General features: G+C 76.1%; 75 protein-coding genes (1 of these 75 running past the window's edge). 24 read left to right on the forward strand and 51 right to left on the reverse strand.

Features of this window, described 5'->3' with window-relative positions; all coding sequences use genetic code 11:
* The 4 genes from J0910_RS20730 to metH all read right to left on the reverse strand — a co-directional run.
* A protein-coding gene (locus J0910_RS20730; RefSeq protein ID WP_420160207.1) for an ABC transporter substrate-binding protein crosses the window boundary here: on the reverse strand, window positions 1-922 show its 5' portion. Its footprint begins 845 nt before the window's first position; 922 of the gene's 1,767 nt are visible here — the first part of the coding sequence; it begins with the start codon at window positions 920-922; the stop codon falls past the left edge of the window.
* A gap of 244 nt (window positions 923-1,166) precedes the next feature.
* Window positions 1,167-2,933 carry an ABC transporter substrate-binding protein gene (locus J0910_RS20735; protein WP_420160208.1) on the reverse strand — a complete coding sequence of 589 codons (1,767 nt, stop codon included), beginning with the start codon at window positions 2,931-2,933 and terminating at the stop codon, window positions 1,167-1,169.
* A gap of 251 nt (window positions 2,934-3,184) precedes the next feature.
* The gene (locus tag J0910_RS20740; protein ID WP_420160209.1) at window positions 3,185-3,871 is read right to left on the reverse strand and encodes an HAD family hydrolase; all 687 of its coding nucleotides are present in this window, start codon (window positions 3,869-3,871) and stop codon (window positions 3,185-3,187) included.
* A gap of 93 nt (window positions 3,872-3,964) precedes the next feature.
* The gene (gene metH / locus J0910_RS20745; RefSeq protein WP_420160210.1) at window positions 3,965-7,429 is read right to left on the reverse strand and encodes a methionine synthase; all 3,465 of its coding nucleotides are present in this window, start codon (window positions 7,427-7,429) and stop codon (window positions 3,965-3,967) included.
* Window positions 7,430-7,840: 411 nt separating this feature from the next.
* Between metH and J0910_RS20750 the strand changes: the two genes are divergently transcribed.
* Entirely contained in the window at window positions 7,841-8,683 is an 843-nt protein-coding gene (locus tag J0910_RS20750) for a PAC2 family protein (protein ID WP_420160211.1), read from the forward strand.
* Window positions 8,684-8,875: 192 nt separating this feature from the next.
* Here the strand turns inward: J0910_RS20750 and J0910_RS20755 are convergent, their stop codons facing one another.
* From J0910_RS20755 to J0910_RS20765, 3 genes are all read right to left on the reverse strand, one after another.
* Complete coding sequence (locus tag J0910_RS20755) at window positions 8,876-9,292, reverse strand: ABATE domain-containing protein (protein ID WP_420160212.1); 417 nt, start codon at window positions 9,290-9,292, stop codon at window positions 8,876-8,878.
* A gap of 495 nt (window positions 9,293-9,787) precedes the next feature.
* Entirely contained in the window at window positions 9,788-11,014 is a 1,227-nt protein-coding gene (gene mshC, locus J0910_RS20760; RefSeq protein WP_420160213.1) for a cysteine--1-D-myo-inosityl 2-amino-2-deoxy-alpha-D-glucopyranoside ligase, read from the reverse strand.
* A 145-nt stretch (window positions 11,015-11,159) separates the two neighbouring features.
* Window positions 11,160-11,402 (reverse strand): hypothetical protein, encoded by a 243-nt coding sequence (locus tag J0910_RS20765; protein WP_420160214.1) that lies wholly within the window; start codon window positions 11,400-11,402, stop codon window positions 11,160-11,162.
* A gap of 393 nt (window positions 11,403-11,795) precedes the next feature.
* Here J0910_RS20765 and J0910_RS20770 point away from each other — a divergent pair, with 393 nt between their 5' ends.
* Window positions 11,796-14,279, forward strand: a complete 2,484-nt coding sequence (locus tag J0910_RS20770; RefSeq protein WP_420160215.1) for an HAD-IC family P-type ATPase — start codon at window positions 11,796-11,798, stop codon at window positions 14,277-14,279.
* Between the two features lie 87 nt (window positions 14,280-14,366).
* Here the strand turns inward: J0910_RS20770 and J0910_RS20775 are convergent, their stop codons facing one another.
* The 4 genes from J0910_RS20775 to J0910_RS20790 are packed head-to-tail and all read right to left on the reverse strand — an operon-like array spanning window position 14,367 to window position 17,706.
* Window positions 14,367-15,104 (reverse strand): SCO1664 family protein, encoded by a 738-nt coding sequence (locus J0910_RS20775; RefSeq protein ID WP_420160216.1) that lies wholly within the window; start codon window positions 15,102-15,104, stop codon window positions 14,367-14,369.
* Between the two features lie 19 nt (window positions 15,105-15,123).
* Window positions 15,124-15,702, reverse strand: a complete 579-nt coding sequence (locus tag J0910_RS20780; protein WP_420160217.1) for a DUF3090 domain-containing protein — start codon at window positions 15,700-15,702, stop codon at window positions 15,124-15,126.
* A 43-nt stretch (window positions 15,703-15,745) separates the two neighbouring features.
* The gene (locus J0910_RS20785) at window positions 15,746-16,459 is read right to left on the reverse strand and encodes an MSMEG_4193 family putative phosphomutase (protein ID WP_420160218.1); all 714 of its coding nucleotides are present in this window, start codon (window positions 16,457-16,459) and stop codon (window positions 15,746-15,748) included.
* 44 nt (window positions 16,460-16,503) lie between these two features.
* A complete protein-coding gene (locus tag J0910_RS20790; protein WP_420160219.1) occupies window positions 16,504-17,706 on the reverse strand; it encodes an undecaprenyl-diphosphate phosphatase in 1,203 nt (400 codons plus the stop codon).
* 290 nt (window positions 17,707-17,996) lie between these two features.
* Here J0910_RS20790 and J0910_RS20795 point away from each other — a divergent pair, with 290 nt between their 5' ends.
* Together J0910_RS20795 and J0910_RS20800 are read left to right on the forward strand one after the other, a co-directional pair.
* Entirely contained in the window at window positions 17,997-18,956 is a 960-nt protein-coding gene (locus J0910_RS20795; RefSeq protein ID WP_420160220.1) for an aldo/keto reductase, read from the forward strand.
* A 144-nt stretch (window positions 18,957-19,100) separates the two neighbouring features.
* Window positions 19,101-21,200, forward strand: a complete 2,100-nt coding sequence (locus tag J0910_RS20800; RefSeq protein WP_420160221.1) for a helix-hairpin-helix domain-containing protein — start codon at window positions 19,101-19,103, stop codon at window positions 21,198-21,200.
* A 76-nt stretch (window positions 21,201-21,276) separates the two neighbouring features.
* Here the strand turns inward: J0910_RS20800 and J0910_RS20805 are convergent, their stop codons facing one another.
* Entirely contained in the window at window positions 21,277-21,585 is a 309-nt protein-coding gene (locus tag J0910_RS20805) for a hypothetical protein (protein ID WP_420160222.1), read from the reverse strand.
* Window positions 21,586-21,991: 406 nt separating this feature from the next.
* Between J0910_RS20805 and J0910_RS20810 the strand changes: the two genes are divergently transcribed.
* The gene (locus J0910_RS20810) at window positions 21,992-25,489 is read left to right on the forward strand and encodes a hypothetical protein (protein WP_420160223.1); all 3,498 of its coding nucleotides are present in this window, start codon (window positions 21,992-21,994) and stop codon (window positions 25,487-25,489) included.
* A 25-nt stretch (window positions 25,490-25,514) separates the two neighbouring features.
* Here the strand turns inward: J0910_RS20810 and J0910_RS20815 are convergent, their stop codons facing one another.
* Window positions 25,515-26,072: a Uma2 family endonuclease gene (locus J0910_RS20815; protein ID WP_420160224.1), complete on the reverse strand. Its 558-nt coding sequence runs from the start codon at window positions 26,070-26,072 to the stop codon at window positions 25,515-25,517.
* 61 nt (window positions 26,073-26,133) lie between these two features.
* A complete protein-coding gene (locus J0910_RS20820; RefSeq protein ID WP_420160225.1) occupies window positions 26,134-26,991 on the reverse strand; it encodes a response regulator transcription factor in 858 nt (285 codons plus the stop codon).
* A 163-nt stretch (window positions 26,992-27,154) separates the two neighbouring features.
* On the opposite strand from J0910_RS20820, the gene J0910_RS20825 reads away from it, so the two are divergent.
* The gene (locus tag J0910_RS20825; RefSeq protein ID WP_420160226.1) at window positions 27,155-28,783 is read left to right on the forward strand and encodes an AMP-binding protein; all 1,629 of its coding nucleotides are present in this window, start codon (window positions 27,155-27,157) and stop codon (window positions 28,781-28,783) included.
* A gap of 54 nt (window positions 28,784-28,837) precedes the next feature.
* On the opposite strand, the gene J0910_RS20830 is transcribed toward J0910_RS20825, so the two are convergent.
* The 3 genes from J0910_RS20830 to fabG form a co-directional block, all read right to left on the reverse strand.
* On the reverse strand, window positions 28,838-29,590 hold the full coding sequence (locus tag J0910_RS20830) for an SDR family NAD(P)-dependent oxidoreductase (protein ID WP_420160227.1): 753 nt from the start codon (window positions 29,588-29,590) through the stop codon (window positions 28,838-28,840).
* A gap of 139 nt (window positions 29,591-29,729) precedes the next feature.
* Window positions 29,730-30,494: an enoyl-ACP reductase FabI gene (gene fabI, locus J0910_RS20835; RefSeq protein ID WP_420160228.1), complete on the reverse strand. Its 765-nt coding sequence runs from the start codon at window positions 30,492-30,494 to the stop codon at window positions 29,730-29,732.
* Between the two features lie 45 nt (window positions 30,495-30,539).
* Window positions 30,540-31,244, reverse strand: a complete 705-nt coding sequence (fabG, locus tag J0910_RS20840) for a 3-oxoacyl-[acyl-carrier-protein] reductase (protein WP_420160229.1) — start codon at window positions 31,242-31,244, stop codon at window positions 30,540-30,542.
* Window positions 31,245-31,444: 200 nt separating this feature from the next.
* Between fabG and J0910_RS20845 the strand changes: the two genes are divergently transcribed.
* On the forward strand, window positions 31,445-32,455 hold the full coding sequence (locus tag J0910_RS20845; protein WP_420160230.1) for a glutathione S-transferase family protein: 1,011 nt from the start codon (window positions 31,445-31,447) through the stop codon (window positions 32,453-32,455).
* Between the two features lie 342 nt (window positions 32,456-32,797).
* Here J0910_RS20845 and J0910_RS20850 read toward each other — a convergent pair whose 3' ends face one another.
* Window positions 32,798-33,835 (reverse strand): phosphotransferase family protein, encoded by a 1,038-nt coding sequence (locus J0910_RS20850; protein WP_420160231.1) that lies wholly within the window; start codon window positions 33,833-33,835, stop codon window positions 32,798-32,800.
* 217 nt (window positions 33,836-34,052) lie between these two features.
* Between J0910_RS20850 and J0910_RS20855 the strand changes: the two genes are divergently transcribed.
* Together J0910_RS20855 and J0910_RS20860 are read left to right on the forward strand one after the other, a co-directional pair.
* A complete protein-coding gene (locus tag J0910_RS20855) occupies window positions 34,053-35,705 on the forward strand; it encodes a glycoside hydrolase family 10-like protein (RefSeq protein ID WP_420160232.1) in 1,653 nt (550 codons plus the stop codon).
* A gap of 210 nt (window positions 35,706-35,915) precedes the next feature.
* Window positions 35,916-37,256, forward strand: a complete 1,341-nt coding sequence (locus J0910_RS20860) for an MFS transporter (protein WP_420160233.1) — start codon at window positions 35,916-35,918, stop codon at window positions 37,254-37,256.
* A gap of 7 nt (window positions 37,257-37,263) precedes the next feature.
* On the opposite strand, the gene J0910_RS20865 is transcribed toward J0910_RS20860, so the two are convergent.
* Both J0910_RS20865 and J0910_RS20870 read right to left on the reverse strand, forming a co-directional pair.
* A complete protein-coding gene (locus J0910_RS20865) occupies window positions 37,264-37,539 on the reverse strand; it encodes a Clp protease N-terminal domain-containing protein (protein WP_420160234.1) in 276 nt (91 codons plus the stop codon).
* Window positions 37,536-38,210 carry a TetR/AcrR family transcriptional regulator gene (locus tag J0910_RS20870; RefSeq protein WP_420160235.1) on the reverse strand — a complete coding sequence of 225 codons (675 nt, stop codon included), beginning with the start codon at window positions 38,208-38,210 and terminating at the stop codon, window positions 37,536-37,538. Before J0910_RS20870 ends, J0910_RS20865 begins: the two co-directional genes overlap by 4 nt.
* 236 nt (window positions 38,211-38,446) lie before the next feature.
* Between J0910_RS20870 and J0910_RS20875 the strand changes: the two genes are divergently transcribed.
* Window positions 38,447-39,769: a heparan-alpha-glucosaminide N-acetyltransferase domain-containing protein gene (locus J0910_RS20875; RefSeq protein ID WP_420160236.1), complete on the forward strand. Its 1,323-nt coding sequence runs from the start codon at window positions 38,447-38,449 to the stop codon at window positions 39,767-39,769.
* A 33-nt stretch (window positions 39,770-39,802) separates the two neighbouring features.
* Here J0910_RS20875 and J0910_RS20880 read toward each other — a convergent pair whose 3' ends face one another.
* Together J0910_RS20880 and J0910_RS20885 are read right to left on the reverse strand one after the other, a co-directional pair.
* On the reverse strand, window positions 39,803-40,450 hold the full coding sequence (locus J0910_RS20880) for a response regulator (protein WP_420160237.1): 648 nt from the start codon (window positions 40,448-40,450) through the stop codon (window positions 39,803-39,805).
* A gap of 98 nt (window positions 40,451-40,548) precedes the next feature.
* On the reverse strand, window positions 40,549-41,856 hold the full coding sequence (locus J0910_RS20885) for a sensor histidine kinase (RefSeq protein ID WP_420160238.1): 1,308 nt from the start codon (window positions 41,854-41,856) through the stop codon (window positions 40,549-40,551).
* 355 nt (window positions 41,857-42,211) lie between these two features.
* Between J0910_RS20885 and J0910_RS20890 the strand changes: the two genes are divergently transcribed.
* From J0910_RS20890 to J0910_RS20905, 4 genes are all read left to right on the forward strand, one after another.
* On the forward strand, window positions 42,212-42,997 hold the full coding sequence (locus tag J0910_RS20890; RefSeq protein ID WP_420160239.1) for an ABC transporter ATP-binding protein: 786 nt from the start codon (window positions 42,212-42,214) through the stop codon (window positions 42,995-42,997).
* Window positions 42,998-43,003: 6 nt separating this feature from the next.
* Entirely contained in the window at window positions 43,004-45,529 is a 2,526-nt protein-coding gene (locus J0910_RS20895; protein WP_420160240.1) for an ABC transporter permease, read from the forward strand.
* Window positions 45,530-45,627: 98 nt separating this feature from the next.
* Window positions 45,628-47,160, forward strand: a complete 1,533-nt coding sequence (locus tag J0910_RS20900) for an MFS transporter (RefSeq protein ID WP_420160241.1) — start codon at window positions 45,628-45,630, stop codon at window positions 47,158-47,160.
* A gap of 944 nt (window positions 47,161-48,104) precedes the next feature.
* Window positions 48,105-48,806 (forward strand): FAD/NAD(P)-binding protein, encoded by a 702-nt coding sequence (locus J0910_RS20905; RefSeq protein ID WP_420160242.1) that lies wholly within the window; start codon window positions 48,105-48,107, stop codon window positions 48,804-48,806.
* Window positions 48,807-48,826: 20 nt separating this feature from the next.
* Here J0910_RS20905 and J0910_RS20910 read toward each other — a convergent pair whose 3' ends face one another.
* From J0910_RS20910 to J0910_RS20930, 5 genes are all read right to left on the reverse strand, one after another.
* Window positions 48,827-49,603, reverse strand: coding sequence for a polyprenol monophosphomannose synthase (locus tag J0910_RS20910; RefSeq protein ID WP_420160243.1), 777 nt, complete (start codon window positions 49,601-49,603; stop codon window positions 48,827-48,829).
* A 59-nt stretch (window positions 49,604-49,662) separates the two neighbouring features.
* The gene (locus J0910_RS20915; RefSeq protein ID WP_420160244.1) at window positions 49,663-50,466 is read right to left on the reverse strand and encodes a DeoR/GlpR family DNA-binding transcription regulator; all 804 of its coding nucleotides are present in this window, start codon (window positions 50,464-50,466) and stop codon (window positions 49,663-49,665) included.
* 127 nt (window positions 50,467-50,593) lie between these two features.
* Window positions 50,594-50,791, reverse strand: a complete 198-nt coding sequence (locus tag J0910_RS20920; protein ID WP_420160245.1) for a hypothetical protein — start codon at window positions 50,789-50,791, stop codon at window positions 50,594-50,596.
* 102 nt (window positions 50,792-50,893) lie between these two features.
* The gene (locus tag J0910_RS20925) at window positions 50,894-52,108 is read right to left on the reverse strand and encodes an MFS transporter (RefSeq protein WP_420160246.1); all 1,215 of its coding nucleotides are present in this window, start codon (window positions 52,106-52,108) and stop codon (window positions 50,894-50,896) included.
* A gap of 467 nt (window positions 52,109-52,575) precedes the next feature.
* Window positions 52,576-53,334: a DeoR/GlpR family DNA-binding transcription regulator gene (locus tag J0910_RS20930; RefSeq protein ID WP_420160247.1), complete on the reverse strand. Its 759-nt coding sequence runs from the start codon at window positions 53,332-53,334 to the stop codon at window positions 52,576-52,578.
* An 86-nt stretch (window positions 53,335-53,420) separates the two neighbouring features.
* Between J0910_RS20930 and J0910_RS20935 the strand changes: the two genes are divergently transcribed.
* Window positions 53,421-54,188: a 4'-phosphopantetheinyl transferase family protein gene (locus tag J0910_RS20935; protein WP_420160248.1), complete on the forward strand. Its 768-nt coding sequence runs from the start codon at window positions 53,421-53,423 to the stop codon at window positions 54,186-54,188.
* A gap of 42 nt (window positions 54,189-54,230) precedes the next feature.
* Here the strand turns inward: J0910_RS20935 and J0910_RS20940 are convergent, their stop codons facing one another.
* A complete protein-coding gene (locus J0910_RS20940) occupies window positions 54,231-54,887 on the reverse strand; it encodes a LysE family translocator (protein WP_420160249.1) in 657 nt (218 codons plus the stop codon).
* A 161-nt stretch (window positions 54,888-55,048) separates the two neighbouring features.
* Here J0910_RS20940 and J0910_RS20945 point away from each other — a divergent pair, with 161 nt between their 5' ends.
* The 3 genes from J0910_RS20945 to J0910_RS20955 all read left to right on the forward strand — a co-directional run bounded on the left by J0910_RS20945 (window position 55,049) and on the right by J0910_RS20955 (window position 59,466).
* The gene (locus J0910_RS20945) at window positions 55,049-55,531 is read left to right on the forward strand and encodes an Lrp/AsnC family transcriptional regulator (protein ID WP_420160250.1); all 483 of its coding nucleotides are present in this window, start codon (window positions 55,049-55,051) and stop codon (window positions 55,529-55,531) included.
* A gap of 147 nt (window positions 55,532-55,678) precedes the next feature.
* Complete coding sequence (locus J0910_RS20950; protein ID WP_420160251.1) at window positions 55,679-57,769, forward strand: prolyl oligopeptidase family serine peptidase; 2,091 nt, start codon at window positions 55,679-55,681, stop codon at window positions 57,767-57,769.
* A gap of 515 nt (window positions 57,770-58,284) precedes the next feature.
* Window positions 58,285-59,466 carry a JmjC domain-containing protein gene (locus J0910_RS20955; RefSeq protein ID WP_420160252.1) on the forward strand — a complete coding sequence of 394 codons (1,182 nt, stop codon included), beginning with the start codon at window positions 58,285-58,287 and terminating at the stop codon, window positions 59,464-59,466.
* A 90-nt stretch (window positions 59,467-59,556) separates the two neighbouring features.
* On the opposite strand, the gene J0910_RS20960 is transcribed toward J0910_RS20955, so the two are convergent.
* On the reverse strand, window positions 59,557-61,023 hold the full coding sequence (locus tag J0910_RS20960) for a peptide MFS transporter (protein WP_420160253.1): 1,467 nt from the start codon (window positions 61,021-61,023) through the stop codon (window positions 59,557-59,559).
* A 412-nt stretch (window positions 61,024-61,435) separates the two neighbouring features.
* Here J0910_RS20960 and J0910_RS20965 point away from each other — a divergent pair, with 412 nt between their 5' ends.
* Complete coding sequence (locus tag J0910_RS20965; protein ID WP_420162037.1) at window positions 61,436-62,305, forward strand: (2Fe-2S)-binding protein; 870 nt, start codon at window positions 61,436-61,438, stop codon at window positions 62,303-62,305.
* Window positions 62,306-62,378: 73 nt separating this feature from the next.
* Here the strand turns inward: J0910_RS20965 and J0910_RS20970 are convergent, their stop codons facing one another.
* The 17 genes from J0910_RS20970 to J0910_RS21050 all read right to left on the reverse strand — a co-directional run bounded on the left by J0910_RS20970 (window position 62,379) and on the right by J0910_RS21050 (window position 99,638).
* Complete coding sequence (locus J0910_RS20970) at window positions 62,379-63,668, reverse strand: MFS transporter (protein ID WP_420160254.1); 1,290 nt, start codon at window positions 63,666-63,668, stop codon at window positions 62,379-62,381.
* A gap of 231 nt (window positions 63,669-63,899) precedes the next feature.
* Window positions 63,900-64,136, reverse strand: a complete 237-nt coding sequence (locus J0910_RS20975) for a hypothetical protein (protein ID WP_420160255.1) — start codon at window positions 64,134-64,136, stop codon at window positions 63,900-63,902.
* Between the two features lie 125 nt (window positions 64,137-64,261).
* On the reverse strand, window positions 64,262-64,693 hold the full coding sequence (gene panD / locus J0910_RS20980; protein WP_420160256.1) for an aspartate 1-decarboxylase: 432 nt from the start codon (window positions 64,691-64,693) through the stop codon (window positions 64,262-64,264).
* A 139-nt stretch (window positions 64,694-64,832) separates the two neighbouring features.
* Entirely contained in the window at window positions 64,833-65,648 is an 816-nt protein-coding gene (locus J0910_RS20985; protein WP_420160257.1) for a siderophore-interacting protein, read from the reverse strand.
* Window positions 65,648-66,985, reverse strand: a complete 1,338-nt coding sequence (gene entS, locus J0910_RS20990; RefSeq protein ID WP_420160258.1) for an enterobactin transporter EntS — start codon at window positions 66,983-66,985, stop codon at window positions 65,648-65,650. Before entS (J0910_RS20990) ends, J0910_RS20985 begins: the two co-directional genes overlap by 1 nt.
* Complete coding sequence (locus J0910_RS20995; protein ID WP_420160259.1) at window positions 66,982-67,212, reverse strand: MbtH family protein; 231 nt, start codon at window positions 67,210-67,212, stop codon at window positions 66,982-66,984. Before J0910_RS20995 ends, entS (J0910_RS20990) begins: the two co-directional genes overlap by 4 nt.
* Window positions 67,213-67,492: 280 nt before the next feature.
* Window positions 67,493-68,761 carry an enterobactin transporter EntS gene (gene entS / locus J0910_RS21000; protein ID WP_420160260.1) on the reverse strand — a complete coding sequence of 423 codons (1,269 nt, stop codon included), beginning with the start codon at window positions 68,759-68,761 and terminating at the stop codon, window positions 67,493-67,495.
* Window positions 68,758-69,393 (reverse strand): GNAT family N-acetyltransferase, encoded by a 636-nt coding sequence (locus tag J0910_RS21005; RefSeq protein ID WP_420160261.1) that lies wholly within the window; start codon window positions 69,391-69,393, stop codon window positions 68,758-68,760. Before J0910_RS21005 ends, entS (J0910_RS21000) begins: the two co-directional genes overlap by 4 nt.
* 487 nt (window positions 69,394-69,880) lie before the next feature.
* Window positions 69,881-70,855 (reverse strand): ABC transporter substrate-binding protein, encoded by a 975-nt coding sequence (locus J0910_RS21010; RefSeq protein ID WP_420160262.1) that lies wholly within the window; start codon window positions 70,853-70,855, stop codon window positions 69,881-69,883.
* A 120-nt stretch (window positions 70,856-70,975) separates the two neighbouring features.
* Entirely contained in the window at window positions 70,976-78,055 is a 7,080-nt protein-coding gene (locus J0910_RS21015) for an amino acid adenylation domain-containing protein (RefSeq protein ID WP_420160263.1), read from the reverse strand.
* Window positions 78,056-78,126: 71 nt separating this feature from the next.
* A complete protein-coding gene (locus J0910_RS21020) occupies window positions 78,127-93,345 on the reverse strand; it encodes an amino acid adenylation domain-containing protein (RefSeq protein ID WP_420160264.1) in 15,219 nt (5,072 codons plus the stop codon).
* Window positions 93,346-93,493: 148 nt separating this feature from the next.
* A complete protein-coding gene (locus J0910_RS21025; RefSeq protein ID WP_420160265.1) occupies window positions 93,494-93,727 on the reverse strand; it encodes a phosphopantetheine-binding protein in 234 nt (77 codons plus the stop codon).
* Between the two features lie 50 nt (window positions 93,728-93,777).
* On the reverse strand, window positions 93,778-95,118 hold the full coding sequence (locus J0910_RS21030) for a lysine N(6)-hydroxylase/L-ornithine N(5)-oxygenase family protein (RefSeq protein WP_420160266.1): 1,341 nt from the start codon (window positions 95,116-95,118) through the stop codon (window positions 93,778-93,780).
* 45 nt (window positions 95,119-95,163) lie between these two features.
* A complete protein-coding gene (locus J0910_RS21035) occupies window positions 95,164-95,829 on the reverse strand; it encodes an isochorismatase family protein (protein ID WP_420160267.1) in 666 nt (221 codons plus the stop codon).
* Window positions 95,830-95,865: 36 nt separating this feature from the next.
* Window positions 95,866-97,539, reverse strand: coding sequence for a (2,3-dihydroxybenzoyl)adenylate synthase (locus J0910_RS21040; protein WP_420160268.1), 1,674 nt, complete (start codon window positions 97,537-97,539; stop codon window positions 95,866-95,868).
* Between the two features lie 118 nt (window positions 97,540-97,657).
* Window positions 97,658-98,821, reverse strand: a complete 1,164-nt coding sequence (locus tag J0910_RS21045; protein WP_474646602.1) for an isochorismate synthase — start codon at window positions 98,819-98,821, stop codon at window positions 97,658-97,660.
* 34 nt (window positions 98,822-98,855) lie between these two features.
* Window positions 98,856-99,638 carry a 2,3-dihydro-2,3-dihydroxybenzoate dehydrogenase gene (locus J0910_RS21050; RefSeq protein WP_420160269.1) on the reverse strand — a complete coding sequence of 261 codons (783 nt, stop codon included), beginning with the start codon at window positions 99,636-99,638 and terminating at the stop codon, window positions 98,856-98,858.
* Window positions 99,639-100,114: 476 nt separating this feature from the next.
* Between J0910_RS21050 and J0910_RS21055 the strand changes: the two genes are divergently transcribed.
* Window positions 100,115-101,575 (forward strand): FG-GAP repeat domain-containing protein, encoded by a 1,461-nt coding sequence (locus tag J0910_RS21055; protein ID WP_420160270.1) that lies wholly within the window; start codon window positions 100,115-100,117, stop codon window positions 101,573-101,575.
* A gap of 296 nt (window positions 101,576-101,871) precedes the next feature.
* Window positions 101,872-103,344: an FG-GAP repeat domain-containing protein gene (locus J0910_RS21060; protein ID WP_420160271.1), complete on the forward strand. Its 1,473-nt coding sequence runs from the start codon at window positions 101,872-101,874 to the stop codon at window positions 103,342-103,344.
* 68 nt (window positions 103,345-103,412) lie between these two features.
* Here the strand turns inward: J0910_RS21060 and J0910_RS21065 are convergent, their stop codons facing one another.
* A complete protein-coding gene (locus tag J0910_RS21065) occupies window positions 103,413-104,513 on the reverse strand; it encodes a serine hydrolase domain-containing protein (RefSeq protein ID WP_420160272.1) in 1,101 nt (366 codons plus the stop codon).
* Between the two features lie 119 nt (window positions 104,514-104,632).
* Complete coding sequence (locus J0910_RS21070) at window positions 104,633-105,262, reverse strand: ATP-binding protein (protein ID WP_420160273.1); 630 nt, start codon at window positions 105,260-105,262, stop codon at window positions 104,633-104,635.
* A gap of 566 nt (window positions 105,263-105,828) precedes the next feature.
* On the opposite strand from J0910_RS21070, the gene J0910_RS21075 reads away from it, so the two are divergent.
* Window positions 105,829-106,659: a class I SAM-dependent methyltransferase family protein gene (locus J0910_RS21075; RefSeq protein ID WP_420160274.1), complete on the forward strand. Its 831-nt coding sequence runs from the start codon at window positions 105,829-105,831 to the stop codon at window positions 106,657-106,659.
* Window positions 106,660-106,785: 126 nt separating this feature from the next.
* Here the strand turns inward: J0910_RS21075 and J0910_RS21080 are convergent, their stop codons facing one another.
* A complete protein-coding gene (locus J0910_RS21080) occupies window positions 106,786-108,456 on the reverse strand; it encodes an FAD-binding dehydrogenase (RefSeq protein WP_420160275.1) in 1,671 nt (556 codons plus the stop codon).
* A gap of 250 nt (window positions 108,457-108,706) precedes the next feature.
* On the opposite strand from J0910_RS21080, the gene J0910_RS21085 reads away from it, so the two are divergent.
* Window positions 108,707-109,888: a PucR family transcriptional regulator gene (locus J0910_RS21085; protein ID WP_420160276.1), complete on the forward strand. Its 1,182-nt coding sequence runs from the start codon at window positions 108,707-108,709 to the stop codon at window positions 109,886-109,888.
* 20 nt (window positions 109,889-109,908) lie between these two features.
* Here J0910_RS21085 and J0910_RS21090 read toward each other — a convergent pair whose 3' ends face one another.
* Complete coding sequence (locus tag J0910_RS21090) at window positions 109,909-111,162, reverse strand: AI-2E family transporter (protein ID WP_420160277.1); 1,254 nt, start codon at window positions 111,160-111,162, stop codon at window positions 109,909-109,911.
* A 441-nt stretch (window positions 111,163-111,603) separates the two neighbouring features.
* On the reverse strand, window positions 111,604-113,103 hold the full coding sequence (locus J0910_RS21095; protein ID WP_420160278.1) for an alpha-amylase: 1,500 nt from the start codon (window positions 113,101-113,103) through the stop codon (window positions 111,604-111,606).
* Between the two features lie 215 nt (window positions 113,104-113,318).
* Here J0910_RS21095 and J0910_RS21100 point away from each other — a divergent pair, with 215 nt between their 5' ends.
* Window positions 113,319-114,341, forward strand: coding sequence for a metallophosphoesterase family protein (locus tag J0910_RS21100; protein ID WP_420160279.1), 1,023 nt, complete (start codon window positions 113,319-113,321; stop codon window positions 114,339-114,341).
* Window positions 114,342-115,343 lie beyond the last annotated feature (1,002 nt).

Genomic DNA, 115,343 nt, shown 5'->3' on the forward strand with positions numbered 1-115,343 from the left:
CGCCCTTCTTCGCCGGGCCCAGGCCGACGCCGCCGAGGTCGACGTCGAGCTCGCCGTTGATCAGCCGCTGGTCGATCTCGTTCTGGTCCACGCCCTCCTCGACCGTGATCCTGTCCGGCAGCGCCTTGCGGATCGGGTCGCTCTCCGGGTCCCACTCCTCGTTGCGGACCAGGGTCAGCCCGTTGCCCGGGGTCCACTCCCCCTCGAACCTGTACGGGCCGGAGGAGACCACCCTGGCCTGGTACCGCTCGCCCTTGTCCGCCTCGGCCGGGACCGGCGCGCTCTGCGGCTGGACCAGCACGTACGGGAAGTCGTAGAACGGCCTCTTCAGGTGGAAGACCAGGGTGCGGTCGTCCGGGGTCTCGACGCCGCCGAAGCCCTCCAGCGGATCCTCGGCCCCGGTGTAGGGGCCCTCGTAGCCGTCGCTGTCGGCCAGGTGGTCCTTGTAGTACTTCGGGCCGTTGGGCAGGGCATCCGGGCCGAAGTTGCTCCGCGCGATCGCGTACTCGATGTCCTCGGCGACGATCGGCGAGCCGTCCTCGTACTTCAGCCCCTCCTTGAGCCTGACCGTGTAGGTCTCGCCGTCCTCGCTCACCTCGGGCTCGCCCTCGGCCAGGTCGGGGACGACCTCGCGGCCCTCCTCGCCGGGCGCCGTCCGGTAGGTGTAGAGGGTCCGGGCGTAGTACCGGCTGAAGTTCCAAATGTTGCCGTAGTAGGCGTTGCCCGGGTCGGTGCTCTCCATGTTGGCCGTGATGGCGTAGCGGAGCGTGCCGCCCTTCTCCTCGGAGGGGTTGACCACTTCGGTGGTCCCCTGGTCGAACTCGGTGTCGGCGCCCCCGCCGCCGCCACCGCCCCCGCAGGCGGACAGCAGGAGGGCGGCCGCCGTCGCGACCGCCGTGGCGCGCAGAGCTGAGCCTCTCAATGTCGAGCCTCTCATCAGCACTTCTCGGAAGCATCACCCGCGTCGCCCCGTCACCCCCCGGGTTACGACGATCAGGGCCGATGTCTCGCCGCTGATGCACGTGGCGGCCAATCTAAGAGCGGTTCCGTAACGATTCGTCCAAGCTCCGGTAACCAATGCGCGCCGAAAAGGCCCCGGGAGCGCGGAGGCCCGGGGGCGGTGCACCGCCCCCGGGCTCATTCAGCCGCTGCGACCTGGGAGTCCGCTACTCCCCGGAGGTCCCCAGCGCCATGTAGTCGTACATCTTCCAGCTCGGGTTGAAGTAGGCGTTGGTCAGCGTCTCCGGCCGGTAGAGCACGGCCTTGTGGTAGACCATCGGGACGATCACGGCCTGCTCCATGGCCAGCCGGTCGATCTCGGTGTAGGTCTTGTTCCGCTCTTCCTCGTCCTCGATCCCGACGACCTCGTCGAAGAGCTTGTTGATCTCCTTGTCGTCCAGCTCGGAGATGTTGGAGTTGCCGGCCTCCTTGATGGCGTCGCCGTCCAGGATCTGGCTCATGTAGCCGTAGCCGGTGTTCCAGTCGGGCATCCAGCCGTAGATGTTCAGCGCCATCTCGTTGTCGTGCACGAAGTCGGGCGAACCGGCCTGGGTGTTGGTGAAGGTGTCGGACGGGAACTGCTCGATCTGCACCTCGATGCCGGCCCGGCCCAGGCCCTGCTGGATCGCCTCGGCCGCGGAGACCTCCGCCGGGCGGTCGGCGCGGACGCCCAGCTTGGCCTTGACGCCGCCCTCCTCGCCGCAGTCGGCGAGCAGCTCCTCGGCCTTGGCCGGGTCGCCCTCGTTCTTCTCCGGGTCGGCGGCGGGGTAGATGTCGCTCTCCGCGTCGTGGCCCGGGACGACCGGGGGCAGGATGGTGTTGGCCGGGTCGCCGCCGGCCGCGCCGCCCCAGGCGCGGTGCACCGCGTTGCGGTTGAGCGCGTACTGGACGGCCTGCCGGCACTCCAGCTTGTCGAACGGCTCCACCTTGGTGTTGACCGTCAGGTAGTAGTGCGCGCCGTTCTGCGGGTTGTCCAGCATCCGCTTGGCGTCCTCGTCCTGGAGGACCTCGCCCTTCTTCGCCGGGCCCAGGCCGGTGCCGGCCAGGTCGACGTCGAGCTCGCCGTTCATCAGGCGCTGGTCGATCTCGTTCTGGTCGACGCCCTCTTCAACGGTGATCTTGTCCGGGAGCGCCTTGCGGATCGGGTCGGTCTCCGGGTCCCACTCGTCGTTGCGGACCAGGGTCAGGCCGTTGCCCGGGGTCCACTTGCCGTCGAACTTGTACGGGCCGGAGGAGAGCACCTGCTCCTGGTACTGCTCGCCCTTGTCCTTGTCCGCGGGCACCGGCGCGCTCTGCGGCTGGACCAGCACGTACGGGAAGTCGTAGAAGGCGCCCTTGAGCTTGAAGACCAGGGTGCGGTCGTCCGGGGTCTCGATGCCGCCGAAGCCCTTGAGCGGGTCGTCGGTGTCCTCGTAGGGGCCCTCGTAGTCGTCGCTCTCGGCGAGGTGCTCCTTGTAGTACTTCGGGCCGTTCGGCAGGGCGTCCGGGCCGAAGTTGCTCCGCGCGATGGCGTACTTGATGTCCTCGGCGACGATCGGCGACCCGTCCTCGTACTTCAGCCCCTCCTTGAGCTTGACGGTGTAGGTCTCGCCGTCCTCGCTCACCTCGGGCTCGCCCTCGGCCAGGTCCGGCACGATGGTGCGGCCGTCCTCGCCCGGGGCGGTGTCGTAGGTGTAGAGGGTGCGGGCGTAGTACCGGCTGAAGTTCCAGACGTAGCCGTAGTAGGTGTTGCCCGGGTCGGTGCTCTCGATGTTGGCCGTGATGGCGTAGCGGAGCGTGCCGCCCTGCTCTTCAGACGCGTTGACGACCTCGGCGATCCCCTGGTCGAACTCGGTGTCCGCGGCGTCACCGCCGCCGCCACCGCCCCCGCAGGCGGACAGCAGGAGGACGGCCGCGGTCGCGACCGCCGCACCGCCCAGCGCTGAGCTTCTCAATGTTCTGCCTCTCATCAGCACTTCCGGTGGAAGCATCATCGGCGCCGACCTGCCCTCCCCGGGATCCCGACGGATGGGGTCGATGGCTCGCATCTGATGCACGTGGCGGCCAATTTAGAGCCGGTTAAGTCACGATTCATCTAAGTTGCGGTAACCAATATGATCCGAATCACCGCCGGTGCCCAGGAGTCACGCGGCCGCCACCGGGTGTGCTTCCGGAGGCGCGGGGAGAGGCGTCCCGCGCCCGCTCCTCAGCCCCGGCCGAAGTGCTCCGCGGCGGCGGCGCGCACCCAGGCCAGGTCGACGCCGTCCAGGGTGTCCAGCAGGATCAGCCCGTCGGCGGGCTCCAGCGGGACCATCATCGGGACCGCCACGGTCAGGCAGCCCGCGGCGAGCGCGGAGGCCGCGCCGGTGGGCGAGTCCTCGAAGGCGACGCAGCGGGCCGGGTCCACCCCGAGCAGCCGGGCGGCCTTGAGGTAGGGGCAGGGGTCGGGCTTGTTCCGCTCCACCTCGTCCCCGGCGACCGAGAGGTCGAAGTTCTCCAGGCCGATCGCGCCGATCGCGGTCTCGACCAGCATCCGCTCGGTGGAGGTGACCAGGGCGGACGGCACCCCGGCGGCGGCCACCTCGGTGACCAGCTCCTTGGCGCCGGGGCGGGCGGGCGCGCCCTCGGCCAGCCGGCGGCCGAACGCCTCCTGCATCCGGGAGATGATCTCCCTCGGGCCCAGCGCGCTCCCGGTGAGCTCGGCGATGTACCGGCCCACCTGCTCGGCCGCGCCGCCGACGTTGCGCCGGTGGTCCTCGGCCGTCCACACCCCGCCGAGGGCGGCGACGACCTCCGCCTCGGCCTCGCCCCACATCCCTTCGCTGTCGATGAGGGTGCCGTCCATGTCGAACAGGACCGCCTCGGGCAGGGAAGCACTGCGGGGTGGGGCCATCTCCGGTGGGGCGCCCCCCGGCGGTGCCGGCGGGCGCCCCTTCCTCCTCGTCGCCATCGGTTCGGGGCCGGCGCGCGGCGGCGCCGGCCGGGGTCACACGTTGAAGTACTTCGCCTCGGGGTGGTGCACCACGATGGCGTCGGTCGCCTGCTCCGGGACGAGCTGGAACTCCTCGGAGAGGGTCACACCGACCCGCTCCGGCTCCAGCAGCCGCATGATCTTGGCCCGGTCCTCCAGGTCGGGGCAGGCCCCGTAGCCCAGGGAGAACCGCGCGCCCCGGTAGCCCAGCTTGAAGAACTCCTCGATCTGCGCCGGGTCGTCGCCGGCGAAGCCCAGCTCGGCCCGGACCCGGGTGTGCCAGTACTCCGCGAGCGCCTCGGTGAGCTGCACCGAGAGGCCGTGCAGCTCCAGGTAGTCGCGGTAGGCGTTCTTCTCGAACAGCTCCTTGGTGGCCCGGCTGATCGCCGAGCCGACCGTGACCACCTGGAACGCGACCACGTCGGTCTCGCCGGACTCCTTGGGCCGGAAGTAGTCGGCCAGGCAGAGGTGGCGGTCGCGGCGCTGGCGCGGGAAGGTGAAGCGGGTGCGCTCCCCGCCGTTCTCGTCCAGCACGACCAGGTCGTCGCCGTCGCTGTGGCACGGGTAGTAGCCGTAGACCACCGCGGCCTCCAGCCAGCCCTCGGTCTGGATCCGGTCCAGCCACATCCGCATCCGCGGCCGGCCCTCGGTCTCGACCAGCTCCTCGTAGCTCGGGCCGTCGCCGCGGGAGCCCTTCAGCCCCCACTGCCCCATGAAGGTGGCGCGCTCGTCCAGGTAGGCGGTGTAGTCGGCGAGCGGCACGCCCTTGCTGATCCGGTCGCCCCAGAACGGCGGCTCGGGCACCGGGTTGGCGGTGGAGACGTCGCTGCGGGCCGGCATGTCCTCGGGGGCGGTGACCTTCAGCTTGGCCTTGGTCTTGACCCGCCGGGTGCGCAGCGCGGGCAGCTCCGCGCCCTTCTCGCCGCGCTTGACCGCCATGAAGGCGTCCATCAGCCGCAGGCCCTCGAAGGCGTCCTTGGCGTAGCGCACCTCGCCGCCGAACATCGAGGCGAGGTCCTCCTCCACGTAGGAGCGGGTGAGCGCGGCGCCGCCCAGCAGCACCGGGTAGCGCTCGGAGATCCCCCGGGAGTTCATCTCCTCGAGGTTCTCCTTCATGATGACGGTGGACTTCACCAGCAGGCCGGACATGCCGATGATGTCGGCCCTGTTCTCCTCGGCGGCCTCCAGGATCGCCGACACCGGCTGCTTGATGCCGATGTTGACCACGTCGTAGCCGTTGTTGGAGAGGATGATGTCGACCAGGTTCTTGCCGATGTCGTGCACGTCGCCCTTGACGGTGGCGAGCACGATCCGGCCCTTGCCGTCGTCGTCGCTCTTCTCCATGTGCGGCTCGAGGTAGGCCACCGCGGCCTTCATCACCTCGGCCGACTTGAGCACGAACGGCAGCTGCATCTGGCCGGAGCCGAACAGCTCGCCGACGACCTTCATCCCGGCCAGCAGGGTGTCGTTGACGATGGCCAGCGCGGAGCGCTCGGCCAGCGCCTCCTCCAGGTCGGCCTCCATGCCGACCAGCTCGCCGTCGATGATCCGCCGCTCCAGCCGCTCCCACAGCGGCAGCGCGGCCAGCGCCTCGGCCCTGGAGGCCTTCATCGCCTTGGCGTCGACGCCCTCGAACAGCTCCATGAACGCGGAGAGCGGGTCGAAGTCGCCCTCCCGCCGGTCGTAGATCAGGTCGAGGGCGGCCTTCCGCTGCTCCTCGGGGATCTGGTTCATCGGCAGGATCTTGGAGGCGTGCACGATCGCCGAGTCCAGCCCGGCCTCGACCGCCTCGTTGAGGTAGACCGAGTTGAGCACGATGCGCCCGGCCGGGTTGAGGCCGAAGGAGAGGTTGGACAGGCCCAGCGTGGTCTGCACCTCGGGGTAGCGCCGCTTGAGCTCGCGGATGGCGTCCAGCGTCTCGATGCCGTCCCGGCGGGTCTCCTCCTGCCCGGTGGTGATCGGGAAGGTGAGGCAGTCGATCACGATGTCGCCGGTGCGCATGCCCCAGGAGCCGGTGAGCTCGTCGATGAGCCGGGAGGCGACCCGCACCTTCCAGTCGGCGGTGCGCGCCTGGCCCTCCTCGTCGATGCAGAGCCCGACCACCGCGGCGCCGTGCTCCTCGACCAGCCGCATGATCCGGGTGAACCGGGAGTCGGGGCCGTCGCCGTCCTCGTAGTTGACCGAGTTGATCACCGCGCGGCCGCCGACCAGCTCCAGGCCGGCCTCCAGCACCTCTGGCTCGGTGGAGTCCAGCATCAGCGGCAGCGTGGAGGCGGTGGCCAGCCGGGAGGCGAGTTCGCGCATGTCCCGGGCGCCGTCCCGGCCGACGTAGTCGATGTTCAGGTCGAGCAGGTGGGCGCCGTCGCTGATCTGCTCGCGGGCGATCTCCACGCAGTCGTCGTAGCGCTCCTCGAGCATCGCCTCGCGGAACTTCTTGGAGCCGTTGGCGTTGGTCCGCTCGCCGACCGCGAGGTAGCTGGCGTCCTGGCGGAACGGCACGCTCTGGTAGAGCGAGGCGGCCGAGGGCGGGTTGGCCGGCCTGCGGTCGGCGATGCCGCGGCCCTGCACCCGCTCCACGACCTGGCGCAGGTGCTCGGGGGTGGTGCCGCAGCAGCCCCCGACCATGGAGAGGCCGAACTCGTTGGTGAAGGTGTCGTGCGCGTCGGCGAGCTCTCCCGGGCTCAGCGGGTAGACCGCGCCGTCGGTGCCGAGCTCGGGCAGGCCCGCGTTGGGCATGCAGGAGATCGGCACCCGGGAGTGCTGCGCCAGGTAGCGCAGGTGCTCGCTCATCTCGGCGGGCCCGGTGGCGCAGTTGAGCCCGATCATGTCGATGCCGAGCGGCTCCAGCGCGGTCAGCGCCGCGCCGATCTCCGAGCCCATCAGCATGGTCCCGGTGGTCTCGATGGTGACCTGGGCGATGATGGGGATGTCGGAGCCCAGGGCGGTGCGGGCCCGCTTGGCCGCGATCACCGCGGCCTTGGTCTGCAGCAGGTCCTGGCAGGTCTCGATGAGGATGGCGTCGGCGCCGCCGTCGATCAGGCCGCGGTGGCACTGCTCGTAGTAGTCGCGCAGCAGGGCGTAGGGGGCGTGCCCGAGGGAGGGCAGCTTGGTGCCGGGCCCGACCGAGCCGAGCACGTAGCGGGAGCGGCCGTCGGTGTAGGAGTCGGCGGCCTCGCGGGCCAGCCGGGCCCCGGACTCGGCGAGCTCGTAGGTGCGGTCGACGATGTCGTACTCGCCGAGGTTGCCGTAGTTCGCGCCGAAGGTGTTGGTCTCAACGCAGTCGACGCCCACGTCGAAGAAGGCGGCGTGGGTGGCGCGGACCACGTCGGGGCGGGTGACGTTGAGGATCTCGTTGCAGCCTTCGTGGCCTTGGAAGTCGTCCAGCCCGAGGTCGTGGGCCTGGAGCATGGTTCCCATCGCGCCGTCTGCGACGATGACGCGCTGAGCGAGGGCATCCCGGAAGGAGAGTCGAGAGCTCATGACCCTTCACTGTAGTCTCGGCGGTTCTCGGAATGCGCGCATGGGGGTGGCCCGGCGCAGGCCCTTCCGCGAATGCGCGGGTCGGGCGGCCGGGGACTGCGGTGTCCGATCGGCTGTGTGCGGCCGTGCTGCTGTCGCCGACGTTTCCGAGTGGCGGGGTGCGGACGCGGGCGCGACCGCTGCTGTGCACGATAGCGCACCGCGTCTCGCCACGGGAGACCGCCCCTCCCCGGGGCGCGGGGGACGCGTCCCCCGCCCGCACCCCGGAGAGGGCCCCGGGCGGGGACGCGGTCCGCAACGGCCGGGGAAAGGGAGTCCCCCCGCCGAGCAACGAACGCGTAGGGTGGACGTGTCCGCACGAGAGGAACGACGGTCCTGCCGCGGTGCGGCGGGCGAGTGAGGAGGCGGCCCGTGCCTGAGCTCGACAGGGTTCCCGAGCTCGTCGAGCCCGTCATGGTGGCCTCGTTCGAGGGCTGGAACGACGCCGGCGACGCCGCCAGCGGCGCGGTGGCCCACCTCGCGTCGATGTGGGGGGCCGAGCTGCTCGCCGAGATCGACGCGGACGACTACTACGACTTCCAGGTCTCCCGGCCGCGGATCACCGTCACCGAGGGCCGCCACCGCGGCCTGTCCTGGCCCGCGACCCGGATCTCCATCGCCCGGCCCGGGAGCGGCCCGGACGTGGTCCTGGTCAGCGGCTCGGAGCCGAACATGCGCTGGCGCGGGTTCAGCGCCGACCTGCTCGCCGCCGCCCGGGAGCTGGGCGTGCGCCGGGTGGTGCTGATGGGCGCCCTGCTCGCCGACTCCCCGCACACCCGGCCGGTCCCGGTGACCGGGGTGGCCACCCCCGAGGAGCTGGGCGCCGAGTTCGGCCTGGAGCCGACCGACTACGAGGGCCCCACCGGCATCGTCGGGGTGCTGCACGACGTCTTCGCCGCCGCCGGGATCGAGACCGTGTCGCTCTGGGCGGCGGTGCCGCACTACGTCGCCCAGCCGCCCAACCCGAAGGCCTCGCTGGCCCTGCTGCGGCGGGTGGAGGACGTCCTGGACCGCCCGGTCCCGATGGGGGAGCTGCCGGAGGACGCGCGCGCCTGGGAGCACGGCGTCGACGAGCTGGCCTCCGAGGACTCCGACATCGCCGGCTACGTGCGCAGCCTGGAGGAGGCCAAGGACGCCGCCGACCTCCCCGAGGCCAGCGGCGAGGCGATCGCCCGCGAGTTCGAGCGCTACCTCCGCCGCCGCGGCCGGGGCTAGACCGCCTGCGGGGAGGAGGGCCCTCCCGCACCGGTGGCCGAGGCGCCCGCCCTCGAGCCCGCCCTGAGCGGGCGGGAGGCGGGGCGCTCGCTCCCCGCCCGTCCCCGCGCCGGCGTGCCCCGGGAGGCCGTTCCCGCGGGCGGCGTCCTGCGGCCGGAGCGCGCGCCTCCCGGCGGCGGGCCGGCGCCCGGTTCACACCCGGATGGAGCGCCACTCCCCGGTCGCGGTCAGGACGGCCCAGGCGGCCGCGATGCGGGTCAGGCCGCGGCGGACCTCGTCCACCACGGCGGGGGCCAGCACGTCGCGGCCGGGCTCCTCCGGGTCGAGCCGGACGGTGACCCGGAGCCCGTCCAGCACGCGCTGGCCGCGTGCCAGCACGTCGGGGTCGGCGGCGTGCCCCTCGGCCCGGCGGAGCTGGGCGCGGATCCCGTCGCGCAGCGCGAGCGCCTCGTCGAAGTCGGCCAGGGTGATGGGAATGGCGCCGGCCGAGACCAGGCCGTGCTCGCGCAGGAAGCGGGCGAGGTCGGCCCGGTCGCCCAGGTCGCCGGCGGTGGCGGCGAAGGACCGCACGAGCGTGGCCGCGGCGGTCGGTCGGATCGTGGTCGTCATGCCACCATCCCACCACGGAACGCCACCCCCTGATGGCGTTCCGCAGGTTTCGGACCACAATCGGCCGATCGGGGCCGGAACGGAACCACCCGCCCGCCCGGTTCGTACCGGGCGCCGGCCACCGCCCCGCGGAAGCGGGCCGCAGGGCCCCGGGCGCCCCCAGCGGGTTCTCGGGCCGCGCCGCCGCGGCCGCCGCCACCGCACGCCCGCGGGGCGCCGGCGGTTCTCCGCGGCGCCGCGCCCCTCGCGCCGCAGGGTCCCGATCCGGCCCTGCTCACCGCGGACCGCCCGTTCGCCCTGTGCTACGGCCCCTCTGCCGGTCAGCGCGCCGGAGGCCGCCGGCGGGGGCGCGCCTCCCGCCGGTGAGCGAGAACGGCGCCGCCCGGAGGGGCGTCTCCGCCCCGGGGCGGGGCGAACGGCCCTCCTCCGGCCGGTTCCGGGGCCCGCCGCCCCGGCCGTCCCGGGCGGACCGGGAGCGGCGGGCGGCGGTGCGCCCTACAGGGCGACGCCGAGCAGGGCGTCGGCGGTGTCCCGGAACAGCGCGGGTGCGGCGGGGTCGCCGCCGGGGGCCGAGGCGGCCGCCTCGGCCCAGGAGTCCAGGGCCGCCAGCGCGGCGGCGGTGTCCAGGTCGGCGGCGAGGGCCTCGCGGACCGCGGCCAGCGCCGGCGCGGCGTCCGGGCCGGCGGGCAGCGCGGCGGCGGCGCGCCAGCGCTCCAGGCGGGCCCGGGCCTCGTCCAGGCCCTGCGCGGTCCACTCCCAGGAGTCCCGGTAGTGGTGGGCGAGCATGGCCAGGCGGACCGCCATCGGGTCGGCGCCCTCCTCGCGCAGCCCGGAGACGAACACCAGGTTGCCCAGGGACTTCGACATCTTCTCACCGTCCAGGGCGACCATGCCGACGTGCATGTAGTTCTGCGCCTGCGGGTGCCGCCCGGTGGCCTTGCGCGCCTCGGCCGCACCCATCTCGTGGTGCGGGAAGACCAGGTCGTTGCCGCCGCCGTTGAGGTCGAAGCCCATGCCCAGCTCGCTCAGCGAGATGGCGCTGCACTCCACGTGCCAGCCGGGGCGGCCGCGGCCCAGCGGGGTGTCCCAGGCGGGCTCGCCCGGGCGCTCGGCCCGCCACAGCAGCCAGTCCAGCGGGTCCTTCTTGCCCGGCCGGTCCGGGTCGCCGCCGCGCTCGGCGAACAGCCGCAGCATCTCCTCCCGGTCCAGGCCGCTGACCTCGCCGAAGCCCTCCGCCGCCTGCACCGGGAAGTAGACGTCGCCGTCGACCTCGTAGGCGGCGCCGGCCTCGCGCAGGCCGGCCACGAAGTCCGCGATCAGGCCGACCGACTCCACCACCCCGACGTAGGCGCGCGGCGGGATGATCCGCAGCGCCTCCATGTCCTCGCGGAAGACCTGGATCTCCCGGGCGGCCAGCCCGCGCCAGTCCTCGCCGTTGGCCTGGGCCCGCTCCAGCAGCGGGTCGTCGACGTCGGTGGTGTTCTGCACGTAGTCGACCTCGTGGCCGGCGTCCCGCCACACCCGGTTCACCAGGTCGAAGGTGAGGTAGGTGAAGGCGTGGCCGATGTGGGCCGCGTCGTAGGGGGTGATGCCGCACACGTACATCCGGGCGGTGGGGCCGGGCTCCGTGGCGCGCAGGGTCCCCGTGACGGAGTCGTGGACGCGGAGGGGGCCGCCGCTCCCGGGCAGGCGGACGGTTTCAGGCGCAGACCAAGAACGCATGGCATTGAGACTATCCGTCCAACAGCGGCGAAACCTCCCCGGACCGGCCGTGCGCCGGGGAGAGGTTTTCCCTCGCCGAAGCGGGAATAGCCGGAGGCGGACCGCTCCCGGAGCCGCGGGGACCGCTTCTCCCCTGATCCCGGGCTCAGTCGGCGGTGCGGGAGACCTGCACGATGAAGTGGACCGCAGAGACCGCGGCGGCCAGGCAGATCAGGGCCAGCAGCCGGTTGCCGGTCTGCCAGTGCAGGAAGGCGCCGGAGAGCCCCACCACGTAGAGCAGCCAGTAGCAGGCCGTCTCGCCGGCGGAGGCCGGCCCCCCGGGCGGCGGCCCGGGGCCGAACGCGGGGCGGCCCGCGGTCCCCCCGCGGAAGAATCGCCGGTCGGGCACGGTGCCGTCCCTCCCTTCCCTGCCGTGTCGTCGAGGTGTCGTCGCTGTTCAGACGTTGGGGGAAAGAGACCGGTTTACCCGCTGTGGCACCCGCCTCACCCCGGCCGCCGGGCCCTCCCCCGGGCGTCCGGGGCGGGCCCGGGAGCGCGGAGGGGCCGTCCGCCCAGGCCGCGCCCGCTTCCCGGCGGTCCCGGGGCGGGCCCCGGGGCCGGGCGCCCGGCGGGGTGCCAGCCCTACCCGGTGCGGAGGTGCGGTCCTGACTGCACCCGCCCCTCGGCTTCCCCTAGGCTCGCTCCGACGGGCCCGCCACTCGCGCCGCCCGCGCCGGCCCCGCGCCCTCGCGTGCCCGCGAGGGCGACCGCCGCCCCGATGACACTTCCCCATGGAGCGCACATGCCCGACCACGGCGACCGGCAGGCCCCGGTCTCCACCGTGCTCGACCCCGAACACGGGCTGACCTCGGCCCAGGTCGCCGAGCGGATCGCCGCCGGCCGCACCAACGACGTCCCGGTCCGGGCCAGCCGGAGCCTCGGGACGATCATCCGGGGCAACGTGTTCACCCGGATCAACGCGATGGTCGCGGTGCTGTTCGCGATCATCGCGGTGATCGGACCGGTGCAGGACGGGCTGTTCGCCATGGTGATCGTGGTCAACACGCTCATCGGGATCGGGCAGGAGCTGCGCGCCAAGCGCACCCTGGACAGGCTGGCCATCGTCAGCGCCGCCCGCCCCCGGGTGCTGCGGGACGGCGGGGTCCTCGAGGTCACCTCCCAGGAGATCGTGCTCGACGACGTGATCGAGGCCGCCCAGGGCGACCAGATCGCGGTGGACGGCGAGGTGGTCGCGGCCACCGCGCTGGAGGTCGACGAGTCGCTGCTCACCGGCGAGGCCGACCCCGTGGTCAAGGGCCCCGGCGACCCGGTCATGTCGGGCAGCTTCGTGGTCGCCGGAAGCGGCCGGTACCGGGCCGCCAAGGTGGGCCGGCACGCCTATGCGGCGCGGCTGGCCGAGGAGGCGAGCCGGTTCACCCTGGTCCGCTCCGAGCTGCGGTCCGGCATCGACCGCATCCTGAAGTTCATCACCTGGGCGCTCTTCCCGATCGGCGGCGTACTGGTCTTCAGCCAGCTGGCGCTGCACGGGGAGGCCGGCATCCAGGAGTCCATCGGGGAGGGCGCCGTCTCCGGTCCGGTCGCCGACGCGCTGCGCGGCATGGTGGCCGCCCTGGTGTCGATGATCCCCGAGGGCCTGGTGCTGCTGGTGAGCATCGCCTTCGCGGTGGGGGTGATCCGGCTGGGGCGGCGGCAGTGCCTGGTGCAGGAGCTTCCCGCGATCGAGGGGCTGGCCCGGGTCGACGTGGTGTGCACCGACAAGACCGGCACCCTCACCGAGAACGGGATGCGCCTGGCCGAGGTCCGCGAGTGCGGCGGCGGCGAGGACGTCCGGCCGGTGCTGGCCGCGCTCGCCGCGGCCGACCCGCGCCCCAACCCGAGCATGGCCGCCCTCGCCGAGTCCCTGGGCGCGCCGCCGCCGTGGGAGCCGGTCGCGGTCGCCGCGTTCTCCTCGGCGCGCAAGTGGAGCGGCGCCTCGTTCGCCACCCCCGAGGGCGAGCGGCACTGGGTGATCGGCGCCCCCGACGTGCTCGCCGCGCCGGGCGGCCCGGAGGCCGCGGAGGCCGAGCGGATCGGCGCGCAGGGCATGCGGGTGCTGCTGCTGGCCCGCGCCGCCGGGCGGGTGGACTCCGCCGGCGCGCCGGGCCCGGTGGCGCCGGCCGCGCTGGTCGTACTGGACCAGCGGCTGCGCGGCGACGCCAAGGACACCCTGGACTACTTCGCCGGGCAGGGCGTCGAGGTGAAGGTGGTCTCCGGGGACAACGCCGCCTCGGTGGGCGCGGTCGCCCGGGAGGCCGGCCTGCCCGGCGGGGACCGGCCGGTCGATGCGCGGGCGCTGCCCCCGGGCGCCGGCCCGGAGTTCGCCGCGGAGGTGGAGCGGACCGCCGTGTTCGGCCGGGTGGCCCCGGAGCAGAAGCGGGACATGGTTCGCGGCCTGCAGGGGCGCGGGCGCACCGTCGCGATGACCGGGGACGGGGTCAACGACGTGCTGGCCCTCAAGGAGGCCGACATCGGCGTGGCGATGGGCTCTGGCAGCCCGGCCTCGCGCGCGGTGGCGCAGATCGTGCTGCTGGGGAACAGGTTCTCCGCGCTGCCTGCCGTGGTGGCCGAGGGGCGCCGGGTGATCGGCAACATCGAGCGGGTCGCCAACCTGTTCCTGACCAAGACGGTCTACTCGATGACGATGGCCACCGTGGTCAGCCTGCTCACGGTCGCCTACCCGTTCTTCCCCCGGCACGCCACCCTGATCAACGCGGTGACCTTCGGCATCCCGTCGTTCTTCCTGGCGCTGGCGCCCAACCTGGAGCGGGCCCGGCCCGGGTTCGTCCGCCGCACCCTGCGGCTGGCCGTCCCCTCCGGGCTGATCAGCGGGGCCGCGGCGATCACCACCTACCTGATCGTGCTGGACGGCGCCTCGATGCCGCAGCTCACCGACCGCACCGCGGTGGTGATCACCCTGTGCGCGACCACGCTGTGGGTGCTGCTGCTGGTCGCCAAGCCGTACGTGTGGTGGAAGGTGGCCCTGGTCGGCGGGATGGTCGGGCTGCTGCTCACCGCGATGCTCACCCCGCTGGGGCAGGAGTTCTTCGCGCTGGACGTGAGCGACCCGGGCAAGATCTCGGTCGCGCTGGCGGTGGCCGCGGCGGCCGCGGCGCTGATCACCGCGGTGCGGCTGGTGGACGACCGGCTGATGCGCCGCTCCGAGGAGCGCCGCGCCGCCGCGCCGGGGGCCGAGGAGGAGGCCGGCGAGCCGGCCCGGGTCGGCTGACCCGCCTTCCCCGGTGATCTCGGCGCTGCGGGCCGCCAGAGTGCTCTGACCGGCCCCGCAGCGCCGAGATCACCGGGATCGGCAGGCTCAGACCGGGGGCCAGGGCACCGAGGGCCAGGCCGGCGAGGGGTAGGGGTGCACCCGGTGCTCCAGCAGCAGCTCCACCCGGCGGCGGAGCGCGTACCGCTCGGGTTCGGTGAGGCGGTCGGCCAGCTCCTCGGCGAGCGGGCCGCCGGCCATCCGCTCGGCCAGCCGGGCCAGTCCGTCCAGCGCCTCCCCGGTGAGCGGCTCGCCCTGCCACTGCCACAGCACGGTGCGCAGCTTGTACTCCTCGGCGAAGGAGACTCCGTGGTCGCAGCCGTACAGGTGGCCGCCGGGGGCGGGCAGCAGGTGGCCGATCTTGCGGTCGGAGTTGTTGATGACCGCGTCGAAGACGGCCATCCGGCGCAGCCCGGCGTGGTCGGTCCGCCGCGACAGGGCGACGAGTTCGGCGTCCGGGTCGCCGTCCACCCAGAGCTGCACCATGCCCTCGCCGAACGGGCCGTCCCGGTGCACGGTGGGCGGGACCACCCCCCACCCCAGGGCCTCGGAGACGGCGAAGGCCGCCACCTCCCTGCCGGCCAGGGTGCCGTCCGGGAAGTCCCACAGCGGCCGCTCCCCGGCCACCGGCTTGTACACGCAGGCGGCCTCGGCGCCGCCGTCCGCGACGGTGGCGTAGAAGGTCGCGTTGGAGGCGGCGGTGAGCCTGCCGACGACCTCCAGCCTCCCGCCGCCCAGCAGCTCCAGTGCCTCGGCGCCGGGCGGCACCTCCAGCGGTTCCGTCACCCGCTCGCTCCCGCCGCGCTCAGGACTCGGCGGGCCGGTAGCCGTTCTGCCGGGGGCAGATGTGGCCGGCCGGGTCGAGCGGGAGGCCGCAGAGCGGGCAGTCCGGCCGGCCCGCGGCCACCACGCGCATCGCGCGCCCGGCGAAGGCGCGCGCCGCGCCCGCGGTCAGGTGGACCCGGAGCACGTCCCGGTCGGTCGGGCCGGTCTCGCTGAACACCTCGACCTCCTCGGTCTCGGCCTCGGGGTCGGCCTCGACCGCCTCCTGGGCCTCGACGATGACCCGGGAGGACTCGGCGTCCCAGGCCAGGGCGAGCGTGCCGACCCGGAAGTCCTCCTCGATCGGCTGCTCCAGCGGTCCGTCGTCGACGTCGCCCGGGTCCCCGGCCCCCTCGGCCGCCAGCGGGTCGCCGAACCGCAGCCGCACCTCTTCCAGCAGCTGCTCGATGCGCTCGGCCAGCGCGGAGACCTGCGCCTTCTCCAATGCCACGGAGGTGAGCCGGCCCTCGCCGCTCGCCTGGAGGAAGAAGGTGCGGTCGCCGGGCCGGCCGACGGTCCCGGCCACGAAGCGCGCGGGCGGGTCGTACAGAAACACGGACATGGGTTGAACCCTAGATCATCGCGGTCCCGCGGTGCGACGCCGGTCAGGCGCGGGCGCGGCCCGCGCCGCCGCCGACGACGGCGTCGCTCCGGACGTCCTCGGGCGGGGCCAGCCCCTCGGCGGTCTCCCCCACGTCGTTGAGGCGGAGCAGGAAGGGGCGCATCGGGGTGTAGCGGATCGCGGTGACCGAGCAGGGGTCGGCCTGGATCCGCTGGAAGAGGTCGAGGTGCAGGCCGAGCGCGTCTGCGGCCAGGGCCTTGATGATGTCGCCGTGCGTGCAGACCAGCAGCACCGGGTCGCGCCCCTCCCCGCGTTCGGCGAGCAGGCGGCCGCTCCAGTCGCGCACCGCCTCCACCGCCCGGGCGGACATGCCGGCCAGCGACTCGCCGCCGGGGAACCGGGCGGCTGAGGGGTGCGCCTGCACCACCGGCCAGAGCGGCTCCCCGGCCAGGTCTTCGAGGGTCCGCCCGGTCCACTCGCCGTAGTCGCACTCGGCGAAGCGGGGGTCGGTCCGCACCGGTGCCCCGAGGGCCCGGGCGACCGGTTCGGCGGTCTCCGCGCAGCGCTCCAGCGGGCTGGTGACGACCGCGTCGACCGGCAGCCCGGCCAGCCGGCGCGCGGCCCGCTCGGCCTGCGCGCGGCCGCGTTCGTCCAGGTGCAGCCCTGGTGCGCGGCCGGCGAGCACGGTGCCGGTCGCCGCGGTGAGGCCGTGCCTGAGGAGCAGGAGGGTGACGGAGCGGTGCTGCGGAGTGCCCATGGTGGACCACCCTAGTGCCCCGCCCCGCCGCCGCCCGGCCCGGTTCAGCCCGCGGGGACGCCCTGCTCCTGCTGCCCGGTGCCCTGCTGGCCGGCGCCCTCCTGGCCGGGGGCCGCGCCCTCCTGGCCGGGCTGGGCGCCTTCGCCCTGCGTCTCGCGCGGGTCGTAGGTCTGGCCGGTCAGCGGGTTGACCGGCAGGCCGCTCTGCTGGTCGATGTTGACGTCCATGCCCAGCTCGGGGTCGTGGTGCAGGCCGGTCTCCGGGTTGACCGGCAGGCCGACCTCGGGGTCGATGTCCCAGCCGGTGGCCGGGTCGGTGCTGGGCGAAGGGCTGGGCTCCGGCTCCTCGGACTTCTCCGGGGCGGGCTCGTCCTTCTTCTCCTCGTCGGCGGAGATCTCGCTCTGCGCCGGCTTGTGCTCCGCGCCGCCCGCGGGGTCCAGCAGCCCGAAGCTGACCAGGGTGAGGATCAGGATGCCCAGCGCCACCCGGTAGTAGACGAACGGCATGAAGCTGTGCGTGGAGATGAACTTCATCAGCCAGGCCACGCAGATGTAGCCGACGACGGCGGCCACCACGGTGCCGGTGATGGTGGCGCCCCAGCCGGCGTACTCGTCGCCGCCGATGTCGGTCAGCTTGTACAGGCCGGAGGCGAACACCGCGGGCATCGCCAGCAGGAAGGAGAACTCGGCGGCGTCGGAGCGCTTGAAGCCCATCAGCATCCCGCCGGTGACGGTGCCGCCGGAGCGGGAGACGCCCGGGATCAGCGCGAGGCACTGGAAGAAGCCGAAGACGAGGCCGCGCTGCACGGTGAGGTCGCCGATCACCCGGTGCTTGCGGCTGTACTTGTCGACCACGCCGAGCAGGACGCCGAAGATGATCAGGGTGAGCGCGATGATCCGCAGGTCGCGGAAGACGGTGTCGATCTGCTCCTCGAAGAGCAGGCCGAGCACGCCGATGGGGATGGTGCCCAGGATGACGTACCAGCCCAGCCGGGCGTGGACGTCCCGGCGCAGCTCGGACTTGAACAGCGACCGGGTCCAGGTGGACAGGATCGCCCAGATCCGCTTGCGGAAGTAGACCAGCACCGCGAGCTCGGTGCCGATCTGGCTGACCGCGGTGAACGCCGCCCCCGGGTCGGGCCAGCCGAAGAACGCGGAGAACACCCGGAGGTGTCCGCTGGAGGAGATCGGCAGGAATTCGGTCAGGCCTTGGATCAGTCCAAGGACGATGGCCTCGATGAGGGACACGGCTGGCTCGGCTCCTGGTGGCGCGTACGGGCGGGCGCGGACGGGGCGCGCGATTGCTCGGGATGCCGCCCTGGGGCGGGGTATCGGAAGACCCCATCCGGCACCCGGCGGCGGCTGCCGGAAAGCTTACTGCCTACCCACCGCCCTCGGCATGCCCGCTCCGCCCGGCGGCCCCGCGCGCCCCCGCCGCCCCGGCGGGGCCGCCGCGCCGCCCCGCCGCGCCCGGCCGGACGGCGCCCGACCGGGCTGCCCTCGGCCTGCGCCGGCCGGACCGGGTAACCTCGCTCGCCATGGAACAGCGACAGGCGGGCGGCTCGGGCCTGTGGGTGTCGTGCACCGCCCTGGGGACCATGACCTGGGGCAACGACACCGACGAGGAGTCGGCCTCGGAACTGCTCACCACGTTCGTGGACGCCGGCGGGACCCTGATCGACACCGCCGACATCTACAACGGCGGCGAGGGCGAGCGGATCCTCGGACGGCTGCTCAACGGGGTGGTCCGGCGCAGCGATGTGATCATCGCCACCAAGGCCGGGCACGCCACCGACGGGCACCGGCCGTTCGACGCCTCCCGCCGCCACCTGCTCTCGTCGCTGGAGTCCTCGCTGCGCCGGCTGCAGACCGACCACGTCGACCTGTGGCAGCTGCACGTGAACGACCCCGCCACCCCGGTGGAGGAGACATTGGCCGCACTGGACGCGGCGGTCTCCTCCGGCAAGGCCCGCTACATCGGGGTGGGCGACATGACCGCCTGGCAGTTCGCCACCTACGCCACCTGGCAGCAGGCCGCGCCCGGGGTCGGCCGCAACCCGGTGCTCACCGCCGGCGCGGAGTACTCGCTGGTCAACCGGTCCGCCGAACGCGACCTGCTGCCCGCGCTGCGGGCCCGGCGGGCGGGCCTGATCGCCTGGTCCCCGCTGGGCCGCGGGGTGCTCAGCGCCAAGTACCGCAACGGCGTCCCGCCGGGTTCGCGGGCCTCCCGCCCGCACATGGCCTCCTACGTGGAGCCCTACCTGGGCGACTCCAGCCGCAGGATCGTGGAGTCGGTGTGCACCGCCGCCGACGGCCTCGGCGTCTCGCCGCTCGCCGTCGCGCTGGGCTGGGTCCGGGACACCCCGGGCGTGGCCTCGGTGGCCGTCGGCCCGCGCACCGCCGCCCAGCTGGAGGAGATCCTGGCCGCCGAGGAGGTGCGGCTGCCCCGGGAGATCCGCGAGGCGCTGGACGACGCCTCGACCCCGCCCCGGGGCTGACCCCCGGTCCGGCTCCGGTCCGGCTCCGGCCGGGACCGGGCCTCCCGGTCCTCCCCGTCCGGCCCGTCTCCGCCCCGAGTGGTCCCCGGTCCTCGCTAGGCTCCCGGTGACCGCCGTTGGCACCCATGGAGAGGACCTCCCCGCATGTCAGACGCTCCCGACGAGCGGACCCGCGCCGTGCTGGCCGGCATGGGCGCACCGGAGTCCCTGGCCGGTCCCCTGGTCGGCGCGCTCGGCCCGCAGGCCGCCGAGGAGCTCGCGGAGGACCCCTGGCGGCTGCTGGCGCTGCCGTCCATCACCCCGGACCAGGCCGACTACTGCGCCCGGCGCGCGCTGGGCGGCGCGGCCTCCCCGGACGACCCGCGGCGCGGCCGCGCACTGGTCGGCCGGCTGCTCTCCGCCGCGGTGCGCGAGGGCTCCACCACCGTGGAGGAGCGGGAGCTGGGCCGGGCGCTGCGCTCGATGCGGATCGCCGACCCGGGCCCGTCCATCGAGGCGGCCCTGGACGACGGCGCGGTCATGGCCTTCGAGGTGTTCCCCGAGGACGCCGAGGACGACTTCGCCGGCGGTGAGGCGCCGGAGATGCCCGACCCGGACCGGTTCTTCGCGCCCGCCCGGATCGGCCTGGCCGAACAGGACCTGGGCGAGGGGATCGCCCGGCTGGCCAGCACCTCCGAGCCGATCATGGACCCGGCGACCGCCTCGGAGACGGTCGATGCGGCGGCCGGCCGGCTGGGCGCCGGGATCCCGGCGGAGACCGCCGCGGCCGCGGTCGCCTCGATCATGCGCGGGGTCACCGTGCTGCAGCACGGCGCCGCCTCCGCCGAGGCGCTCCGGCAGGTGCTGGCCTGCCTGGCGGAGGCCGCCGCGGACAGCGGCGTGGGGCTGGCGGTGGCCTCACCCACCGCGCAGACCGCCTCCTACGTCAACGCGGTGCTCGGCGGCGCGCTCCGGGTCGGCGCGGCCGCCGGAGAGGCCCCGGAAGGACCGGCGGAGGCCGAAGAGGCGGCGGGGGCCGCCCCCGCCGAGACCGCCGAGGACCCGGCCCCGCAAAAGCCCGAGGAGGGCGCCGGCGCCTCCGGGGCCCCCGGCGACGAGGACGCCCCCGCCCCGGAGCCCCCCTCCCCCGAGGACGGTCAGGGCGGTCGGGGCCCCGGCGACCCGGTTGCGGAGGCCGCCGCCGGCCTCGCCGCCCTCAGCGGCCGGACCCCGGAGGCCGCCGAGCAGAACGGCACCGCTCAGGACGGCGCAGCTCAGGACGGCGCCGGACAGGACTCGGACGGCCGGGTCGGGGGCCGTGCGGAGGCCGCCCCCTCGGTCGCCTCCGCCTCCGTCCCCCTCGGCCGGCTGCTGGAGGCGGGCGTCCCGATCCCGGCCGGGATCGTCGCGGTCACCGACGCGATGGCGCTGGACGTCGAGCGGGCGGCGGCGCTGGTGGAGGCGTGCGAGGACGGCACCCACCTGGTGCTCTTCGCCGACCCGGCGGAGGCCCCCTCGGCCCGCCCCGGCCAGGTCGTCGCCGACCTGGTCCGCTCGCGCCTGGCCGCCGTCGCCGAGCTGCCCGCCGACCCCTCCCCCGGCCCGCTGGGCGCACTGGCCTCCGCGGTGGCCGGCGGCGACCTGGCCCAGGTGGACGCCCCCGGCCGGGAGGTGGTGCTGGTCCCCGCGGCCTCCGGCGCGGAGGCGGCGCACCGGGCGGTGCAGCTGGTCGGCGACTCGATCCCGCGGGCGCTGGGCATCTCCGCCGAGCACGTGCAGATCGTCGCGGCCACCCGCGGCGGCGAGGCGGGCACCGACGCGCTCAACCGGGCCTGCAAGGAGCGGTTCAACCCGGGCCCCGGCGCGCTGCGCGGCCTCGACCCCGGCGACCGGGTGCTGCTCGGCGGGGACGGGCCGGGCTACTCCGCGGGCGACATCGGCTACCTGCGCTCCTCCGGGGAGGGCGGCGGCCGGCCGCGGGTGGAGCTCCCCGGCGGCGCCGCCGTCCCGGTCGACCCGGCGCACCTCCGCCCGGGCTGGGCGGTGACGGTGGCCGCCGCGCACGGGTCGCGCTGGCCGGCCGCGGTCGCCGTGTTCGGCCCGGAGACCCGGGGCTCCCGCCCCCAGGTCTACACCGCCCTCACCCGGGCCACCCGGCACCTGTCCATCGTGCACGCCGCCGGCCCCGACCTGGCCCGCGCGGTCGCCGAGCGCGCCTCCCTCCCCCGCACCACCCGCCTGGTCGACGTCATCCGGGAGGGCTGACCCGCAGCGGCCGGAGAGAGCGGGCGACGGCGAGGACGCCCGGCCCGGCGGAGCACGGATTCAGGCGGTTCGGGGGTCACCGCGGGCGCCCCTGTTCCCGGGGAGGGCTCGGCGCTCCGGGCCGCTCCTCCGCCGCACCGGTGGGGAGCGGGCAGGCGCTCGCCTCCGCGTGCGGGGCGCGCAGGTCCGGGGCGCCGGGGCGGCCGCGCATGCGGTCCGGGAGCGGCCTGCAGGTCCCGGCCGCGCCCGCCGGCCGGGAGACCGGCCCGCCGGGGCGGAGGACCAGGCGGAGCAGGTCGGGTTCCGGGGCCGGCGGGGCGCCGCCGGGGAACACCGACATGGCGCGGTCGAGCGCGACCGCGTTCCACAGCGGGTCGGCCGCCACCGCCGGGTACGGGCCGGCCCGGTCTCCAGGCGGAGCCGATCGGCTCCATGCCCGGGTCCTCCGGGCCGCTCTCCCGATGGGCCGGAGCACGGCCCGCCGCCGCGAGCAGGGTGTCGCGGTCGCGCTGCGGGACGGCCGGCGCACCGGCCCGGCGCCGGTGGCCCTCCGTTCTCCGTGCCCTTCCCGCCGACCGGCCCGGCACCGCGCTCCCGCCCGCCGGGGACGGGGGCGCGGCCCGCGCCGAGCCGGAGTCCGCCGCCCGCCCCGTGGCCGTTCCCCGGCCTCCCCCGAACGGGATACCTTCGTCGGGCGCCGCCCGGTCCCCCGCTGCAGGGCCTTCCGCTCAGGGCCCGTGCCCGGACCGGTGCGCCGCCGTCGTCGGGGAGCGGTCGAAGGGCGGAGGGACATGGAGCACAGGCCGACCGGAGGGGACGAGCGGCCGTCCGGGGCGCACAGCCCGCGGAACCGGAACGAGAACCGGAACGAGCTGAGCGGAACCGGGAGCGTCGGCGGATCGGTGGTGCAGGTCGGCGGGAACGTGCACGGCTCGATCGTCTTCGGCGGGGCCGACGCGGCCGCCCCGCCGGGTCCGCTCGGGACCCCGGTCGGGCGGCTCGGCGGCCGCGACGCGCTCGGCCTGGAGGTCCACCACGCGCTGATGGGCGAGGACGGCGGGCGGGCGCCCCTCCCCCCGTACCTGGAGCGCGCCGGGATCGACGACCGGCTGCGCGGCGCCGTGGCCCGGGGCGTCCGCGACGGCGGGCTGGTCCTCGTCCGGGGGAACTCGTCGGTGGGCAAGACCCGGGCGCTGTGGGAGGCGGTGCGGGCGGCGGTCCCCGAGGACTGGCGGCTGTGGCACCCGCTGGTCCCGGACCGCTCCGAGGCCGTGGTCCGGGCGGTCGAGGCCGGGGCGGTCGCGCCCCGGACCGTCGTCTGGCTGAATGAGACGCAGCTGTACCTGTCCGCCCCGGGCACCGGCGGCCGGGTCGCCTCGGCCCTGCAGCGCCTGCTGGGCGCCCCCGGGCGCGGGCCGGTGCTGCTGCTCGGATCGCTCTGGCCCCGGTACTGGGAGGAGCTGACCGCAGAGACCGGCGACGGCGACCCCGGCAGGGGCGCCGTCCGCGCCCTGCTGCTCCGCGCGGAGTGCGTCGCGGTTCCCGACTCCTTCACCGAGGAGCAGCTCCGGGCCTGCCGGGACGTCCTCCGCTCGGACCGCCGCCTGTACCGGGCGTCGCACGCGGCCGGAGGGCGCGTGGCGCAGTTCCTGGCGGGAGCCGCCGAGCTGGTCCGCCGCTACGAGACCGCGGAGCCGGGAGCCCGGGCCGTGCTGGATGCGGCGATCGACGCGCACCGCCTCGGCCGCTGGGAGCTCCTCCCCGGGCCGTTCCTCCGCCGGGCCGCCGAGGACTACCTGGACCAGGACTCCTGGGACGCGCTGGAGGAGGACTGGTTCGAGCGCGCCCTCGCCGCCCTGGGCGAGCGCCGGCACGGCATCCCCGGCCCGCTGACCCGGCACCGCCCCCGGGGCGCGGGCGGCCCCGAGGCGGACCCGCGCTACCGGGTCGCCGACTACCTGCGCCAGCACGGCGCAGAGCACCGCCGGTGGGCCTGCCCGCCCCGGTCGTTCTGGGACGCGGCCGCCGGCCACGGCGGCACGGCCGAGCTCCAGCGCATCGCCGGGGCGGCGGAGCGCCGGCTGCGCCGCCGCGACGCCCGGCGGCTGGACCGGCGCGCCTGGGACCTCCTGCGGGAGGACCCCCAGGGGGCCGACCCCGGAGCCCTGGAGACCGCCGCGTACCGGCTGCGGCGGAACGGCGCCCCGGAGGAGGCCGAGCGGGCGGCGGTGCTCGCCGCCGAGCGGGGCCGCCCGCTCGCACTGCGCCGCCTCGCCGAAGAGCTGCTGGAGGACGGGCTCCGCGACGGCGCCGAACGCGCCTACCTGCGCCTCGCCGCCGTCGACGGCGGCCTGCCGGACCCTCTCCATCCGGCGTGGGCGCGGCTGTCCTCCGCCGACCGGGAGTGGCTCGCCGGGCTGCTGCTCGGGGCGGGCCGCCCCGGGGCCGCCCGGGAACTGGGCCTGTTCCTCTTCCAGGGCGGTGACCGGGACGGGGCCGAGCGGTGGTACCGGCGCGCCGCCGAGCACGGGGACGATAGGGCCGCGCAGAAGCTGGCCGCACTCGCGGAGGACTTCGCCGCCGGGCATCCGACCGACGAGCGGGTGCGCGAGGCGCTGGCGGCGGAGGACTTCCGCGTGCTGCGCTCCGCCCTCCGGAGCCGGGCGTGGAGCGGCGACGGCGAGGGGTTCGTCCGGGTCGCCCGCCGGGCGGCCGAGGCGGCCCCGTTCTATGTCATCGAGCCGTGGCTCACCAGCGTGAACCACCAGAGGCGCCTCCCCCGCCCGGTGTTCGACGCCCTGCTGGAGGCCGTCCTCTCGGCGGGCCGCTTCGGCCTCATGGCCGCGGCCGAGGACAGGGCGGCCGCCCGGGACTGGGAGTGGGCCGAGCGGTTCACGCTGCGGGCGCTGGAGCTCGGATCCCAACCTCCCTTGGGCTGCTCGCAGATCGTCGACGGACTGCGGAAGGCCGGAAGGCACGGCGCGGCGGAACGGCTCCTCCGCGCGGCCGCCGAGAAGGGGGACTGCTTCGCCCAGGGAAGGTTGAGCCTCGTCCACCTCGCCCGGGGCGAGCTGGACGAGGCCGAGCGGCTCGCGCTCTCGGCCGCCCGCGACGGCCTCACCACCTGGGCGCTGTACGACCTCATCGGGCACCTTCAGGCCACCGGCGAGGAGGAGGCGGCCGAGCGCCTGCTGCGCGCCCGCGCCGAGGAGGGCGACCCGGCCGCCCTGCACCGGCTGGCCGGGGCCGAGGCGGCGCGGGGCCGCACCGGGCGGGCCGAGGAGTGGCTGCTCCGCGCGGACCGGGCCGGTTCGGAGCGGGCGCTGCTGGATCTGGCGGACCTCAGGGCGGCGGCCGGCGGGGCCGAGGGCGCGCTCGGGCTGCTGCGCGGGATCGCGGAGGGCGGCGGCCCGGCCGCCGGGGGCGCCCTGGCCCGGCTCGGCGCGCACGCCTGGGCGGACGGCGCCCCGGAGACCGCCCGGGGGTACTACCGGGCCGCCTTGGAGGACGGCGGGATCGATGCCTTCGGCGACCTCGCCGGCGCGTACGCGCGGACCGGCGACCGGGAGGGCCTGGCGGAGCTGGCCGCGCACCTGGCCCGGCCGTCCGACCGGGACGGAGGCGCCGGCAGGGCCCCGGCCAGGTCCCGCCGGGCCCTGGCCGCGCTGGCCGCCGAGGGGCGCTGGGACCTCGCGGTGGAGTTCTTCAAGCGGGCCGCGGCGGTCGATGAGCGGTGCGGGTACCAGGCGGACGAGATCATCGAGCACATGCTGGCCGCCGGCGAGCGGGACGCCGCGCTGGCGACCGCGCGGCGGCTGAGGGACGAGGGGCACCACGTCGGCGTCATCGTCCTTGCCGACCGGATCCTGGAGGAGGGCGACGCGGAGCTCGCCGGGCGGCTGTACCGGTTCGAGGCCGGGCAGAACCTGGCGGCGGTGGGCCGGCTGGTCTCACTGGCGCTGCGCGCGGACGACGTCGAGGCCTACTTCGAGACGGTGCGGACGCAGGGCTGGGCCGGCGGCTGGGACGAGTCCCGCGGCGTGCCGCCGCTCGGCGGGGACACCAGCGGCCCCCTCCCGCTCCGCGCGTTCGCGCTCCGCCGCGAGGAGCGGGGCGACCTGTCCGAGGCCGAGCGGCTGGTGCGGCTGGCCGCGGACGCCGGCGACGGCGGGGCCCTGGCCGGGTTCGCCGAGCGGCGGATCGCGGAGGGGCACTGGCAGGCGGACCTCTGGCGGCGGGTGCTGGAGCACGGCCTGGACGCCGGCGGGGATCCGGCCGGCCCGGGGTGAGGCGGGCGAACCGGGGCGGCGCCGGTCAGCCGGGGTCGACGGGGAGCCGAGCGGTGTCGACGGCGAGGCCGCCCATGGAGGACGGAAGAACGACCTCCCCCTCGTAGGGCCGCTCCTCGCGGCGCAGGTAGGCGCCGGATTCGGGCGACCACATCTGGACGCAGACCGCCCGGTAGGGGTCGAAGAGCACGTAGAGCGGTATGCCGGCGACCGCGTAGAAGCCCGCTTTGTCCTCATAGTCCCGCCGGACGCTGCTGGGAGAGACGATCTCGACGGCGATCTCGATGAGGTCAGGGGGGTACTCCGCCAGGTTCTTCGCCTCCTCCTCCCGGGGGATCAGCGCCAGGTCTGGGCAGAGCTCGCTGTCCAGTTCGGGGAAGGGGAACTTGACGTCGCTGACGAACTCCCATTCGGCGCCGACCTGCGGGTCGAGCTGGTTCCAGAGCAGGCGCATCGTCTTGTTGTGCGCCGGCCGGACCGGACTCATCATGATGCGCCCCCGGATGATCTCCACCTTGTACCCGTCGATCTCTTCGCCGAGCCGACGCAGCGTGAAGTGCGCCCGGTCGAGCACAGAGGACATCAGGCCACCTCCTCCCGTCTCGGCTCCATCGTAGGCCGATGTCCGAGGCGCGGACCAGGTTTCAGGGCAGCAGCCCGTGCCTGCGGGCCTCGGCGACCGCTTCGGTGCGGGTGTGGGCGCCCAGGCGGCGCATGGCCGAGCGGAGGTAGGACTTGACGGTCTCCGGGCTCAGGCCGAGCCGGGCCGCGGTGTCGGCGTTGGTGCAGCCCAGGGCGGTGCAGGCGAGCACGTCGAGTTCGCGCGGGGCGAGCCGGGGGGCGCCCTCGGCGGGGGCCGGGGAGGCGGCGGCGTCCATCCGGGCGCACACCTCCAGCAGCCGGTCGCGCAGCGCCGGGTCGCCCACCTCGGCGGCGGCCGCGCGGAGTTCGGCGTTGAGCGCGCGCACCTCGGCCCAGTGCGGGGCGGCCGGGCCGGAGTCCGCGGCGGCGGCGCGGGCCCGCTCCACCTCGGCGGCGCGGCGGCGGGCGTCGTCCCGGACGGCGATGCGCTGCCCGGCGTCGCGGGCGGCCGCGGCGAACGCGGCGACGGTGCGCTCGCCCAGCGGCACCGAGCGGCGCAGGCCGCCCAGCAGCACCCCGCGGGACCGCCCGGCCACCACCACGGGCGCCGCGACCAGTGCCTTCAGCCCTTCGGTGCGGACCGGGCCGTCGTACTCGTGGCTGATCTGGCGGGCCGCCAGGTAGTCCGGCACCCACAGCGGCCGCAGCTCGGTCAGCGCCTTGCCGCCCAGGCCGCGGCCCGGGTCGATGACCAGATCGCGCAGCACGTCGGTGTCGGCGCCGGAGATCTCGGTGTAGTGGGCGCGGCCGGTGGCCTGCACCGCGCCGCCGAACACCACCGGCAGGCCGCTCCCCCTGCGCAGCGCGGGCAGCGCCGCCCTGATCTCCGCGGCGTCCTCGCGTGCGGGCATGGACCTCATCGCGCTCTCCGGGAACGGGGACCGCCCGCCGTGCGCGGGGGCCCGGCACTCCCCCCGTTCGGGGGTACTGAGACGTGGTTCACATCGGTGACGATCGTAGTGCGTCCGCGCGCCCGGAGGCCATGCGCGCGCGGATTCCGACGGCGACCCACGGGAGCAGACCATGCCGAAGTCCTACGCGAGCGGCGTCTCGGACACCCCCCTGCTCGGGGAGACGATCGGGGAGAACCTGGACCGGGCGGTGGCCTCGTTCGGGGATCGCGAGGCCCTGGTCGACGTGGTCTCGGGGCGGCGGTGGACCTACGCCGAGTTCGGCCGGGCGGTGGACGAGGCGGCGCGGGCGCTGCTCGCGGCGGGCGTCGCCAAGGGCGACCGGGTGGGCGTCTGGTCGCCGAACCGGCCGGAGTGGACCCTGGTGCAGTACGCGACCGCGAAGGTCGGCGCGGTCATGGTCAACATCAACCCGGCCTACCGCCGGCACGAGCTGGAGTACGTGCTGAACCAGGCCGGGGTGCGGATGCTGGTGTCGGCGCAGCGGCACAAGAGCAGCGACTACCGGAGGATGGCCGAGGAGACCGCCCCGGCGGTGCCGTCGCTGAAGGAGCTGGTCTTCTTCGACGACCCGTCGTGGAACAGGCTGCTGGCCGGGGCGGCGTCGGTGGACTGCGCCGAGGTCGCCGCGCGTGCCGCGGAGCTCTCCTGCGACGACCCGATCAACATCCAGTACACCTCGGGCACCACCGGGTTCCCCAAGGGCGCGACGCTGTCCCACCACAACATCGTGAACAACGGCTTCTTCGTCGGCGAGCTGCTCCGCTACACCGAGGAGGACCGGATCTGCCTGCCGGTCCCGTTCTACCACTGCTTCGGCATGGTGATGGGCAACCTCGCCGCGACGACCCACGGCGCGTGCATGATCATCCCGTCGCCGTCCTTCGAGCCGGCCGCCGCCCTGGCCGCCGTCTCGGCGGAGCGCGCCACCTCGCTGTACGGGGTCCCGACCATGTTCGTCGCCGAGCTGGGCCTGCCCGGCTTCGCCTCCTACGACCTGTCCACGCTGCGCACCGGCATCATGGCCGGCTCGCCGTGCCCGGTGGAGATCATGAAGCGGGTGGTCTCCGAGATGAACATGTCCGAGGTGGCGATCTGCTACGGGATGACGGAGACCTCGCCGGTGTCCACCCAGACCCGGGTCGACGACGACCTGGAGCGGCGGACCGCGACCGTGGGCCGGGTGATGCCGCACGTGGAGGTGAAGGTGGTGGACCCGGCGACCGGGGTGACGGTGCCCCGCGGCGAGGCCGGCGAGCTGTGCACCCGGGGCTACTCGGTGATGCTGGGCTACTGGGACGACCCGGAGCGCACCGCCGAGGTGATCGACTCCGGCCGGTGGATGCACACCGGCGACCTGGCGGTGATGCGCGAGGACGGCTACCTGTCGATCGTCGGCCGGATCAAGGACATGGTGATCCGCGGCGGGGAGAACGTCTACCCGCGGGAGATCGAGGAGTTCCTGCACACCCACCCGAAGATCGCCGACGTCCAGGTGATCGGGGTGCCGGACGCCAAGTACGGCGAGGAGGTGATGGCCTGCGTCGTCCCGGCGGACCCGGCCGACCCGCCCACCGCCGAGGAGATCGCCGCGTTCTGCGCCGACCGGCTGGCGCACTACAAGGTGCCGCGCTACGTGCGCACCGTGGAGTCCTTCCCGATGACGGTCAGCGGCAAGGTCCGCAAGGTGGAGATGCGCGCCTGGGCCGCCCGGGAGCTGGGCCTGGACGGCGGCGCCTGAGGCCGCCCGGGGCGCGGTCCGGCCCGCCGCGGGGGGCGGCGGGCCGGGCCGGGCTCAGACCCGGTCCAGGAAACCGCCGTCGACCACCAGGTTGGCGCCGCTGGTGAAGGCGGACACCGGGCTCGCCAGGAAGGCGACGGCGCGGGCCACCTCCTCGGGGCGGCCCAGCCGGCCGGCCGGGATCCCCGAGCGGATGGACTCGTAGAAGGCCGGGTCGTTCTCCTTGCGGCGGGCCCACCCGCCGCCGGGGAACTCGATCGGCCCGGGGGAGACCGTGTTCACCCGGACGCCCTCGCGGGGCAGGGCTCGGGCGAGCGAGGCCGCGTAGTGGTTGAGCGCCGCCTTGACCGGCCCGTAGGGCTTGGGGCCGGACGGCGGACCGGTGTGCAGCGCCGAGGTGGTCGAGATGAGCACCACCGAGCCGCCGCGCTCCGAGGCGGCCAGGTGCGGGCGGGCCCGCTCGGTCATCCGCACGAACGGCATCAGGTCGGTGTCGTAGGAGGCCTGCCAGTCGGCCGAGCTGCCCGCCGAGACGTTGGAGACGAGCACGTCGATGCCGCCCAGTTCGGCGGCTGCACCGTCCAGGAAGGAGTGGAGCGCGCCGGTGTCGGCGACGTCCAGCGCCCGGTGGAAGACGCGCGCCCCGGTCCCGCGGAGCTCCTCCGCGGCCTCGGCGAGCGGCTCCGGTGAGCGGGCGCACAGCGCCAGGTCGGCGCCCTCCTCGGCGAGGACCTGCGCGATGGCCCGGCCGATGCCCCGGCTGGCACCGGTGACGACGGCTCTGGCCCCCTTGAGGCCGAGATCCATGGCTCCTGCTCCCTTCAGGTCGGTCGGTTCCCGACGGAGAACGGGCGGGCGCCCCCTCACGGTGGAGGGGGCGCCCGCCCGTGTCGTCCGGTGCGCCCAGGCTACGCGGCCGCGGCGGGGCCGCGCCAAGCGGGCCCGCTCAGGCGCCGGTGGAGTGGAAGCCGCCGTCGACGTGCACGATCTCGCCGGTGGTGGCGGGGAACCAGTCGGACAGCAGCGCCACCACGGCCTTGGCGGCGGGCTCCGGGTCGGTGGTGTCCCAGCCCAGCGGGGCGCGCTCCGGCCAGTGCTTAGCCAGCTCGTCGAAGCCGGGGATGCTGCGCGCCGCCATGGTGCGCAGCGGGCCGGCCGAGACGAGGTTCACCCGGACCCGCTGCTCGCCCAGGTAGCGGGCGAGGTAGCGGGCGGTGGAGGTGAGCGCGGACTTGGCGACGCCCATCCAGTCGTAGATCGGGTAGGTGATGCTGTTGTCGAAGTCCATCGCGACGACCGAGCCGCCGTCCTTGAGCAGCGGCAGCACCGCGGTGGTCAGGGACTTCAAGGAGTAGGCGGAGGTGTGCACCGCGGTGGCGACGTCCTCCCACGGGGTCTCCAGGAAGTTGCCGCCCAGGCCGGTCTGCGGGGTGAAGCCGATCGCGTGCACGATCCCGTCCAGCCCGTCGACGTGCTCGGAGACGCGCTCGGCGAGGCTGGCCAGGTGGCCCTCGTCGGTGACGTCGAGCTCCAGCACCGGCGGGGCGTCGGGCAGCCGCTGGGCGATCCGCTCGACCAGGCTCAGCCGGCCGTAGCCGGTGAGCACCACGGTGGCGCCCTGCTCCTGGCAGAGGCGGGCCACGTGGAAGGCGATCGACGAGTCCGTGATCACCCCGGTGACCAGGATGCGCTTGCCCTCGAGAATTCCCATGAAAATCCTTCTCAGCTGTTCTACGCGTGGGGCCCGGAGGCGGTGCTAGTGGCCCATCCCCAGGCCGCCGTCGACCGGGATCACCGCGCCGGTGATGTAGGCGGCGTCCTCGCTGGCGAGGAAGCGCACCGTCTTGGCGATCTCCTCGGTGGAGCCGTACCGGCCCAGGGGGATGTTCTTCTTGATCTCCGCCTGGCGCTCCTCGGGCAGGGCGGCGGTCATGTCGGTCTCGATGAAGCCCGGCGCCACCACGTTGACCGTGATGTTGCGCGAGCCCAGCTCGCGGGCGAGGGAGCGGGCGAAGCCCACCAGCCCGGCCTTGGAGGCCGCGTAGTTGGCCTGGCCCCCCGAGCCCATCAGGCCGACGACCGATGAGGTCAGGACGATGCGGCCGGTGCGCTTGCGCATCATGCCGCGGACCGCGCGCTTGGCGACGCGGAAGGCGCCGGTGAGGTTGGTGTCCAGGACCGAGGAGAAGTCCTCCTCGCTCATCAGGGCGAGGAGCTGGTCCTTGGTGATGCCGGCGTTGGCCACCAGCACCTCGACCGGGCCCTGCTCCTCCTCGACCCGCTTGAAGGCCGCATCGACCTGCGCGGAGTCGGTGATGTCGCAGTGCACGCCGAAGAGCCCCTCCGGGGGTTCGCCGGAGCGGTGCGTGACGGCGACGGCGTCGCCGCCTGCGGCGAGCTCGCGGGCGATGGCCAGGCCGATCCCCCGGTTGCCACCGGTGACCAGTGCCGAGCGGGTCATGAGTCGGGCACCTCCGTACGCGCCGGCCGGGCGCGATAAGACCTTGTCAGAACGGACAGCAGCGTATCCGAGCTACCGAGCGGTACGAGAACGGCGGAGTCGCGGCCCCCGCTCCCGGGTAGGGGTGGGGTGCCGCGGCCCTCCCCGCTCCCCGCCCGGCGGCGCGGGCGGAGCCGCGCCGCAGCGGAGGGAGCGCAGCCATGGCGGAGGCCAGCACGGCCGGCCCTGTCGATTTCGCCACCTACGGCGACTACGGGGACTCGCTGACCCGGCCGAAGGGGGACTCCTTCCGGCGGCCCCGCTACCGTTTCGGCGGCCGGATCGGCTCGGAGGAGTTCCCCGCCGAGGCCGGCCGGTACCGGCTCTACGTCTCCTACGCCTGCCCGTGGGCGCACCGGTCGCTCATCGTGCGCGCGCTGAAGGGCCTGGAGGAGGCGGTGTCGGTCGCCGTCGTCGACCCGGTCCGGGACGGCCGCGGCTGGGCGTTCCGCGAGGGGCCCGGCCACGGGCCGGACACCGTCGGCGGGTTCGCGTTCCTGCGCGAGCTGTACGAGGAGACCGAGCCCGGCTACGACGGGCACGTCTCGGTCCCGGTGCTGTGGGACACCCGGACCCGGCGCATCGTCAGCAACCGCTTCGACGAGATCACCCTGGACCTCAACGCCCGCTTCGACGACTGGGCGGCGCGTCCGGGGACCGACCTGTACCCGGCCCCGCTGCGCGCCGGGATCGACGAGGTGAACGCGCACGTCTACGCCGCGGTCAACAACGGGGTGTACCGGTGCGGCTTCGCGCCGACCCAGCAGGCCTACGACGAGGCCGCGGCCGAGCTGTTCGGCGCGCTGGACGGACTGGAGCGGCGGCTGGCCGGCCGGCGCTACCTGATGGGCGACGCCCTGACCGAGGCCGACGTGCGGCTGTGGGTGACGCTGGCCCGCTTCGACACCGTCTACCTCACCCATTTCAAGACCAACCTGCGCCGGCTGGCCGACCACCCGAACCTGTGGGGCTACACCCGGGACCTGTACTCCCTGCCGGCGTTCCGCGGCACCACCGACTTCGACCACATCCGGCGGCACTACTACCTGACCCACGCGGCGCTCAACCCCAAGCGGATCGTCCCGGTCGGACCGCGGCCGGACTTCGCTGCCCCGCACGACCGGGCCCGGCTGGGCGCGGCGCCGCGCGACCGGGAGCGCGCCTCCGGCTGAGAGTCCGTCGGGTGTGCGAGCGGTCCCCCGGAGCGCCCGGGTGCGGGCCGGGGAAAGCGGCGGCCCGGGGCCCGGCGCCGCCGCGGCCGCCGCGGGGAGGTCTCGCGGGGGCGGGCCCCGCGGCGGGCCGCGTACCGCGCCGCTCCCTCGCCGGTCTCGGTGTCACGGGGGCACCGGAGCGCTCCGACACCCCCCGCAACGCCAAGGCCAGCGGGGACGGGCGGTGTGCGCCTCCGGCGCGGGCCGGCCGCACCGGGGGCGGGCGGGGAAGGGCGGGGCGGCCCCACCGGGCGGCCGGCCGGACACCCGGCAGCCTCTGAGACGCGGCCCGGAGGCCGCCGCTCAGAGCCGGTGCAGCCGCTCGAGCCCGCTGTCCACCAGGCCGGGGACGGCTTCGCCGATGCGCTCGAAGTCGGCGCCGACCGTCTTGCCCCGGGTGAACCGGTAGTGGATGCCCTCCAGGATCACCGCGAGCTTGAAGAAGGCCAGGGCGGTGTAGAAGTCGAACCGGCCCAGGTCCCGCCCGGAGCGCTCGGCGTACCGCTGGACCAGCTCGTCCACGGCGGGGAAGCCCTCGGCGCGGGAGGCGTCGCCGACGCCGGGGACCGAGGGCTGCTCGGTGCCGCTGTACACCGCGATCAGCGCGAGGTCGGTGAGCGGGTCGCCCAGGGTGGACATCTCCCAGTCGAGCACCGCGGTGATCCGGTGCCGGCCGCCGGCCTCGGCGACCAGGGCGTTGTCCAGCCGGTAGTCGCCGTGCACGATGGTCGGCGCGGGCGAGGCGGGCAGCCGCTCGGCCAGCCCGGCGCGCAGCTCGTCGATGCCGGGCAGCTCCCGGCTGCGCGAGGCGTCCAGCTGCTTGCCCCACCGGCGGACCTGGCGCTCCAGGAAGCCCTCGGGGCGGCCGAAGTCGGCGAGGCCGACCTCGGCGGGGTCCACCGCGTGCAGGTCGACCAGGGTGTCCACCAGGTCGAGCACGACCGCCCGGGTGCGCTCCGGGCCGAGCTCGGCGAGCCGGTCGGCCTCCCGGTAGGGGGTGCCCTCGACGAAGTCCATCACGTAGAACGGCGCGCCGAGCACCTCGGGGTCGGTGCAGAGCAGCCGGGTGGCGGGGACCGGGACCGAGGTGGGCGCCAGCGCGGTGATCACCCGGTACTCGCGGCCCATGTCGTGCGCGGTGGGCAGCACGTGGCCCAGCGGCGGCCGGCGCACCACCCAGCGGGAGGCGCCGTCGGAGACCTCGTAGGTGAGGTTGGACCGCCCGCCGGCGATCAGCCGCGCGCGCAGCTCCCCGGCGACCGCGCCCGGCCGCTCGGCGTCCAGGTGGGCGCGGAGCCGCGCCAGGTCGAGCCCCGGTGGATCGATCCCGCCCTTGTCCACGCGTGCCTCCGTTCGCTCGTCGATGCGGCGACCAACATACCACTTGGTCTGTCGCCGTCCCGGCGCCTCCCCCGCCCCATCCGGCCCCCCGCGCCACGGAATCCGGGTAGGAGGATTGCGTTTCTTCTTCGCGTAATGAAGGTTTCTTTCTAGGCTGGCACTCTCGGCACCCGGCCGCTCACCCGCCGGGGCCCGACCTTCGCCGGAAGGAGCAACGTTGGCGAACCCGCACCGGGCCGCCGGACCGTCCGGACCGGACCGTCCCCCGCACCCGATCCCCCGCGACCGCGCACTTCCCCGCTTCGGCGCCCTCGGCGGCGCCCTGGCCCTGCTGATGACCGGCTCCCTGCTCGGCGCCCCGGGCGCGCACGCCGCGCCGGACGGCGGCGGGGAGGACCGGGCCTGCTCCCCCGCCCCGGACGCGCCGCCCAAGCGGCAGATGCGCGCCGAGTGGATCGCCGGGGTGCAGAACATCGACTGGCCCAGCGAGTCCGGGCTCAGCCCCGAGGCCCAGCAGGCCGAGCTGGCCGACCTGTACGACGAGGCCGCGGAGAACGGCCTCAACGCGGTCTTCGTGCAGATCCGCCCGACCGCGGACGCCTTCTGGCCCTCCCCGCACGAGCCGTGGTCGGAGTGGCTCACCGGGGAGCAGGGCCGCGATCCCGGCTACGACCCGCTCGCCTTCGCGGTCGAGCAGGCGCACGCGCGCGGCCTGGAGTTCCACGGCTGGTTCAACCCGTACCGGGTCGCCATGCACGACGACCCGTCCCGGCTGGTGGCCGACCACCCCGCCCGGCGCAACCCGGACTGGGTCTTCGCCTACGGCGGGAAGCTCTACTACGACCCCGGGCTGCCCGAGGTCCGCGCGTTCGTGACCGAGGCGATGATGGACGCCGTCGAGCGGTACGACATGGACGGCGTCCACTTCGACGACTACTTCTACCCGTATCCGGTGGCGGGCGAGGAGATCCCCGACGGCGACACCTTCGCCGAGCACGGGCGGGGCTTCGACGACATCGGGGACTGGCGGCGGGACAACGTGAACCTGCTGATCCGGGAGATGGACGCCGCGGTGCACGAGGCCAAGCCGCACGTGAAGTTCGGCGTCAGCCCGTTCGGCATCTGGCGCAACTCCTCCAGCGACCCGAACGGCTCCGACACCTCCGGCTTCGAGTCCTACGACGGGATCTACGCCGACAGCCGGACCTGGGTGCGCGAGGGCTGGGTCGACTACATCAACCCGCAGGTCTACTGGGAGATCGGGCTCCGCGTTGCCGACTACGCGGTGCTCGTCCCCTGGTGGGAGGGGGTGACCGAGGGCACCGGGGTGCACCTCTACATCGGCCAGGCCGCCTACAAGGCCGGCAACGCGGGCGCCTGGTCCGACCCCCGGGAGCTCGCCGACCACCTCGCCTTCAACCGGGACCACCCGGGGGTGCAGGGCGACGTGTTCTTCAGCGCGACGTCGCTGCGGACCAACGCCGCGGAGGCGATGGAGATCGTGTCCGCCGAGCACTACGCGCACCCGGCGCTGATCCCGCTCAAGGAGGACCTGGGCGGCGAGGCGCCCTCGGCCCCGTCGGTGACCGGCGCCGAGGCGGGCGGGGGCGGCACCGAGCTGACCGTGGAGGCCGGCCCGGGCGACGCCCCGGCGGCCTACGCCGTCTACGGCTTCGACGGCGTCCCCGATCCCGGCGAGCAGCTCTGCGGCCTGGACGACCCGCGCAACATGGTCGGCACGGTGCCCGCGGAGGAGGGCCGGACCGTCTTCACCGCCCCCGGCGACACCGGGGACCGCACCTACTACGTGACCGCCCTGGACCACCTGCACCACGAGAGCGAGCCGAGCGGCCCGCGGTACGTGGAGTGATCCGCCCCGAGGGGGCCGCCGCGGCGCGGCGGCCCCCTCGGCACGCACGGGCCCCGGCCGCTCCGCTGCGTCCCGGCGGGTCACGGTCGGGGCACGAAGGCGGCTGGGGAGATTGACATACCGGCCAGTCGGTCTCACTCTGTTCCGAAGCCGGAGCACCCCGGTCGCCTCCGGCTCCCCCAGGTCATACCGACCCCAGGAGGCCCGGTCATGTCCGAAGTCCCCACCGGCGAGCCCACCTCCCCCTCCGAAGCGGTCCCGCTGCGGACCCGCAGGATCGTCGCCGGAGCGGCGGCGGCCACCGCGACGGTGGAGTGGTACGAGTTCTTCGTGTTCAGCGTCGCTGCGGCCCTGGTGTTCGGGTCGCTGTTCTTCCCCGAGTTCAGCCCGGTGGCCGGCGTGCTGGCGTCGTTCGCGACGTTCGCGGTCGGCTTCCTGGCCCGCCCGCTGGGCGGCGTGATCGGCGGGCACCTCGGCGACACGTACGGCCGCAAGCCGGTGCTGGTGTGGGCGCTGGTCGCCATGGGCGTCGCCACCACCCTGATCGGCCTGCTCCCCTCCTACCCCGCCGCCGGGATGGCCGCGCCGGCCGCCCTGGTGGCGCTCCGCCTGGTGCAGGGCATCGCGGTCGGCATGCAGTGGGGCGGCGCCGCGCTGCTGGCCACCGAGTACGCCCCACCGGGCCGCCGCGGGCTGTACGGCAGCATGGTGCAGATGGGCGTCCCGATCGGCCTGGTCCTGGCCTACGCCCTGTTCTTCGCGGTCGGCTTCGCCACCGGCGACGCGGCCTTCATGGCCTGGGGGTGGCGGATCCCCTTCCTGCTCGGCTCCCTGGTGCTGGTGCTGGCCTGGGTGATCCACCGCACCGTCGAGGAGACCCCCGACTTCCGCGCCGCCGCCGCGCGGCAGGCCGGGCCGTCCTCGCCCCTCCGCGACGTGCTCCGCCGCCACAAGGCCACCGTGCTGCTGGCCGCGCTCAGCTTCGCGGTCAACACCGCGACCTTCTATGTGCTGGTCACCGGGATCCTCGACTACGCCACCCGCGAGCTCGGGGTGGCCTTCGAGTCGATCCTGGCGGTCGCCCTGGGGCTGAGCCTGCTCCAGCTTCCGCTGATGCCGCTGGCCGCCGCGGTCTCCGACCGGATCGGCCGGATCAGGGTCTACACCTTCGGCATCGTCGGGCTGTGCCTGTGGGCCGTCCCGCTCTTCCTGATGGTGGACACCGGCGAGATCTGGATCATGGCGGCGGGCATGCTCGTCGCCGGGGTCTTCCTGAGCATCATGTACGCGCCGCAGGCCGCGCTCTTCGCCGAGCTGTTCGACGCCGAGGTGCGCTACACCGGGGCCTCGCTGGGCTACCAGATCGCCTCGGTGGCCGGCGGCGGGCTCGCCCCGATCGTGATGGTGGCGCTGCTGGACGCCACCGGCACCTCGATGGCGGTCTCGGCCTACCTGATCGGCCTGGGGCTGCTGGCGCTGCTCTCGGTGCGGCTGCTGGTCACCGGCCGGGGCCGGGCGGACCGCCTCCGGGCCGGGGGCGCGGCGCGCTGACCCGGAGCTAGCGTCCCATCGCCCGCAGCACGAGGGCGACCGCGCGGTGCAGGTCGATCTCGTCCCGCAGCGCCTGGACCGGGAGGCCGTCCTCCTCTTCCAGGACCGCCAGGAAGATGTGCTCCACCCCGACGACCGGGCGGCCGCCCCGCTCCGGCATGCCGTGCAGGGCGGCCAGGCGGGCCGCCTCGTGCAGCACCTTCGCCGCGCGCGGGGTCAGCGGGGCGTCCGGGGGGCTCGGGGCCCGGCCGCTCCCGCCGGGCTCCGCCCCGGGAGCGCTCATCCCCCCATCGCGGCCGCGCCGCCGCCGGGCCGCAGGGCGTCCAGCAGCAGCGTCGCGTAGTGGCCGCCGATCTCCTCGGCGGTCAGCTCGCCGTCCGGCCGGTACCAGGTGCTCAGATGGTGCACGCTGCCGAAGTAGAAGTCGACGACGATGTCGGCCGGCACCCGGTCGGTGAAGACGCCCTGCTCCTGGCCCTCGGTGACGAGCGAGCGGAACAGCTCGTGGTAGCGGCGCCGCTCGGCGCGGACCTCGCGCTGCTTGTCCTCGCTGAGCTGGTGCAGCGAGCGGAAGAAGATGGTGGCGTCGTCCAGGTTGGCGATGGTGGTCACCACCACGTCGGCGGCCGCGCGGCGGACCCGCTCCCGCACCGGGCCGCCCTCGGCGGCCACCGCCTCCAGGCGCTGCATCTGCATCCGCAGCACCCGGGCGTAGATCTCGGCCAGCAGGTCGTCCTTGGAGTCGAAGTAGTGGTACATCGCCCCCTTGGTGACCTCCGCCGCGGCGACGATCTCCTGAACGGAGGTGCGGTCGAACCCCTTGTCCGCGAAGAGTCGGGTGGCGACCGCCAGCAGGCGGCGCGGAACGGGGCTCTCGGGAGGAGCGGCGGCGAGCAGCGCGGTGTCGGACGCGGCCGACTGCTCGCCTCGACCGCCGCGGGTACGCACGGCCACGGCACGGCCTTTCTGTCGGGACGGAACGGACCGCCTTGGCCCGTCGGGCTGGTTCAGCCCCGCCGAAGGGCTTGAGCACACAATAGACCGATCCGCGGGGCGCGATCGGCCGCAGCGGGTGACGCCGGTCACTCTCGGCCGGGGAGGGCGCCCGGCCCTGCGGGTTTCCGCCCGGCGGGCACCGGGTGTTACTACTGGGTTCGGGACGATCACCCGCTCACGTCCCGCTAAGGAAGATGACGCAGACCCGCCCCTCTCCCTCTCCTTCTCCGGCCGCACCGCCCCGGCTCCGCCGCACCCGCGCGCCGGAGCCGGCCGGGCCGGAGCACCCGCCCGCCCCCGGTCCGGCGCGGCCCGCCGCCCCGCGCCGGCTGCACGGCCTCGACCTGGCCCGGTGGATCGCCGTCGCCGGGATGCTGGTGATCCACTTCGGCCCGCCCTTCCTCGAGTCCGGACCGCTCGCCACGATCGTCGCCACCTACGCCTGGGGCAGGTCCACGATCCTCTTCGCGTTCCTGGCCGGCGTCTCCCTCGCCCTGTTCACCGGCGGGGCGGCGGTGCACCGGGGGCGGCGGGCGCGCACCGGAGCGGCCCGGGTCGCGGTGCGCGGCGCCGCGCTGGTGCTGATCGGCTGGGGGCTGCACGCGGTCGTGACCGCGGGCGGCAGCAACCTGACCGTCATCATCACCTTCTACGGGCTGTACTTCCTGCTGGCGATCCCGCTGCTGCGGCTGAGCGCCCCCTGGGCGGCCGCCGCCGCGGCGGCGGCGTTCGCCATCGGCCCGCAGCTGCTGTTCGCGCTGCGCCGGTCGGCCGAGGAGGGCGGCGCGGCGGCCGGCCTGACCCGGGCCGTCGAGGCGCACGACCCGGGGCACCTGCTGGCCGGGCAGGGCCTGATGGAGCTGGCCGTGCACGGCTACTATCCGGCGCTGGCCTACCTGCCGGCGGTGCTGGCCGGGCTGGCGGTCGGCCGGCTCGACCTGCACTCGCCGCTGGTCCGGGCGCGCCTGGCCGCCTTCGGCATGGTGGTGGCCTTCCTCTCCTACCGAACCTCCTGGCACGCCTGGTACAACTACGGCCTCATCGGCGAGCTGGGCGCCCGGGAGGAGGTCGTCGGCTCCGTCCCCACCGGCGACGCGCGCTGGCTGCTCACCGACATGCCGCACAGCGCGACCACGCCCGAGGTGCTGGGCGGGACCGGGGTGGCGATGGCGGTGCTGGCCTGCTGCCTCGGCCTGGCCGACCGCCTCCCCCGGCTGACCGCGCCGCTCAGCGCCGCCGGCTCCATGGCGCTCACCGTCTACGCGGTGCACGCGGTGGTGATGGCCTGGCAGGCGACGCTGCCCGAGGGCGCCGGCGGCCTGGTCGGGCTGGTGAACCGGGAGATGTCCGAGGTGTACCTGGTGGGCTCGGTGGCGGCGGCGGTGCTGTGGCGCCGCACGCTGGGGCGCGGCCCGCTGGAGGCGGGGGTGTCGGAGCTGGCGAAGGCGGTCGCCCCCGGCCCGCGCAGCCCGGCGCACGCCCGCAGGAGGGCGCGGAGGCGCCTGCTCCGCCGCTGACCCGCCTCCCGGCCCCGGCGGCGGCCGGGAGGGTCAGACCCAGCCGGCGTCGTGCGCCAGGATCGCGGCCTGCACCCGGTTGGCCATGCCCAGCTTCGACAGGATCCGGCTGACGTGCGCCTTGACCGTGGCCTCCCGCATGCCCAGCTCGCGGCCGGCCTCGGCGTTGGACATGCCGCGGGCCACCGCGACCAGCACGTCGCGCTCGCGCCCGCTGAGCACCGCCAGCCGGGTCCGGGCCTGCTCGGAGGTGGGGGAGGCGGGGGCGGTGAACCGCTCCAGCATCCGCTTGGTGACGCTCGGCGCGAGCATCGCGTTGCCCTCGTACACGGTCCGCACCGCGCCGATCAGGTCGCGCGGCGGGGTGTCCTTGAGCAGGAAGCCGACCGCGCCGACGCGCAGCGCCTCGTGCACGTACTCGTCGAGGTCGAAGGTGGTCAGCAGGACCACCCTGGGCGGGTCCGGCAGCCCGGTGATCTCCGCCGCCGCGGCCAGGCCGTCCATCCCGGGCATCCGGATGTCCAGCAGCATCACGTCGGGGCCGGCCTCCCGGGCGATCCGCACCGCTTCGGCGCCGTCCGAGGCCTCCCCCACGACCTCGATGTCCCCGGCCGAGTCGAGGATCATCTTCAGCCCCGAGCGCACCAGCTGCTCGTCGTCGACCAGGACCGTGCGGATCACGGCGGCTCCCTCTTCCGTTCTGCGGACGCCCTGCTCTGCGCGACGCTAGCGCACCCCGGGGCCGGGCCGCGCCGCGCGGCGTGCCCCGGTGATCGGCCTCACCGCGGGCCCGGGGCCGCCGGGCGCCCGGCCGGGAGCACCGCGCGGATCTGCCAGCCGCCGTCGGGGTAGGGGCCCGCGGTGAGCCGCCCGTCGGCCAGGGCGACCCGCTCGCGCAGCCCGGCCAGGCCGTATCCGCTGGCCGGGGGCGCTTCGGCGCGCGCGCCGGCCGGCGGCGGGTCGTTGGCGACGGTGATCTCCAGGTCGTGCTCGCCGTAGTCGATCCGGGCCTGGACCCGCGCCCCGCGGGCGTGCTTGCCGGCGTTGGTCAGCCCCTCCTGGACGATCCGGTAGGCGGTCCGCTCCAGCTGCGCGGGGAGCGGCCGGGGCCTGCCGCCGACCGCCCAGCCGACGTCCATGCCGGCCGTCCGCCATTCGGCGATCATCCGCTCCACGTCGGCCAGGACCGGCTGCGGCGCGGTGGGGGCGCGCCCCTCGGCGCCCCCGGGACCGGCCTCGTCCGGGGTCTCCCGCAGCACGCCGAGGATCTCGCGGAGCTCGGAGAGGGCTTCGCGCCCGGTGTTGCGGATCAGCCCCGCCACCTCGGCGGTGCGCTCGTCGGCCGCGGAGACCTCCAGCCCGCCGGCCTGCAGCACCATCATGCTGACCCGGTGCGCGACCACGTCGTGCATCTCCCGGGCGATGCGGGTGCGCTCGGCGGTGATCGCCCGGTCGGCGAGCAGGTGCTGCTCGCGCTCCAGCCGCTCGGCCCGCTCGCGCAGGTTCCCGATGAGCTGGCGGCGGGTGCCGACCCACAGCCCCAGGGTGAGCGGCAGCGCCACGCAGACGAGCAGGAACACGATGACGGCGGAGGTCGGGAGGCCGGCGAAGGTGTAGGCGGCGGTCCCGGCCACCACCATGATCGTGCTCCACACCGCGAGCCGCCGCCGGTCGCCGAACCAGGAGGCGTAGGAGTAGAGGCCGATCACGCACGGAACGGGGTTGCCGAGCGCCAGCAGGGCGGCCGCGGCCCCCCACAGCAGCCAGTTGGGCCGGGAGCGGCGGAACAGGATCGCCACCGACACCGCTCCGGGGATCCCCACCGCGAGCAGCATCAGGGCCGCCATCTGCAGGAGCATCGGGGCGGACGGGCCCAGGAGGGACTGCCCGACCAGGAAGGCGGACAGCGGCACGAGCAGCATGCCCGCCCCGGCGGAGTTGAGCAGCGCCGTCCAGGGGAAGGCGCAGATCGCGATCGCCCAGTCGGCGATCCGGTGCCGCCGGTCCCACCACCAGCGCCACATGTCGACGATCCGGCCGCCGAAGGCTTCGCGCAGCCGCTCCTCTTCGCCGTCCCCGTAGAACATGCCAGGAGTCTATGGGGCCTCCCCGCCCTCCATCGCCGCAGGTGAAGCCGGTTTTTCCCGGGGGCGACGAAGGTCGGTGCGCGCCTCGGCGGGCAGGTCGCGGCGGGTGCGGCGCGGGCGGGCGGCCGGAGGGAGGGGGCGGCGGGACCCCGCCGGTACCGACGAAAGTCGGTGTCCGCACCCCGCCGAACGCCCCGGGCCGCCTACCGCCCCCTCCTTTCGGCCACTTCGGAAATCGGCTGTGCGGCCGAGGTGCCGGGGCGGTCCGCGGCCATAGCGTTTTCATGTCCGATGGGGGATTTCGGCCGAATATGGGCCGAACCTCCCCTTTATTCGGGTTCTGTCCACAGACCACATGTCAGGAGAGTCGATCGTGAGCCACGCCGCGACGGTGTCCGCCCCCGACCGCGCCCAGGCCCCGCCCGTCGTCGTGGCGCGGGGGTTGTCCAAGACCTACGGCGCCGGCGATTCGGCCGTGCACGCCCTGCACCAGGTCGACGCCGCCTTCGCAAGAGGCGCGTTCACCGCGATCATGGGCCCCTCCGGATCGGGCAAGTCCACCCTCATGCACTGCCTGGCCGGACTGGACACCCCCACCGCCGGATCGGTGCACCTGGGCCGCACCGACATCACCCGCCTGAGCGACCGCGAGCTCACCCGGCTGCGCCGCGACCGCATCGGGTTCATCTTCCAGTCGTTCAACCTGCTGCCCATGCTCACCGCCGAGCAGAACATCACCCTGCCCGCGCGCATCGCCAAGCGCCCCGTCGACGCCGCGCGGCTGGCCCGCCTCATCGAGGTCACCGGCCTGGGCGACCGCCTGGGCCACCTGCCCTCCAAGCTGTCGGGCGGCCAGCAGCAGCGCGTCGCGGTCGCCCGCGCCCTGCTGGGGGCCCCCGAGGTGGTCTACGCCGACGAGCCCACCGGCAACCTCGACTCCCGCTCCGGCGCCGAGGTCCTGGCCTTCCTGGCCGAATCCGCCCGCGAGCTGGGCCAGACCATCGTGATGGTCACCCACGACCCGGTGGCCGCCTCCCACGCCGACCGGGTGCTGTTCCTGCGCGACGGCCGCCCCGCCGGCGAGCTGCACGCCCCCACCGCCCAGACCGTCACCGACCGCCTGCTCGCCCTGGAGTCCTGAAACCCCATGCTCCGCACCACCCTGGCCGGCCTGCGCCAGCACAAGACCCGCCTGGCCACCACCGCCCTCGCCATCGCCCTCGGCGTCATGTTCGTCACCGGGACACTGGTCTTCAGCGGCACCTTGAAAGAGGCGTTCAGCTCCCAGGTGATGGGGTCGGCCGACAAGTTCGCCGCCGTCGCCCGCCCCGATTCCGAGCAGGCCGACCCCGAGCGGCCCGCGCCGGTGCTGCCGGAGAAGGCCCTGGAGTCCGTGCGCGGCCTGGACGAGGTCGCGAGCGCCGGCGCCGTGATCCGCGGCCAGGCCCCGCTCCTGGACAAGGACGGCCGCGCGGTCGGCGGCATCGCCACCGCCGGGCTGGGCCTGGACGGCGAGACCCGCTACACCGCGGAGACCGGGGAGCTCCCCTCCGCCGCGGACGAGATCGCGCTGGCGAGTACCACCGCCGACGCCACCGGCTACGCCGTCGGCGACACGGTGCGGGTGCTGGACCCCGAGGGCGCCGAGCGCGAGTTCACCGTCAGCGGCCTGGTCGACTTCGGCACCGACATGGAGATGTCCTACCTCGGCGCCGTGGTGTTCACCCCGGAGACCGCCCGCGAGATGACCGGTGTCGAAGGCTACGCCGAGATCGACGTGACCGGGGCCGCGGGCCTCTCCGAGACCGAGGTCGCCAAGGCCGTGGAGGAGGCCGCCGGCTCCGCCGCCGTGGTCGAGACCGGGACCGCCATGGGCGAGCGGCTCGCCGAGAACGCCGGTACCCAGGTGACCGCCTTCACCACCGCGCTGCTGATGTTCGCGCTGGTCGCCGTCTTCGTCGCGTGCATCGTCATCTACAACACCTTCGCCATCCTCATCGCCCAGCGCCAGCGCGAGATGGCCCTGCTGCGCTGCGTCGGCGCCGGCCGCGGCCAGGTCTTCCGCGGGGTGCTGCTGGAGGCCGTCGTCATCGGCCTGCTCTCCTCCGCGCTGGGCGTCGCCGCCGGCATCGGCCTGGGCTGGGCCGGGTTCCACTTCGGCTCGCAGGCGCTGGGCACCGGCGACTCCGGGCCGCTGGTCGTCGGGGTGCTGCCGGTCGCCGTCGGCCTGGTGGTCGGCATGGCGATGACGCTGATCGCCGCCCTGGTCCCGGCGGTGCGGGCGACCCGGGTGCCGCCGCTGGCCGCCCTGCGCAGCAGCGCCACCGCCCAGGGCATGGAGAAGGGCATCGGCTGGAAGCGGATCGCCGTCGGGACGCTGTTCTTCCTGGTCTCCGCCGGGCTGGTCGCCGCGGCGCTGATCGCCGCGCCGGACCCGGTCTCCCTGGTGCTGTCCGTCGTCTCCGGCCTGGTCGCGTTCGTCGGCGTGGTGGTGCTCTCCCCGCTGCTGGTGCGCGCCATCGTCGCCGCGGTCTCCCCGCTGATGAAGCGGATCGGGGTGCCGAGCATGCTCGCCGCGGACAACTCCCGGCGCAGCCCCAAGCGCGCCGCGACCGCGATGATCGCGCTCACCGTCGGCGCCACCCTGATCACCGGGTACGCGGTGGTCAACGCCTCGCTGAGCACGACCATGAACCACATGCTCGACGAGCAGTTCCCGGTGGACTACGAGATCGCCGCCCCGATGGACGACAGGGAGGCCACCGTCCCGGCGCAGGTCGCCGAGGACCTGCGCGCCTCCTCCGCCATCGGGACCGCCTGGGAGGAGCGGCTCACCTACGTCGGGAGCGGCGACTCCTCCGGCGACATGCCGGTGCGCACCTTCATCGGCGCCACCGTCGGCGAGGACGTCTCCGACACGGTGGAGTCCGGCGACCTGTCCGACCTGGGTCCGGGCAAGGTGGCCGTGTCCCAGGGCTACGCCGGCGGGCGCACCGCGGGCGACGAGCTGACGGTGGCCACCGCGGAGGGCGAGCGGACCTACGAGATCGCCGCCGTCACCGCCGACATGGGCGCGCTGTGGGGCGCGACCCTGGCCCCCGAGGACTTCAAGGAGGGCTTCCCCGAGATCAAGGAGCCCGACACGGTCGGGGTGCTCGGCGCCGACGGCGCCTCCGCCGCCGAGGTCCGCGACGCGGTCTACGACGCGGCCGCCGACGACCCGCTGCTGGTGGTGACCTCCACCGCCGAGATGCGCAGCCAGTTCGACGACATGCTGAAGATGGCGTTCATCGCGATCGCCGCGATGCTCGGCCTGGCGATCCTGATCGCGGTCTTCGGCATCGCCAACACGATGGCGCTGTCGGTGCTGGAGCGCACCCGCGAGTCGGCACTGCTGCGCGCGCTGGGCCTCAGCCGGGGCCAGCTGCGCCGGATGCTGAGCATCGAAGCGGTGCTGCTCTGCCTGATCGGCGCGGGTGTGGGCATCGGCCTGGGCGTGCTGTTCGGCTGGGCCGCGGCCGCCGCCATCATCCCGAAGCTGATCTTCAGCGTGCCGCTGGGGCAGATCGCGCTGTTCGTCGCGGTCGCCGTGGTGGCGGGCCTGCTGGCCTCGGTGCTGCCCGGCCGCAAGGCCGCCGGCACCTCGATCAGCGGGGCGCTGGCAAGCGAGTAGGCACCGGTCCCCTGCCCCGGACCGACACGGGCGGGCGGCTCCCTCTGCGGGGGGCCGCCCGCCTTTAGTGTGGGCGGGGTACCGGGAGGGGGCGCTGCATGGCCGAAGGGGACGCGGGCCCGGAGCGGGCGGGCGGGATCGCCTGGGGGACCCCGGCCGCGCGCTGGACGATGACCGCCACCGTGCTCGGGTCCGGGATGGCCTTCCTGGACTCCACCGTGGTCACCGTGGCGCTGCCGGTGATCCAACGCGACCTGGGCACCGGCGTGACCGGGCTGCAGTGGATCGCCAACGGCTACATGGTGACGCTGTCCGCGCTGATCCTGCTGAGCGGCTCGCTGGCCGACCGGTTCGGCCGGGTGCGGCTGTTCGCCGCCGGGGTGGCCTGGTTCGCCGCGGCGTCCGCGCTGTGCACGGCGGCGCCGACACTGGAGCTGCTGGTCGCGGGCCGGGTGCTGCAGGGCGTGGGCGGGGCGCTGCTCACCCCGGGCAGCCTGGCGATCCTGCAGGCCGGCTTCCGCCGGGAGGACCGGGCGCGCGCCATCGGCGCGTGGTCCGGGCTGACCGGCGTCGCCTCCGCGATCGGCCCGTTCCTCGGCGGCTGGCTGGTGGACATCGGATCGTGGCGGCTGATCTTCCTGATCAACCTGCCGCTGGCCGCGGTGGTGCTGCTGATCGCCTGGCGCCGGCTGCCGGAGTCCCGGGACCCGCAGGCGCCGCCGCGGATGGACTACACCGGCGCGCTGCTGGCGATGCTCGCGCTGGCCGCGGCCACCTACGCGCTGATCGAGGCGGGGGCGCCGATGGTCCCGCCGGCCCTGCCGGCCGCCGCGGGAGTGCTCGGTGCGGTGGCACTGGCCGGCTTCATCGCGGTCGAGCGGCGCAGCGCGCACCCGATGCTGCCGCTGGGCATCTTCCGCTCCGCCCGGTTCACCGCCACCAACCTGGTGACGGTGCTGATGTACGGGGCGCTGGGGCCGCTGCTCTTCCTACTGGTGCTCTACCTGCAAGAGGTGATGGACTACTCGGCGGTGCAGGCCGGCGCGGCGTCGCTGCCGATCACGGTGCTGATGCTGCTGCTCTCCGGGCAGTCGGGCCGGCTGGCCGAGCGGATCGGCCCGCGCGTGCAGATGGCGGTCGGCCCGGCGCTGGTGGCGGTGGGCATGGTGATGCTCTCCCGGCTCTCCGCCGACTCGACCTACCTGGCCGACGTGCTGCCGGGCGTGGTGGTGGTCGGGCTGGGCCTGTCCACCGCGGTGGCGCCGCTGACCGCGACGGCGCTCTCCTCGGCTCCGGAGCGGCACGCCGGGGTGGCCTCGGGGGTGAACAACACGGTGGCGCGCGCGGCCCAGCTCGTCGGGGTGGCGGCGGTCCCCGCCGCGGCGGGGGTGAGCGGCGCGGCCGGAATCGCCGGCGGGTTCGGGCCGTCGATGCTGATCATCGCCGCGGTCAGCTTCGGCGGCGGGCTGCTGGCGCTGCTCCTGCTCCGCCGGGACGGCGGCCCCGCGCCCTCCCCCGAGCGCCCCTTCTGCGGCGTCTCCGGCCCGCCGATGTCCGCCTGCCCCGGCTCCTCGGCCGGCACCGCCGCCCAGACCGGCCCGGGAGACCCCGGCCGCCCCGACCGCCCCTGACCCGGGCGGGCGCCGGGTCCTCCGCGCCGTCCCCACCGGCCGGACCGGGCGGTGCCCGCGCCCGCCGCCCAGGGCCTCCCCGCCCCCGGGGGAGCCGGCCACCGCCCCGCCCGACCATGGCCGGGCTCCTTCCCGCTCCCCGCCTCAGATCGTTGATGGGAAAAGGCGACGGGCCCAGCAGAACACCCCGCTCCCTCCCCCTTCCCCCGATGATCTTGACGTTGCGGGGGTATCAGAGGGCTCTGATGGCCCCGCAACGTCAAGATCATCGCCCCAGGGCGGGCTTCTCCCAGCAACGATCTCAGCGGAGACCCCGTCCCTGAGCCGGACGGCCCCTCCCCTCCCACCGGTCAGACCGCGTGGTTCGCGCCCGGCCCCCTTTCCGTCGGAGTTCCGGGCCGCCCCGCACGGCGGGCCGATCGGGACACGGACCGCTCTCGGGGCCCCCGTCCGCGCAGGCCTGCGGGGGGCGGTGCGGCGGTCCGGCGGATCGGACGGGGACGGGGCGGCGAGCCGGACGCCCCGCCGGGAACCGAGGCGACCGCCCGTTCCCCCGCCCGCGCCGCCCGGAGCGGGCGGACCCCGCTCCCCGGGGCCGCACAGGCCGGCGCCGGGCCCGAGCCGGCCGTGCCCCCCGGCAGCGCTCACGCACCGTCCGGCCCGCCGTCTCCGCATACCGCCCGGCGGAGGGCGGTCCGCGGCCTTCCTTTCCACAGGGCCTCTCCGTCCACAGGGGGGCTTTCCACAGGGCGCGGAATCGCCCTGCCGCCGAGCGGTGCCGGTCCCTACCTTCGGAGGCATGGACGCACTCCCCGCCCTCGCCCTCCTTCTCATCTCCCTGCTCGCCGTCGCGCCGGCCGCGGCCGCGCCCCTCCTCCGGCGCGCCCGGCCCGCTCCGGCCCGAACCTCCCCTGTGCACGGGCCCCGGCGCCTAGACTCGCCGCATGAACGGGTGCGGGCCGCCGCTGATCGTCTTCGCCGGCGGCGGAGCGAGCGCGACGCTGGCGGCCGTCGCACTGCTCCGCTCCACCACCTGGCTGCGCCTGGAGTACCGGGTGGTGATCGCCGACGAGCACGGGCGGCACGGCAGAGGGGCCGCGCTCGCCCGGCGGGGCCGGCTGGACGCGCCCGCACGGGCGATGTCGGCCCTGCCCGACCGCCCCGCGCACCTGCTGGAGTGGGCCCGGCGCACCGGGCTGCCCTGCAGTCCGGGCACCTTCCTGCCGTGCCGGGCCTATGGCGACTACCTGTCGGAGACGCTCTCCGAGACCGCCGCCTGGGCGGAGCCGTACGCGGCGGTGGCGCTGCGCACCGACCGGGTGCTGCGGGCCGCCCCGGAGGGCGGGGCGGTGGCGGTCTCCCTGGCCGGGGGCGGCACACTCCGTGCGGCCGCGGCCGTCCTGGCCACCGGCGACCCGGGGGCGGGGTCCCTGCCCGCCACCCGGCCGCCCTCCTCCCGGGCCCGGCTGGACACCTGCCCGCGCGGTGCCGTGCTCGGCCCGGACGGCCGGGCCGAGCGGCGGCTGTTCGCGGTCGGGCGGGTCCGCCGGGACCACCCGGGGTCCGCGCCGGCCCGGGCCGGCGAGCAGGCCGAGCTGCTGGCCGGGCTGATCACCGACACGGTGCTGCGCGCCGGGCGCCGCTGACCGCCCCGGCGGCGGGCGGTTCAGCGGTGCCGGCGGTCGGAGCGCTCGTCGGCGCGGAGGCGGAAGGGGCGGAGCGCCGATTCGATCTGCACCGCCAGGTCCATCTTGCTGACGCCTTCCTGGCGGTCCTCGAAGTGGATGGGGATCTCGACGATCTTCTGCCCGCGGCGGTAGGCGCGGAAGTGCATCTCCACCTGGAAGCTGTACCCGGTGCTGCGGATGCTCTGCAGGTCGAGGGCGCGCAGCGCGTCGGCCCGCCAGATCTTGAACCCGGCGGTGACGTCGTGCACCGGCATGGTGAGGATCGCCCGGACGTAGGCGTTGGCCCAGCCGCTGAGCATCCTGCGGCGCAGGTTCCACCGCTCGGACAGGCTGCCGCCGGCCACGTAGCGGCTGCCGATGACCAGGCCGGCCCCGGTGGAGAGCTGGGTGCCCAGCAGCTGGGGGAGGTAGAAGGTCGGGTGGCTCAGGTCGGCGTCCATCTGCACGACGTGGTCGGCGCCGTCCTCCAGGGCCCGGGCCATGCCGGCGATGTAGGCCCGCCCCAGCCCGTCCTTGGCGGTGCGGTGCACGACGGTGACCCTGGTGGTCCCGTGGTCGGCGGCGAGCTTGTCGGCCACCTCCCCGGTGCCGTCCGGGGAGGCGTCGTCGACCACCACCACCCGCAGCCGGGGCAGGCCCAGCGCCATCAGCTCGCCGACCAGGACCGGCAGGTTCTCCGCCTCGTTGTAGGTCGGTACGACGACGGCCACGTTGGACCGGGCCCACGGGTCGGGCAGGGTCACCGGAGTCGGCATGGGGAGGCCTCCTGGGATCGGCGGTCGCTGAGCCGGGGGTGCGGTCCCCGGCGCGAGGGTCATTCTCCCCGGTCCGTGTCGAGGATCGCTATGTGGACCAGGGTGCCGGTGTCCTCCAGGGTCATCAGGACCTCCGGGTCGGCGCGGTTGTCGGTGACCAGGTGGGCGATGAGCTCGGGAGGGACGGTCTGCACCATGGTGTCGGTGCCGATCTTACTGCTGTCGGCCAGCACCACGGCCTCCTCCGCGATGGAGACCAGGGTCCGGTCGACGGCGGCGACGGCGGGGTTGGGGTTGCTCAGTCCGCGCTCGGCGGTGACGCCGTTGCCGGACAGGAAGGCGCGGCGCACCCGCAGCCGGGAGAGCGCCTCCTCCGCGCCAGCGCCGACCAGGGCGCGGCTGGGGCCGTTGAGCGTGCCGCCGGCCATCACCACCTCCACCCCGGGGGCGGCGGCCAGGACCTCGGCGGCCGGCAGCGACGTGGTGACCACGGTGAGGTTGACCCGGCCCGTCAGCTCCCGGGCGAGCGCCTCGGCGGTGGTCCCGGGGCCGAGCGCGATGGCGTCGTCGTCCTCGACCAGGCGGGCCGCCGCGACCGCGATGGCCCGCTTCTCCGAGGCGGCCTGCCCGGTCATCCGGGTGTAGTTCTGCTCCGGGCCGAGCCGGCCGGGCAGGGCGGCTCCGCCGCGCCGGCGGTCCAGCAGGCCTTCGGCCTCGAGCGCCCGGACGTCCCGGCGGACGGTGACCTCCGAGGCGCTGACCCTGGTGGCGATGTCGCGGAGGGCCATGGCACCGTTGGCGCGGACCAGTTCCAGGATGCGCTCCCGGCGCTCCGCCGCGAACGACGGCCTCGGCTCTTCCATGGTCCCCACTCCGCTCCTCACCGCTTCTCCGGCGCACGCAGCCTAGCGAGGATACGGAGGGAGCGCCGCTCCGCCCCGGCGGCGGACGGCCCGTGGCGGCCGGTCCGGGGCGGCCGCGGAGCAGGGGTCAGCCGATGTGCACCCCGTGCGCCTGGAACGCGGCGTCGATGGCCTCCTCGTCGGGGGCGTCCACCGGGTCGGCGGGGTCGGAGTCCTCGGCCTCCGCCGTACTGTCCGCCCCCGCGACCACGGCGACGATGAACACGACCGCCAGGACCGCCAGAGCGGCCAGGGATCCGAAACCGAAGAGGGCCATGAGGGACACGGGGGCCTCCAAAACGGGTGGTCACCTTTACGGATTCCCAGCCGAGACCCCGGTCACACCTTCCTCGGGCACCGGGTGTGCGGAAGCGCTCCCGTCCGCGGCTCAGCCGGCCGGCCGGATCCGGAGCGCGCCCGCCACCGCGACCGCGAACAGGATCAGCACCGCCGGGAAGAGCAGCGCCGTGCGCAGGTCGGCCAGGTGGGCCACGGCGCCGATCGCGACCGGCCCGCTGAGCAGCCCGACGTAGCCGGCCGCGGCGACCAGGCCGAGGTCGCGGCCGGCCCGGCGCGGGTCGTACGAGGTGGCCGCGGTGAACACCTGCGGCACCACGCAGGAGAGCCCGGCTCCCATCAGCCCGAACCCGGCCAGCGCGACCGCGGGGTGCGGCACCAGCAGCGCCAGGCCCAGGCCGGACACGGCCAGCAGCCCGCAGCCGCGGACCAGCGCCACCGGACCGAACCGGGCGCTGAGCCGGTCCCCCACCAGCCGCCCGGCGGCCATCAGCGCGGAGAACACCGCGAAGCCCGCGGCCGCGACGGCGCCGGAGGCGCCCGCCGTGTCGTGCAGGTAGACGCTGGTCCAGTCGACCGCGGCCCCCTCGGCGACGAAGGCGCCGAACGCGACCAGCCCGAAGAGCAACACCTTCGGCCGGAGGCCGGGCGCGGGGCCGGCGTCCGCCCCGGCCCCGTCCCGCGCTGCGGCCGGGGCGGTGTCGGGGCCGGGCAGCAGCCCGCGGCGGGCCGCCGCGGAGAACGCCGCCAGAACCAGGGCGACGGCCCAGAAGGTCGCGGCCGGGCCGATGCCGGCGAAGGCGCTGAGCGCGCCGATCCCCGCCCCGGCGAACCCGCCGATGGAGAACGCCGCGTGGAATGAGGCCATGATGGGACGACCGTAGGCGCGCTCGACCCGCGCGGCGTGCACATTCATCGGGACGTCGATCAGCCCGTGGCCGGCGCCGAGCGCGAACAGCGCGGCGAACAGCGCCGGCAGCGAGTGGGCGTGCCCCGGCCCGGCCAGGGTCAGGCTGCCGAGCACCGCCGCCGGGACCACCAGCGCGGCGCTGCCGAACCGGTCGGTCACCCGGCCGGCGACCTGCATCGCCGCCAGTGCCCCGACGGCCAGCCCGAGCAGCCCCAGGCTCAGCTCGCCGTCGCCGATCCCGACCTGCGCCTTGACGTCGGGGATGCGCGAGGCCCATGTCGCCAGCACCACCCCCGCGATGAAGAAGTAGGCCAGCACGGCCAGCCGCGCCCTGCGCAGCTCACCCGCCGGCCGCGCCGCGTCCACCGCCTGCGCCTGGGACGCCTCGGACACCATTCGGCCACCTCCGGACCCTTGAACGACTCTGCCACCCGCACCGGCCGCACCGGGCCGCCGATCCGTCTCTCCGTCCCCTGCAACCCCGGGGCGGGGCCGCCCGTTGCAGCGCCGGGGCGGATCTTCCGTGCGGCCTCCGCCCCGCCCGGCCGGCCCCGGTGGGCGGGGCCCGGCGGCCGGGGGCCGGGACGACGTCCCCGCGTCCCGCCGGCCGGGTCCCGGCTCCGGGAGGCGGCCGCTCTCCGGCACCGCCCGCCCCGGGCGGTGGGCCACCGGGCGCCCCGCGCGGCGCCCGCCGCTCCCGAGCCGCCCCGGGAAGGGCGCTCGCGCGCTCCCCCGGGCCCGGGGCCGGGCCTGCGACCGGTCCGGCCCTTCCGGGGCGGGCCCGGCCGCGCTCGCGGCGCCCCTGCGCCGGGCGGCGCCGTCCCTGCGGGGCGCCGGCGGGCGCAGGACCCGGGGCGCCCCTGTCAGACGGTGACAACCGCGACCCCCGCCGCGCGGATCCCGGCCACCGCCTCCTCGTCCGCACCGGTGTCGGTGACCAGGACGTCGAGGTCGCCGACCGGGCAGACGTGGCCCATCGTGACGTGGCCGATCTTGGTCGAGTCGGTGGCCGCGATGGTGCGCCGGGCCGAGCGCATCGCGGCGCGCTTGACCGCGACGTCGGCGAGGTCGTGCGCGGTGAGGCCGTCCGAGGCGGACAGCCCGCAGCAGCCGAGCACGGCGACGTCGAAGCGGACCGCGGCCAGCGCGGCCTCGGCGAGCGGTCCGTGCAGGTTGAGCTCGCCCGCGCGGACCTCCCCGCCGGGCATCAGGATCCTGGTGTCGGCGGAGGGCTCCAGCGCCTGGGCCGCCTGCAGGGAGAGCGGCATGACGGTGACCGGGCGGCCGGTGAGCAGCCGGGCGATCTCCACCGCGGTGGTACCGGAGTCCAGGACGACCGCGCTGCCCGCGGGGATCATCTCCCCGACCTCGGCGGCGATGCGGCGCTTGGCGTCGGCGGCCTGGCGCTCGCGCAGCCCGAAGGGCGGCTCCTGGCCGCGCGGGACGAGGCTGACGGCCCCGCCGCGCACCCGGCGCAGCACCCCCTGGGCGGCGAGCCGGTCCAGGTCGCGGCGGATCGTCATCTCCGAGTGGCCGGTGGCCTCGGCGAGTTCGACCACGCCCACCTCGCCCCGGTCCTTGAGCCGGGCGACCACCAGATCCGCGCGTTCCGCACTGTCCATGAGTTAATTCAAACACTGAACATGTTCAGATCGCAATCTCGCGAACGCATGATCTGATTCTCCGGCCGGTCCCCCACAATGGGACGGTGATCGAGGAATCGGTGGAATGCGAAGTGTGGTGGGCCTCCCCCACCCAGTCCGACCCGGCCCTGCTGGAACTGCTGGACGGCGCGGAGCGCGCCCGGCACGGGCGCTTCCAGCGCGCCGCCGACCGGGACCGCTACGCCGTCGCGCACGCGCTGGCCCGGCTGGTCCTCGCCGAGGCCGCCGGCTGCGGCCCGACCGAGGTGTCCTTCACCCTGGACTGCCCGCACTGCGACGGCGAGAAGGAGCGCGAGCCGCACGGCAAGCCCCGCCCTGCGGGCCCGGCGGCCGGCCTGGAGCTGTCCATCAGCCACTCCGGCGACCGCGTCGCGGTGGCGCTGACCCGCGGCGCCCCGGTCGGCGTCGACGTCGAGGAGGTCTCGGAGCGGCGGGACGTCGAGGGGCTGGCCGAGATGGTGCTGGCCCCGGCCGAGCGCACGGCGCTGGCCGCGCTGCCCGCCGAGCGGGCCGCGCTCGCCTTCCACGACTACTGGGCCCGCAAGGAGGCCCTGCTCAAGGCGTCGGGCGAGGGGATCTACGGCGGGCTGACCGGTGTCTCCATCTCGCCCCCCGGCGAGCCGCCGCGCGTGCTGTCCTGGTCCACCCCCGGCGCTCCCCCGCTGGACCGGGTCCGCCTGCAGGACCTGGACGCCGGCCCCGGGTACCGGGCCGCGCTCGCGGTCCTCACCTCCGCCCCGGTCGCCGTCACCGTGCACGGGGCCTCCCCGCTGCCGGCCGCGCGCCCCGCGGGCGGGGCCCCGCCGCACTGACCCCGCGCCCCGCCGCGGGGCGGCTCCGCCCCGCGGCCGGCCTCAGGCCGCCAGGGCCAGCGCGACGCCGAAGGCGGTGAGCGCGACGCCGCCGGTGAGCTCGATGCCCTGGCGGACGCGGCGGCGGCGCATGAACTCCGCCAGGGTGCTGATGCCCAGCACGTAGACGAGCCACCAGGCGACCACCACCGCCACCGAGACCGCGCCGAGCAGCGCGGTCTGCGCGGTGGCCGCCTCCGGGGCCGTGACGAACTGCGGGACCACGGTGATGAAGAAGACCGCCGGCTTGGGGTTCAGGGCGTTGTTGAGCAGCCCCTGCAGGAACGGGGAGCCGCCGCGGGAGGCGCCCGGCCCGGCGTCCTGGAACCCGTCGGGGGCCGCCAGGCCGGCCTTCCGGGCCCGGCGCGCGCGCCACAGGCCGAGCACCGCGCCCACCCCCAGGTAGGTCAGGTAGGCGGCGCCGGCCAGCTGGAGCACCCGGAGCACCTCCGGGTGCGAGGTGACCAGGACGGCGAGGCCGGCGGTGGCCAGTACCGCCCAGCCCGCGATGCCGGTCACCGACCCCGCCGCCGTCCCCAGGCCGGCCCGGCGCCCGCCGCGCGCGGTATTGCGGGTCACCAGTACGAAATCGGGCCCCGGAAGGACCGCCATCAGCGTCGCCGTGGCGACGAACCCGCCCAGGTGCTCCGGAAGCGGCATCACTGTGCCGCGCCCCCTCTCCCCCTCGGTTCCGCTCCGGCGCCCCCGCGCCGGTGGATTCACGGAACAGGCCGGACGATTCCGGCCGATGAACGAAACAGCAGCAGCAATTATGTACGACCACCGAGATAAAAACCAAATCACCGTGATATATTCGGTGGATGCCGCAGAATATCGATCTGGATCCGGTGGACCTGCGGATTCTCCGGGTCCTGCAGAACGATGCACGGATCACCAACCGCGACCTGGCCGCCGAGGTCGGCGTCGCCCCCTCCACCTGCCTGGACCGGGTGAACCGGCTGCGCGCCGCCGGCGTCATCGAGGGCTACCGGCTGCGCGTCTCCCCCGAGGCCCTCGGCCTGCCCGTCCAGGCCTTCCTCACCCTGCGCACCCAGCACAGCCGGGAGGTCCTGGAGCCGCTGACCGAGCACATCCTGTCCCAGCCGGAGACCCGGGCGCTGTACAACATCGCCGGAGCGGCCGACTTCCTCGTCCTGGTCGCCTGCGCCGACGTCGGCGCGCTGCAGCGGCTCATCGTCGACGAGCTGACCGCCCGGCCGGAGATCCACCAGATCCAGACGATGCTGGTGTTCCAGGAGTGGGAGGGCGGACCGCTCCTCCCACCCGGCGCCCCCGCGGACTGAACCCTGTCCCCGGGGCAAGGGCGACCTTGCCCCGGGGACAGCGATTCCTCGCTTGACCGGCGTCACGCGCCGCTTGAACCATGTGATGGTGCGTAGCCGAATCGTCAGCAGAGCCCGGTTCGCCCGCAGTCCACGGCCGGCCGCCCGGTGAGCCCCCCGGTCCCCCCGGCGGTGCCCGCCTCGGTGGTGGACACCGTGCACGGCCGCCCCGTTCCCGACCCCTACCGCTGGCTCGAGGAGCCCGAGAGCACCGCCACCCGCCGCTGGCTGGACGAGCGCGAGCGCGAGTTCGCCGCGGCGCTCAGGGGGTGGCCGCTGCGGGACCGGCTCGCCGCCGACATCCGCCGCCTGGTCGACACCGACCTGTGGTCGCCGCCGCGGCGGCGCGGCCGCACCGTGTTCGCCTCGCTGCGCCCGGCCGGCGCGGAGCACCCGCGCATCCTCGCCTTCGACGGCCCCGACCCGGACCGGGCGCGCACCGTGTTCGACCCCGCCGCCGCCGACCCCGGCGGCCGCACCACCCTGGACGCCTGGGAGCCCTCCCCCGACGGCCGCCTGGTGGCCGTGCAGACCTCCGCCGGCGGCACCGAGCGCGGATCGCTGCGGGTGCTGTCCGCGGCCACCGGCCGCCCGGTCGAAGAGCCCCTCACCGGCCTGCGCTACACCCACGTCGCCTGGCTCCCGCCCGAGGCCGGCCTCGGCGACGCCTTCTACTACGTCCGGCGGGACGGCGCGGGCGTGCGCGGGCTGTGGCTGCACCGGGTCGCCGCCGGCGGCCCAGCGCCGCTCCCCGACGCGCTGGTGCGCCGGTGCGCCTCCCCCCGGACCGTGCCCGGCGTGCGGCTGCTCGGCGGCCGGCTGCTGCTGGCCACCGAGAGCCACGGCACCGGCCACCGCAACGACCTGTGGCTCGCCGACCTCTCCGCCGCGGGCTCGGCCGAGCGGCCCGACTGGGCGCCGCTGCAGGTCGGCGCGGAGGCCGAGACCTCGGTCGACCTCGGCCCCGACGGCCTGCTCTACCTGCGCACCACGCTGGGCGCGGCGCACCGCCGGATCTGCGCGGCCGCCCCCGGCTCCCCGGATCCCGGGCACTGGCGCGAGATCGTCCCCGAGGACCCCGGCGCCACCCTGGACGGGTTCGCCGCCGTCGGCACCGCCGACCGGCCCGAGCTGCTGGTGGCCCGCACCCGGCTGGGCATCAGCACGCTGTCCGCGCACGACGCGCGGGACGGCCGGCTCCTGCGCACCGTCGAGACGCCCGGCGAGGGCATGGTCTCCGAGCTGGAGCAGGACGGGGCGGGCGGCGCCCGGTTCTGCTACGCCGACGTCGCCACCCAGCAGACCGTCCGGCTGCTCGCCCCCGGTGCCCGGCGCCCCTCCGCCTGGCCCCCGCCCGGCCCGGGGCGGCGGCCGCCCGAGCCCGCCGCCCGGGTCCGCCGGACCGTGCTGCACGGCCGCTCGGCCGACGGGACCCGGGTGCCGGTCACCCTGTTCTCCGCGGACGGCGGCGACCGGCCCGGCCCCACCCTGCTGCACGCCTACGGCGGCTTCGGCCGCCCCCGCATGTTCGGGTTCAGCGCCACCGTGCTGGCCTGGCTGCGCGCCGGGGGCCGGTACGCCGTCGCGCACGTGCGCGGCGGCGGCGACGGCGGTCGGGAGTGGCACCGGCTCGGCGCCCGCCGGAACAAGATGCGCTCGGTGGAGGACCTCGCGGCCGCCGCCGACGCCCTGGTCGCCCGGGGCCGCTGCACCCGGGACCGGCTCTGCCTCTCCGGCGGCTCGGCCGGCGGGCTGCTGGTGCTGGCCGCCGCCGCGCTCCACCCGGGGATGTGCGCGGCGGTCATCGCCTCGGCGCCGCTGGCCGACATGGCCCGGTTCGAGCGGTTCGGCCTGGGCGCGATGTGGACCCGCGAGTTCGGCACCGCCGCCGACCCGGAGGACTTCGCCGCCCTGATGGCCTACTCGCCCTACCACGCCGTGCTGGAGGGCGCCGGGCCGGACCACCCGGCGGTCCTGCTGACCGGGTTCCACTCCGACACCCGCACCGGCGCGGTGCACCCCCGCAAGATGTGCGCGGCCCTGCAGGGCGCGGGCGCCCCGGCGCTGCTCCGCTACGAGCGCGACGTGGGCCACGGCGCCCGGGCGGTCTCCCGCGCCGTGGGCCTGGCGGCCGACGCGCACGCCTTCGCCGCGGCCCTGACCGGGCTGCCGCCGCGCCCGGGACCGCCGGGCCCCTGAAGCCTCTGCCCGCCCGGGCAGGGAGTCCGAAACCGACGAGGAAAGGACGGGAAGCGATGGAGCCGAACGAGCGGATCGAGGTGGAGGTCGAAGACCTCACCGAGGTGACCTCGCGCGACATCACCGCGGGCGGGGACAGCGACGGCACCGACGGCAGCTCGGACTTCATCTGAGCACCGGCGGCGCCCGCCGCCCTGTTCCGAGAACGAACCGACCCATGATCCGGTGAGAGCCACCGGAGCGCCGCCGGGGCGGCCCCCGCCCCGGCGGCGCCTTCCGCGCGGACCCGCGGGAGGGACCGCAGCACCGGCCCCTCCCGCACCGGGGCCGGGCCGCTCTCCGGCCCGGCCCCGGACCCCAGCCCTGGAAGGAGCCCCTGTGCCCGCCTGCCTCTCGCTCAGCACACCGCGGCACCGCCTGCGGGACCGGGCCCGCCGGCCCCGCCCCCCGCACCGCGCCGCGGAGGGCCGGGTCCCCGCCCGCGCCGGCGGGCCCGCCGCCCCGGGGGAGGTCCGATGACCGACGCCCTGTTCACCGGCGCCGTGCGCGACGCCATCGGCCGCGAGGACCTGGCCGCTCGGATCTCCGAGGACGTGATCTTCGCCGACATCGGCGAGGAGGCGGTGCGCCCGCTGCTCGACTTCGACGCCCTCGACGAGATCCTCACCACCCGGCCGCTGGCCCCGCCGCGGCTGCGGCTGCACCGCGAGGGCTCGCCCGTCCCGGCCGACCGGTACACCGCCACCGGCGAACTGTCCCGCTCCACCACCCGGGTGATCCGGCCCGAGGGGCTCTACCGGGAGCTGCGCGACGGGGCCAGCCTGGTGCTGGACAGCATCGACCGGCTGCACCCGCCGATCCGCGCGGCCGCCGACGACCTGATGCGCCTGGTCCACGAGCGCGCCCAGGCCAACCTGTACCTGATCTGGGGGGACTCGCACGGCTTCGACACCCACTGGGACGACCACGACACGTTCATCGTCCAGGTGGCCGGCGCCAAGGCGTGGAAGGTGCACGGCCAGGGCAGCCGCCCCTACCCGATGAAGGTCGACTCCGACCACGCGCACACCGCCCCGGAGGGCACCGTGTGGGAGGGGGTGCTGCGCCCCGGTCACGTGCTGCACGTCCCGCGCGGCTGGTGGCACACGGTCACCGGCACCGGCGGCGTCAGCGCCCACCTGACCTTCGGCTTCACCCGCGCCACCGGGGTCGACTGGGCGCGCTCCCTGGTGGAGCGGCTGTTCGAGGAGGAGGTGTTCCGGCGCGACCTGCCCCGGTTCTGCGCGGCCGAGGACCGCCGCAAGCACCACGACCGGCTGGTCCGCGTCCTGGCCGAGCTGGCCGAGGAGCACGGCGTGGACGGCTTCCTCGCCGACCGGGACGCCCGCTTCCCGCGCCGGCAGTCGTTCTCGCTGCGCGCGGCGGTCGAGGACGGCGCGCCGGTCGGCCCCGGCGCCCTGGTCGAGTTCGTCCCGCTGCTCGCCCCGCCGGTCGAACGCGACGGCGACCGGATCACGGTGGCCGTCTCCGGCCGCCGGTACCGCCTCCCGGCCTCGGCCGAACCGGTCCTGGCCGTCCTGGCCCGGGACCGCGAGCTGAGCGCGGCGGAACTGGCCGAGCGCTCCGGAACCCCGCCGGAGGCGACCGCGGCGGTCCTGCGCGCCCTGGCCCGACACCACCTGGTCCTGCTCCGCTGACCCTCTCGGGCGGGCCGGACGCGCGAGGGGCGCCCGCCGGGCGGCGGGCGCCCCTCGGGGGACGCCGGGCCCCTGCGCGGGGCGGACGGGTCAGGCCGCGGCCGCGACCTCCGTCCGCCCCTCCCCCATCAGGGCGCGCAGCCGGCGGACGAAGAAGAGCAGGGCCGTGCCGCACAGCATGGCCAGTACGCCCAGCAGCAGGAAGTAGCTCCCGCCCAGCGCCGGCTGGAGCCGGCTGACCTGGGCGCCGACCGCGTCGCCGGCGGTGATGGACAGGAAGAACATGCCCATCATCTGGGCCTTGAAGGCCTGCGGGGCGAGCTTGGAGGTCATCGACAGGCCCACCGGGGACAAGCACAGCTCGGCGATGGTCTGCAGCAGGTAGACCCCGACCAGCCAGAGCAGGCTGACCTTCACCGCGCCGCCGTCGGTGGCCGCGGTGGCCCAGCTCATCACGACGAAGGAGAAGCCGCAGAGCAGCAGGGCGATCGCGAACTTGAGGCCGGTTCCGACCCGGTCGCCCAGCTTCGTCCAGACCAGCGCGAACACGCCGGCCAGCACGATGACCATGACCGGGTTGACCGCCTGGGTCCAGCTCGCCGGGACCTCGAAGCCGGCCACGTGCAGGTCGGTGTGGTTCTGCGCGAACAGGGTGAGCGGGCCGGCCGCCTGGTCGAAGATCATCCAGAAGACGGCCGAGGCGATGAAGAGCCAGGCGAACGCCTTGAGCTTGGGGCGCTCCTCGGCGGTGACGTCGTCGCGGCGGACCACGAACATGTAGAAGAAGTAGGCGACCGGCACGACCAGCGAGAACGCGGTGAGCACGTAGGTGACGTTGTCGATGCTGAGGGTGCCGGTGAACGCGGCGACGACGCCGGCCATCAGGACCGCCGCGACCGCCAGGGCGGCGATGCGCAGCAGGCGGCCGCGCTCCCCCTCCGCCAGCGGGCGGGTCGGCAGGTCGCCGGCGCCCTTGAGGTGCCGCTGTCCGAGGATGTACTGCACCAGGCCCAAGCCCATGCCGATGGCGGCCACCGCGAAGCCGAGGTGCCAGTCGACCCGCTCGCCGAGGTAGCCGACGAGGAACAGGCCGATCGCCGAGCCGAGGTTGATGCCCATGTAGAACAGCGAGTACCCGGCGTCGCGGCGGGCGTCGGTGTCGCCCTGGTAGAGCTCGCCGACCATCGCGGAGATGTTCGGCTTGAGCAGCCCGGTCCCGACGCAGACCAGGGCCAGGCCGAGCCAGACGAAGGCCGGGCCGAGCGGGATCGCCAGCGAGATGTGGCCCAGCATGATGACCACGCCGCCGACCAGCACGGTGCGCCGGAAGCCGAGCAGCCGGTCGGCCACCCAGCCGCCGGGCAGCGCGGTGAAGTAGCTCATCGCCAGGTAGAGGCCGACCACGGCGGTCGCCGTACCCGGATCCAGTCCCATGCCGCCGTCGGTGACGGCCGCCGCCAGGAAGAGCACCAGGATCGCGCGCATTCCGTAGAACGACAGGCGCTCGTTCATCTCGGTCCCGGCAAGGGTGATCAGCCCTTTGGGGTGGTTCCGCATTCGGTTTCGCCTCTCCTCGCCCTGGGTCTCAGGGCACGCGGGCAGCGCGGCGCCAGGCTGCGCTGGGGTCTCGGCCCCTGGGTCGGGGCCGGAGGGCGGAGTCGCGACCGTCCGGGGGGTCCGCACCGGTCGGTGGGCGAGGCAGCGCTCCGCGCGGAGCCCCGCTCGTGGCGGGGCCGCCGATTCCAACGAGGCTACCGCCGCTCCTGATTCCGGGTGACCGGATCAGGGGCATAGTGTTGGGGACATCACACGGACACGCGGAAAAGTGCGCAGGTCATTGCCGCCGGATTCAGCATTAGGGTAGCCTCAGCTAAGAGGCGGCCGTTAAACCGGTGCCCCGATGGGGCCCACCGGCCACCGCTCCGCCCAGCTGCAAACGCACCCCGTCGTCCAGGAAGGGCTCCGCCGAATGGCCATGGCCCCGCACCCGCTCCAGGCGGTGGTCGACGCCTGCACGCCGCTGAAGTTCTCGCCGCTGCCGGACATCCGCACCCCCGAGGTCCGCGCCGGCACGGAGCACCCTGCCGGGGAGCAGTGGTACCGCACCGACTTCATGGTGGCCGACGGCGACGTCCCCGTGCTGTTCGACCGGCTCACCGCGGCGCACGGCCCCGGGCACCGGCTGCCCGCCGCCACCGCGTTCCTCCGCGCCGTGCTGCGCGAACCGATCTTCCTGGTCTCCGCGGGCGTCTACCTGACCGGCCGCGCCCCGCTGCTCGACGCCGAGCACCTCTGGTTCCCCTGGCTCTCCTCGGCCCGGCGGTTCGGCACCCCCACCGTCACCTCCGCGCGGACCGCCGTCCTCGTCGGCGACCCCGCCGCCGCACACGGCGACGCCCTGCCGGTGGCCGGCCGCGACGAGCTGCTCGCCGCGACCGCGCGGCACACGGTCGACACCTTCAGCCCGGTCATCGACGCGGTCCACGCGCACACCCGGGTGGGCCTGCGCACGCTGTGGGGCTGGGTGCTGGACACCGCCCACTTCTACATGCTGAACCCGGCCCGGTTCCTCGGCCACGACGCCGAGGCCGCCTGGACCCTGGCCCGGGAGCTCGGCGACGCGCTCATCGAGGCGGGCGCCGTCACCCGCGCCCGCCCGCGCCTCTTCCCGTTCCGCGACGGGCACCCGCGCGGCACCTGGGCGGTCCGCGGCACCTGCTGCTTCGACTACAAGGGCGACCCGGAGCACGGCTTCTGCACCACCTGCCCGCTCAAGTGCGACATCGACCGCAAGGCCGAGCTGCAGGAGTGGATCCGCAACCCGGCCCTGGCCCCCTGACCCGCGGGGCCCGTCCCGCGACGGAGGGAAGGGGGCGGCCCCGCCGGTGCGCACCGGCGGGGCCGCCCCTTCTTCACGCCCCCTCCCCCGCGCGGCGGGGGCGGCGGGCGCGGAGGGCGAGCAGGACGACGGGGAGGACGAACAGCGCCGCGAAGGCGTTCAGGCCGCCGAAGCCCAGCCCGGCCAGGACCGCGCCGGAGGCGGCGCCCGCGGCCGCCCCGCCGAGGTTCATCAGCAGGTCGGTGACGCCTTGGGCGCCCGGCCGCTCGTGCGGGGCCAGGGAGTCCGCCAGCAGCGCCGAAGACGACACCAGGCCGAAGGACCAGCCCAGGCCGAGGAGGACCAGGCCCGTGGTGACCAGGGCGGTGCTGTGCCCGGCGGTTCCCGCGACCGCGGCCGCGGCGAGCAGCACGCCCTGCCCGATGAACAGCACGGGGACCCGGCCGATGCGGTCGGAGAGCCAGCCCACCACCGGCGAGAAGGCGTACATGCCGGCGATGTGCAGGCTGATCGTCAGCCCGATGACGGTGAGCTCCGCGCCGCCGTGCGCCATGTGCACCGGGGTCATGGTCATCACCGCCACCATCACGGTGTGCGAGGCGACCGTGCCGACCAGGGCCAGCAGGGCGCGCGGGTTGCGCGCGATCACCGCGATCGAGGCGCGCGGCGACGCCTTGGCCGGGACCGCCGGGGCACCGCTGCCGCCCGCCTCCAGCCGGCGGGCGAGCAGCAGCGGGTCCGGGCGGAGCATCAGGAAGGTGACCAGGCCCGCCGCGGCGAAGGCGGCGGTGGAGAAGAGGAGCGGGCCGAGCAGGTCGAGCAGGCCGAGGCGGGAGGCGACCGCCGCGCCGGGGCCGGTCAGGTTGGGGCCGATGACCGAGCCGACCGTCGTCGCCCACACCACCAGGGAGAGGTCCCGGCCCCGGGTGCGCTCCGCGGCCAGGTCGGCCGCGGCGTGCCGGGCCTGGAGGTTGGTGGCGGTGCCCGCCCCGTAGAGGGCCATGCCGATCAGGAAGACCGGGAAGTACCCGGCCTGCGCGCCGGCGATGGCGACCACCCCGCCCAGGGCGGCGACCAGCCAGCCCAGGCCGAGTCCCGGGCGGCGCCCGCGGCGCGCGGCCAGCCCGGCGAGCGGCAGCGAGAACAGCGCCGCGCCGAGCGTGATGGTGGTGGTGGCCATCCCGGCCCAGGTCTGCGAACCGGTCAGGTCCTCGGCGATGAGCCCGCCGACCGACAGCGCCGACCCCACCCCGAGACCACCGATGACCTGCGCGATCACCAGCGCGGTGACGGCCTTGCGCTGGACCCGGGCGGGGTCGGGCGCCGCCCCTCGGGCCGGTGCCGCCTCATCCGCCGCGGTCATCTTCGCCTCACCCGGCCCACAGCCGCCTCCTCGCCCGTCCCACCTGCGAACCCCGCACAGAGGTCCGATGACCCGGCAAGCGTAGTGAACGCTCCGGATCCGTTCCCGCCCGGGTCCTCACCGGGGCGCCCTCCGGGGAACGTCCCGGTTCGCGAAGGTCTTCCCGCCGGCCGCGGCGGCGGGGGCGCCGCGGCCCCGCACCGGTCCCGGCCTCCGCGCGCCCTCTTCCGCTCAGCCGCGGTTCCGGTGGCGCCACTGGAGGTAGCCGTGCTCGCGTTCGGCGTGGCGCATCTCCGCGTACAGCGCGTCCGGGTCGGGGGCGGAGACGACCGCGCCGCCGGGCGGGAGCGGCCAGCGGGCGAACGCCCAGTAGCGGCGGGTGTAGGCGCCCCAGAGGACGGTCCACGCCCCCTGCTTCTGCCATTCGATGTGCGCCGCCACGCGGCGCCGGTCCTCGTCGGCTTCCATCGCAGGGACGGCCATACCCGGCGCGGGCGGTGCGCGGCGGCGCGGTGCGGTCCGGTTGTGGACAGCCGGGCCCCCTGGACAGGTCCGCCTCCGGCGCCCCGCGGCAGGGGCGCCGGAGGCGGGGGTCAGACGCGCTCGCGCGGGCGGGCGCCGCCCGCACCGGAGAGCTGGCCGGAGCCGGGGACCGGCTCGGCCGGGTCATCGCCCAGTTCGACGATCCGGTTGCCGCCGTCGACGTGCACGATGCTGGGCGCGTGCGTGCGGCGCTCGGCCTCGTCCAGCACCGCGTAGGACATGATGATGACCAGGTGGCCCGGCTGGACCAGGTGGGCCGCGGCGCCGTTGATCCCGATCACCCCGCTGCCCCGCTCGCCGGTGATGGCGTAGGTGGTCAGCCGGCTGCCGTTGTCGATGTCGACCACGTGCACCTGCTCGCCGTCGACGATGTCCGCCGCCTCCATCAGGTCGGCGTCGATGGTGATCGACCCGACGTAGTGCAGGTCGGCCTGGGTCACCGTGGCGCGGTGGATCTTTCCGTTGATGAGGGTGCGCTGCACGATAGCTCGGTCCTCGTTTCGCGGTGCTCGATGTCTACAGGCCTCGGGTGAGGTCCCGTGCGTCCACCATGATGGCCTGCGCGCCGCGGTGCGGTGCACGCGGGGGCGGCGCGGTGCGGACCCGCGCCCCCGCGCGCCGTCACTCGTCGCCGTCCTCCTCGTGGTGGTCGTGGTTGACGGTACCCATCCGCCAGTACCCGTCGACGGTGCAGGTCGAGTTGCGCACGAACCCGCGCTCCTTGAGGTGGCGGCGGATCGGCTTGAGCATCACCGCCTCCCCCGCGCACCAGGCGTAGCCGTTCCCTTCCGGGAGCTCGAAGCCGCGCAGGGCGGCCAGCAGCGCCTCGCCGGCGGGGCGGCCGCCGCGGTGCAGCCAGGTGATGGACGCCCCGGCGGGCGCGTCGATGTAGCGCTCCTCCTCGGCGTCGGCCACCTCGCAGAACGCGAAGACACGGGAGTCCCGGGGCAGCTCCTCCAGCCTGCGGGCCACGGCGGGCAGCGCGGTCTCGTCCGCGCCGAGCAGGTGGTAGTCGTAGCCGTGGTCGATGTGCACGGTGCCGCGCGGGCCGAGCACCCCGAGCTCGTCGCCGGGGCGGGCGTCCAGGGCCCAGCGGCCCGCCGGCCCGTGGTCGTGCGCGACGAAGTCGAGGACGAGCTCCTCGGCGTCCGGGTCGTAGCGGCGCACCGTGTAGTCCCGGTAGGTGAGCGCGGGGTCGCGCAGGTTCCACCGGCCTTCCGGGGAGACCCGGGGGAGGGCCGGGATCCGGCTGCCCTCCTCGGGCAGGAAGACCTTGACGTGGTCGTCGAAGTTGTCGGTGCGGAAGTCCTCCAGCTCGGGACCGGTCAGCACCACCCGGATCATCCTCGGGGTGACCCGGCCGACGTCGCGGACCCGCAGGGTGCGCGGCTTGAGCGGGTACCACTCCAGGTGCGGTTCGGTGACGGCGGCGGCCATCAGGCGTTCTCCTTCTTCTGCTCGGGGGATGCGGCGGCCCGTTCTGCGGGGGCGCGGGGCGGCGGCACGGCCGGGTCCCCGGCGCGCCTGAGGCCGGGGAAGGCCGCGGTGATGGCGGCGGTCAGCGCGACCGCCGCGGCGCCCCCGGCCAGCAGCGCGGCCCCGGGCCCGGCGACGGCCGCCAGGCCGCCCAGCACCAGGCCGCCCAGGGAGCCGCCGACGCTGTTCTGCGCGGTCCAGAGGCTGTTCACCCGCCCGCGCATCGTGTCGGGGGTACTGGTCTGCAGCAGCGCGAAGCGCAGGATCTCCTCGATGATCTCGGCGAGGCCGAGGGCTGCGAGCGCGACGGCGGCCGCGGCCAGCGCGGTGCTCGCGCCCAGGCCGGCGGTGGCCGCACCGCAGAGCGCCACCGCGCCGAGCAGCACCGCGCCGCGGCGCCGCAGCCGCCCGGTCCACCCGCTGGTCAGCGAGGCGGTGACGGCGCCCACCGCGGAGGCCGAGTAGAGCAGCCCCGCGGTCTGCTCGCCGCCGCCGAGCACCCGGTCGGATATCTCCGGGATGAGCACGTAGGGCGCGGCGAGCAGCAGCTGGACGAAGCCGAGCAGCAGCACCGGGCCGACGATCCGGTCCCGGACCGCGAAGCGCAGCCCGTCGCCGATCGCGGCCAGCGGCGATCGGGGGGCGTCCGCGCCGCCCGCCTCCGGGCGCATCTCGGGCAGCCGGGCCACCAGGGCCGTGGTCGCCGCGGACGCCACCGCGGTGATCGCGTAGACCGCCGGATAGCCCCAGGCGGCGATCAGCGCGCCGCCCGCGGCGGGCGCGGCGATGCCGCCGAGCTTGCCGGTCAGCGCGAGCAGCGCGCCGGCGGCGGGGAGGCGGTCGCGCGGGATCAGGCCGGGCACCGCGGCCTGCAGGGCGACCTGGCTGAAGGTGCCGAGGAAGCCGTTGAGGGCCGCGCAGCCGGCGATGATCCACAGGGTGGCGGGGGTGTCCGGCCACAGCGCGTTGAGGGCGAGCCCGGTGAACGCGACGGTGGCGGCGAACCTGCCGGTGACGATGAGGGTGCGCCGCGGGTGGCGGTCGGCCAGCACGCCGGCGACCAGGGTGCCGCCCAGCACCGACATCCCGCCCACCGCGCTGACCAGCGCCACCAGCGCGGACGACCCGGTCAGCGAGTAGACCTGCAGGGGGAGCGCCACCAGCGCGAAGCCCAGCCCGAACACCGACAGGGTCCGCGCGGTGAACACGATCCGGAACGGCCTGCTCAGCCGGAGCGGGGAGACGTCGATCGCCGTGCGGCCCAGGGCGCTGCGGAGCCGGGGGCCGCGACCGCTCATGCCCCGCTGGAGGCGCCGGCGCCCTCCATGGCCTCGCGCAGGCTCCGCGGCCGCAGGTCGGTCCAGTTGGCCTCGATGTGCTCCAGCGCCGAGGTCCGGTCGGCGGGCCCGTAGACGGTGGTCCAGCCCTGCGGGACCTCCGCGAACTCCGGCCACAGCGAGTACTGGTCCTCATCGTTGACCAGCACCAGGAAGGTGCCCTCGGGGTCGTCGAAGGGGTTGGTCATCGGTCGAGCTCCTCGCTTCCGTTCCGTCCGTCCGCCCGCCTCGGGGCGGGGCCCTCCCGGCATGGGTCGGCCCGGGGCGCTCATCGCGTCCCCGGGCCACTTTCCCGCATCATTCGGTATTAGGCAAGCCTTCCCTTAGGGGTCCCTGTGTGGCTTTCCCCGCTCCCCGGCACGGTCGGCCGGGGAAACCGGTGGTCCGGCGGGGGCGCGGGGGTTCCGCGGAGATCTCGGCGAGCACGGCCGCCAGGACGAGGAAGCGCCCGCGGACCGGGCCCGGCCGCTACGGGCCGGTGCCGCCCTGCGCACCGGGGGCCGGGCGGCGCAGGCGGCGCAGGGCGGGGTCGGCCGCGGTGACCGCGGCGACCACGGCGGTGCACGCGGATCCGGCGGCGAGCAGGGCCGCCGCCGGGCCGAGCAGGCCGGCCAGGGCGCCCATCACGCTCACCCCCAGCGAGCCGCCGACCGTGGCCTGGGCCAGCCAGACCCCGCTGACCCGGCCGCGCAGCGCGTCCGGGGTGCGCTCCTGCACCAGGGCGTAGCGCAGGATCTCCTCCACCGCCTGGGCGGAGCCCAGTGCCAGCAGGGCGGCCAGCGCGAACGGCAGGGAGGAGCTGGCGCCGAGGGCCGCCACCGCCGCACCGCAGCCCGCGACGGCTCCGCAGACCACCGCGCCGGGCCTGGGCACCCGCCCGGTCCAGCCGCTGGTCAGCGAGGCGAGGATCGCCCCGGCGGCCGGGGCGGAGTAGAGCAGCCCTGCTTCCCGGGCCCCCGCCTCCAATACCCGGTCGGTGAACTCCGGGATCAGCACCAGCGGCAGGGCCAGCGCCGCCTGGGTGAAGCCCAGCGCCATCAGCGGCCGCACCACCGGGTCGCGCACCGCGAACCGCAGCCCCGCCGAGGCCGCCCGCAGGCCGCCGCCGCGCTCCGCGCCGTCCGGGCGGGCGGCGGGCAGGAACAGGACCGACGCCGAGGCCGCCGCCGCGACCAGCGCGGTCCCGGCGAACCCCGCCGCGATGCCGGCGGTGGCGATCACCAGCCCGCCCAGCGCCGGCGCGACCACCGCTCCGGCCTGCGCGGTCAGCGCGAACAGGGCGCCCGCCGCGGGCAGCCGGTCCCGGCCGACCAGCGCCGGGACCATCGCCTGCTGGGCGAGCAGCCCGGTGGTGCCGAAGCAGCCGTTGACCGCCGCGCAGAGGTAGACGACCTCCAGCCGAGGGCCGCCCGGCAGCACCGTGTTGAGCGCGAACCCCGACACCACGGCGGTCTCGGCGAGCAGCGCGGCCAGCATCAGGCGGCGCCGGTCCACCCGGTCGGCGAGCAGCCCGCCGCCGAGCGTCCCGGCGAACGAGCTCAGCCCGTTGACCACGCTGACGCTGGCCACCAGCGCCGAGGAGCCGGTCATCGCGTACACCTGCAGCGGCAGCGCCACCATCCGGTATCCGCCGCCGAGCAGCGAGACCAGCCGGACCGCGAACAGGATGCGGAACGCGCCGCCGGCCCGCAGCGGGCTCAGGTCGATGGCCAGGGAGGCGGCCCGGAGCCGCCTCACCGCGCCGCTTCGCCGCCCTCCGGAGCGGCGGCGCGCTCCGCGAAGTAGAGGGCGGCGCGCTTGTGCGGCAGCTCGACCTCCCCGCCGAAGCGGAGCCCGGCCCGCAGCGCGGCCTTGCGCACCGCGGCGTTCCCGGTGTCCGGCTCGATCAGCACCCGGGCGCAGTGCGGGTCGGCCTCGAACACGGCGCGGGTCAGCGCCTGGAAGATCCGGGGTCCGGTGCCGCGGCCGGTGTCCACCCGGCGGCCGATGGCGATGTGCAGCCCGACGTCGTGCGGCTCGGCCGGGTAGGTGCGGCCGACGACGTCGCGGGCGGCCCGGTACAGCTCGATGTAGGCGATGTCGGCGCCGTCCTCGGAGACGATGAGCGGCCGGGAGAACGTGCCGGAGGCCTGCCCGGCCAGTTCCTCGGCCCACCGCTCCCGGGGCCAGGCCTGGTCGTAGAAGTCCGCGACGTGCGGGCGGTTCATCCAGGCGTGCACGAGCTCCAGGTCCGCGCCTTCGGCGGAGGCGATCCGCACCTCGAACGGCGCCGTCCGGGCCGGCAGCGGAGGCGGCCCCGCGGCGAGCGCCTCGGGGCCCGCGTCGATCTCCCTGGGTGAGCGCCAGGGCGCTCGGGTGCTGTCCGGCACCGTCGGTTCACCTCCGTGGTGGTTGCTGGCTCGGTACTGCGTCCTCGTACTGCGTGTTCAGCGCCTCCGGCGGCGCCCCGGCTCCGCGCCGGAGCGGGGCACGATCATCGCACCGCCGCCCGGACGCCGCCCGCCGGGGCCGCCGGGGCCCTCGGCCGCCCGCCCCGCTCCCCGGGGTCTCCCCCGGTGTCCGCGCCCGGCCGGGCGCTCCGGGAACGGTCCCCGCATCCCCGCCCGGGAGGCGGGGTCCCCGCTTCCCGTCCGCCGCGCCGACCGCCCGGAGGCGCCCCGGCGCCGGCGGGCTCCCGGAAGGCCGGCGGGCACCGGTGTCCGGGGCCGGGCCCGATGCCCTCCGGATCCCGGGCGATCCCGGACCGGCCCCGCCCCCGGGCGAGCAGGCGGAACCCCCGCCCGCCTCCCCTGACGGCCGCGCCGACCGCCCGGGAGGCGGGCCGGCGGCGGCCCTCCGGGGCCCGTTCCGGTGGGGTCAGAGCTTCTGCAGCACGCGCTTCTCCAGCTCGTCGAAGACGAGCATGCCGGTGGTGTAGCTCATCGCGCCCAGCTGCGGCACCGCGAAGACCTTGTCGTCCTTGGCCGGCCCGGTCTCCTTCCAGGGGCCCTGCTCCATGATCTTGCCGATCTCGGCCTCCGGCTCGCCGTCCTCCTCGCGGATCAGGACCGCGTCGTAGTCGTTCAGGACGTCCAGGTCCTCCACGGCGTGGCTCTCGCTGAACGCCCCGTCCTCGGCCTCCTCGCTGAAGCGCAGCCCCGCATCGGAGGGGATGTTGGGGCCGAAGGACTTCTCGTGCTCCAGCGTCCAGTTGCCGTCGCCGTAGGCGGCCACCGCCGCGAAGTCGGTCTCCTCCAGGACGCCGGCGTACTCCTCGGAGATCTCCGCGGCCCGCCGGTCGTACTTCTCGATCAGCTCCGCGTGGGCGTCGGCGACCCCCGCGGCGTCGGCGACCCGCTCGTTCATGTCCTTCCACTCGGCCGGCTCGTTCATCGCGGCGACCGCGACCGGCGCGATCTTCTCCAGCTCGGAGTAGTCGTACTCCATGGCGGAGGCCAGCCCGGAGATGATCAGGTCCGGTTCGAGCTCGGCGATCTGCTCGATGTTGATCTCCAGGTCGGTCCCGACGTCGGGCAGCTCCTCGACCCGCTCCAGCTCCTCGGGGGTGAGGCTCATGTCCTGGGTGCCCCGGGAGACGCCGACCAGCTCGGCCTCCTCGACCGAGATGAGCGGGGTGACCGCCCAGCCGATCGCGACGATGCGCTTCGGCTCGGCGGGGATCCGCACCTCCTCGTCGGTGTGGTCGCTGGCGAAGGAGCGGGTCTCGCCCTCGGCGCCGGCGTCCGCGCCGCCGCTGCCGCACGCTGCGGCGGCGAAGGCGAGGGCGCACGCCGCGGCACCGAGGCTCCAGCGGCGCCGCGCGGGCGGGGTGGGGGGAACGTCGATGGGCAACGTCTGCTCCGTTCAGAAGTCGACTGCGGTCGAGTGAGGCGACCCTATATCCATATAGGGCAGCCTTGCCTTAGTGGGGCCATCGCGGCCTCCGGGGCCGCGCCCCGGAGGCGCTTCCGGTCAGCGGCCCGCCTCCCGCTCCCAGGCGGCGAGCCGGGCGTCCAGCTCCGCGCCGACCGCCTCCAGGCCCGCCCCCTCCAGCATCCGCAGGTGCCCGGCGGCCACCGCGACCTCGGCGACCTCGCTCGGGCCGGCCTCCTTCCAGGCGGCGGCGGTACCGTCCGGGGCGTCCTCGGCGGTGAGCAGCAGCACCGGGCCGCCGTACCGGGGCGCTCCCGGCTCGGCCGGCCTGGCCAGCAGCTCGGCGGCGAACCGGTGGTTGGCGGCCAGCGGCCCCTCCTCCGGCCCGTCCCCGGCGGGGGTGCCCTGCAGCGGCGGGTCCAGCAGCGCGACCAGGCCCACCCGGGCGCCCTCCCGCTCCAGCGCCCCGGCCATCGCGTAGGCGAGCGTCCCGCCGAAGGACCAGCCGGCCAGGTGGTAGGGGCCGTCCGGGCACACCTGCCGGATCCGCCGCACGTAGTGCCGGGCCAGCTCCTCCAGCGAGGCGGGCGGGGCGCCGGCGCCGGTCGCGGCGGCCAGGTCGGGCGACTCCAGGCCGTACAGCGGCCGCTCCTCCCAGACGTGCCGGCGCAGCCCGGCGAAGGCCAGGGCCAGGCCGCCGGAGGGGTGCACGCAGAACAGCGGTGCGGCGGTGCCGCCGGCGCGGAGCGGCACCACGCCGTCGGGGAGCCGCGCCCCCTCCTCCCCCGGCCGCCCGGCGGCGTCCGCCGGTTCGGACGGTTCGGCCAGGCCGGCCGGGGTGGGGTGGGCGAACAGGTCGGCGATGGACGGGGAGGCCCCGGTCTCCGCGGCGATCCGGGCGCGCAGCCGCACCAGCAGCATGGAGTGGCCGCCGGAGGCGAAGAAGTCGTCGTCCGCCCCGACCTCGGGCACCCCGAGGACCTCGGCGAACAGCGAGCAGAGCAGCGCCTCGCGGGTGGTGCGCGGCGGCCGGCCGGGGGCGGCGGCCACCGCCTCGGGAACCGGCAGCGCGTCCCGGTCCAGCTTCCCGTGCGCGGTCAGCGGCAGCGCGCCGAGCACGGTGTAGGCGGCGGGCAGCATGTAGTCCGGCAGCCGCTCGGCCAGGTGCCGGCGGAGCACCGCCGGGTCGGCCGCCTGCCCCCCGGCGCCGGGCGCGGGCACCAGGTAGGCGGCGATCCGCCGGTCGCCGGGGGACGGCTCCCAGGTGTCCACGGCGGCCGCGGCCACCGCCGGGTGCTCCTCCAGGGCGGCGGCGATCTCGCCCGGCTCGATCCGGAAGCCGCGCACCTTCACCTGGTTGTCGGAGCGGCCGATGTAGTCGACCGAGCCGTCCGGAAGCCGCCGCACCAGGTCGCCGGTGCGGTACATGCGCTCCCCGGGGGCGCCGAACGGGTCGGCGGTGAACCGCTCCGCGGTGGTGCCGAACCGGCCCAGGTAGCCGCGGGCCACTCCGGCGCCGGCCAGGTAGAGCTCGCCGACGACGCCGGCCGGCACCGGGCGCAGCCGCTCGTCCAGCACGTAGGCCCGGGTGTTGGCGGTGGGCCGCCCGATCACCGGGCGCCCGCCCTCGTCCAGCCGGGCCGAGAGCGCGTCCACGGTGGTCTCGGTGGGCCCGTAGAGGTTGTGCACCACGGTCCCGGGCAGGTGGCGCAGCCGGTTCCACAGGGTCGGCGGCACCGCCTCCCCGCCGACGCCCATGGTCAGCGGGGCGCCCCGGGAGCCGTCCTCGCCGGGGACGCCCAGGCCCGCGGCGAGCAGCTGGGCGGCGTGCGAGGGCGCCGTCTCGATGAAGTCGATGCGCTCGTCGCGCAGCCGGCGCACCAGCAGCTCGGGGTCGTGCATCTCGTCCTCGGTGACGATGTGCAGGGCGTGCCCGTCGAGCAGCCACAGCTGCGGCTGCCAGGACGCGTCGAAGGCGAACGACCAGGAGTGGCCGACGCGCAGCCGGTCCCGCCCGGCGCGGCGCCGGGTGGGCAGGTAGAGCGTCTCCCGGTGCGAGGCGAACAGGTTGGCCACGCTGCGGTGCTGCACCTGGACGCCCTTGGGCCGGCCGGTGGAGCCGGAGGTGTAGATGGTGTAGGCGACGCAGTCGTCGCGCAGCGGGGCGCGGCGGTCGGCGTCGGTGGGCGCGGTGGCGGGGCGGCCCGCTCCGGTGGAGCCGTCCAGCACCAGGCGGGGCGGCCCGCCCAGGGCGGCGACCCGCTCCTCCAGCCGCGGGTCGGTGACGACCAGCGCGGGCGCGGCGTCCTCCAGCATCCCGGCGATCCGGTCGTCGGGGTAGGCCGGGTCGATCGGCAGGTAGCCCGCGCCGGACTTGAGCACCGCCAGGATCGCCGCGATGGTGTGCGCGGTGCGCGGCAGCACCAGGGCGACCAGGTCCTCGGGGCCGGCGCCGCGCGCGATGAGCTCGTGCGCGAGCCGGTTGGCGCGGGCGTCGAGCTCGCCGAAGCTCCATTCGTCGGCGCCGCACAGGACCGCGGGGGCGGCCGGGTCCTCGGCGACCCGGCGCTCGAACAGCTCCGGCAGGGTGACCCGCTCGGCGGGGACGTCCGGGCCCTGGGCGGCGGCGGCCAGGGCGCGCCGCTCGTCGGCGCCGAGCAGCGGGATGCGGCCCAGCGGCGTCCCGGGGTCGGCCGCCACCGCCTCCAGCAGCCGCTCCAGCCGGACCAGGATGTTCTCCGCGGTGGCGCGGTCGAACAGGTCGGTGGCGTAGACCAGGGCGCACTCCATGCCGCCCGCGCCGGCGGCGTCGGAGAACTCGAAGGCCAGGTCGAACTTTGCCGCGTCGGCGTGCACCGGGTGCGGGCTGACCCGCAGGCCGGCCATCTCCGGGGGCGTGCGCGCGCCCCGCTGGTAGGCCAGCATCACCTGGAACAGCGGGTGCCGGCTCATCGAGCGGACCGGGTTGAGCAGGTCGACCAGGCGCTCGAAGGGGATGTCGGCGTGCTCGTAGGCGGCCAGGCCGGTGGCGCGGGCCCGGGACAGCAGCTCGCTGAAGGACGGGTCGCCGGAGGTGTCGGTGCGCAGCACCAGGGTGTTGACGAAGAACCCGACGAGGTCGTCCAGCTCGGCGTCGTCCCGGCCGGCCACCGGGGTGCCCAGCGGCACGTCGGTGCCGGCGCCCAGCCGGGTGAGCAGGCCGGCGACCGCGGCCTGGAGCACCATGAAGGTGCTGACCCCGGCGGTTCCGGCCAGTTCGCGCAGCCGGGCGTTGAGCTCGGGGCCCAGTTCGGTGCGGACCGCGCCGCCGGCGCCGCGGGCCGCGGCCGGGCGGGGGCGGTCGGTGGGCAGCGGCAGCTCCTCGGGCAGCCCGCGCAGCGCCTCCCGCCAGAAGGCGGCCTGCCGGGACACCTCGCTGTCCGGGTCGTCCTCGGAGCCGAGCAGCGCCCGCTGGTGCGCGCCGTAGTCGGCGTACTGCACCGGCAGCGGCGCCCAGTCCGGCGCGGCCCCGGAGCGGCGCGCGGTGTAGGCGGCGCCGAGGTCGCGCAGGAGCGGCCGGGCCGACCAGCCGTCGGCCGCGATGTGCTGCACCACGATGAGCAGCACGTGGTCGTCGGGGCCGAGCCGGTACAGGAGGGCGCGCAGCGGCGGCTCGGACTCCAGCCGGAACCCGGTGGCGGCGGCCTCGGCCAGCGCCGCATCGACCTCGGCCTCGGCGATATCGATCACCGGCAGCTCGGGGCGGCCCTGCTCGGGGGCGAGGATGCGCTGGTAGGGCACGCCTTCGTCGTCGGGGTAGACGGTGCGCAGCGACTCGTGCCGGTCGGTGAGGTCGCCGAGCGCGGCGCGCAGCGCCTGCACGTCGGTCGCGCCGGTGAGGCGGGCGCAGAACGGGATGTTGTAGGTGGCGCTCGGACCGTCCAGCCGGTGCAGGAACCACATCCGCTGCTGGGCGTAGGAGAGCGGGCGCCGCTCGGCCTCTCCCGCCGGGCGCAGCGCGGGGCGGGCCCGGTCCGCGCCGAGGCTCCGGACCAGCCGGGCCACGGTGGGGGCGTCGAAGACGGTGCGCAGCGCGACCTCGCGGCCCAGCGCGGAGCGGATCCGCGCGACGAGGCGGCCGGCCAGCAGCGAGTGGCCGCCGAGGGCGAAGAAGTCGTCGTCGATGCCGACCTCGGGCACCCCCAGCACGTCGGCGAAGAGGTCGCAGAGCAGCTGCTCGACCGGGTCGCGGGCGGGGCGGCGCACCGCGAGCGCGGCGAAGTCGGGCTCGGGCAGCGCGGAGCGGTCCACCTTGCCGCTGGGCAGCACCGGCAGCGCCTCCATCGGCACCACCGCCGCGGGCACCATGGCGGCGGGCAGCCGCTCGGCGAGCAGGTCGCGCAGGCGCGCCGGGGAGGCGTCGGCGCCTTCGGCGGGCACCGCGTAGCCGACCAGCGCCGCGGAGCCGGAGCCGTCGGCGCGCACCGCCACGGCCGCGGCGGCGACCCCGGGCAGTGCCGCCAGTGCCGCCTCCACCTCCTCCGGTTCGACCCGGAAGCCGCGGATCTTCACCTGGTTGTCGGTGCGGCCGAGGAACTCCAGCTCCCCGTCGCCGTTCCAGCGGACCAGGTCGCCGGTGCGGTACATGCGCGCCCCGGGCGGGCCGTCCGGGTCGGCGGTGAACCGCGCCGCGGTGAGTCCGGGGCGGTTCAGGTAGCCGCGGGCCAGCACCGCGGCCCGCTCCGGGTCGGCCTCGGCCAGGTAGAGCTCGCCGGGGACGCCGGGCGGGACCGGGCGCAGGCCCCGGTCGAGGACGCGGGCGCGCACCCCGGGGTCGGGGCGGCCGATCGGCACCCGCTCGCCGGGGCGGGGGCGGCAGGCGCCGATGGTGGCGTTGACGATGCCCTCGGTGGGGCCGTAGCAGTTGAACATCGGGCCGCGGGCGGCGAACCGGCGGACCAGGGCGGGCGGCACCGCCTCGGTGCCGGCCAGCACCGTCATGCCGGCGGGCAGCTCGACGTCCTCGGGCAGTGCGGAGAGCAGCGCCGGCGGCAGGGCGGCGTGTGTGACGGCCTGCTCGCGCAGGAAGTCGGCGAGCGGCGGGGCGGGCACCCTGAGCTCGTCGGGGACCACCACCAGGCGGCCGCCGCCGAGCAGGCCGATGCACATCTCCCAGAAGGCGACGTCGAACCCGGGCGAGCCGAACTGGGAGATGCGCGCGCCGCCGGCGGCGCCGATCCGGTCCCGGGCGGTGGCGGCCAGCTTGGCTATGCCCGCGTGCGGGACGACGACTCCTTTCGGCGTCCCGGTGGAGCCGGACGTGTAGATGACGTAGGCGGCGGAGTCCGGGGTGAGCGGGGCGGTCCGGTCGGCGTCGGTGGGCGCGTCGGCGCGGGCGGCGGCCGCCTCCGCGGCGTCCCGGCCGTCCGGGACGAGCAGCGGGGCGCCGGTGAGGCCGGCGATCCGCTCGGCCAGCCCGTCGGAGGCGAGGGCGCACACCGGATCGGCGTCGGCGAGCATCACCGCGATCCGCTCGTCGGGGTGGGCCGGGTCCAGGGCCAGGTAGGCGGCGCCGGACTTGAGCACCGCCACCAGGGCGATGATGAGCTCCGGGGAGCGCGGCACCGCGACCGCGACGGTGCGCTCCGGGCCGGCGCCGCGGGCGATGAGGGCGTGCGCCAGCCGGTTGGCGCGCTCCTCCACCTCGGCGGCGGTGTAGGCGGCGCCCTTGCCGGTGAGCGCGGTGGCGCCGGGGTCGGCGGCGACCCGGCGCCGGAACAGCTCGGGGAAGGTCGCCGGGGGCACGTCCACCGCGCCGCCGGACTCGGCGCGGGCCAGCTCCTCCCGCTCACCGGGGCCGCCCAGGGCGAGCCCGGAGACGGGGGCGTCCGGGTCGGCGGTGATCGCGTCGAGCAGCCCGGCCAGCCAGTCGGCGGCGCGGCGGGCGAAGCCGGCGGGAACCCGGTCGGGGCGGTGGCCGAGCTTGAGCCGGAGCCCTCCGTCGGGGGCGCCGCCGGGCACGGCCGCGGCGGACAGCGGGTAGTGGGTGGCGTCGGCGGAGCCGCGCACCCGCGCCGCCAGGCCCGGCACGCCTTCGGCCGGGTCGGCGCCTTCCAGCGGGTAGTTCTCGAACACCAGCAGGGTGTCGAAGAGGTCGGCGGCGCCCGCCGCGCTCTGGATGTCGGCCAGGCCGAGGTGGACGTGGTCCAGGAGGCGGGCCTGCTCGTCGCGGATCCGGGTGAGCAGCGCGGCGGCGCTCTCGCCGCGGCGCAGCGCCACCCGCACCGGGACGGTGTTGATGAACAGCCCGATCATCGACTCGGCGCCGTGCAGCTCGGCGGGGCGGCCGGACACGGTGGTGCCGAACACCACGTCGTCGGTGTCGAGCAGCCGGGCCAGCAGCAGGCCCCAGGCGGCCTGCAGCACCGTGTTGGGGGTGACGCCGCGCTCCCGGGCGACCCGCTCGATCCGGCCGCTCAGCTCGGCGGGGAGGTCCACCACGACGCCCTGCGGGTCGGCCTCGGGCGCGGGGCCGACCGGGCCGTCCTCGGAGACCGGGCGGGCCGGCTCGGCCGGGACCGCCTCGGCCAGCCGGGTGGGGCCGGGCAGGCCGCGCAGCGCGTCGCGCCAGGCCTGCTCGGCCGCGGCCCGGTCCCGGGCGCTCAGCCAGGCCAGGTAGTGGCGGTAGGGGACGGGGCGGGGCAGCCGGTCGGGCCCGGCCGCCGCGTAGATCCGGAACAGGTCGCGCACCAGCAGCGGCAGCGACCAGCCGTCGAGCAGGATGTGGTGGTGGGTGACGGCCAGCACGTGCCGGTCCGGGGCGGTGCGGGCGAGCACGAACCGGATCGCCGGCGGCCGGGCCAGGTCGAAGCGGGCGGCCCGCTCCGCTTCGAGCAGGGCGTCCAGCTCGCCACCGGAGGCCTCGGCCTCCCTCCAGGCGGCGGGGACCGAGCGGCCGATCAGGGCGGCCGGCTGGCCGTTCTTCCGGCGGCGGAAGGCCGCGCGCAGCTGGGGGTGGCGCTGGAGCAGCCCGTCGGCGGCGCGGCGCAGCCGGGCCGCGTCGAGGGGGCCGTCCAGTTCGAGGGCGACCTGGACGTTGTAGGCGTCGGCCGCTCCACCGCCGAGTCCGCTGTGGAAGAGCAGCCCCTCCTGGAGGGGCGTCAGCGGGAGGATGTCCTCCAGCCCGGATGCGCTGCTCACGTGGGTTCGCCTTTCTGGACGTCCTGGGTCGGTCGCGGCGGGGGGGCGGGGCGCCGGGGCGCCCTCTCCGGTCAGAGGTCCCATTCCGCCTCGAATTCGTCGATCTCGGCCTGCGCGAGCCCGCCGAAGGTCAGGTCGGAGGGGGTGTGGCCGCCGGCGTCGGGGTCGTCGGCGTGCGCGACCGCGCCGGCGAGCTGGTCCAGCCAGCCCTGGGCGAGGGCGCCCGCCTCCGCTTCGGTGAAGAGCCGCCCGGGCCAGGCCCAGGTCGCGGTGAGCACCGGCCCGCCGGGGCCGTCGTGGACGGCGGCGACCACCTCGAACGGGTAGGCCACCGGGGCCTGCGGGTCGACGCCGGGCGGCAGCGAGCCGGTCTCCGGGGCGGCCCCCCACTCCTCGCCCTCCGCCGCGGCGGTGATCCGGCCGAGGTTGTTGAAGAGCAGCACCGGGGCGGCGCCGGCGGCGAGCCCGGGGTCGCCCGCCCGGCCGGCCGACGGGTAGCGGAGCAGACCGTGGCCGGTGCCGCCGCCGGGGACCTCGCGCAGCCGCTCCTTGGTCCGCTTGAGGGCGTCGCCGGCGTCTCCCCCGCCGGCGCGGGCCTGGGCCGGGTCGAGCCCGGCGGTGTCCAGCCGCACCGGGTGCACGGCGGTGAACCAGCCGACGGTGCCCGTCGGGTCCGCGCCGGGGGCATCGTCCTGGTCGCGGCCGTGCCGCTCCATGTCGACCAGGAGCGGGGCGCCGGGGTCGGCGCCGCGCCCGGCCCTCCACTCGGCGAAGGCCAGCGCGAGCGCGCTCAGCAGCACGTCGTCCACGGCCGCGTTGAACAGGGCGGGCACCCGGCCGAGCAGTGCGCCGGTGGTCTCCGGGGCGAGCCGGACGGTGGTGCGGCGCAGCGTCGCCGCGGTGTCGCGGGCCGGGTCGGGGGCGGGTTCGCAGGCCGGGACGGGGGCGACGGCCTCCAGCCAGTGCGGCAGCTCGGCGGAGCGGTCCCGGGCGGCCTGGACGCGCGCCCACCGCTCGAAGGTGGCCGGCGCCGCGGGCAGTACGGCCTCCCCGCCGCCTTCGGTCCCCTTCCACGCGGCCGCCAGGTCGGCGCGGAGGATGTGCCAGGACACCCCGTCGACGACCAGGTGGTGCACGGTGAGCAGGAGCCGCCCCGGGTCGGCGCCCCGGTCCAGCCAGACGGCCCGGACCATCGCCCCGCCCTCGGGGTCGAGTTCCCCCTGGGCCGACTCGGCGGCCCCGGCGGCGGCGCGGGCCAGCGCGTCGCCGTCCAGTCCGCGCGCGTCCCGCCTGCTCAGCACGTCCGCGGCGCGGACCGCCCCGGGTTCGGCGGTGACCAGCCTCGGGCCGTCCGCGGCGGGCGCGCCCGCCGCGCCGCCCTCCGGGATGACCAGGCGGGAGCGGAGCATCGGGTGCGCGTCCAGCACCGCCTGCAGGGTGCGCCCCAGGCGCGCGGCGTCCGCACCGGCGGGGGTGTGCAGCACCATGGACTGGCTGAACCGGGCGAACAGGCCGCCGCGCTCCAGCATCCAGTGCATGACCGGGGTGAACGGCACCGTACCGGTGTCCTCCGCGTCCACTTCGGCCGGCGCGCCGGAGACCTCGGAGGCCACCGAGGCCAGGCCGGCCGGGGTCTGCTCGGTGAACACGTCGGCGGGGGTCAGCTCCAGGCCCGCGGCACGCGCCCGGCCGACCAGGCGGATCGCCTGGATGCTGTCGCCGCCCAGGGCGAAGAACCCGTCGTCGGCGGAGACCGGCCCCGCCCCCAGGACCTCGGTGAAGAGGCCGCAGAGCAGCTCCTCCACCGGGCCTTCGGCGGCCCGGCCCGGGTGCTCCCCGGCGGCGGGCCCGGCGGGCGCGGGGAGTCCTCGGCGGTCCAGCTTGCCGTTGGGGGTGAGCGGGAGCTCCGGGAGGACGAGGATCTCGGCGGGGACCATGTAGTCCGGCAGCCGCTCGGCCAGGGCCCGGCGCAGCTCACCGGGGTCGGGGGCGGACCCGGCGCGCGGCACCGCGTAGCCGGTGATCCGCGGGGAGCCGGAGGCTCCGCTGTGCACGGCGGCGACGGCGCCGCCCACCCCGGGCAGCCGGCCCAGGGCGTCCTCGATCTCGCCGAGCTCGATCCGCAGGCCGCGGATCTTGACCTGGAAGTCGGTGCGGCCGAGGAACTCGATCGGTCCGGGCAGGCCGTCCGGTCCGGCCTTGCCCCACCGGACCAGGTCGCCGGTGCGGTACATCCGCTCGCCGGGACCGCCGAACGGACAGGCCACGAACCGGTCCGCGGACAGGTCGGGGCGGCCGGCGTACCCGCGCGCCAGCTGGGAGCCGGCCAGGTAGAGCTCACCGGGGACGCCCGGCGGGACCGGCCGCAGCGCCTCGTCCAGCACGTAGACCCGGGTGTTCCACACCGGCAGCCCGATCGGCACCGAACCGCCGGCACCGGAGGAGGGGGGAGAAGAGGGGGAGAGGGCCTCCCCCACTCCGCCGCCGGAGGCCTCCGGCCGGGCGGAGGCGCCTACACGCGCCGCTTCCGGAGCGGCGTCCTCCACACCGAAGGCGCCCTCGCCCGCCCTGCCGACCGCACCAGCGGCAAGGACCGGCCGGGCGGCGCCTGTCACCCCCGGGACCGCGCTTCGCAGGCCAAGGGTCTTCCCGGACGCACCGGCGGCATCACCGTGCGCCTCCTCCTCGGTCGGCGAGACCGACTCTCCGGCGGCGGTGGGCCGAGGGGCGGCGGCCGCACTCGGACCGGTGCTCTCCGAGTCCTCCGAGTCGCGGACGTCTCCGACCGCGCCGACAGCGGCGCCCTGCGCCACGATGGCGGACGGCCCGTCGGCGGCCGACCGGAAGGCGTCGAACCAGGTCACGTCCACCGCGGCCTCGGTCGGGCCGTACAGATTGTGCAGCCCCACCCCCGGCAGCACCTCGGCGAACCGCTCCGCCGCGTCGGCGCCCAGCGCCTCACCGGAGGCGAACACCCGGCGCAGCGACGGGGGGACCGGGGCGGCCGCGACCGCGGGGTCCTCCAGGAAGGCGCGGAGCATGGACGGCACGAAGTGCACCGTGCTCACGTCCTGCTCGGCGATGAGCCGCGCCAGGCGGGCGGGGTCGCGGTGCGCCCCCGGCTCGGCGACGACCAGGGCCGCACCGACCGCGAACGGCCAGAAGAACTCCCACACCGACACGTCGAACGACGCCGGCGTCTTCTGCAGCACCCGGTCCTCGCAGGTCATCGGGTAAGCGCCCTGCATCCACGCCAACCGGTTCACGATCGCCCCGTGCGGCACCGCCACCCCCTTCGGACGCCCCGTCGACCCCGACGTGAAAATGACATAGGCCGGGTGCTCCGGCAGCAGCCGCCCGCCCCGATCCGCATCGGACAGCGGCTCAGCGGAGCGCCCGGCGGCCTCGCCCGCGTCCGGGGCGATCAGCTCCAGCCCGGGGGCCTCCGGCAGCAGCCGCGCGCTCTCCTCGTCGCAGACCGCGCAGAGCGGGTCGGCGTCGGCGATCATGCCGGCCAGCCGGTCTGCGGGCAGGTCGGTGTCGAGCGGCAGATACGCCGCACCCGCCTGCACCACCGCATGCAGAGCCACCACCAGCTCCACCGAACGCGGCAGCGCCACCGCCACCACCGACTCCGGACCCGCACCCCGCGCCACCAGCTCACGCGCCAACCGCGCCACCCGCCCATCGAAATCCGCGCGGGAGACCGCGGTGCCCTGGAAGACGACCGCGGGCGCGGTGCCGCCGGCGGCACCGCCGCGCAGCAGCTCGGGCAGGGTCTCCGGCCCGACCTCGCGGCCGGTGGCGTTGACCCGGTGCAGCACCGCGTCCCGCTCGGCCGCGGAGAGCGGGTCGAGCTCGCCGACCGGGCGCTCCGGGTGGGCGACGGCCTCGGTGAGCAGCCGGACCAGCCGCTCCGCCAGCTCCCCGGCGGTGCCGGGATCGAACATGTCGGCGGCGTAGCGGACCGAGACCGAGGCCGGGTCCTCCCCCGGCGTCTCGACGAACTCGAACTCCAGGTCGAAGCGGGCGGTGCGCATGGCGCCGTCGTCGATCTCGGTCTCCAGGCCGAGGATGCGGCCGGTCCGCTCCGGCCGGATCTGGTGCGAGACCATCACCTGGAACAGCGGGTTGCGGCCGGGGGCGCGCTCCGGGTCGACCGCGTCGACCACCCGGTCGAACGGCAGGTCGGCGCTGCCGAAGGCGTCCAGGTCGGTGCGGCGCACCCGGCCCAGCAGCTCGGCGAAGCCGGGGCGGCCGGACAGGTCGGTGCGGAGCACCAGGGTGGTGAGGAACATGCCGACCGCGTCGTGCAGCGCCTCGTCGGTGCGGCCGGTCGCCGGGGCGCCGAGCGGCACGTCGTCGCCGGCGCCCATCCGGTGCAGCAGCACCGCCACCGCGGCCTGGAGCACCATGAAGGTGCTGGCACCGCGGCGCCGTCCCAGCTCGGCGGCGGCCCGCATGAGTTCGGCGGGCAGCTCGGCCCGGGCCGTGCCGCCGGCGCCGTCCCGCAGCGCCGGCCGGGGCCGGTCGGCGGGCAGCGGGATCTCGGCGGGCAGGCCGGCCAGCGCCTCGGTCCAGAACGCCCGCTGCCGGGCGGCCGTACTGCGCGGGTCGTCCTCCTCGCCGAGCAGTTCGCGCTGCCAGAGCGCGAAGTCGGCGTACTGGACCCGCGGGGCGCCCCAGCCGGGGGCGTGCCCGTCCAGGCGGGCCCGGTAGGCGGCCTGGAGGTCCCACAGGAACGGCTCCTGGGACCACTCGTCGATGACGATGTGGTGGAAGAGGAAGAGCAGGATGCAGGCGTCCTCGCCGGTGCGCAGCAGGACGGTGCGGAAGCCCGGTTCGGCGGCGAGGTCGAACGGGCGGGCGGCGGCCGCGGCGAGCAGCGCCTCGGCATCGCGTCCCCGGGCGTCGACCTCCTCCAGCGGGTCGGGGGCCTGGTCCGCGGGGAGCACCCGCTGGAAGGGCTCGCCCGGCCCGCCGGCCGCCCGCCGCTCCGATCCCTGCCGCTCGGGGCCCTGCTGCTCGGGGCCCTGCTGCTCGGGGAAGGCGGTGCGCAGTACCTCGTGCAGCCCGACCACGTCGCGCAGCGCCGCGCGCAGCGCACCGGCGTCCACCCGTCCGCGGCAGCGCAGCACCCACGGCACGTTGTAGACGGCCTCGGCGCCGTGCAACCGGGAGGCGGCCCACATGCCGCGCTGGCCGCCGGTGAGCGGGAGCGGCCCGTCCCAGTCCCGGGCGGCGCCGGGGCGCAGCGCGGGGCGGCGGGCGCCGCGGGCCTCGATGCGCGCCGCCAGCGCCTCCGGAGTGGACGCCTCGAACACGTCGGCGACCCCCGCATCGGCGCCGGTCCGGGCGCGCAGCAGGTTGGCGGCGCGTGCGGCGGCCAGGGAGTTGCCGCCGAGGGCGAAGAAGTCGTCGGCGGCGCGGGTGAACGGGATGCCGACGGCGTCGGTGAACGCCTCGGCGACGGCCCGCTCCAGATCGCCCTCGGGCTCCCGGCCGCCCCTCCCTCCTGCGGACGGATCGGCCGTAGGAGCCCCGTTGAGGGCGGTGGTGGGCGCCGGGAGGGAATTGCGGTCGAGCTTGCCGCTCGGGGTGAGCGGCGGTTCGGGCAGCGCGACGAGGACGTCGGGCAGCATCGGCGCGGGCAGGGTGCCGTTCAGGGCCGCGCGCAGCTCCGCCAGTCCGGCCGCGTCCCATTCGGCGGTGCCCGGGGCGGGCACCACGTAGCCGACCAGCCCGGGGTCCCCCGACGGGCCCGGGTGCGTCGCGGCGGCCGCGTCGGCGACGCCGGGCAGGGCGCGCAGCGCCGCCTCGATCTCGCCGAGCTCGATCCGCTGGCCGCGGATCTTGACCTGGAAGTCGGTGCGGCCGAGGAACTCGATCGGCCCGGGCAGCCCGTCCCGGCCGGGCCGGCGGCGCACCAGGTCTCCGGTGCGGTACATCCGCTCGCCCGGCCCGCCGAACGGGCAGGCCACGAACCGGTCCGCGGACAGGTCCGGGCGGCCGACATAGCCTCGCGCCAGCTGCGCCCCGGCCAGGTAGAGCTCACCGGGGACCCCGGTCGGGACCGGCCGCAGCGCCTCGTCCAGCACGTGCACCCGGGTGTTCCACACCGGCAGCCCGATCGGCACCGAGGCCCCGGAGCCGAAGGAGGCCGTCCGGTCCGTCCCGCCCCCGGCTGCCGACCGGGCGGTGTCCGCCACGTCCGGGCCGGCGCCCTCCGGGCCTCGCGCCCCCGGACCGGCGGTGCCGCCCTGCGCCGCACCGGTGGCCGGGGCGGCCTGCACCGCGGCACCGGGAAGCGCGCTCCCCCGTCGGCCCCGCTCCTCCGGAGCGGTGCGCCCGGGGTCGCGGCCGTCCCCGGCCGCACCGGTGGAACCCCCCTGCGCCGCCTCCGCGTGCGGGGCGGTCCGCGCGGCGGCGCCGGACGGCCCGCCGGTGGTCGGCTGAATGGCGTCGAACCAGGTCACGTCCACCGCGGCCTCGGTCGGGCCGTACAGGTTGTGCAGCCCCACCCCCGGCAGCACCTCGGCGAACCGCTCCGCCGCGTCGGCCCCCAGCGCCTCACCGGAGGCGAACACCCGGCACAGCGACCGCAGGCCGGCCGCCTCGGGGGCGTCCAGGAAGGCGCGGAGCATGGACGGCACGAAGTGGCAGGTGGTGACCTGGTGCTCCCGGATCAGGGCGGCCAGGCGGGCGGGGTCGCGGTGCGCCCCCGGCTCGGCGACGACCAGGGCCGCACCGACCGCGAACGGCCAGAAGAACTCCCACACCGACACGTCGAACGACGCCGGCGTCTTCTGCAGGACGCGGTCGGCGGGGGTCAGGCCGTAGGCGTCCTGCATCCACGCCAACCGGTTCACGATCGCCCCGTGCGGCACCGCCACCCCCTTCGGACGCCCCGTCGACCCCGACGTGAAAATGACATACGCCGGGTGCTCCGGCAGCAGCCGCCCGCCCCGATCCGCATCGGACAGCGGCCCTGCGGAGCGGACCTCCAGACGGCCCTGGACGCGGGGGTCGTCCAGCAGCACGGTCTCCGGGACGTCCGCGTCCGGCAGCGACCGCGCCGTCCCGGTGTCGGAGAGCACCAGCAGCGGCGCCGCGGTGCGGAGCATGTAGGCCAGCCGGTCTGCGGGCAGGTCGGTGTCGAGCGGCAGATACGCCGCACCCGCCTGCACCACCGCATGCAGAGCCACCACCAGCTCCACCGAACGCGGCAGCGCCACCGCCACCACCGACTCCGGACCCGCACCCCGCGCCACCAGCTCACGCGCCAACCGCGCCACCCGCCCATCGAAATCCGCGCGGGTGGGCGCCTCGTCCCCGGAGAGCAGGGCGGGCCCCGCCTCCCCGGCGCCGGGGGCCGCGGCCAGCAGCTCGGGCAGCGTCCGCGGCGGGACGGCGTGCGCGACGGACCCCCGCTCGGCGTCCAGGGCGCGGCGCTCGGCCGGCAGCAGCACGTCGGCGGCGCCCACGGGGCGCGCCGGGTCGGCCAAGAGGGCGGTGAGCAGCAGGGTGAACCGCTCGGCCAGCGCCCGCACGGTCTCCGGGTCGAACAGGGCCGCGGCGTAGCGGATCACGCCGTCCAGGCCGTCCTCGCCGGGGCGCTCGATGAAGGCGAACTCCAGGTCGAACTTGGCGCTGTCGATGACCCGGTCGTCCAGGCGGGTACGCAGCCCGAACAGGTCCCCGGTATCGGCGGGGCGGATCTGCTGCGCCACCATCACCTGGAACAGCGGGTTGCGGCCGGCGGCCCGGCCCGGGGCCGCGGCGTCCACCGCGTCCTCGAACGGCAGGTCGGCGTTGTCGTGCGCGGCGAGGTCGGCGGTGCGCACCCGGCCCAGCAGCTCGGCGAAGCCGGGGCCACCGGATAGGTCGGTGCGGAGCACCAGCGTGTTGAGGAACATGCCGACCAGGTCGTGCAGGGCCTCGTCGGTCCGGTTGGCGGCGGGCGCGCCCAGGGCGACGTCGTCGCCGGCGCCCATCCGGTGCAGCAGCACCGCGACGGCGGTGCGCAGCACCATGAAGCGGGTGGTGCCGGTGGACTCGGCCAGCTCCTCGGCGGCCCGGCGGAGCGCGGGCGGCACCCGGAACCCGACCACGCCGCCGTCGGCCGGCATCCCGCCGGCCGGCCGGGGCCGGTCGGCGGGGAGCGCCGTCTCCTCGGGGAGGCCGGCCAGCGCCTCGGCCCAGAACGCCCGCTGCCGGGCGGCCGTGCTGCGCGGGTCGTCCCCGTCGCCGAGCAGTTCGGCCTGCCAGGCGGCGTAGTCGGCGTACTGGACCGGGACCGGGGCCCACTCCGGGGCCCGCCCGTCCAGGCGGGCGCGGTAGGCGGCGTCCAGGTCGCGCAGGAAGGGCGCCTGGGACCATTCGTCCACCGCGATGTGGTGGAAGACGACCAGCAGCAGGTGCTCGTCCTCGCCCTCCGGGAAGAGGGTGAACCGGACCGGCAGGTCGGAGCCGAGGTCGAACGGGGCCCGCGCGGCCGCCTCGACCCGGCCGTCCGCCGTGTCCTGCGGGGCTCCGGTGCGCGGCTCCTCGACGCGGAGCAGGCCGGTGGGGAGGGCGTCCGCCGGGACCACCTGCTGGACCGGTTCGCCGGCGCCCTCGGGCAGCGGGAACCGGGTGCGCAGCACCTCGTGCCGGAGCAGCACGTCGCGGGCGGCGGCGGCCAGGGCCGCGCGGTCCAGGGGGCCGGAGATCCGCAGCGACCACGGGACGTTGTAGGCGTCGGATCCCGGGTTCATCCCGTCCAGCAGCCACAGCCGGCGCTGCTCGGCGGAGAGCGGGGCCGGGGCGTCCGGGTCGGTGCGGCGGGCCAGGGCGGGGCGGGCGGCGGCGGGCCGGTCCCCGCCGTGGGCGGCGGAGCGCGCGGAGGTGCGGGCCGCGAGCCCGGCGACGGTGGGCGCCTCGAACAGGTCGCGGACGCCGACGTCCAGGCCGAGGCGGGCGCGCATCCGGTTGACCGCGCGCGCGGCGGCCAGCGAGTGCCCGCCGCTGCTGAAGAAGTCGTCGTGCACGCCGAGCGAGGGCAGGCCGAGGACCTCGGCGGCGATCGCGCACATCTCCCGCTCGGTGTCGTCCCGGGGCTCACCCCCCGCGGCGCCCGCGGCCGCGCCGGTCCCGGTGCCGCTCGCGGCGGGGGCGAGCAGCAGCCGGGCGCCCTCCTGGCCGTTGAGGGTGGTGGTGGGCGACGGGAGGGAGTTCCGGTCGATCTTGCGGTTCTCGGTCAGCGGGAACGCGTCCAAAGCGACGAAGACCGAGGGGACCATGTAGTCCGGCAGCGACTCGGCCAGCTCCGCGCGGAGCCGGGCCGGGTCGGGGTCCGCGCCGTCCCGTTCGGGGACCAGGTAGCCGACCAGGTAGGCCTGGCCGGGCACGTCCTCGCGGGCGGTGACCACGGCCTGGCCGACCCCCTCGGCCCGGGACAGCGCCTCCTCGACCTCGCCGAGCTCGATCCGGAAGCCGCGCACCTTGACCTGGTGGTCGCCGCGGCCCAGGTACTCCAGCGCCCCGTCGGCGCGCCACCGCACCACGTCGCCGGTGCGGTACATCCGCTCCCCCGGCGTACCGAACGGGCAGGCCACGAAGCGCTCCGCGGAGAGGTCCGGGCGGCCGGCGTAGCCGCGCGCCAGCCCCTCGCCCGAGATGTACAGGTCGCCGGGGACCCCGGTGGGCACCGGGCGCAGCGTTGCGTCCAGCACGTACACCCCGGTGTTGGCGATCGGGGCGCCGATGTCCACCGGCTCGCCGGCGCGCACCCGGGACACCGTGGACCAGATGGTGGTCTCGGTCGGCCCGTACAAGTTGGCGGTGTGCGCGGTGCGCGCCGCCATCCGCTCGGCCAGGTCGCGCGGGAGCGCCTCGCCTCCGACCAGGGCACGCAGGCCGTCCAGGGCCTCCGGCCGGTCCTCGGCCAGGGCCCGCCAGAGCGTTGGGGTGGCCTGCATGACCGTGGCCCCGCTCTCCTCGGCCAGGTCGGCGAGGGCGGCCGGGTCGCGCACGGTGTCCCGGTCGGCCAGCACCAGCTCCGCCCCCTGCATCAGCGGCAGGTACAGCTCCAGCGCGGAGATGTCGAAGCCGACGGTGGTCACCGCGAGCCAGCGGTCCTCCGCGCCGAGCGGGAACCGCTCCGCCATGTCCAGCAGGAAGTTGAGCAGTGCGCGGTGCGGCACCACCACGCCCTTGGGGCGCCCGGTGGAGCCGGAGGTGTAGAGCACGTAGGCGGCCGAGTCGGGGTGCGGGTCCAGGAAGGAGAGGGTGGCGCCGGGCGCCCGGTCGGCCGCGCCGCCGGGGGCGTCCGGGCCGAGCAGCAGCCGGGCCGGGCCGGGCGGCAGTTCCTTGTCCAGTCCGGGGGTGGTGACCAGGAACCGGGCGCCGGAGTCGGCCAGCATGTAGGCGATCCGGTCCGCCGGGAAGTCCGGGTCGATCGGCAGGTAGGCGGCGCCGGTGCGGCCCACCGCGAGCAGCGCGGCGACCAGGTCGGCGCCGCGCGGCAGAGCGACCGCGACGACCGTCTCGCGGCCCGCGCCGGCGGCGGCCAGCCGGGCGGCGACCGCGTCGGCGCGGCGGGCCAGCTCGGCGTAGCCGACCCGCTCGGTCCCGGTCCGCACGGCGGTGCGGTCCGGGTGCTCGGCGGCGGTGCGGGCGATGCGGCGGGCCAGTCCCGGGGCGGGGACCGGGCGGGCGGTGGCCTCGGCTCCGCGCAGCAGGGCGCTGCGCTCGGCGTCGGTGAGCACCTCGTGTTCGCCGACCGGGACGTCCGGCGCGACCAGCAGGGCGATCAGCACCTGGCGGAACCGCTCCACCAGGCTCTCCGCGGTGGACCGGTCGAAGCGGGCGGTGGCGTAGCGCAGATTCGCGGCCAGCCCTCCGCTGCCGGGGAACTCGGCGAAGGTGAACTCCAGGTCGAGCTTGGAGGTGGCGATGTCGATCGGGTGCACCGAGGAGTCGGCGCCGAGCAGCCCGGGGTGGTCGGGTTCGCGCTGGTAGGTCAGCATGACCTGGAAGAGCGGGTGGCGTGCGGCGGAGCGGGACGGGTCGGTCTCCCGCACCACCGCCTCGAACGGGACGCCGGCGTGCGCGAACGCCTCGATGTCGGCCTCGCGGATCCGCGCCAGCAGCTCCCGGCCGGTGGGCGCCCCGGACAGGTCGGTGCGCAGGGTGAGCATGTTCAGGAACATGCCGACCGCGTCGTGCACCGCGCTGTCGTCCCGGTTGGTGACCGGGGTGCCGACGGGGATGTCGTCGCCGGCGCCCATCCGGTGCAGCAGCACCGCCACTGCGGCCTGGAGCACCATGAAGACGGTGGTGCCGTGCGCGGCGGCGGCGCGGCGCAGTGCGGCGGCGGTGTCGGCGTCCAGGTCGAAGCGGACGGTCGCGCCGGCGCCGTCGGCGACGGCGGGCCGCGGCCGGTCGGCGGGCAGGGCGGTCTCGGCGGGCAGCCCGTCCAGCGCGCGCCGCCAGTAGGCGAGCCCGCGCCCCATCGGCGACTCCGGGTCGCCGGCCTCGCCGAGCCAGGCCCGCTGCCAGCGGGCGAAGTCGGTGTAGCGGACGGCGGGCCGCTCCCAGCGGGGCTCCTCGCCGGCGGTGCGGGCGGTGTAGGCGGCGTCCAGGTCGCGGACGAACGGCGTCTCCGACCACTCGTCGGTGGCGATGTGGTGGAAGCAGAGCGCCAGCACCGCGTCGTCGGGTGCGGTGCGGATCAGCGCGGCCCGCACCGGGACGTCGGTGCGCACGTCGAAGGGGGTGTGCAGCACCTCGGCGACGGCCCGGTCGAGCCGGGCCGGGTCGGTGCCGGCGTCCTCGGTGCGGAGCGGTCCGGGGACCCGCTCCATGGGCAGCACGCGCGGCCGGGGCCCGTCGCCGTCGTCGGCGTGGACGGTCCGCAGCACGTCGTGCCGGGCGACCACATCGCGCAGCGCCAGGGCGAGGGCGGCGTCGTCGACGGGGCCGCGCAGCCGGAAGGCGAGCGGGACGTTGTAGGCCGGGCCGGGGCCGTGCAGCTCCTCGTGGAACCAGATGCGCTCCTGGGCGTAGGAGAGCGGGGCGTCGTCGTCGGGGCCGGGGTGGGCGGTGAGCGGTGGGCGGTCGTCGCCGCCGGAGCGCTCCTGGAGCAGGGCGGCGAGGCGGGCCGGCTCGGGGGCGTCGAACAGGTCGCGGACCCGGGCGTGCAGGCCGAGCTCGGCGCGGATCCGGTTGGCGGCGCGGGTGGCGAGCAGCGAGTGGCCGCCGAGCGCGAAGAAGTCCTCGTGCACCCCGATCGGGGCGGTGCCGAGCACTTCGCCGAGGACGGCGCAGAGGCGCTCTTCCAGGGGGGTGCGCGGCGCGGCGGCCGGGGCGGGGCGGTCCCCTCCGGCGGAGGGGCCGGGGGCGGGCAGCGATTTCCGGTCGATCTTGCGGTTCTCGGTCAGCGGGAACGCGTCCAGTCGGACGAAGACCGAGGGGACCATGTAGTCGGGCAGCGACTCGGCGAGCGCCGCGCGGAGCCGGGCCGGGTCGGGGTCGGCGCCGTCCTCGAACACCACGTAGCCGGCGAGGTAGGCCTGGCCGGGCACGTCCTCGCGGGCGGTGACCACGGCCTGCCCGACGCCGGGCAGCCGGTTGAGCCGGGCCTCGACCTCGCCGGGTTCGATCCGGAAGCCGCGCACCTTGACCTGGTGGTCGCCGCGGCCCAGGTACTCCAGCGCCCCGTCGGCGCGGCGGCGGACCACGTCGCCGGTGCGGTACATCCGCTCCCCGGGCCCGCCGAACGGGCAGGCCACGAAGCGCTCCGCGGAGAGGGCCGGGCGGCCGGCGTAGCCGCGCGCCAGCCCTTCGCCGGAGATGTACAGGTCGCCGGGGACCCCGGCGGGGACCGGGCGCAGGGCGGAGTCGAGGACGTAGGCCCCGGTGTTGGCGATCGGGGCGCCGATGTCCACCGGCTCGCCGGCGCGCACCCGGGAGGCGGTGGACCAGATGGTGGTCTCGGTCGGCCCGTACAGGTTGGTGACCGAGGGGGCTCGGGCGGCGAGGCGCTCGGCCAGGTCGGCGGGGAGCGCTTCGCCGCCGACGAGGACCCGGAGCCGGTCGAGCACCGCCGGGCGCTCGTCGGCCAGGGCCCGCCAGAGCGTCGGGGTGGCCTGCATGACCGTGGCCCCGGCCCGCTCGGCCAGGTCGGCGAGGGCGGCCGGGTCGCGCACGGTGTCCCGGTCGGCCAGCACCAGTTCGGCGCCGTGCATCAGCGGCAGGTAGAGCTCCAGGGCGGAGATGTCGAAGCCGACGGTGGTCACCGCGAGCCAGCGGTCCTCCGCGCCGAGCGGGAACCGCTCCGCCATGTCCATCAGGAAGTTGAGCAGGGCCCGCTCCGGGACCACCACGCCCTTGGGGCGCCCGGTGGAGCCGGAGGTGTAGAGGACGTAGGCGGCGGTGTGCCGGCGGGCCGCCCCGGCGCCGGGGGCCCCGGCCGCCCGGTCCGCTCCGCCGGGCGCAGGGGCGCCCTGTTCCGGACCGGCGGGGCCGAGCAGCACCCGCTCCGGCCCCTCGGGCAGCTCCTTGTCCAGTTCGGGGGTGGTGACCAGGAGCCGGGCGCCGGAGTCGGCCAGCATGTAGGCGATCCGGTCCGCCGGGAAGTCCGGGTCGATCGGGAGGTAGGTGCTGCCCAGGCGGCCCGCCGCGAGCAGCGCGGCGACCAGGTCGGCGCCGCGCGGCAGGGCGACCGCGACGACCGTCTCGCGGCCCGCGCCGGCGGCGGCCAGCCGGGCGGCGACCGCGTCGGCGCGGCGGGCCAGGCCGGCGTAGTCCAGCCGGCCCGCGGAGGTGCGCAGTGCGGGGGCGCCGGGGGCGCGCCGGGCCGCCGCGGCGACCTGGTCGGCGACGGAGGCCTCGGGCACCGGGCGGGGTTCGGGGGGCGCGGTGAGCAGGGTGCGCTCGGCGGCGCCGACCAGGTCGAGCGAGGCGACCCGGGCGGAGGCCGCGGCGTCCGCCCGGCCCTCCCCGGCACCCGGCTCCGCGTCCGGGCGGGAGAGCAGTCCTTCGGTCATCCGGACGAATTCGGCGAGGCGCTCGGCGGCCTCCCGCTCGGTGTAGCGCTCCGGGTTGGCGTTGAGCACGAGGTGCAGGCCGCCGGCGCCGGTGTCGGCGGCGACCGACAGCGAGACGTCGTCGACCGGCCCCTCGGAGAGGGTCCGGGTGTCCCCGCGGACCTCCCCGAAGCGGACGTCGTAGTCGAAGGCCTTGATGTTGACCATCGGCCCGTACAGGCCGGTGGCCCGGCCGACGAGGCTGAGGTCGCGGCGGATGTCCTCGGCCCGGTAGCGCTGGTGCGCGCGGAGCCCGCGCAGCGCGTCCCGGGTGCGCCGGACCACCTCGGCGACGGTGTCGCCGGGGGCGGCGGCGATCCGCAGCGGCAGCACGTTCACCACCATGGCGGGGGTGCGCAGCGCCGCCGAGCCGAGCCGGCCCATCGCGGGCACGCCGAGCACCGCCTCGGGGGCGCCGGTCCGGCGGTGCACGTAGCAGCCGAACAGGGCGATCAGCGCCTCCGCCCAGTTGGCGCCGGCCCGCCCGGCCAGCTCCTCCAGGGCGGACAGGGCCGCCGCGTCCAGCCGGGCCCCCGGCCGCACCGCCCGCCGGGGGGTCGCGGGCGGTGCGTCCGAGAGCAGGGCCGGTTCGGGGCGGTCGGCCAGGGCCCGGGCCCAGTGGCCGCCGTCCTCCTCCCGCCGCTCGGAGGCCTCGTAGGCCTCCTCCTCGGCGACGACGTCGGCGAGCGCGCCGAACCGGCGGCCGGGGTCGGCGCCCTCGGCGAGGGCGGTGTAGACCTCGGCCGCCCGCCGGGTGATCACGCTGATCGCGTAGGCGTCGGCGAGGATGTGGTGGTAGCGCTGGTACCACAGGTACCGCCGGTCGGCGGTGCGGATCAGCGCGAACCGGTGCAGCGGCCCGCCGGCCAGGTCCACCGGGGTGTCCATGTCGGCCAGCATCAGCTCCAGCGCGGCCGCCTCCGGGTCGGCCTCGCCGCGCAGGTCGACCGCGTCCGCGGGCCGCCCGCCGCCCGCCGCGCCGGGCGGGAGCACCTCCTGCCGGGGCACCCCGCCGTCGTCGACGATGCGGGTGCGCAGCGCGTCGGTCTCGGCGACCACCGCGGCCAGCGCCTCCTGGAAGAGTCCGGCGTCCAGACCGCCGGCGAGGTCGACGTACTGGCCGACGTTGTAGACGGCTCCGGAGGGGTCGACCTGCTGGGCGTACCAGACCCCGCTCTGGGCTCCGGTGAGGTCGAACCGGGGGTGAGGGGTGTCGGTCATCTTCGGTGGCTCCGGGTCGGGAGAGTGGCTGCGGTGGCGGTCGGTGGCGGGGGGCGGGCAGAAGGCCTGCGGGCCGCGGGGCCCCGGTCGGGGGCGGAGGTGGGGGGCGGGCGGAGGATCTGCGGCCCGCGGGGCCCCGCGGGTGGAATCAGCCGCCGGCGAGCAGGCGGGTCCAGGCGTCGATGCTGGGCTCCTCGGCGAGCTCGATGAAGTCGGTCTGCGCGCCGGCGGTGCGCCAGGACTCCACCAGGCTCATCAGGCGGATCGAGTCCATGCCGAGGTCGAGGAGGTTCTCGGTGCCGGGGACGGTGCCCGGCTGCTCTCCGAGGATCCTCTCCACGTCGGCGCGGATCCGCTCGGGGGTGAGCTCGGTGTCGGTCATCTCCGTGCTGGCCTTCCGTAGAGGTGGGTGTCGTGGTCCGGGGCCGTCGTTCAGGCCGCCGCGGCACCGGAGGTGCGCGCCCCGACGGAGTCGAGGATCTCCCCGGCGCGGACGGCGACGTTGGACAGCAGCGACGAGGAGATGCCGTGCGTGTGCTCGGTGCCGCCCTGCAGGTAGATCCCGCAGGTGACCTCGTCGTCGGTGATCAGCCGGTAGTCGCGGCCGACGGCGTGCCGGCCGCGGGCGTCGGTCGCCACGTGCTCGGCGAGCCCGCCGAGCAGGGAGAGCGGGGCGGCGGGGTGGTAGCCGGTGGCGTAGACGACGTAGTCCGCGCGGAGCGGCCGCTGCTTGCCGGAGGGCAGGTGCTCGACGGTGAGGGTGACGCCGTCGGTGTCCTCCTCGACCCCGGTGACGCGGGACAGCTTGTGCATGTGCAGCCGCTCGGTGCCCAGCACCCGGTCCTGGTAGGCGGCGCGGTACATGCTCTCGATCAGGTCGGGGTCGACCACCGAGTAGTTGGTGTTGCCGTGGTAGCCCATGATCTGGGCCTTGGTCTCCTCCGAGGCGTCGTAGAAGGCGTCGACGGCCTCGGGGTCGAAGATCCGGTTGGCGAACTGGCTGTCGTCGGAGGGGCTGTAGCCGTACCGGGAGAACACCGCGTTCACCTGGGCGCCGGGGAAGCGGCGGTACAGGTGGTCGGCGACCTCGGCGGCGCTCTGCCCGGCGCCGACGACGGCGAACGAGCGGGGGGCGGCGCCCTCGCCGAGCGCCTCCAGCCGGTGCAGCAGGTACTCGTTGTGCCAGACGCGCTCGCCGAGCCGGACGCCCTCGGGCAGCCGCGGGGAGAGGCCCGGGGCGATGACGAGGTTGCGGGCCCGGGTGCGGTGGGTGCGCTCCCCGCCGGGGCCGGCCTCCCGGGCCAGCACGTCCACCGCGGAGATCCGGCCGGCGGCGTCGCGCACCGGCTCCACGCCGACCACCTCGGAGCCGTAGCGGACCGACTCCCCCAGCCGGCCCGCGCACCAGGCCAGGTAGTCGTGGAACTCCGAGCGGAGCGGGAACAGCGTCTTGTGGTTGATGAAGTCGTGCAGCCGCCCCGCCTGGTGCAGGTAGCTGAGGAAGGAGAAGTCGCTGGCCGGGTTGCGGGTGGTGACCAGGTCCTTGAGGAAGGACACCTGCATGGTGGCGTCGTCCAGGAGCATCCCGCGGTGCCACCCGAACTCCTGCTGGCGCTCGTGGAACACCGCGGTCGGGGCGGTGCGCCCGGGGTCGGCCGCGGCCTGCTCGCGCCGCTCGCGCAGCGCGATCGCGAGGGCGACGTTGGACGGGCCGAATCCGATGCCGGCGAGGTCGTGCACCGGCGGGGCGTCCGTGGTCCGGGTGGTGGTCACAGTGGTCCTTTCGAAAGGGGCGGTCGCGGTGGTCGCCGGCCGTGGTCAGCCGGCCGCGGCGGTGCTGCGGTCGGTGGCGCGGACGCCGTCCAGGGCGGCGTCGGTGGTCAGCGCGACGCCGCAGCGCCGGGCGACGTAGCGGACCGCGAAGTGGTGGTCCTCGGCGGTGAAGTCGGCCATCGCGTCGGCGACGAAGAACGGCTGGATGTCGCGCATGAAGGCGTCGGAGGCGGTGAGCAGGCAGCCGATGTGGGCGTAGACCCCGGTGACGAGCAGCTGGTCGCGGCCCATGGCGGTGAGGCGCTGCTCCAGGTCGGTCTGGGCGAAGGCGCTGTAGCGCCACTTGGTGAGGAGGGTGTCGCCGGGCTCGGGGCGGACCGAGTCGTCGATGGAGGTGTGCTCGGGGACGGCGCGCATCCCGCTGCCCCAGAAGTCGATCTCCAGGCCGCGCCGCTCGCGCGTCATGTCGCCGGGTTTGGCGGTGTAGACCACCGGGACGCCGGCGGCCCGGCAGGCGGCGGCGAGGCGGGCGATGTTGGCGGTGGCCCGGTTCAGCGGTTCGGCGCCGTGCGCGTAGGGCCGCAGGAAGTAGCGCTGCATGTCGTGCACGAGCAGCACGGCGCGCTCGGGCTCGGGCCGCCACTGGGCGCGGTTGTCCGGGAGGCGGTCCGGCGCCGGCGGCTCGTAGGGTGCGATCTGCGGCAGGGACATCGGGGTTTCCTCGGTTCCTCTCTGGGTCGCCGGTTCTCAGTGCCGGCCGGCGGTGATCGCGTCGGCGATGGCGGCCCGCAGGTCGCGCTTGCTGACCTTGCCGACGCCGGTGGCGGGGAACTCCGGCACGACCTCGACCCGGTCGGGGATCTTGTAGGCGGCCAGGCCGCGGCCGCGCAGGAAGCGGAGCAGGGCGGGGCGGTCGAGCCCGTCGCCGGCGCCGTCCCGGGGGATGACGTAGGCGCAGGCGCGCTCGCCGAGGTAGGGGTCGGGCATCGCGACGACGGCGGCGTCGTGCACCCCGGGGTGCGCCAGGAGGTGGTCCTCCACCTCGTCCGGCGCGATCTTCTCGCCGCCCCGGTTGATCTGGTCCTTGACCCGGCCCTCGACGGTGATGTGGCCGCCGGGGCCGACCCGGACCACGTCGCCGGTGCGGTAGAAGCCGTCCGGGGTGAACGCCCTGGCGTTGTGCTCGGGGGCGCGGTAGTAGCCGCGGATGGTGTAGGGGCCGCGGGTGAGCAGCTCGCCGGGTTCGCCGGGCGGCACCTCGGCGCCGTCCGGGCCGACCACGCGCAGTTCGTCGTCGGGGGAGATGGGCCGGCCCTGGGTGCCGGTGACGGTCGCCTCGTCGTCCTCGTCCCGGGTGTAGTTGACCAGCCCCTCGGCCATGCCGAAGACCTGCTGCAGCCGGCAGCCGAGGGTGCCGGCGACGCGCTTGGCCGCCTCGGGGGCGAACTTGGCGCCGCCGACCTGGAGCATCTTCAGCGAGGAGAGGTCGCGGTGGGCCTGGGCGCCGCCGTCCACCGCGTCCAGCCAGAGCATGGCGACCGGCGGGACCGCGGCGGCGAGGGTGACCCGCTCCCGCTCGATCAGCTCCAGGCAGGTGGCGGGGCTGGGGTCGGGGGCCAGCACGGTGCTGCCGCCGGCGTGCATCACCCCGAGGAATCCGGGTGAGCTCATCGGGAAGTTGTGCACGACGGGCAGCGCGCCGAGGAAGACCGTGTCGGGGGTGAGCCCGCAGATGTCGGCGCTGGCCCGGACCGAGTACAGGTAGTCGTCGTGGGTGCGCGGGATGAGCTTGGGCAGTCCGGTGGTGCCGCCGGAGAGCTGGAAGAACGCGACGTCGGAGGGGTCCGCGTCGAAGAGCGCCGCGGGGTCGGCGGCCTCGGCGCGCAGCGACTCCAGCGGGACCGCGCCCGCCTCGGTGAGCGCCGCGGGGTCGGCGGCGCCGGCCCCGATCACGGAGGGGGCCTCCCCCTCGCCGGCTTCGGCGGCGACCTCGCGGGCCATCCGGACGTGGTCGAAGGGGCCGCGGGCGGCCGAGACGACCAGTGCCCGCGCGCCGGTCACCGCGCGCAGGTGGCCGATCTCGGCGGAGCGGTGCGCGGGCAGCGCGTAGACCGGCAGGGCGCCCAGCCGGAACAGCGCGAAGACGACCTCGAACACCTCGGGGACGTTCGGCAGCTGCACCACCACCGGGTCGCCGGGGCCGATGCCGAGCCGCCGGTGCAGGCCGGCGGCGAGCCGGTCGGCGCGGGCGTCCAGTTCGGCGTAGGTCCAGCGGCGGTCCCCGCCGGCCACGGCGGTGCGGTCGGCGAAGCGGCGGGCCCGGTCGCGGAGGAAGGCGCCGAAGGTCTCGCCGGTCCAGTACCCGGCCGCGCGGTAGCGTTCGGCGAACTCGGCGGGCCAGGGGGTGCATCCGTCGCGCATGGCAGCGGGTTCCTTCTGTGGTCGGTGCCCGGGTCGGGGCGGTCGCGGTCGGCTCGGGCGGGCTCGGCCCGCGGTTCCTCGGCCGGGTGGAGGGGGTCGGGGGCGGAGGGGCCCGGGGTCACAGCGCCCGGTTGATGCCCAGGGCGAGGAGCAGGGTGCGCAGCTTGGCGGAGGTCTCGTCGAGTTCCTCGGCGGGGTCGGAGCCCTCGACGATGCCGCCGCCGGCGTACAGGTCCAGCCCGTCGCCGCTGATGTCGGCGCAGCGGATGGCGACCGCCCACTCGCCGTCGCCGGAGGCGTCGGTGTAGCCGACCGCGCCGGTGTAGAAGCCGCGGTCGAAGGGCTCGAGGCGGGAGATGGCGCCGCGGGCGGCGTCGGTGGGGGTGCCGCAGACCGCCGGGGTGGGGTGCAGGGCGCGGGCCAGCTCCACCGACGGGGTGTCGGGGTCGGCCAGCTCGCCGGCGACCCGGGTGGACAGGTGCCACATGGTCGCGGTGCGGATCAGCTCCGGCTCGTCCGGGACGTCCAGCCTGCCGCAGAACGGCCGCAGCCCTTCGGCGACCGCGTCCACCACCAGGGCGTGCTCGCGGCGGTCCTTGGCGGAGCCGAGCAGCTCCACGGCGTTGTGCTGGTCCTTGGTGGGGTCGGCGCTGCGCGGCCGGGAGCCGGCCAGCGGGTTGGAGGCCGCGCGCCCGCCGCGCTTGGCGACCAGCAGCTCGGGGCTGGCGCCGATGAAGGTGCGCGGGCCGGGCAGCTCGGCTCGGGGCGGCAGGTTCATCGCGAAGGTGAAACCGGCGGGGTCGCGCCAGGCGAGGTTGCGCAGCACCTGAGCGGCGTCGACCGGGCCGGGGCCGATCAGGCGCAGGCTGCGCGCCAGCACCACCTTCTCCAGGTCGGGGCCGAGCTCCCGCACGGCGCGGTGCACCGCCTCGCGGTGCTCCTCGGGCTCGGGCAGCGCCTCGGCCTTCCACGGGCCGGGCAGGGCGCGGCGCTCGGCCGCGGCGTCCCGGGCGGAGGCCAGGGGCGGCGCGGTGTGCACGGCGGCCGGCACGGTCAGGTGGGCGGGGGCGTCCGGGGCGAAGGGGACGGCGCCGATCGCGACGGGTTCGCGGTGCCATCCGGCGTCGCGGACGCCGCGCAGCATCTCCGGGACCCGGGCGAGGTCGTCGGTGGTGTCCAGGGAGCCTTCGCCGAGCAGGGTGCGCTCGGGGGTGGCGATCAGCGACATGCCGGGGGCGTAGGCCTCCAGCAGGGAGGACGGGGAGGACGGGTGGTGGGGCACCGTTCGGCCTTTCTGGTGGTGTGCCTGCGCTGCCTCAGCAGGGGGTGGCCCCGCCGTCGACCCGCAGGTCGTGTGCGGTGACGTGGCGGGCGTCGCTGGAGGCGAGGAAGCGCACCGCGGCGGCGACGTCCTCCGGTGCGGCGATGCGGCCCAGCGGGATTCCGGTGCGGAACAGCGCCGGGTCTCCGGCGACGGTCTCCGCCGCGCCGTCGGGGCCGGACCACATGCCGCGCTGCATGGGGGTGTCGGTGGATCCCGGGGAGACGACGTTGCAGCGCACGCCGCTGCCGGCGACCTCCAGGGCGAGCGCCCTGGTGAAGGCGGCCGCGGCGGCCTTGGAGGCGCCGTAGGCGGACAGGCCCGCCCGGGGCGTGGTGCCCGCGTTGGAGCCGACGGTGGTGATGGTGCCGGCGCCGCGCGGGACCATCCGGTTCGCGGCGGCGCGCAGAACGTGGAAGACGCCGGTGGCGTTGACCGCGATCAGCTCGGCCCAGTCGGCGTCGCTGGTCTCGGCCCCCGGCCCGGTCCGCAGCACGCCGGCGACGCTGACGGCGTGGCGGACCGGGCCGAGGTCGCGCTCGGCGGCGGCGAACAGCTCCTCCACCGCCTCCGGGTCGCGCACGTCGCAGGGGTAGGGGCGGACGTCGTGCCCGTCCGCGGCGAGCCCGGCCGCGGTGCCGCGCAGCGGCTCCTCGGCCCGGTCGGCCGCCGCGACGCGGGCGCCGGCCTCGGCGAGCGCCCGGGCGACCGCGGCCCCGATGCCCTGCCCGGCCCCGGTGACCAGGGCGACCGTTCCTTCGATCCCGTTGTGGGACACCCATCCCCCTCGGTGTGAAACAGGCAGCCATTCCCCACTAAGGCAATGCTTACCTAAGCGAACCGCCCGTCAGTCTGGGGCGACGCCGCGTATCGTGTCAACCCACCCGACCGCCCTGACCGGGGGCGAAGCACCTGCACCGGCCGCCGGCACCGACTCCGACCTGCCCAAACGGACCAAGGTGTGGCTTACCTAATTCTTCGCGAAAGGGGACACTCCACACCGATCCGGTCCGGCAGGAGTACCGCCGGCGCCCCACCCGGAGAGCAGGGGCGGACCCGGGACCGGCCTGCTGGGAGCGCTTCCGCGCGGGCCCCTCCCTCCCCGGCGGCGCGGGAGGGCCGGGGTCCGTCCCGGACGGGGAGAGCGCCTTCCCGGCACGCTGGGGCCCGCCGGAAAGCGGAGGACAACGCGGCGCGACCGCCGCGCGTCCCCTCCCCTGTACCCCGCTCCCCAGAGGAAGGCCCCGCCCCGAGATGCCCCGCCCACGCAGACCCCTGCCCCTCGCCGCCACCGCCCTGCTCGTCCTGGCCGCCGGCTGCGGCGCCCCGGCCGAGCCCCGGGACGACCCGGAACCGGGATGCGGGGCCGCCCCCGCCTCGGCCGCGCCGGACGGCGCGCTCCCCGGGGACATGGACGGCGACGGGCGGGAGGACCTCGTCGCCTCCTACGACCTGCCGGAGGAGGGCACCGGGTACATCGCCGCCGTGCCCGGCGGCCCGGACGGCCCCGACGCGGAGCGGACCTGGACGCTGCGCGCCGGCGAGGACGGCGTCCCCGGCGGGGGATCGGCCTTCGGCGACGGCGCCCTGCTCGGCGACTTCGACGGCGACGGGCACACCGACATCGCCGCCGCAGGCGGTCCGGAGAGCGACGCCGAGGACGCACCGGACATGCCGGTCCTGCTGTGGGGCGGCCCGGACGGCCCGGACGGCGGCGCCCGGATCCCGCTGGAGGAGTCCGCCCGGCCGAGCGCCGTCGGCGACTTCGACGGCGACGGCACCTCCGACCTGCTCGTCCAGCACGGCTCCTACAGCGGCCCGAAGGGCAGCGTGCTGTACGGCCCCTTCGGCCGCGACGGCGCCCCCGCCGCCGAGCGGGACGGGGCCCCGGCCTCCACCGGCGGGATCGACTACTCCTTCATCACCGGGGACCTGACCGGCGACGGCTGCGACGAGGTCATCGGCTTCGGCTCGTTCGAGGAGATGGCCTACGACACCCAGGTGTGGCGGGCCTCGGAGCAGGGCTTCACCGAGGGCCCCGCGCTCACCACCGCCGACGCCGGGGCGGTCGCCGACGTCGACGGCGACGGCCACGGCGACCTGGTGGTGCGCGACATCGGCGAGACCGTGGAGGACGCCCCCTGGCAGGAGAGCACCGTCCTGGTGTTCCCCGGCGGCCCGGACGGCCCGGCCGAGCAGGCCTCCACCGAGCTGACCCTGGACTCCCCGGGCGTCCCCCTCGACTCGGACGTGAGCGACCAGTTCGGCGCGGTGCTCGCCGCGGGAGACGCGGACGGCGACGGCCACGGCGACATCGCCGCGAGCGTGAACCGCCCGGCCGGAGGCGACCCGGCCATGGTCGACCGGGCCGACGTGATCCTGCTGCACGGCGGACCCGACGGCCTCACCGGCGACGGCTCCGAACTGCTGCGCCCGGAGGACGCCGGGGTGCGGCCTCCGGACGGCGCCGACCGGGGCGACCCGCTCTACGACGCCTACAGCGAGATCCCGCGGACCGGGCTGCGGTTCCTGGATGCCGACGGGGACGGCTCCGACGAGATCGCCGCCACCACCCCGCTGGCCGATTCCGACGGATACCGGGAACTCGCCGGGCCGATCTGGTTCTTCCGCCCCGGCGGCGGCCAGGCGCCCTCCCCGCTCCTTCCGGAGGACCTCGGCGCCCCGGAGCGGGGCGGCCGCCTGGCCGCCGGCTGATCCCGGGCGGCGGGCCGGGAGCGCGCTCCCGGCCTCGGCCGGACACGCGGGCCCGCCGTCCGGCGAGGCGGAGCAGGGCCTGAGCGCGATGCCCGCCCCTCCTGCCTCGGCGAGGCCGGGACCGGACCCGGCCGGACCGCGCGCCTCCGCCCCCGCCCGCGAAGGACCGTTCCGGCGGCGCCCCTCCCCTCCCGGTCCGGGCGGCCGCACCGCTCCTCCCCCGGGAAAGGCAACGGAACGCGTCCGCCGCGCGTCTCCCTCCGGTACGCCCCTCACCGGAAGGCCCCGCCCCGCCCATGCCGATCCCCCGCCTCCCCCTCGCCGTCGCCGTCCTGCTCGCCCTGTCCGCCGGCTGCGGACCCCCGGCCGACTCGGAGCAGGCGGCCGGATGCGGCTCCGCCGCGGCCGGCCCCGGCACCGGTCGGGCGCGCCCCGCCGACGTGGACGGGGACGGCCGCGGCGACCTGGTCGCCGCCTTTCCCGCCCCCGCCGGCGGCGACCGGCCGGAGCAGGGGCTCCTCGCCGTCCTCCCCGGCGGCGAGGAGGGACCGGCCCCGGACGCGGTGCGGCTCCTCCGGCCCGGTGGGGAGGTCCCGTACTTCGCCTCCCCGGACACGGCCTTCCGGGAGGCGGCCTGGACCGGCGACTTCGACTGCGACGGCTACACCGACATCGCGGCCGTGGACCACCCGGGGAGCGGCGCCGGCGGTGCCGAGGCCGCGCCGGTCCTGCTCTGGGGCGGCGAGGACGGGGGCTCCGAAGGGGCGAAGGTCCCGGTCGGGGAGTACGCCGACCTCTTCGCCGTCGGGGACTTCGACGGCGACGGAAGCTCCGACCTGCTGGTGTACAACCCCAACGACGACACGGTGGGCCGGGTGCTCCCCGGCCCCTTCGGCCGGGACGGGAGGCCGGCGGCCGAGCCGCTCCCCGGGCCGGAGTCGGGCGATCCGGCGGAGTACCGGCTCATCTCCGGGGACCTCGACGGCGACGGCCGGGACGACCTCGTCGGGTTCGGCTCGTTCGAGGACACGGCGTTCGACACCCGGGTGTGGCTCTCCGGGGAGGACGGCTTCGCGGAGGGCCTCCGGCTCATCCCCGCCGACGCCGGGGCGGTCGCCGACGTCGACGGCGACGGCCACGGCGACCTGGTGCTGCGCGGCATCGGCGGGAGCGTCGAGAACCCGCCGTGGCAGCCGGGCCGCATCGCGGTCTTCCCCGGCGGCCCGGACGGCCCCGCCCTCGAACCCTCCGCCGAGCTGACCCTGGGCTCCCCGGGCGTCCCCGGCGAGGAGGCCGACGGCGACCAGTTCGGCGCGGTGCTCGCCGCGGGCGACGTCGACGGCGACGGCCGCGCCGACATCGCCGCGAGCGCGAACCGCCCGGCCTCAGCAGGCCCGGCCATGCTGGACCGGGCCGACGTGGTCCTGCTGCGCGGCGGACCCGACGGCCTCACCGGCGAGGGCGCCGAGCTGCTGCGCCCGGAGGACGCCGGGGTCGAGCCGCCTCCCGGCGGGAAGCACGCCGGCCCCGGCCACGACCCCTACGACGAGATCCCCCGGACCGGGCTGCGGATGCTCGACACCGACGGCGACGGCGCCGACGAGATCGCGGTGACCACGTCCTTCCCCACCGACGGCGGGACGGCGGTCCGGCCCGCCCCGATCTGGTTCTTCCGCCCCGGTGGGGACGGCGGGAGCGCCGCTCCCGCCCCGCTCGCCCCGGAGGACCTCGGCTCCCCGGGAGGGGCCGGCCTCCTCGCCCCCGGCTGACCCCGGGCGGACCGGGGCTCCCCGGCCCGCCTCCTCCAGGGACGCCCCCGGCCCTCCCCCCGCACCGGTCAGGCCGCGCAGAACACCGCGGTGACCGAGGCGAGGAGGGTGGCGTAGTCGGGCGACCGGTCCGAGGCCGCGACCATGGTCAGGGTCCGGCCGTCGTCGGAGCGGTAGGCGTAGGTGCGGTACCCGAGCAGCTGGCCGCCGTGGCCCCACAGCTCGCCGCCGCAGGGGGCGTCGAACCGCTGCAGCCCCAGCCCGTAGTGGGAGCCCATGCCCATCGGTTCGGTCCTGCGCATCTCGGCGAGCGCGTCCGCGGAGGTGAGTTCGGCGGAGAGCAGGGCGTCCAGGAAGACGGCCAGGTCCCGGGTGCTGGAGACCATCTCGCCGGCGGCCCGGTCCAGTGACGGGTCCATCTCCGTGACGTCGACGGTGCGCCCGTCGCCGAGGACGTCCTGGGCCCTGATCGCCGGTTCCGGGACACCGGGATCGGTACCCGGGAGCACGGTGTCACGCAATTCCAGCGGTCCGATGATGCGCTTCTCGACCTCCTCTCCGTACGGGTTTCCGGTGACCGCCTCGATCAATTCACCGAGCACCACGTAATTGGTGTTGGAGTAGCGGAACCCCTCCCCCGGCGGGAAATAGGGCGGGTTCTCGAACGCGGTCCGCAGCAGTTCGCCGGAGGAATGGGAGCGGAACCGGTCCTCACCCCGCCAGCGGTTCGTGGACATTCCCGGTTCCTTCATGTAGTCGTACAGCCCGCTGGTGTGGTCGAGCAGCCGCCGCACGGTGACCGACTCCCCGCCCGGGACGGTTCCGGGCAGGTGCTCCTCCACCGGGTCGTCGAGCCCGATCCGCCCCTCCTCGGCGAGCTGCACGACCACCGTCGCGACGAACGTCTTGGTGACGCTGCCGATCCGGAACCGGGTGCGCCCGCCGAGGCCGCCGCCCTCTCCGGGGACCGCCTCCCCGGCGGTCCAGACCTTCTCTCCGGAGGAGTCCGTCACCTGGACGATCACCCCGGTCGCGCTGCCGCCCGCGATCCGGTCGGCGACGAACCCGATGCTCTCCTCCCGATATGCGGTGACCGCCACCGCCGCGGCGGCCACCAGCGCTGCGACCGCCGCGGCGGTCGCGATTCCGATCCTCTTCGCCTTCTTCACGCCGATGACGATAGGAACCGGCACCGCCGCCGCACCATTGCGCGTTTCCGCATTTCCTCCTGCGGAGAACCGCAGTACCGGGCGGCCCGCCGCAGCAGCGGAGCACCCCTCCTCCCCGGTCACCGCCGGGGAGGCCGCGGGCCGGGGCACGGCCCTGCGGCACGCCGGGCCCCGGCCGCACCGGAGCCCTGCCCGTGCGTCCCCGCCCGGCCGCTCCGAGGCGCCCGGTGCGCCCGCACCGCCCCCGGGACGGTGCGCGGCGCCGGCGGCGGCCGGGGCGGCGGGGGCGCCGCCGGCGCGGGGAAGTCCGCCCAGACGGTGAGGCCCGGGCACGGGCCGGGGCCGGCGTCCGCCGGGCGGAAGCCCCAGGCCAGCGAGAGGGAGGCGACGAGGAGCAGGCCGCGGCTGCTCTCCGCCTCCAGCCACTCGGGGCCGAGGTAGGCGGGGACGCGGGGGCGGGTGGCGGCACCGCCGGCGTCGGTGACCGAGAGCCGGAGCCGGTCCGCGCCGGCCCAGGACAGGGCGCGGACGGCCCGGCCCCCGGCGGCCCCGGTCGCGGTGTAGCTGACGGCGTTGGCGAACAGCTCCGAGGCGCACAGCTCGACGTCGGCCACCAGCCGAGCCGGGAAGCCGGCCAGGTCGGCGCGGACGTCGCGGCGGAGCCGGGCGGTGTGCCGCAGCGCACCGGGGTAGGCCCGGGGCTCCCAGTGCGCGAGGGGGCGGACGGCGGTCGGCGGGGAGACGGACATGCGGACACCTCCAGGGGCGAGAGGGCGGTCGTTCCCTTGCTGGCCCGGACGGCCCCGCCCGGGGGCGGGGCGCGGCCCGGCGGAGCCGTGCGGCGGTGCGCGGCCATCGCGCACCGCGGGCCGCCGCGCCCGGGGCCGTACGGGACCGGGCCGGCCGCGCTCCGGCCGGGCCGGGGGCCCGACCCGTCCCCTCCAGGGCGCGGGCGCGGGAGAGGAGAGGGGACGGCGGCGGGGAGGCGGCGGCAGGGCGCCGTGCGGACTGCTCATGCCTCGAAGGTAGGCACCTGCGGCCGCCCGCGGGGAAGGACTTCTCCGGCTGTGGACAACCGCGGACACGACCGGCGGGTTCTGCCCTCCCCCGGAACCGGCCGCCCCTGCCCGGCGACGGCCGGAAGGAGAGCGGTGCGGGCCGTGTCCCGCCGCCCCGGGAACGCCGGCCGCCGGTGCCCGCGCCTCCCGCGCGGGCCGTCCCGGACGCGCGCTCCCCTCCCCGGTGAGTAGCGGACCGGCCCCGCCTGGGTGGGCGTACTCAGGCGGGCGGAGGCGGCGGCGCGCACCCTGGTGCCATGGACACCACCAACGTGATCAGCGCACCGGTCGCGGCGGCCCCGGTCACCCGGGCGAAGTGGGCGGCGGTCCGCTTCGCCCTGGGCACCGCGGGCCGGCTCAGCACCGGCATCTCCATCGGCCACCGGCACGGCTTCGACAGCGGGACCATGCTGGACTACGTCTACCGGAACGAGCCGCACGGGCGGTTCGGCGTCGGGCGGCTCCTGGACCGGGTGTACCTGGACGCCGTCGGATGGCGGGCGATCCGGGCCCGGCGCCGGCTGCTGACCGAGGTCCTGCGCACCGAGATCGAGCGCCGGGAGGACGTGGTGCGGATCCTCGACGTCGCCGCCGGCCCCGGCCGCTACCTGCAGGACCTCGCCGAGGACCACCCGCACCGGACCCGGGTGCTCTGCCGCGACCTGGCCCCGGACGGGCTGGTCCGCGGCGAGGCCGCCGCGGCCGAGCGCGGCCTGGCCAACATCGCCTACGAGCGCGGCGACGCGCTCGACCCCGCCCCCGCCCCGCTGCTCGGCGGGGCCCCCGACGTCATCGTCGTCTCCGGCCTCTACGAGCTGCTCCGCGACCCGGCGCTGGTGTCCGGTTCGATGAAGCGGCTGCGCGGCCTGCTCGCCCCGGGAGGCGTCCTGGTCTTCACCACCCAGGAGCGCCACCCGCAGCTGGAGTTCATCGCCAACGCGCTGACCGACCGGAACGGCGAGCCGTGGGTGATGGACTGCCGCCCGGCCGGGCTCACCGAGCGGTGGGCCCTGGAGGCCGGCTTCGCCTCGGTCGCCACCGAGCGCGAAGAGGTGGGGCTGTTCGCCGTCACCTCCGCCCGGGGGTGACCGCGGCCGCGCCCCGGGCCGCTCCGGCCCCGCCTTCGGCGCGGTGGAGCGGTCCGGCTGGGAGGCGCACGACCCCGGTGGCCCGGGCCGGGCACGCCGTCGGGGCGCGCGGCCGCCGGTCGGCGCTCAGACCGCGGTCGCCTCGGCCGCCGCGCGTCCGGCGGCGCGGCCGGAGAACAGGCACCCGCCGAGGAAGGTGCCCTCCAGGGCGCGGTAGCCGTGCACCCCGCCGCCGCCGAAGCCGGCCGCCTCGCCCGCCGCGTACAGGCCCGGCAGCGGGGTGCCGTCGGAGCGCAGCACCCGCCCGGACAGGTCGGTCTGCAGCCCGCCCAGCGACTTGCGGGTCAGGATGTTGAGCCGGACCGCGATGAGCGGCCCCGCCTTCGGGTCGAGCAGCCGGTGCGGCTCGGCGGTGCGGATCAGCCGGTCGCCGCGGTACCGGCGGGCGGAGTGGACCGCGGCCATCTGCAGGTCCTTGCCGAACGGGTTGGCCAGCTGCAGGTCGCGGGCGACGATCTCGCGGTGCAGCTCCGCGGCGTCGATCAGGCCGTCGCCGGTCAGCTCGTTCATCTTCGCCGCCAGCTCGGGCACGGTGCCGGCGACCGCGAAGTCGTCCCCGTTGTCCAGGAAGGCCTGCACCGGCCCGGGGGCCCCGCCGCGGGCCCGCTTCAGCACGTCGGCGACGCGCCTGCCGGTCAGGTCCGGGTTCTGCTCCGAGCCGGAGAGCGCGAACTCCTTCTCGATGATCTTGCGGGTGAGCACGAACCAGGAGTAGTCGTGGCCGGACTCCCCGATCGCCTTGAGCGTGGCGAGCGTGTCGAAGCCGGGGAAGTTCGGCGCGGGGAACCTGCGCCCCCGGGCGTCCAGCCAGAGCGACGACGGTCCGGGCAGGATGCGGATTCCGTGGTCCCTCCAGATCGGGTCCCAGTTCCGCAGGCCCTCGGTGTAGTGCCACATCCGGTCGGCGTTGACCCGGCGCGCGCCGGCCCGCTCGCTGATCGCCAGCATCCGACCGTCCACGTGCTCGGGCACCCCGGCGACCATCCGCTCCGGCGGCGGGCCCAGCCGCTCCGGCCAGTGCGCCCGCACCAGGTCGGGGTCGCCGCCGATGCCGCCCGAGGCGACCACCACCGCCTGCGCGGTGAGCTCGAACGCGCCGGCCTCCGCCCTGGAGCTCGCCGTGCCCCGGGCCGCGGCGCTGGGTTCCAGCACCGCGCCGCGCACCCCGGTCACCTCGCCGCCGGTGACCACCAGCTCGTCCACCCGGTGCCGGAACCGGAGGTCGATCAGGCCCTCCTCGGCCGCCCGGCGGACCCGGCGCTCGAACGGCTCCAGCAGGCCCGGCCCGGTCCCCCAGGTGATGTGGAACCGGGGCACCGAGTTGCCGTGCCCGCCGGCGAGGCCGCCGCCGCGCTCGGCCCACCCGACGACCGGGAAGAACCGCACCCCCAGGGAGTGCAGCCAGGAGCGCTTCTCCCCCGCCGCGAACTCGACGTAGGCCTGCGCCCACCGGCGCGCCCAGTGGTCCTCGCCGAGCGGGTCGCCGGCGTCCCGGTCGAACCCGGCGCTGCCCTGCCAGTCCCACCAGGCCAGTTCGGCGGAGTCCCGGACGCCCATCCGCCGCTGCTCCGGCGATCCGACCAGGAACAGCCCGCCGAAGGACCAGAAGGCCTGGCCGCCCAGCCCGCTCTCGGGCTCCTGGTCCACCAGGACCACCCTGCGGCCCGCGTCGGCCAGCTCGGCGGCGGCCGCCAGCCCCGCGAGCCCGCCGCCCACCACGATCGCGTCGGCGTCCATCCGTCCGGGCCTCCCTCCGGTGCGCCCGCCGGTCGCGGGCCGAGGGCCACAGCCTGCCCTGCGGGCGCCCGGCGGTTCCATGGCGATCGCGCACCGGGACAAGCAGGTTCATCACCGGGTGATGAACGCGGGGACGCGGGCGGGGCCGCCGCGGCCGCTCCGGGGTAGCGTGCAGGGGCGCGCCGGAGCGGCGCGGTTCATCATCGGGTGACAAAGCGGCGGGCGGCCGGACCGCCCCGGGGAGGCGCCGGTGGACACCGAGCGGCGGCGGGCCGTCGCCGACCTGCTGCAGGACCGGCGGGCCGAGCTGGCCGCCACCGCCGTGCGGGCGGTGCGCGCGGAGGTCCCCGCCTACCGCAGGCTGGACGGCGAGCAGATGCGCGACGTCGCCGCCATCTCCTCCTGGACGCTGTCCCGGGTGACCGACGCGTGGGCCCGCGGCGACCGGCTGACCGAGCAGGACCTGGCCCGGTTCCGCGCGATCGGCGCGGCGCGCGCCGAGGACGGCCGCCCGGTCGCGGCGGTGCTGCGCGCCTACCGGGTCGGGGCGGGCGCCGCCGTCGACGCCGTCGCCCAGGTCTGCGGCGACCGGCTGACCGCCGTCGACATGGCCGCCCTGGCCCGGACGGTGCTGCACGCCATCGACGACCTGTCCGAGGCGATCGGCGGCGGCCACGCCTCGGCCCGGGAGCGGCTCGCCGCCGACCCCGGGCGGGCCCTGCGCGACCTGGTGGACGACCTGGTCGACGGCCGACACGGCTCCGCCGGCGCGCTCGCCGACCGGGGCCGGGAGCTGGGCGTCGACCTGCCCGCCGACCCGCTGCTGCTGGTGGCCGAGGCCACCGGTCCCGGTGCGCCGCTCGGCCGCGCCGCCCTGGCGGAGCTCGCCGCGGACCTGCCCGGCCCGGGCGCGGGGCCGCTGGCGACGCTGCGCGGGCGGCGCGCCGTACTGCTGCTCCGCGCGGGCCTGCGGCCCGATGCGGCGGAGGCGGCGCGGGCCCGGGGGCTGCGCGGCTGCGCCGTGCGGCTGGACTCCCCGGCCGGGGCCGCGGACGGGTACCGGCTGGCCTCGCACGCGCTGGACGCGGCGCCCGAGCACGCCTTCGCCGGCCGGGCGGTGCTCGCCGACGCCGACGCCCATCTGCTGGCGCTGCTCCGGGCGCGCCCGGGGGCCGACCCTGCCGCCGTCGCCCGGACCGCGCTGGGGGCGCTCACCGAACCGGACGGCCGGCACCTGCTGGACGGGCTGGCCGCGTTCCTGTCCACCGGTTCGGCCACGGCCGCCGCCGGGCTCCTGCACCTGCACCCGCAGACGCTCCGCTACCGGCTGCGGCGCGCCTGCGAGCTCACCGGCCGCGACCCGCGCACCCCGTGGGACCGGCTGGTGCTGGACGTGGCCCTGCACCTGGTCCCGCAGCGCGCGGGCGGCTGAGCGGCCGCCGGCGGGGCGGGTCAGACCCGGTCGAGCCGGGGGAAGACGACCCGCTGCAGGATGAGCGTGACGGCGGCGGCCGCGGGCACCGCGAGGAGCGCGCCGACCAGGCCGAGCAGCGCGCCGCCGATGAGCGCGGAGGTGATGGTGGCGGTCGGCGCGACGTCCACCGAGCGCTGCATGATCCGCGGGGCGATCACGTAGCTCTCGATCTGCTGGTAGACCAGGAAGAACGCCAGGGTCACGGCGCCCATGACGGGGTCGCCGACGGCGACCGCGCCGGCGGCGGCCAGTGCGCCGATGGTGGTGCCGATCAGCGGGATGAGCGCGGTCACGCCGACCACCATGGCCGCGGTCAGCGCGTAGCCGAACCCGATGGCGGTCAGGTAGAGGAAGGCGACCGTGCCGCCGATCGCGGCGATGAGCAGCTGCCCGCCGATGAAGTCGCCGACCCGGTGGATGATCTCGTCGCCCAGCTCGCGCACGCCCGCGCGGCGGGAGCGCGGGACCAGCCGGTAGGCGGTCTCGGTGATGCCGGGCAGCGACGCCATGAAGAACAGGGTGAGGATCAGCACGGTGAACGTGGTGGCCAGGGAGTTGAGCACGGCCTGGCCGATGCCGAACACCCCGCCGAACACCCGCTGGCCGAAGTCGGCGCTGGTCAGGAAGGCCTGGAGCTGGTCGATCAGGCCGAACCGGCGGTCCAGGTCGGCCATCAGCCGGTTCTCCTGGAGCTGCTCCACGTACTCCGGGACCGCGCCGGCGAACTCGCTGACCTGCGCTGTCAGCGGCGGGACCAGGGTCCAGACGAACACCGTCACGGCCAGGACGAGCGCGGCGCACACCGCGACGATCGCCGCCCAGCGGGGCAGCCCCCGCCGGCGCAGGAACTCGATGATCGGGTTGAGCCCGACCGCGAGGAAGAGCGCGACCAGGATGTTGATGAAGACGCCGCGTATCTCTACCAGCGCCTCCACCAGCATCCACGCGGTGAGCACCCCGAGCGCGCCGGTGAAGCCCACGATGAAGAAGTTGACCCGCCGCCCCCGGCCGGTCAGGGGGCCGGGCGGTTCCTCGGCGGTGCCCGCCGCCGGCCGGGGCTCCCGCTCCGGCCCCTCCGCCGCGCCCCCGCCCCCGGCGGACGGCGCCTCCGCGGCCGGCTCCGCGGCCCGGTCCCGCCGCCCCTGCCGGGCACCGTCCGGGCGCTCTTCCCCGGCACCGCCCGGGCGCTCCGCCCCGGGCCCGTCCGCGCCGGGCTCCTGTCGATCGCCCACTCCGGCCTCCCCACTGCCGCCGACGCGATCACGTTAGCGCGCCCCCGCCCGCGCGGCCGGTACCTCGGCGGGCCGCGCGGCTCCGACCGGAGCCGCGCGGTGCGGTAACGGCGCGGCCCTCCGGGGCCCGTTCCGGGGGCACCGGAGAGCGGCGGGACCGGAGACCGGTGGGAACCGGCACTCCGCGCGCTCGGCGGGCGAACCGCGCCGCCGCCGGACGCACAGGGCGCCGTTCCACAGCGGCCACGGCGGGGCGGGCACCGGATCACCGACCGGACCCCGGCTCGGCCCCGAACGGGAAGGACGCGCTCCGGGATGCGCGGGGTCCGGCCTGCGGGCCGTGGGCACGGCGGCCTTCGGACGTCTCCGGGGCGGGGTGGAGGCGTCCGCCGCCCGCCCTCCCCGCCGCGGCGGGGAGGGCGGGCGGCCGGGGCGCGGCCCTTACAGGGCGGCCCCGGTGTGCACGGCGACGGCGCTCTCCGGCGGGACGGTGACGGCCAGCTCCCCGGAGGACACCCGGAGGGTCTCCGAGGTGCAGGCGCCGCCCTCGACCAGGCCGGAGGCGACGTCGCAGTAGTCGCCGTCCGGCAGCGAGGTGGGCAGGACGGCGGTCCACGGTTCGGCGGAGGCGTTGAACGCCGCCGCCCCGGCGCCGTCCCGCTCCAGGGCGGCCCGGTCGGCGGCCGAGCCGTCATCGAGCCAGGTCACCCCGGTCCCCTCCACCGCGCCGGCGAAGCCGGGCATGCCGTTGAGGGCGCGGTGCTCGCAGACCCAGCCGCCGCCGTCGCAGTCGGTCGGCTCGGTGCTCCCGTCCGCGGCCGACGGCGGACCCTCGTCGGTGCTCCCGGTCCAGTCGTAGCCGGACATCACCTTGGCCGTGCCGTACCCCTGGGCCAGCAGGAACGCCTGGGCGAGGTCGTAGCGGCCGCGGTCGGTGCGGTGGGTGAGCACCGGGTCGCTCCGCTGGGTGTCGTGGTTGACCACGAAGGAGACCGCGCTCTCCGAGGGCAGCAGCCCCTCGCCCAGCCCCTTGGCGGACTGCAGGTCGCCGGCGGCGAACAGCTCGCTGATCCGCCGCTGGTAGCCGAACTCCGTGACGTCGCCGATGCCGGTGTACTCGCCGCCGCCGATGGCTCCGTCGGCGATCACCTCCTGGTAGACGTAGGGCGGCCGGTCCCATCCGGGCACGGTGCCCTCCAGCCGGTCCACAACGGCCGCGACGTCCTCGGGCGGCATGTGCTTGGCCGCGTCGATCCGGAACCCGGCGACGCCCATCCCGATCAGCGAGTTCAGGTAGTCGGCGAGGCGGTCGCGCACGTAGTCGTCGCCGGTGGACAGGTCGCTGAGCCCGAGCAGCTCGCAGGTGCGCACCTCCCACGGATCGGACCAGTCCTCGATGTCGCGGCCGCACTCGTCAGCGTGGAAGTCCTGCCGGGAGTAGCCGTAAGCGCCGTCGCCGAACAGGTCGGGGTAGGCGTACTTCCCGTACTCGGTGCCGGCGCTGCCGGGGCCGGAGCCGGCCGACCCGGTGCCGGTCATGTGGTTGACGACCGCGTCCACGTAGATCTTCACTCCGGCACCGCGGCAGCGGTCCACCATGTCGGCGAAGTCGCCGGCGGTGCCGCGCCGGGTCTGGTCCAGCCGGTAGCTGACCGGCTGGTAATCCTGCCACCAGGGGTGTCCCTCGCCGGACAGGACGACGTGCTCCTGCGGCGGCGACACCTGGACGGCCGCGTACCCGGCGGGGCCGAGGAAGTCCTCGCACTCCCGGGCGACGGACTCCCAGCGCCACTGGAACAGGTGGACGATGGGCCCCTCTCCGCTCCCGGCGACGGCGGGCGCGCCGCCCGCGCCCGGTGCGGCGGAGGCGGGTGCGGCGGCGAGGGGGACGGCGGTGAGCAGTGCCGCGAGTGCGGTCGCGGCGGTTCTTCGGAGGAACATTGCGCGCTCCTTGCAGCGGGGGTGCGGCGGCCGCCCCGGCGCCGAAGACGGCCACCTGATAAATTTCTTGCGGACAGTGCAAGAAATTTCAATCACCGCGCAAGATACCAGCAGGGGAGGGCCTTGGGAACGGTCCCCGCGCGTTCTTCCGGAATTCACGCGGACGTCCCCTGACCGGCCCGGACGGGCCCGGCCGGACCACTACCGTCGGCCCCGTGACGACTTTCGTGCACACTGCGGACCTGCACCTGGACAGCCCGCTGCGCGGGCTCTCCCCGAAGCGCCCGGAGGCCGAGCGGCTGGCCCGGGACGCCACCACCGACGCGCTCGGCCGGCTCGTGGCGGCCGTGCTGGCGGAGTCGGCCGACGCGCTGGTCATCGCCGGCGACCTGTGGGACGGCGGGCACCACCGGGAGGAGACGGTGCGCCGCTTCCGGGAGCACATGGGGGCCCTGCACGACGCGGGCGTCCCGGTGTTCGTCGCCGACGGCGCCCACGACACCGCCTACCCCGGCCGGCACGCCTGGCCGATGCCGCCCAACGTGCACCGGTTCGGCCACGAGCGGCCGGAGACCCGGGTGCCGGACGGCCTCGGGCTGGCCCTGCACGGGCACGGCCCGCACACCGCCTGCTCCCCCGTCCCCGCCTTCCCCGACCCGGTCCCGGGCGCCGTCAACGTCGGCCTCTGGCACTGCGGCCGGGCCGGCGGCGCGGGCCCGACCGCCGAGCGCGCCCTGGCCGGCCTGGGCTACCAGTACTGGGCCCTGGGGCACCTGCACCGGCGGACCGTCGCCTCCACCGCGCCGTGGATCGTCCACCCCGGCGCCCTGCAGGGCCGCGGCGCCGACGAGCCCGGCCCCAAGGGCGCGACGCTCGTCTCCACCGGGGGCGGCGCCGTCACCGGGGTCCGCCACCTCGACCTGGCCCCGGTGCGCTGGGAGGTCATCGACGTCGACTGCGCCGCCGGCCTCTCCGAGGCCCTGGAGCGCGCCCGCACCGCACTGCGCCGGACCGCCGCCCTGCTGGTCCCCGGGGCCCGCCTGGCCGCCGTGCTCCGACCGGTGCACGGCGCCGTGGCCGACGACGCGCTGCGCGCCCTGGTCGACCGGCTCGACGGCGACGACGTGCCGGGGGTCGTATCGGTGACCGCCGCCCCCGCCCCGGCCGGCGGACTGCCCGCCCCCCGCTCCGCCCTGGAGCGCTCCCGCCTCCCCCGCGGAGCGACCGCCCCCGCCTAAGCGCAACGCCCCGAGCCGTTGAGGGGAGGAGGCGGAGCGGAGCATCCCGGCCGAAAGCACAGCGTGTCACGGGACCGGGGCTCAAGCGGGCGGCGACGGCGCCGGCAGGGGCGGGACAGAGCGTCCCGGCCGGGTGCGGCGCCTCGCAGAGCGAAGGCTCAGACCAGCAGCGACGGCAGAGGCAGGAGCAGGGTGAAGGCCTCACCCGGGCGCGGCGCCTCGCGGAGCCCGGGTCCAAGCAGGCAGCGACGGCAGAAGAAGGGACAGGGTGCAGGCGTCGGCCGGGCGCGGCGCCCCACGGGGCGAAGGTTCAAGCGGGCAGCAACGGCGCAGGCAGGGGCAGGGCCGGGCGCCTCACCCGGGCGCGGCGCCTCGCAGAGCGAAGGCTCGAGCAGGCGGCGACGGCGGGAGTGGGCCGGGGCGGCGTTCACCGGTCCGCCCCTGGCCCCCGGCGAGGGGGAAGGCGGTGTTCTCGCGGCGGATCCGGGCCCGCCCTACACGGCAGAGGGGGTTGTGTCCGGTATGCCGGATCGCCAGCGGGGATCGGGCAAGGCGGGGGCGCCCTGCGCACCCCGGCGGCGGCCCCGATGACATCTACCAGCGAGTAGTAAGCCCTGAACCCCCCGCCGCCCCCTCGTCGGTCACTCAGAGTAGCGAAAGTGGGGCCTCCCGGGGGAACGAATGCGACATCTCGCCCCCTCCCTGCCCCTCCCCGGGGTTCCGGCCCCACCTTTCCGGCCTTCCCGGCGGCACGGATCCCCGGCCACCGCCCGGATCGGCGCCGTTTAAGCCCCGGGAGGCCCGTTCCGGCCCGGGATGCGCGCCCGGGAATCACCGGGGTGCTCTCGCGGTGCGCAGGGCGCCCCCCGCCAGCATCACTGTCCGTATTCACCCAGGTCAGAGAGGTGTTGGTGATCGCTGGGCAGCCCGCCTCGGCGCCGGGGCGACGCGGGCGCGGCGATCCCGCCCCTCTCGCCCGCCCCACCTGCCATGACCGCCCTG

This window comes from Nocardiopsis oceanisediminis (assembly GCF_048595525.1).
In the GTDB taxonomy this organism is placed as follows: domain Bacteria; phylum Actinomycetota; class Actinomycetes; order Streptosporangiales; family Streptosporangiaceae; genus Nocardiopsis_A; species Nocardiopsis_A oceanisediminis.

Bases quoted from the DNA above. Each gene is read 5' to 3' on its own strand.
- J0910_RS20830 (WP_420160227.1), bottom strand. From the start codon at position 29,590: ATGGATCTCGGCCTCAAGGGGGCCAGAGCCGTCGTCACCGGTGCCAGC.
- J0910_RS20755 (WP_420160212.1), bottom strand. From the start codon at position 9,292: ATGACGACCACGATCCGACCGACCGCCGCGGCCACGCTCGTGCGGTCC.
- J0910_RS21020 (WP_420160264.1), bottom strand. From the start codon at position 93,345: ATGACCGACACCCCTCACCCCCGGTTCGACCTCACCGGAGCCCAGAGC.
- J0910_RS20975 (WP_420160255.1), bottom strand. From the start codon at position 64,136: ATGGAAGCCGACGAGGACCGGCGCCGCGTGGCGGCGCACATCGAATGG.
- mshC (WP_420160213.1), bottom strand. From the start codon at position 11,014: ATGCGTTCTTGGTCTGCGCCTGAAACCGTCCGCCTGCCCGGGAGCGGC.
- J0910_RS20770 (WP_420160215.1), top strand. From the start codon at position 11,796: ATGCCCGACCACGGCGACCGGCAGGCCCCGGTCTCCACCGTGCTCGAC.
- J0910_RS20825 (WP_420160226.1), top strand. From the start codon at position 27,155: ATGCCGAAGTCCTACGCGAGCGGCGTCTCGGACACCCCCCTGCTCGGG.
- J0910_RS21080 (WP_420160275.1), bottom strand. From the start codon at position 108,456: ATGGACGCCGACGCGATCGTGGTGGGCGGCGGGCTCGCGGGGCTGGCG.
- J0910_RS20970 (WP_420160254.1), bottom strand. From the start codon at position 63,668: ATGACCGCGGCGGATGAGGCGGCACCGGCCCGAGGGGCGGCGCCCGAC.
- J0910_RS21095 (WP_420160278.1), bottom strand. From the start codon at position 113,103: ATGTTCCTCCGAAGAACCGCCGCGACCGCACTCGCGGCACTGCTCACC.
- J0910_RS20785 (WP_420160218.1), bottom strand. From the start codon at position 16,459: ATGGGCACTCCGCAGCACCGCTCCGTCACCCTCCTGCTCCTCAGGCAC.
- J0910_RS20925 (WP_420160246.1), bottom strand. From the start codon at position 52,108: ATGGTGTCCGAGGCGTCCCAGGCGCAGGCGGTGGACGCGGCGCGGCCG.
- J0910_RS20875 (WP_420160236.1), top strand. From the start codon at position 38,447: ATGACGCAGACCCGCCCCTCTCCCTCTCCTTCTCCGGCCGCACCGCCC.
- J0910_RS20740 (WP_420160209.1), bottom strand. From the start codon at position 3,871: ATGGCCCCACCCCGCAGTGCTTCCCTGCCCGAGGCGGTCCTGTTCGAC.
- fabI (WP_420160228.1), bottom strand. From the start codon at position 30,494: ATGGGAATTCTCGAGGGCAAGCGCATCCTGGTCACCGGGGTGATCACG.
- entS (WP_420160258.1), bottom strand. From the start codon at position 66,985: ATGAGCGGTCGCGGCCCCCGGCTCCGCAGCGCCCTGGGCCGCACGGCG.
- J0910_RS20890 (WP_420160239.1), top strand. From the start codon at position 42,212: ATGTCAGGAGAGTCGATCGTGAGCCACGCCGCGACGGTGTCCGCCCCC.
- J0910_RS20940 (WP_420160249.1), bottom strand. From the start codon at position 54,887: ATGCCGCTTCCGGAGCACCTGGGCGGGTTCGTCGCCACGGCGACGCTG.
- J0910_RS21040 (WP_420160268.1), bottom strand. From the start codon at position 97,539: ATGCGCGACGGATGCACCCCCTGGCCCGCCGAGTTCGCCGAACGCTAC.
- J0910_RS20810 (WP_420160223.1), top strand. From the start codon at position 21,992: ATGGAGCACAGGCCGACCGGAGGGGACGAGCGGCCGTCCGGGGCGCAC.
- J0910_RS20955 (WP_420160252.1), top strand. From the start codon at position 58,285: ATGACCGACGCCCTGTTCACCGGCGCCGTGCGCGACGCCATCGGCCGC.
- J0910_RS20945 (WP_420160250.1), top strand. From the start codon at position 55,049: ATGCCGCAGAATATCGATCTGGATCCGGTGGACCTGCGGATTCTCCGG.
- J0910_RS21025 (WP_420160265.1), bottom strand. From the start codon at position 93,727: ATGACCGACACCGAGCTCACCCCCGAGCGGATCCGCGCCGACGTGGAG.
- J0910_RS20905 (WP_420160242.1), top strand. From the start codon at position 48,105: ATGAACGGGTGCGGGCCGCCGCTGATCGTCTTCGCCGGCGGCGGAGCG.
- J0910_RS20965 (WP_420162037.1), top strand. From the start codon at position 61,436: ATGGCCATGGCCCCGCACCCGCTCCAGGCGGTGGTCGACGCCTGCACG.
- J0910_RS20985 (WP_420160257.1), bottom strand. From the start codon at position 65,648: ATGGCCGCCGCCGTCACCGAACCGCACCTGGAGTGGTACCCGCTCAAG.
- J0910_RS20900 (WP_420160241.1), top strand. From the start codon at position 45,628: ATGGCCGAAGGGGACGCGGGCCCGGAGCGGGCGGGCGGGATCGCCTGG.
- J0910_RS20910 (WP_420160243.1), bottom strand. From the start codon at position 49,603: ATGCCGACTCCGGTGACCCTGCCCGACCCGTGGGCCCGGTCCAACGTG.
- J0910_RS20795 (WP_420160220.1), top strand. From the start codon at position 17,997: ATGGAACAGCGACAGGCGGGCGGCTCGGGCCTGTGGGTGTCGTGCACC.
- J0910_RS21055 (WP_420160270.1), top strand. From the start codon at position 100,115: ATGCCCCGCCCACGCAGACCCCTGCCCCTCGCCGCCACCGCCCTGCTC.
- fabG (WP_420160229.1), bottom strand. From the start codon at position 31,244: ATGACCCGCTCGGCACTGGTCACCGGTGGCAACCGGGGGATCGGCCTG.
- metH (WP_420160210.1), bottom strand. From the start codon at position 7,429: ATGAGCTCTCGACTCTCCTTCCGGGATGCCCTCGCTCAGCGCGTCATC.
- J0910_RS20820 (WP_420160225.1), bottom strand. From the start codon at position 26,991: ATGAGGTCCATGCCCGCACGCGAGGACGCCGCGGAGATCAGGGCGGCG.
- J0910_RS20895 (WP_420160240.1), top strand. From the start codon at position 43,004: ATGCTCCGCACCACCCTGGCCGGCCTGCGCCAGCACAAGACCCGCCTG.
- J0910_RS21075 (WP_420160274.1), top strand. From the start codon at position 105,829: ATGGACACCACCAACGTGATCAGCGCACCGGTCGCGGCGGCCCCGGTC.
- J0910_RS20930 (WP_420160247.1), bottom strand. From the start codon at position 53,334: ATGGACAGTGCGGAACGCGCGGATCTGGTGGTCGCCCGGCTCAAGGAC.
- J0910_RS20865 (WP_420160234.1), bottom strand. From the start codon at position 37,539: ATGAGCGCTCCCGGGGCGGAGCCCGGCGGGAGCGGCCGGGCCCCGAGC.
- J0910_RS20885 (WP_420160238.1), bottom strand. From the start codon at position 41,856: ATGTTCTACGGGGACGGCGAAGAGGAGCGGCTGCGCGAAGCCTTCGGC.
- J0910_RS21035 (WP_420160267.1), bottom strand. From the start codon at position 95,829: ATGTCCCTGCCGCAGATCGCACCCTACGAGCCGCCGGCGCCGGACCGC.
- J0910_RS20780 (WP_420160217.1), bottom strand. From the start codon at position 15,702: ATGTCCGTGTTTCTGTACGACCCGCCCGCGCGCTTCGTGGCCGGGACC.
- J0910_RS20815 (WP_420160224.1), bottom strand. From the start codon at position 26,072: ATGTCCTCTGTGCTCGACCGGGCGCACTTCACGCTGCGTCGGCTCGGC.
- J0910_RS20995 (WP_420160259.1), bottom strand. From the start codon at position 67,212: ATGACCAACCCCTTCGACGACCCCGAGGGCACCTTCCTGGTGCTGGTC.
- J0910_RS20915 (WP_420160244.1), bottom strand. From the start codon at position 50,466: ATGGAAGAGCCGAGGCCGTCGTTCGCGGCGGAGCGCCGGGAGCGCATC.
- J0910_RS20860 (WP_420160233.1), top strand. From the start codon at position 35,916: ATGTCCGAAGTCCCCACCGGCGAGCCCACCTCCCCCTCCGAAGCGGTC.
- J0910_RS21060 (WP_420160271.1), top strand. From the start codon at position 101,872: ATGCCGATCCCCCGCCTCCCCCTCGCCGTCGCCGTCCTGCTCGCCCTG.
- J0910_RS21070 (WP_420160273.1), bottom strand. From the start codon at position 105,262: ATGTCCGTCTCCCCGCCGACCGCCGTCCGCCCCCTCGCGCACTGGGAG.
- J0910_RS20960 (WP_420160253.1), bottom strand. From the start codon at position 61,023: ATGCGGAACCACCCCAAAGGGCTGATCACCCTTGCCGGGACCGAGATG.
- J0910_RS20800 (WP_420160221.1), top strand. From the start codon at position 19,101: ATGTCAGACGCTCCCGACGAGCGGACCCGCGCCGTGCTGGCCGGCATG.
- J0910_RS20845 (WP_420160230.1), top strand. From the start codon at position 31,445: ATGGCGGAGGCCAGCACGGCCGGCCCTGTCGATTTCGCCACCTACGGC.